The sequence below is a fragment of the Aquimarina latercula DSM 2041 genome, assembly GCF_000430645.1.
GTDB classification, from domain to species: Bacteria; Bacteroidota; Bacteroidia; order Flavobacteriales; family Flavobacteriaceae; genus Aquimarina; species Aquimarina latercula.
In genome coordinates this window covers 115344-230686 of sequence record NZ_KE387185.1, presented here as the reverse complement: position 1 = coordinate 230686, position 115343 = coordinate 115344, and the positions used below count along the sequence as shown (strand labels likewise).

Annotated in this window: 110 protein-coding genes (2 of these 110 cut by a window edge); 79 read left to right on the top strand and 31 right to left on the bottom strand. The window is 31.6% G+C overall.

Annotated features, from left to right (window positions below):
- The 3 genes from H526_RS0119005 to H526_RS0118995 form a co-directional block, all read left to right on the top strand.
- Positions 1-1076: the 3' portion of a TDP-N-acetylfucosamine:lipid II N-acetylfucosaminyltransferase family protein gene (locus H526_RS0119005; protein ID WP_027394465.1), read on the top strand. Its footprint begins 40 nt before the window's first position; only the last 1076 of its 1116 coding nucleotides appear in the window; its start codon lies off the left edge, out of view; the stop codon is at positions 1074-1076.
- Complete coding sequence (locus H526_RS0119000) at positions 1069-2517, top strand: MOP flippase family protein (RefSeq protein ID WP_027394464.1); 1449 nt, start codon at positions 1069-1071, stop codon at positions 2515-2517. The genes H526_RS0119005 and H526_RS0119000 overlap by 8 nt, the downstream gene beginning before the upstream one ends.
- Positions 2518-2592: 75 nt before the next feature.
- Positions 2593-3843 (top strand): DUF6369 family protein, encoded by a 1251-nt coding sequence (locus tag H526_RS0118995; protein WP_027394463.1) that lies wholly within the window; start codon positions 2593-2595, stop codon positions 3841-3843.
- On the opposite strand, the gene H526_RS32120 is transcribed toward H526_RS0118995, so the two are convergent.
- Complete coding sequence (locus H526_RS32120) at positions 3827-4792, bottom strand: O-antigen ligase family protein (RefSeq protein WP_245591235.1); 966 nt, start codon at positions 4790-4792, stop codon at positions 3827-3829. The two genes, H526_RS0118995 and H526_RS32120, sit on opposite strands and share 17 nt — an antisense overlap.
- 358 nt (positions 4793-5150) lie before the next feature.
- Here H526_RS32120 and H526_RS0118985 point away from each other — a divergent pair, with 358 nt between their 5' ends.
- The 16 genes from H526_RS0118985 (at position 5151) to H526_RS0118910 (ending at position 21367) form a co-directional block, all read left to right on the top strand.
- Positions 5151-6386, top strand: a complete 1236-nt coding sequence (locus H526_RS0118985) for a glycosyltransferase family 4 protein (RefSeq protein ID WP_027394461.1) — start codon at positions 5151-5153, stop codon at positions 6384-6386.
- The gene (locus tag H526_RS0118980) at positions 6387-7394 is read left to right on the top strand and encodes a hypothetical protein (RefSeq protein WP_027394460.1); all 1008 of its coding nucleotides are present in this window, start codon (positions 6387-6389) and stop codon (positions 7392-7394) included. It begins immediately after the preceding gene.
- Entirely contained in the window at positions 7372-8070 is a 699-nt protein-coding gene (locus tag H526_RS0118975; RefSeq protein WP_027394459.1) for a formyltransferase family protein, read from the top strand. Before H526_RS0118980 ends, H526_RS0118975 begins: the two co-directional genes overlap by 23 nt.
- On the top strand, positions 8067-9059 hold the full coding sequence (locus tag H526_RS0118970) for a polysaccharide deacetylase family protein (protein ID WP_027394458.1): 993 nt from the start codon (positions 8067-8069) through the stop codon (positions 9057-9059). Before H526_RS0118975 ends, H526_RS0118970 begins: the two co-directional genes overlap by 4 nt.
- A complete protein-coding gene (locus tag H526_RS0118965; protein ID WP_027394457.1) occupies positions 9056-9760 on the top strand; it encodes a WecB/TagA/CpsF family glycosyltransferase in 705 nt (234 codons plus the stop codon). Before H526_RS0118970 ends, H526_RS0118965 begins: the two co-directional genes overlap by 4 nt.
- A gap of 7 nt (positions 9761-9767) precedes the next feature.
- Positions 9768-10814: a GNAT family N-acetyltransferase gene (locus H526_RS31095; RefSeq protein ID WP_027394456.1), complete on the top strand. Its 1047-nt coding sequence runs from the start codon at positions 9768-9770 to the stop codon at positions 10812-10814.
- Between the two features lie 2 nt (positions 10815-10816).
- On the top strand, positions 10817-11668 hold the full coding sequence (locus tag H526_RS0118955; RefSeq protein WP_027394455.1) for a polysaccharide deacetylase family protein: 852 nt from the start codon (positions 10817-10819) through the stop codon (positions 11666-11668).
- 101 nt (positions 11669-11769) lie between these two features.
- Positions 11770-11892 (top strand): hypothetical protein, encoded by a 123-nt coding sequence (locus tag H526_RS32520; RefSeq protein ID WP_281171958.1) that lies wholly within the window; start codon positions 11770-11772, stop codon positions 11890-11892.
- A 267-nt stretch (positions 11893-12159) separates the two neighbouring features.
- A complete protein-coding gene (locus H526_RS29585; RefSeq protein ID WP_051336236.1) occupies positions 12160-13326 on the top strand; it encodes an MraY family glycosyltransferase in 1167 nt (388 codons plus the stop codon).
- Positions 13327-13515: 189 nt separating this feature from the next.
- Positions 13516-14388 carry an N-acetylneuraminate synthase family protein gene (locus H526_RS0118940; protein ID WP_425387495.1) on the top strand — a complete coding sequence of 291 codons (873 nt, stop codon included), beginning with the start codon at positions 13516-13518 and terminating at the stop codon, positions 14386-14388.
- Positions 14385-15545, top strand: coding sequence for an acylneuraminate cytidylyltransferase (locus tag H526_RS0118935; protein ID WP_027394453.1), 1161 nt, complete (start codon positions 14385-14387; stop codon positions 15543-15545). The genes H526_RS0118940 and H526_RS0118935 overlap by 4 nt, the downstream gene beginning before the upstream one ends.
- Positions 15546-15581: 36 nt before the next feature.
- Positions 15582-16613 (top strand): hypothetical protein, encoded by a 1032-nt coding sequence (locus H526_RS0118930; RefSeq protein ID WP_027394452.1) that lies wholly within the window; start codon positions 15582-15584, stop codon positions 16611-16613.
- A 16-nt stretch (positions 16614-16629) separates the two neighbouring features.
- Positions 16630-18069 (top strand): lipopolysaccharide biosynthesis protein, encoded by a 1440-nt coding sequence (locus H526_RS0118925; RefSeq protein WP_027394451.1) that lies wholly within the window; start codon positions 16630-16632, stop codon positions 18067-18069.
- Positions 18066-19244, top strand: coding sequence for a glycosyltransferase family 4 protein (locus H526_RS0118920; protein ID WP_027394450.1), 1179 nt, complete (start codon positions 18066-18068; stop codon positions 19242-19244). The genes H526_RS0118925 and H526_RS0118920 overlap by 4 nt, the downstream gene beginning before the upstream one ends.
- 57 nt (positions 19245-19301) lie before the next feature.
- Entirely contained in the window at positions 19302-20102 is an 801-nt protein-coding gene (locus tag H526_RS0118915) for an FkbM family methyltransferase (RefSeq protein WP_027394449.1), read from the top strand.
- Between the two features lie 68 nt (positions 20103-20170).
- A complete protein-coding gene (locus H526_RS0118910) occupies positions 20171-21367 on the top strand; it encodes a hypothetical protein (protein ID WP_027394448.1) in 1197 nt (398 codons plus the stop codon).
- Here the strand turns inward: H526_RS0118910 and H526_RS32115 are convergent, their stop codons facing one another.
- Complete coding sequence (locus H526_RS32115; RefSeq protein WP_027394447.1) at positions 21368-21598, bottom strand: hypothetical protein; 231 nt, start codon at positions 21596-21598, stop codon at positions 21368-21370.
- Between the two features lie 64 nt (positions 21599-21662).
- Between H526_RS32115 and H526_RS32570 the strand changes: the two genes are divergently transcribed.
- The 11 genes from H526_RS32570 to purD all read left to right on the top strand — a co-directional run bounded on the left by H526_RS32570 (position 21663) and on the right by purD (position 35168).
- The gene (locus tag H526_RS32570; protein ID WP_051336235.1) at positions 21663-22715 is read left to right on the top strand and encodes an O-antigen ligase family protein; all 1053 of its coding nucleotides are present in this window, start codon (positions 21663-21665) and stop codon (positions 22713-22715) included.
- On the top strand, positions 22712-23758 hold the full coding sequence (locus tag H526_RS0118895; RefSeq protein WP_027394445.1) for a glycosyltransferase family 4 protein: 1047 nt from the start codon (positions 22712-22714) through the stop codon (positions 23756-23758). The genes H526_RS32570 and H526_RS0118895 overlap by 4 nt, the downstream gene beginning before the upstream one ends.
- Before the next feature lie 264 nt (positions 23759-24022).
- The gene (gmd, locus tag H526_RS0118890; protein ID WP_027394444.1) at positions 24023-25057 is read left to right on the top strand and encodes a GDP-mannose 4,6-dehydratase; all 1035 of its coding nucleotides are present in this window, start codon (positions 24023-24025) and stop codon (positions 25055-25057) included.
- Positions 25041-25949, top strand: coding sequence for a GDP-mannose 4,6-dehydratase (locus H526_RS0118885; RefSeq protein ID WP_027394443.1), 909 nt, complete (start codon positions 25041-25043; stop codon positions 25947-25949). The genes gmd and H526_RS0118885 overlap by 17 nt, the downstream gene beginning before the upstream one ends.
- Positions 25950-26183: 234 nt before the next feature.
- On the top strand, positions 26184-27377 hold the full coding sequence (locus tag H526_RS0118880; RefSeq protein WP_027394442.1) for a glycosyltransferase: 1194 nt from the start codon (positions 26184-26186) through the stop codon (positions 27375-27377).
- Positions 27370-28710 (top strand): undecaprenyl-phosphate glucose phosphotransferase, encoded by a 1341-nt coding sequence (locus H526_RS0118875; RefSeq protein WP_027394441.1) that lies wholly within the window; start codon positions 27370-27372, stop codon positions 28708-28710. The genes H526_RS0118880 and H526_RS0118875 overlap by 8 nt, the downstream gene beginning before the upstream one ends.
- 25 nt (positions 28711-28735) lie before the next feature.
- The gene (locus tag H526_RS0118870) at positions 28736-30055 is read left to right on the top strand and encodes a UDP-glucose dehydrogenase family protein (protein WP_027394440.1); all 1320 of its coding nucleotides are present in this window, start codon (positions 28736-28738) and stop codon (positions 30053-30055) included.
- On the top strand, positions 30052-31032 hold the full coding sequence (locus H526_RS0118865) for a UDP-glucuronic acid decarboxylase family protein (protein ID WP_027394439.1): 981 nt from the start codon (positions 30052-30054) through the stop codon (positions 31030-31032). Before H526_RS0118870 ends, H526_RS0118865 begins: the two co-directional genes overlap by 4 nt.
- 6 nt (positions 31033-31038) lie before the next feature.
- Positions 31039-32391, top strand: a complete 1353-nt coding sequence (locus tag H526_RS0118860; protein WP_027394438.1) for an exopolysaccharide biosynthesis polyprenyl glycosylphosphotransferase — start codon at positions 31039-31041, stop codon at positions 32389-32391.
- A 137-nt stretch (positions 32392-32528) separates the two neighbouring features.
- Positions 32529-33794, top strand: coding sequence for an O-antigen ligase family protein (locus H526_RS0118855; RefSeq protein ID WP_035086053.1), 1266 nt, complete (start codon positions 32529-32531; stop codon positions 33792-33794).
- Positions 33795-33896: 102 nt separating this feature from the next.
- The gene (gene purD / locus H526_RS0118850) at positions 33897-35168 is read left to right on the top strand and encodes a phosphoribosylamine--glycine ligase (protein ID WP_027394436.1); all 1272 of its coding nucleotides are present in this window, start codon (positions 33897-33899) and stop codon (positions 35166-35168) included.
- Positions 35169-35280: 112 nt separating this feature from the next.
- Here purD and H526_RS0118845 read toward each other — a convergent pair whose 3' ends face one another.
- Complete coding sequence (locus tag H526_RS0118845) at positions 35281-35514, bottom strand: DUF6341 family protein (protein WP_027394435.1); 234 nt, start codon at positions 35512-35514, stop codon at positions 35281-35283.
- Between the two features lie 182 nt (positions 35515-35696).
- On the opposite strand from H526_RS0118845, the gene H526_RS0118840 reads away from it, so the two are divergent.
- The 7 genes from H526_RS0118840 (at position 35697) to H526_RS31080 (ending at position 42191) form a co-directional block, all read left to right on the top strand.
- Entirely contained in the window at positions 35697-36548 is an 852-nt protein-coding gene (locus H526_RS0118840; protein ID WP_155839733.1) for a DUF6427 family protein, read from the top strand.
- Positions 36506-37174 (top strand): hypothetical protein, encoded by a 669-nt coding sequence (locus H526_RS0118835; RefSeq protein WP_027394433.1) that lies wholly within the window; start codon positions 36506-36508, stop codon positions 37172-37174. The genes H526_RS0118840 and H526_RS0118835 overlap by 43 nt, the downstream gene beginning before the upstream one ends.
- A gap of 11 nt (positions 37175-37185) precedes the next feature.
- On the top strand, positions 37186-38181 hold the full coding sequence (locus H526_RS0118830; RefSeq protein WP_027394432.1) for a DNA adenine methylase: 996 nt from the start codon (positions 37186-37188) through the stop codon (positions 38179-38181).
- A 5-nt stretch (positions 38182-38186) separates the two neighbouring features.
- Positions 38187-38795 (top strand): DUF4254 domain-containing protein, encoded by a 609-nt coding sequence (locus tag H526_RS0118825; protein ID WP_027394431.1) that lies wholly within the window; start codon positions 38187-38189, stop codon positions 38793-38795.
- A gap of 10 nt (positions 38796-38805) precedes the next feature.
- The gene (locus H526_RS0118820) at positions 38806-39882 is read left to right on the top strand and encodes a glycosyltransferase family 9 protein (protein ID WP_027394430.1); all 1077 of its coding nucleotides are present in this window, start codon (positions 38806-38808) and stop codon (positions 39880-39882) included.
- A 190-nt stretch (positions 39883-40072) separates the two neighbouring features.
- Positions 40073-41179, top strand: coding sequence for a helix-turn-helix domain-containing protein (locus H526_RS31085; protein WP_027394429.1), 1107 nt, complete (start codon positions 40073-40075; stop codon positions 41177-41179).
- A 160-nt stretch (positions 41180-41339) separates the two neighbouring features.
- A complete protein-coding gene (locus tag H526_RS31080; protein ID WP_027394428.1) occupies positions 41340-42191 on the top strand; it encodes a CPBP family intramembrane glutamic endopeptidase in 852 nt (283 codons plus the stop codon).
- A gap of 1 nt (position 42192) precedes the next feature.
- Here the strand turns inward: H526_RS31080 and H526_RS0118805 are convergent, their stop codons facing one another.
- Positions 42193-43248, bottom strand: a complete 1056-nt coding sequence (locus H526_RS0118805; RefSeq protein ID WP_027394427.1) for a ferredoxin--NADP reductase — start codon at positions 43246-43248, stop codon at positions 42193-42195.
- 203 nt (positions 43249-43451) lie between these two features.
- On the opposite strand from H526_RS0118805, the gene H526_RS0118800 reads away from it, so the two are divergent.
- The 24 genes from H526_RS0118800 to H526_RS0118685 all read left to right on the top strand — a co-directional run bounded on the left by H526_RS0118800 (position 43452) and on the right by H526_RS0118685 (position 66483).
- Positions 43452-43790, top strand: a complete 339-nt coding sequence (locus H526_RS0118800) for a PadR family transcriptional regulator (protein ID WP_027394426.1) — start codon at positions 43452-43454, stop codon at positions 43788-43790.
- Between the two features lies 1 nt (position 43791).
- The gene (locus H526_RS0118795) at positions 43792-44412 is read left to right on the top strand and encodes a hypothetical protein (RefSeq protein ID WP_027394425.1); all 621 of its coding nucleotides are present in this window, start codon (positions 43792-43794) and stop codon (positions 44410-44412) included.
- Positions 44413-44543: 131 nt separating this feature from the next.
- Positions 44544-46019, top strand: coding sequence for a DUF5687 family protein (locus H526_RS0118790; protein ID WP_027394424.1), 1476 nt, complete (start codon positions 44544-44546; stop codon positions 46017-46019).
- Between the two features lie 4 nt (positions 46020-46023).
- Positions 46024-46719 (top strand): ABC transporter ATP-binding protein, encoded by a 696-nt coding sequence (locus H526_RS0118785; protein WP_027394423.1) that lies wholly within the window; start codon positions 46024-46026, stop codon positions 46717-46719.
- A gap of 216 nt (positions 46720-46935) precedes the next feature.
- Complete coding sequence (gene porW, locus H526_RS0118780) at positions 46936-49563, top strand: type IX secretion system periplasmic lipoprotein PorW/SprE (RefSeq protein ID WP_245591216.1); 2628 nt, start codon at positions 46936-46938, stop codon at positions 49561-49563.
- Between the two features lie 21 nt (positions 49564-49584).
- Positions 49585-50004, top strand: coding sequence for a bactofilin family protein (locus tag H526_RS0118775; RefSeq protein WP_027394421.1), 420 nt, complete (start codon positions 49585-49587; stop codon positions 50002-50004).
- The gene (locus tag H526_RS0118770) at positions 49976-50203 is read left to right on the top strand and encodes an AtpZ/AtpI family protein (protein WP_051336234.1); all 228 of its coding nucleotides are present in this window, start codon (positions 49976-49978) and stop codon (positions 50201-50203) included. The genes H526_RS0118775 and H526_RS0118770 overlap by 29 nt, the downstream gene beginning before the upstream one ends.
- Positions 50204-50291: 88 nt before the next feature.
- Positions 50292-50669: a DUF6168 family protein gene (locus tag H526_RS0118765; RefSeq protein WP_027394419.1), complete on the top strand. Its 378-nt coding sequence runs from the start codon at positions 50292-50294 to the stop codon at positions 50667-50669.
- Between the two features lie 122 nt (positions 50670-50791).
- Complete coding sequence (gene atpB / locus H526_RS0118760) at positions 50792-51868, top strand: F0F1 ATP synthase subunit A (protein WP_027394418.1); 1077 nt, start codon at positions 50792-50794, stop codon at positions 51866-51868.
- Between the two features lie 33 nt (positions 51869-51901).
- Positions 51902-52093, top strand: coding sequence for an ATP synthase F0 subunit C (atpE, locus tag H526_RS0118755; RefSeq protein WP_027394417.1), 192 nt, complete (start codon positions 51902-51904; stop codon positions 52091-52093).
- A gap of 82 nt (positions 52094-52175) precedes the next feature.
- On the top strand, positions 52176-52676 hold the full coding sequence (locus H526_RS0118750) for a F0F1 ATP synthase subunit B (RefSeq protein ID WP_027394416.1): 501 nt from the start codon (positions 52176-52178) through the stop codon (positions 52674-52676).
- 7 nt (positions 52677-52683) lie between these two features.
- Positions 52684-53211: an ATP synthase F1 subunit delta gene (atpH, locus tag H526_RS0118745; protein ID WP_027394415.1), complete on the top strand. Its 528-nt coding sequence runs from the start codon at positions 52684-52686 to the stop codon at positions 53209-53211.
- A 74-nt stretch (positions 53212-53285) separates the two neighbouring features.
- Positions 53286-54863, top strand: coding sequence for a F0F1 ATP synthase subunit alpha (gene atpA, locus H526_RS0118740; protein WP_027394414.1), 1578 nt, complete (start codon positions 53286-53288; stop codon positions 54861-54863).
- A gap of 124 nt (positions 54864-54987) precedes the next feature.
- On the top strand, positions 54988-55854 hold the full coding sequence (atpG, locus tag H526_RS0118735) for an ATP synthase F1 subunit gamma (RefSeq protein WP_027394413.1): 867 nt from the start codon (positions 54988-54990) through the stop codon (positions 55852-55854).
- A gap of 198 nt (positions 55855-56052) precedes the next feature.
- Entirely contained in the window at positions 56053-57987 is a 1935-nt protein-coding gene (locus H526_RS0118730) for a hypothetical protein (RefSeq protein WP_027394412.1), read from the top strand.
- Positions 57988-58092: 105 nt separating this feature from the next.
- Positions 58093-58746 carry a hypothetical protein gene (locus H526_RS0118725; RefSeq protein WP_027394411.1) on the top strand — a complete coding sequence of 218 codons (654 nt, stop codon included), beginning with the start codon at positions 58093-58095 and terminating at the stop codon, positions 58744-58746.
- Complete coding sequence (locus H526_RS0118720) at positions 58731-59243, top strand: hypothetical protein (protein ID WP_027394410.1); 513 nt, start codon at positions 58731-58733, stop codon at positions 59241-59243. The genes H526_RS0118725 and H526_RS0118720 overlap by 16 nt, the downstream gene beginning before the upstream one ends.
- A 32-nt stretch (positions 59244-59275) precedes the next feature.
- On the top strand, positions 59276-60727 hold the full coding sequence (locus tag H526_RS0118715; RefSeq protein ID WP_027394409.1) for a lipopolysaccharide biosynthesis protein: 1452 nt from the start codon (positions 59276-59278) through the stop codon (positions 60725-60727).
- A gap of 31 nt (positions 60728-60758) precedes the next feature.
- Positions 60759-61193 (top strand): dUTP diphosphatase, encoded by a 435-nt coding sequence (gene dut / locus H526_RS0118710; protein ID WP_027394408.1) that lies wholly within the window; start codon positions 60759-60761, stop codon positions 61191-61193.
- A gap of 78 nt (positions 61194-61271) precedes the next feature.
- Positions 61272-62288, top strand: a complete 1017-nt coding sequence (locus tag H526_RS0118705) for a sugar nucleotidyltransferase (protein ID WP_027394407.1) — start codon at positions 61272-61274, stop codon at positions 62286-62288.
- 31 nt (positions 62289-62319) lie between these two features.
- A complete protein-coding gene (locus H526_RS0118700) occupies positions 62320-63696 on the top strand; it encodes a tetratricopeptide repeat protein (protein ID WP_027394406.1) in 1377 nt (458 codons plus the stop codon).
- Positions 63697-63702: 6 nt separating this feature from the next.
- Positions 63703-64476 (top strand): lipoprotein insertase outer membrane protein LolB1, encoded by a 774-nt coding sequence (lolB1, locus tag H526_RS0118695; protein ID WP_035086048.1) that lies wholly within the window; start codon positions 63703-63705, stop codon positions 64474-64476.
- On the top strand, positions 64473-65702 hold the full coding sequence (locus tag H526_RS0118690) for a murein hydrolase activator EnvC family protein (protein ID WP_027394404.1): 1230 nt from the start codon (positions 64473-64475) through the stop codon (positions 65700-65702). The genes lolB1 and H526_RS0118690 overlap by 4 nt, the downstream gene beginning before the upstream one ends.
- A 7-nt stretch (positions 65703-65709) precedes the next feature.
- Positions 65710-66483 (top strand): sulfite exporter TauE/SafE family protein, encoded by a 774-nt coding sequence (locus H526_RS0118685; RefSeq protein ID WP_027394403.1) that lies wholly within the window; start codon positions 65710-65712, stop codon positions 66481-66483.
- A gap of 4 nt (positions 66484-66487) precedes the next feature.
- On the opposite strand, the gene H526_RS0118680 is transcribed toward H526_RS0118685, so the two are convergent.
- Both H526_RS0118680 and H526_RS0118675 read right to left on the bottom strand, forming a co-directional pair.
- Positions 66488-66997: an acyl-CoA thioesterase gene (locus H526_RS0118680; RefSeq protein ID WP_027394402.1), complete on the bottom strand. Its 510-nt coding sequence runs from the start codon at positions 66995-66997 to the stop codon at positions 66488-66490.
- A gap of 214 nt (positions 66998-67211) precedes the next feature.
- Positions 67212-68246, bottom strand: coding sequence for an HU domain-containing protein (locus tag H526_RS0118675; RefSeq protein ID WP_027394401.1), 1035 nt, complete (start codon positions 68244-68246; stop codon positions 67212-67214).
- A 208-nt stretch (positions 68247-68454) separates the two neighbouring features.
- On the opposite strand from H526_RS0118675, the gene dprA reads away from it, so the two are divergent.
- Complete coding sequence (gene dprA / locus H526_RS0118670) at positions 68455-69558, top strand: DNA-processing protein DprA (RefSeq protein ID WP_027394400.1); 1104 nt, start codon at positions 68455-68457, stop codon at positions 69556-69558.
- Here the strand turns inward: dprA and H526_RS0118665 are convergent, their stop codons facing one another.
- The 7 genes from H526_RS0118665 to H526_RS0118635 all read right to left on the bottom strand — a co-directional run bounded on the left by H526_RS0118665 (position 69559) and on the right by H526_RS0118635 (position 74912).
- Positions 69559-70272, bottom strand: coding sequence for an SGNH/GDSL hydrolase family protein (locus tag H526_RS0118665; RefSeq protein ID WP_027394399.1), 714 nt, complete (start codon positions 70270-70272; stop codon positions 69559-69561).
- Positions 70273-70334: 62 nt separating this feature from the next.
- Positions 70335-71036, bottom strand: a complete 702-nt coding sequence (locus H526_RS0118660; protein ID WP_027394398.1) for a DUF3667 domain-containing protein — start codon at positions 71034-71036, stop codon at positions 70335-70337.
- Between the two features lie 39 nt (positions 71037-71075).
- Positions 71076-72173: a glycoside hydrolase family 3 N-terminal domain-containing protein gene (locus tag H526_RS29565; RefSeq protein ID WP_162144506.1), complete on the bottom strand. Its 1098-nt coding sequence runs from the start codon at positions 72171-72173 to the stop codon at positions 71076-71078.
- A gap of 29 nt (positions 72174-72202) precedes the next feature.
- Entirely contained in the window at positions 72203-73048 is an 846-nt protein-coding gene (locus tag H526_RS0118650) for a sulfurtransferase (protein ID WP_027394397.1), read from the bottom strand.
- Between the two features lie 2 nt (positions 73049-73050).
- A complete protein-coding gene (locus H526_RS0118645) occupies positions 73051-73506 on the bottom strand; it encodes a nuclear transport factor 2 family protein (protein WP_027394396.1) in 456 nt (151 codons plus the stop codon).
- Positions 73507-73607: 101 nt separating this feature from the next.
- Positions 73608-73853: a VF530 family protein gene (locus H526_RS0118640; protein ID WP_211237848.1), complete on the bottom strand. Its 246-nt coding sequence runs from the start codon at positions 73851-73853 to the stop codon at positions 73608-73610.
- Positions 73854-73916: 63 nt separating this feature from the next.
- Positions 73917-74912 (bottom strand): NAD(P)H-dependent glycerol-3-phosphate dehydrogenase, encoded by a 996-nt coding sequence (locus tag H526_RS0118635; RefSeq protein ID WP_027394394.1) that lies wholly within the window; start codon positions 74910-74912, stop codon positions 73917-73919.
- A gap of 214 nt (positions 74913-75126) precedes the next feature.
- On the opposite strand from H526_RS0118635, the gene H526_RS0118630 reads away from it, so the two are divergent.
- From H526_RS0118630 to H526_RS0118600, 7 genes are all read left to right on the top strand, one after another.
- Complete coding sequence (locus H526_RS0118630; protein ID WP_027394393.1) at positions 75127-76050, top strand: hypothetical protein; 924 nt, start codon at positions 75127-75129, stop codon at positions 76048-76050.
- Positions 76051-76332: 282 nt separating this feature from the next.
- The gene (locus tag H526_RS0118625) at positions 76333-76545 is read left to right on the top strand and encodes a hypothetical protein (RefSeq protein ID WP_027394392.1); all 213 of its coding nucleotides are present in this window, start codon (positions 76333-76335) and stop codon (positions 76543-76545) included.
- Between the two features lie 113 nt (positions 76546-76658).
- Positions 76659-77198: a 3-hydroxyanthranilate 3,4-dioxygenase gene (locus H526_RS0118620; protein WP_027394391.1), complete on the top strand. Its 540-nt coding sequence runs from the start codon at positions 76659-76661 to the stop codon at positions 77196-77198.
- Between the two features lie 162 nt (positions 77199-77360).
- Positions 77361-78914, top strand: coding sequence for an L-piperidine-6-carboxylate dehydrogenase (gene amaB / locus H526_RS0118615; protein ID WP_027394390.1), 1554 nt, complete (start codon positions 77361-77363; stop codon positions 78912-78914).
- A 206-nt stretch (positions 78915-79120) separates the two neighbouring features.
- Positions 79121-79498, top strand: coding sequence for a hypothetical protein (locus tag H526_RS0118610; protein ID WP_027394389.1), 378 nt, complete (start codon positions 79121-79123; stop codon positions 79496-79498).
- Between the two features lie 88 nt (positions 79499-79586).
- Entirely contained in the window at positions 79587-83273 is a 3687-nt protein-coding gene (locus H526_RS31075) for a T9SS type A sorting domain-containing protein (protein WP_081415652.1), read from the top strand.
- A gap of 75 nt (positions 83274-83348) precedes the next feature.
- On the top strand, positions 83349-83834 hold the full coding sequence (locus H526_RS0118600) for a hypothetical protein (protein ID WP_027394388.1): 486 nt from the start codon (positions 83349-83351) through the stop codon (positions 83832-83834).
- A 3-nt stretch (positions 83835-83837) separates the two neighbouring features.
- On the opposite strand, the gene H526_RS0118595 is transcribed toward H526_RS0118600, so the two are convergent.
- From H526_RS0118595 to H526_RS0118575, 5 genes are all read right to left on the bottom strand, one after another.
- Positions 83838-84956: a TFIIB-type zinc ribbon-containing protein gene (locus H526_RS0118595; protein ID WP_027394387.1), complete on the bottom strand. Its 1119-nt coding sequence runs from the start codon at positions 84954-84956 to the stop codon at positions 83838-83840.
- 86 nt (positions 84957-85042) lie between these two features.
- On the bottom strand, positions 85043-86179 hold the full coding sequence (locus H526_RS0118590; protein ID WP_027394386.1) for an SPFH domain-containing protein: 1137 nt from the start codon (positions 86177-86179) through the stop codon (positions 85043-85045).
- A 168-nt stretch (positions 86180-86347) separates the two neighbouring features.
- Entirely contained in the window at positions 86348-86860 is a 513-nt protein-coding gene (locus H526_RS0118585; RefSeq protein WP_155839732.1) for a hypothetical protein, read from the bottom strand.
- A 128-nt stretch (positions 86861-86988) separates the two neighbouring features.
- The gene (locus H526_RS0118580) at positions 86989-87534 is read right to left on the bottom strand and encodes a hypothetical protein (RefSeq protein ID WP_027394384.1); all 546 of its coding nucleotides are present in this window, start codon (positions 87532-87534) and stop codon (positions 86989-86991) included.
- Positions 87535-87635: 101 nt separating this feature from the next.
- Positions 87636-89324: an ABC transporter ATP-binding protein gene (locus H526_RS0118575; RefSeq protein ID WP_027394383.1), complete on the bottom strand. Its 1689-nt coding sequence runs from the start codon at positions 89322-89324 to the stop codon at positions 87636-87638.
- A gap of 127 nt (positions 89325-89451) precedes the next feature.
- Between H526_RS0118575 and H526_RS0118570 the strand changes: the two genes are divergently transcribed.
- From H526_RS0118570 to H526_RS0118555, 4 genes are read left to right on the top strand one after another with little or no spacing between them, the layout of a single operon-like run.
- Positions 89452-90909 carry a sensor histidine kinase gene (locus tag H526_RS0118570; RefSeq protein WP_027394382.1) on the top strand — a complete coding sequence of 486 codons (1458 nt, stop codon included), beginning with the start codon at positions 89452-89454 and terminating at the stop codon, positions 90907-90909.
- 24 nt (positions 90910-90933) lie between these two features.
- Positions 90934-91140 carry a DUF4177 domain-containing protein gene (locus H526_RS0118565; RefSeq protein ID WP_027394381.1) on the top strand — a complete coding sequence of 69 codons (207 nt, stop codon included), beginning with the start codon at positions 90934-90936 and terminating at the stop codon, positions 91138-91140.
- A gap of 13 nt (positions 91141-91153) precedes the next feature.
- Positions 91154-91936: an enoyl-CoA hydratase/isomerase family protein gene (locus tag H526_RS0118560; protein ID WP_027394380.1), complete on the top strand. Its 783-nt coding sequence runs from the start codon at positions 91154-91156 to the stop codon at positions 91934-91936.
- A 6-nt stretch (positions 91937-91942) separates the two neighbouring features.
- Positions 91943-92497, top strand: coding sequence for a hypothetical protein (locus tag H526_RS0118555; protein WP_027394379.1), 555 nt, complete (start codon positions 91943-91945; stop codon positions 92495-92497).
- Here H526_RS0118555 and nadD read toward each other — a convergent pair.
- The 9 genes from nadD to hemH all read right to left on the bottom strand — a co-directional run bounded on the left by nadD (position 92488) and on the right by hemH (position 103404).
- Positions 92488-93069 (bottom strand): nicotinate (nicotinamide) nucleotide adenylyltransferase, encoded by a 582-nt coding sequence (gene nadD, locus H526_RS0118550; protein WP_027394378.1) that lies wholly within the window; start codon positions 93067-93069, stop codon positions 92488-92490. The genes H526_RS0118555 and nadD overlap by 10 nt on opposite strands.
- A gap of 13 nt (positions 93070-93082) precedes the next feature.
- Complete coding sequence (gmk, locus tag H526_RS0118545) at positions 93083-93655, bottom strand: guanylate kinase (protein ID WP_027394377.1); 573 nt, start codon at positions 93653-93655, stop codon at positions 93083-93085.
- A 71-nt stretch (positions 93656-93726) separates the two neighbouring features.
- Positions 93727-94593 carry a YicC/YloC family endoribonuclease gene (locus tag H526_RS0118540; RefSeq protein WP_027394376.1) on the bottom strand — a complete coding sequence of 289 codons (867 nt, stop codon included), beginning with the start codon at positions 94591-94593 and terminating at the stop codon, positions 93727-93729.
- 106 nt (positions 94594-94699) lie between these two features.
- The gene (locus H526_RS0118535) at positions 94700-95245 is read right to left on the bottom strand and encodes a GNAT family N-acetyltransferase (protein WP_027394375.1); all 546 of its coding nucleotides are present in this window, start codon (positions 95243-95245) and stop codon (positions 94700-94702) included.
- A gap of 21 nt (positions 95246-95266) precedes the next feature.
- Positions 95267-95818 carry a CopD family protein gene (locus H526_RS0118530; RefSeq protein WP_027394374.1) on the bottom strand — a complete coding sequence of 184 codons (552 nt, stop codon included), beginning with the start codon at positions 95816-95818 and terminating at the stop codon, positions 95267-95269.
- 3 nt (positions 95819-95821) lie between these two features.
- Positions 95822-98887 (bottom strand): VPS10 domain-containing protein, encoded by a 3066-nt coding sequence (locus H526_RS0118525; protein ID WP_051336325.1) that lies wholly within the window; start codon positions 98885-98887, stop codon positions 95822-95824.
- A 244-nt stretch (positions 98888-99131) separates the two neighbouring features.
- Positions 99132-100874 carry a CocE/NonD family hydrolase gene (locus H526_RS0118520; RefSeq protein ID WP_027394372.1) on the bottom strand — a complete coding sequence of 581 codons (1743 nt, stop codon included), beginning with the start codon at positions 100872-100874 and terminating at the stop codon, positions 99132-99134.
- 104 nt (positions 100875-100978) lie between these two features.
- Positions 100979-102367 carry an MATE family efflux transporter gene (locus tag H526_RS0118515; protein WP_027394371.1) on the bottom strand — a complete coding sequence of 463 codons (1389 nt, stop codon included), beginning with the start codon at positions 102365-102367 and terminating at the stop codon, positions 100979-100981.
- A complete protein-coding gene (gene hemH / locus H526_RS0118510) occupies positions 102364-103404 on the bottom strand; it encodes a ferrochelatase (protein ID WP_027394370.1) in 1041 nt (346 codons plus the stop codon). The genes H526_RS0118515 and hemH overlap by 4 nt, the downstream gene beginning before the upstream one ends.
- 225 nt (positions 103405-103629) lie before the next feature.
- Between hemH and H526_RS0118505 the strand changes: the two genes are divergently transcribed.
- On the top strand, positions 103630-103812 hold the full coding sequence (locus H526_RS0118505; protein WP_027394369.1) for a hypothetical protein: 183 nt from the start codon (positions 103630-103632) through the stop codon (positions 103810-103812).
- 1 nt (position 103813) lies between these two features.
- On the opposite strand, the gene H526_RS0118500 is transcribed toward H526_RS0118505, so the two are convergent.
- The 3 genes from H526_RS0118500 to H526_RS0118490 form a co-directional block, all read right to left on the bottom strand.
- Positions 103814-104701, bottom strand: coding sequence for a helix-turn-helix domain-containing protein (locus H526_RS0118500; RefSeq protein ID WP_027394368.1), 888 nt, complete (start codon positions 104699-104701; stop codon positions 103814-103816).
- Between the two features lie 124 nt (positions 104702-104825).
- Positions 104826-105266 (bottom strand): T9SS type A sorting domain-containing protein, encoded by a 441-nt coding sequence (locus H526_RS0118495; RefSeq protein WP_027394367.1) that lies wholly within the window; start codon positions 105264-105266, stop codon positions 104826-104828.
- A gap of 65 nt (positions 105267-105331) precedes the next feature.
- A complete protein-coding gene (locus H526_RS0118490; RefSeq protein WP_027394366.1) occupies positions 105332-109399 on the bottom strand; it encodes a di-heme oxidoredictase family protein in 4068 nt (1355 codons plus the stop codon).
- 302 nt (positions 109400-109701) lie between these two features.
- On the opposite strand from H526_RS0118490, the gene H526_RS0118485 reads away from it, so the two are divergent.
- Positions 109702-111063, top strand: coding sequence for a DUF2314 domain-containing protein (locus tag H526_RS0118485; RefSeq protein ID WP_035086039.1), 1362 nt, complete (start codon positions 109702-109704; stop codon positions 111061-111063).
- A 5-nt stretch (positions 111064-111068) separates the two neighbouring features.
- On the opposite strand, the gene H526_RS0118480 is transcribed toward H526_RS0118485, so the two are convergent.
- The gene (locus H526_RS0118480) at positions 111069-111962 is read right to left on the bottom strand and encodes an AraC family transcriptional regulator (protein ID WP_027394364.1); all 894 of its coding nucleotides are present in this window, start codon (positions 111960-111962) and stop codon (positions 111069-111071) included.
- 200 nt (positions 111963-112162) lie between these two features.
- Here H526_RS0118480 and hemA point away from each other — a divergent pair, with 200 nt between their 5' ends.
- The 4 genes in view from hemA to hemE are tightly spaced (each overlapping or abutting the next) and all read left to right on the top strand, a layout consistent with a single transcriptional unit that may run on beyond the window.
- The gene (gene hemA, locus H526_RS0118475) at positions 112163-113413 is read left to right on the top strand and encodes a glutamyl-tRNA reductase (protein WP_027394363.1); all 1251 of its coding nucleotides are present in this window, start codon (positions 112163-112165) and stop codon (positions 113411-113413) included.
- Positions 113413-114327, top strand: a complete 915-nt coding sequence (gene hemC / locus H526_RS0118470; protein WP_027394362.1) for a hydroxymethylbilane synthase — start codon at positions 113413-113415, stop codon at positions 114325-114327. Before hemA ends, hemC begins: the two co-directional genes overlap by 1 nt.
- Entirely contained in the window at positions 114328-114990 is a 663-nt protein-coding gene (locus H526_RS0118465) for a uroporphyrinogen-III synthase (RefSeq protein ID WP_027394361.1), read from the top strand.
- Positions 114987-115343, top strand: partial view of a uroporphyrinogen decarboxylase gene (gene hemE, locus H526_RS0118460; protein WP_027394360.1) — the start only. 669 nt of this gene lie beyond the right edge of the window; the window shows 357 of its 1026 coding nt (coding positions 1-357); its start codon is at positions 114987-114989; the stop codon falls past the right edge of the window. The genes H526_RS0118465 and hemE overlap by 4 nt, the downstream gene beginning before the upstream one ends.

Below are 115343 nucleotides of genomic sequence, written 5' to 3'. Positions count from 1 at the left end.
ATGATTTAATAGATAATTATGAAAAAGCATATCCAAACAAGAATCGCTATATAATTGTATTATTTAATGCAAATCAAGAAGTTCGTTTTGTAAAACAAAAAAATAAAGTGGAATTGGTGTATTATAAACTACTCATTTCACATATCAAAAATACAGGCGATCAAAAACAGGCTTTCTTTATACATGGTTTAGATAGGATTAAATTAAAGCTTTTACAAAGTTTTAGAAATTATGAAAAAATAATAGTTCATTTTTGGGGGGCTGATATTTATTTATTACCAAAATTTAAAGGAAAATTACTACTGCCTCACACTCAGAAAGTATTTGATCGAATTACATCATTTTTTTATAGGTTAAAAGAAAATTACAGAGGATACTATTACCATTATAAATATAAAAAGCTACTAAAAAAAGTTGCATTTTATTCTACAGTAATTCCCACTGAGAAAAAATATATTGAAGGTTATTTACCAAATGCGAGATATGTACATTTTAATTATGTAGATATCGAAACCCTAAGGCTGAAAAACTTCAAAGTAAATAATGAAGCAACGGATATTCTTATAGGAAACTCTAGTTCTTTTACATCAAATCATATCGAAGTATTCAATGAGATTGAAAAAATAAAAACCTTTGATCCAGTAAAGAAAATTGTACCTATTAATTATGGTAATAATACATATGCAAAGGAACTTACAGACTATTTAGAGAACAATAATCTTAGAAATTATGTTCCGCTTACGGAGTTTCTTCCTCCAGAGGAATATGTGAAAATTCTATCCAATTGTTCAATAGCCATTATGAATCACCAAAGGCAACAAGCAGTAGGAAATATAATAATTTGTTTATGGCTTGGGATGCGAGTCTTTTTAAGCGAAAACAACCCAGTTTTTAATTATTTTAAAAACAAAGGTATAGCTGTTTTCTCAATAGAAAGTGAGTTCGAAGAAGGTTTCGAATTTAAGGGCCTAAAACAGGAAGAGATAAAGACTAATATTGATTTTTTGAGCTCTATTTACTCTAAAACAATGACAATTGAACATATTAATAAGATCGTTAAATTAGTTCATGAGTGAAATAAAAAAAAAGGTAATCAGTGGTGCTAAATGGTCTACTCTAGCCATGGTTATCGTGACAATTATTAATACGACGAAAATTTTTGTATTAACCCGTTATTTGTCTAAAGAGGAGTTTGGTGTTTTTGCAATTATTTTATTTGTGTTAGGGTTTACTGAACTCTTTACAGATATGGGAATTACTACGGCCATTCTTCATAAGCAGAACATTACCAAAAGGCAATACGGGACGCTATATTGGTTTAATTTTGGAATTTCAATCGGATCTTATCTTATTTTGTTAGCAATTACTCCAATGTTATCAATATTTTATGAAATACCAGAATTGTATTGGTTATTGCCGCTTGCAGGTGTGAACCTTTTGTTTTTGATAGCAGGTAAACAACATAAGACCATTTTTCAAAAAGAGCTACAGTTTAAGTTGATAGGAATCGTAGAGATAACAGCCGCCTTAATGTCTTTTATTTTCATGATTACACTGTTACAATATAGAGTAGGAATTGAGGTTATCATATTCACTGCTTTAGTACAATCAATACTATTAAGCTGTGCGTTTTTGTATAAAGGATTAAAATCCTATCCTATTCTTCGAGTATTTAAGCTGAAGGAAGTAAAGGACATGTTGACTATTGGTGGATTTCAGTTAGGAAGTCAAGTGTTGAATTATTTTGGAAGAGACTTTGACATTATGATCTTAGGTAAATTAGTTGGGGTAGAGATTTTGGGAGGTTATAGCTTAGCGAAACAGCTGATAAAAAAACCACAATTTATTTTGAGTTCTATTATAATGCGAATTAGTAACGCTTTGTTTCCTAGGTTTCAAAATGAAAAAGAAAAGCTGAATACTTCCTTTTTATATCTCATTGAATTTGCTACTTTGATTTTTACTTTTGTGTTTTTTTATTCCTTTGTAATGTCAGAAGAATTAATGGTATTATTCTATGGAGCAAAATATATTTTGGATAGCCCTTATTTAAAATGGTTTAGTATATTAATCCTTATTCGCAGTATATTATCATTAAATTATAGTTTGGTAGTGGCAAAAGGAAAAACCAATTACGATTTTTATTGGAATTTAGCTAATGCATTAGTTACCATTATTGTGGTATATGCAATAGCCAAAAATGTATCTGTTATTTGGGTAATTAAGGGGATGTGTATCCTATCTGGGTTAATGTTGATATTAGGGTGGTTTTTCTTTGTAAAAAGGATGTCTAGTGTATCTTTTTTCATATATTTTCAAATACTGTTTAAGAATATAGCAGTAGGTTCAATTGCTTCCGGAATACTGATTTTTTTAAGAGAACGACTGGTTATAGAACATTTGATTTTAGAGTTAATTGTAAACTTATTTATTTTTGTTGTTTTTTTTGGTCTTTTTCAATGGGTGGTAAACGGAAGAATGATAAAGACTTTATCAAAAAAACTTAGTTCTGAATAAATAGGCTATTACTAGTCTAAGAGAAAGTAAAAATTTTATTATTATTTCAATTGCAATACATAACACTAAATTATAATGGGAAACATCATTTTCTTTGTTTTATTGGGGGTTTTTTTATTTGCAGGATTGATATATGTCCGTTCTAACCGTTTAGAAAACTTCATCGGGTTATTAGTTCTTCTTCCTATTTCACCTTCTTTCCCATTGTTACATACTAGATTTCAATTTACTGTATATTATTCATTTTTAGTGTTTCCGATAATTTTCTATTTGTTAAGACTTATTCAAAAATTACGGATTAATCAATGGACATTTTATTTTTCTCTAATTCTAGTTGTTTTTATTTTAAGTTATCTGCTAATAAACCCTTTATTGAACCCTGATGGTTTTGAATTTATAAATGTTTTAAAAGATCTGAAACCATTAATTTCTATTAGCATTGGGTTTGTACTTATAGATATTTTTAAGAATAATAAACTATCCTGGGATTCGCAATTTGCTAAAAAATTATTAAAAATAAATTTTTTTGTTATTCTGTCCTTATTTATTCTTTTAAGTAAAACAGGCCTGTTAAGTATGCTTACAGACGATCCTCACTATAAAAATTCTGAGGAAATAAGATATATAAGTTTAGGAACCTTTTACTGTATTTTTTTCTTTATTTCAAAAATTTCCAGAAAACAAAAGCTAAGTCTTTTTGAATTACTATATGTTTTTGTTCCTGTTTTTTTGTCTGGTAATCGAACTTTTTTAATCGCAATTGTGGCAATCCTAGTTACTAATCTTTTACTTTCGATAAATGATATTAAGGCTTTTTTGAGAAAAATACTATTATTTGGAATAGGTGGTGTAGGATTTATTATATTGATGCTCTATTCTAATGAAGTACTAAGAAAACGGGTACTTACGTTATTTGACGTTAACTTATTGATGCAGCAATTAAAAACAAGACGATTTTCACCTTTTTTTGAAAAAATAAGTAGTTTTGAATGGTATCACTATTTATTAGGGAAAGGTATAGGAGCTACTTTTTTTATTCCTTGGTTCGTTTATCGAGAGAATATCAAGAATTATAATGTATACATGGATAATATCTATTTAACCCTATACATGAAATATGGATTGTTTTGTGTACTTATTTTACTTATGTTATATTTAATTATTTATAAAACTATTAAAAACAAAAGACACAGACTTTTCGTAATTCAATATTTTTTAATAATGGGACTTACTACCTCCTATATGTACCAAATAAGTTTTTTATTTATATTGATTTTATTGACAGCCTTCGAAAACAGCAAAGAAGAAATTAAAAAGATAACCTAGGTCGGTCCGAGTCTTCATCTAATGATAATGATTGTCCAACTAATAGTCCAATTAAAAAACAGATAAATACAATACCATTATGTCTGTTCCAGATGCATTCTGTAAATGAAATTATTGCAATTAAAATTATAAACTGTACACCTAAATAGTTTTTAGTTTTAAGGAATAAATAACCATAGTAGAATAGTAAATAAAGGAAAAAAAGCAGCCCGATTATTCCTAATCCAACATAAAATTCAATGTATTGATTATGACTATTATAATTTTCCTTAAGGGGTTTTGTTAATCCATTTTCTTTATAAGAAGCATTTAAAGAAGGTTGAATATCTCCAACTCCATTTCCGATTAGTAAATTATCATTGGCATTAATAGCGGCTGTCCATAAATTTAATTTGTGTTGTCCGTCATTTACTGTATATCCGGTATAATAAGTGAATCCAAATATATGCTGAAAACGATATTTGGTGATAGACATATTAGACCCTATAATGAATAAAAGAACATGAAAAACAATAATAACAAATATTCCCTTCATAATTTGTCGTTTTTCATATATAAATCTAATTGAGAAAAACAGAAAAATTAGATAGAGTGTTACAATACTTACTCGAGACGCAAGTTGAAGAATAAATGAAGAAAAATATCCAATTAATAATAAATACAATATTTTGTGTATTATGCTTTTCAAATTCTTAAAATTCTCAAGTATGATAGTAATTGCAAACAAAATATATATTGAGTAATAGGTCGTATGAAGATCCAAAGTATTACCCAGTGCACCATAGGAATAATTTAAGTTAAAAAAGTGTCTTAATGAAGGTTCGTTATTCGAGATAAACCTAATTATCGTAACAGTATGTGAATAAAGGCAAGCTGCTAGAACAACAAAAGGAAAGAATCGCAGAATTTTATGAATTGTAAGCCTTCTAATTTTTAATAATGAGAACATTATTGGGAAAACAGCTAAGGGAATAACATGTTGAATTCTACCAAGCCCTGTTTTTAAACCTTTAGAATAAAAAAGACTAAGTAATAATAAACCAAATAAAAAGAGCATTGGAGTATAAAATGAGATCACTTTAATAAACCTTTGTTTAGAACCGAAGTAAAAAAAAGAGAAGATACTATAAGCTACAAATAGTATAATAATTTTACTGTTGAAATCATTAGAAAAAAGAATTAAGCTACCAAAGAAGAAGAATGAAAGTATCAAAACAAAAGTTTGATTGTTTTTTTTTAAAAAGTTCCTCATAAGAATAAATTAGATGGCAAAATACTATATTTTTGCTCAAATTTAATTACCATAAATGAAAGTTTTACATGTTCTGTACCAATCGCTACCGCAGATATCCGGATCTAGTATTAGGAGTAGAGATATTTTAATGTCGCAAAATGAGATTGGTATTGAAGCTTTTGCAATTACAGTACCTTTTTTAAGCAATGAATCCCAAAAAAAAATTGAGGTAATTGATAATGTAAGGTATTATAGAAGTAATGTTGAAAGTAGCTCTAAAAACGAAATTTCAGATCAATATAAGAGCTTCTTTAAACGTTTTAAAAAGGTTTTTAAAATCAATAAATTTATTTTTCAATTATATAAGTTAAGTAAGTTTCAAAAACCAGATGTTTTACATGCACACGCAATGTTTTTTTGTGGTATATCTTCTGTAATAGTTGGAAAAATACTTAAGATACCTGTTTTTTATGAAGTTCGGTCTTTATGGATGCTTCCAAAGGATTCTTTATACAAAACCTTTATTCATAAACTTTCTACCAAATTGGTGCTAAAAATTGAGTTATTTACAATGAGGTTGAGCAAAAAAGTTTTTGTGATTAACGAGAATTTAAAAGATCAATTAATAGACCTAGGAATAAAAAAGGAAAAACTTGTGGTAATTAAAAATGCAGTTAATACCACGTTAATTTCAAAAAACTTATCGAAAATAAAAGAAGGTTTTGTAAGAGATCAGATAACATTAGGTTATATTGGATCAATAACACCATATGAAGGAATTCCTTTTATGCTTAGAGCTCTCCAGATCATCAACAATAATGAAAAAAAAATTAAATTAATTATATATGGATCTGTAAGAGAGGCAAAAGAGTTAGAAGTCATAAAAGAAAAAATTAAAGAATACTCACTAGATAGGTATGTAGAATATAAAGGGAGCATTAATCCTTCTGAAGTGTATAAAGCATATCAAGAAATAGATGTAATAGTTAATCCTAGGCTTAAAAATAAAATAACGGATACCGTTACTCCATTAAAGCCATTAGAAGCAATGGCGTATAAGAAAATTTTTATAGGGAGTGATGTTGGAGGAATAAAAGACTTATTATCAAACTGTGATCATGGGTTTTTATTCAAATCAGACAAGATAGAATCTCTAATTGAGGTTATCGACCAAGTTTCTAAATTGTCTCAGGAAGAAAGAAAAATTATAGGAGAAAATGCGAGAAAATTCGTGATAAATGAAAAGAGTTGGGTTCGGAACGCAGAACTTTATAAAAAAGAATATTCAAAGTTTTTAAACTTAAATTAAGTGGCATTAGATATACTATACCATTACTTTCTTTTTAAATGGTTTAAATACATACGTTTTTCTGGTTATTCAGATGAAGAACATTTAGTAAAGTCATTTAATATCTTAAGATCCAAATATTCTTCAAAAGAAGGATTTTTAAATAAAGAAAGAAACATTTTTGGAATAAAGTCAAAAGCAATTTGTGTTAAGTCCACAGGATACTTCATAAAATTGAATAATACAATTAAAAAAGAAATACGAAATCCAGATAATTTGGTGTTAGAATTAAAGGTACCATCAGAAATAATTAATCAAAATGAATTGTTCAACTTTTGTCAATTATATTTTTGTATTGAAGATACTGAGCCTACATCAAAAAAAATAAAAGAAATAATCTATAGATGTTCTGAAAAAATTCATATTGACTCAACGCATATAAAATTACTTAAACTGAGATTTGATTATCTTACTGGAATAATTGATAATAAACATTTAGAATCCGAAGTAGTGCGTTATATTTCGAATAAAAAAATTTCTGAAATTATGATGTCAAATTCTTTTAGTAATAAAAAAGAATCTACGAGTCATGAACTAGGTTATTTATTAAATATAACATTTGATATTTATGAAGATACTAAAAGTGAAAAGATTTTAAAGTGTTTAGAGAGCTATATCGAAAAGCTGCATAGAATTTTTGTTGGTCATAAGACGATTTATTCTATAGTAATAAAAAAAGGTGATCGGATTAGTCTTTCTGGAAGTTTTTTGATTGCTAAATTATTTTTTAGATATACGATACTAAGTAAAGATTTCAGATATGCTAATGCGGGGTTTTTTATTCTGGATTTGGGAAAGTTGGTTCAGAAATTAAATAGAAAAAATTTAATATCAAATTCTTTTCCGGTTTATAAGTATGGTTCTCCCTTTAAATATCCTGTGTGGACACTATGTTATTTCATTGAATGTCTTCAGCTAAAAATAAAAGTAAAAGATTTGCTTAAGAATGAAGTTAGCCTTTATATTTAATTATCCTTTAATGGATAATGTGAACTGGAAGAAAACTGTGATAGAAAACTGCCTAAATGCTGGTTATGAGGTAGATATTTATTATGGAAAAACAGCTTTGATAGAGTATATTAAAGCTTATTTGGCAAAAAGAAAATTTGGTAGCATTGGTTCTGTTTCTAAAAACTTGCAAAAAAAAACAGAAAAGAATTATAAATATTTTAAAAGCTTAGGGGTTAATACTTATAAAGTCAAAAATTATAATTCCGATAAGACAATTCAATTATTGTTTTCAAAAAAATATGATTTTATAGTTGCAGCGATTGATCAAATTTTGTCTAGAAATTTTGTCGATAATGTAAACTCAAAAATATTAAATATTCATTATGCAACTTTACCACAAATAAAGGGAATGAATGCGATAGAGTGGAATTATTTGGTAAATAAGAAATGTGAACTTACTTTGCACCATATAAATTCGGGTATAGATACTGGCTCCATCATAAAAACGGAAGAAATTCCAATAGAAAAGGGAGAAGATTTTTTTTCAATGAGAGAAAAGCTCCAACAAAGAATACCAAAAGCTCTTATGAGTTTTTTTGAAAAGCCCGACTCAGAACTTTTCCCTAATAACGGAGGAAAGTTATATACATTTATGCATAGTGAAATACAACAAATAATGAGAGGAAGATTTTGAACGTATTAATTACATTGGATTATGAGTTGTTTTTTGGAGATTCAGGGTCTCCGGAAAAATGTATTATAGAACCTACAAATAGGTTGATCGAAATCGCAGATAAGTATAACTTTAAATGTGTTTTTTTTGTTGATGCCGGATATTTAATAAAACTAAAAGAATACGCCAATAATTATCAGCAATTAAAAAATGATTATGAATTGGTTAGTGGTCAAGTAAAGGAACTATCTGAGGCGGGGCACGAAATACAGCTTCATATTCACTCGCATTGGGAAGACACTGTTTATGATGGTAGTAAGTGGGATTTTGATTTGTCCAGATATCGATTAGACTCTTTTAAAGAAGAAGAGGTGCTAGACATTTTTTATCGATATAAGTCAATATTAGAAGACATAACCGACAAAAAAGTATTTGCTTATCGTGCAGGAGGTTGGTGCATACAACCGTTTTCTAGACTTAAACAAGCTTTTATAAAGAATGAAATAACGATTGACAGTACTGTTTTCTATAAAGGGAAGAACACGACTAAAACACAGTGGTTTGATTTTACCGAAGCAAAAGATTTTGATTCTTGGTCATTCGAGGAAGATCCATGTATTGCAGATACATCTGGAAATTTCTTCGAATTCCCAATAGCTTCATATAAAGTTTCACCAGTATTTTTTTGGAGATTGATATTTGCAAGAAAATTTGGAGGAGACAAGCATATGGTTATTGGAGATGGGTTCGCAAGTCAGGGATCAATTAAGCAAATTTTAAGGCTATTGTTCAAGGGCTCAAATTCTGTTGTTTCGATTGATGGATATAAAATAAAATTCCTAAATAATGCTTTTAACAAATATAAAAAACAACAAAAAAAGAATTTCATAATTATAGGTCACCCAAAAGCTTTTACAAAATATTCTTTGGAAGTATTAGAAGGTTTTTGTAACCAAGTTTCAAAAAATAAAGAAGATATTATAACAACATTTAATAGTATAAAAGTTTGAGTTTTAGATTTGCCAATGATAAGAAAATATATGGATTTAATTCTAGACAAGAATTACTAGAATTTATTCTTCCCCAAAAGAAAATTTTAATAGCAGTTGGTGTTGAAAAAATTCTTAACAAAAACAACAAGCTAACCCAAATAATAAATGAAAATGTAGCCTATTGTGACGGCGTGGGATCAGTAATGGTGCTCAAAAAAAAGGGTTTAAATAGTATTAAAATACCTGGAGCAGAATTTTGGCTTGATATTGTGAAAGAATGTTATAATTCAAAAACGTTTTATCTTATAGGAAGTAAGTTAGAAATTATTAATCAAGTAGTCTCAAAACTCGAAAAAGATTTTCCCGGAATTGATATACTCAATTATCGAGATGGTTATTTTGAAGATGAGGACATTACTGAAATTGAACAAGACATAAAAGAAAAAAAACCAGATATTGTGTTTGTAGCTTTAGGAAGCCCTAAGCAAGAATTTCTAATGAGTCGTTTTATAAAGACACACAAAGCACTTTACATGGGATTAGGAGGAAGCTTCGACCTTTATACTGGATCTGTAAAAGAAGTCCCGTTGTTTTGGAAAAAGATATTTAGGTGGGAGGGGCTATATAGGTCCTTTAACGATTTTAAAAACATTAAACGATGGAAAAGACAATTAATAGCATTTAAATTCTTTTATAAATTATTAACCAATAAAATTTAAAAAAACCATGGCTGAAGTTTATCTAGAAACCAATAGAGACCAGAGCATTGAAGAGTTGGTGCAATTGGCATCTACTTATTATGACTCTGGAGATATTGTAAATGAGAAATACCTCAATTGGCAATATAACACCAACCCATTTGGGAAACCATATATGACTATCGCAAGAGAAGATGATAAAAATGAAATGGTAGGCCAATATCTTGTTATTCCATTAGAATATAGCATTAATGGTAAAATTGAAAAAGGAACGTTATCATTAAACACATTAACACGAGGAGACTATAGAGGAAAGGGATTGTTTACCAAAACTGCTCTTAAAACGTATGAAGAATGTGCCAATGATAATGCTAAATTAACCGTAGGTTTCCCAAATCAACAATCTTATCCGGGATTTGTGAAGAAATTAGGTTTTAAATATATGGGGGACATCCCACTTCTTATAAAACCTCTAAAACCAATAAACTTGTTTCTGAATAAGTTATTCAAAAAAAAAGAGAAACATGGGGGAGAGATACTTTTAAAAATTGAAGAAAGTTCTTTTGTTAAAGAATTGTCTTTTGAAAATGATAAAGAAAAATATACAGAATTTTGGGAATCCTATAAAAAAGATAAAAAAGTAATTTTAAATAAATCGATCGAGTTTTTAAAATGGAGATATGTTAATATACCAACTAGGAACTATAAAATATTTAAGATCGAAAATGAGGATAAAATTGATGCAATTATTATATTTAGAGGAGAGAATACGCTAGGAAGCCGTACAGCGATTATTATGGATTATATGGCACTTGATAATGATGGAACAGAATTGTTGAAATACATTCTTAAAGAGTTAAAAAAGAACAATATTGAGATGTCTGCAGTTTTATCAATGCCGCATACCAAAGAGAATAGCCTATTTAAGCAGAAAGGTTTTTACAAAGTACCAAAAAAAATACTCCCACAACCAATACCTTATATTGTTCGTCAAAATATTGAAAATAAAGAATCTAGTGATATTATGGAATTAGATAATTGGCATATTGGTTTTGGAGATTATGACGTTTTTTAAATATGAATATTTTAACATTTGATATAGAAGAGTGGTTTCATATCTTGGATAATGAGTCTACTAAAACCGAAAAGGAATGGAATAATTATGAATCAAGAATCCATAAGAATATGGATACGATTTTTAGATTGCTTGAAGAATGTAACGTAAAAGCTACATTCTTCTGTTTGGGTTGGATAGGAGATAAATACCCAGATGTCGTAAAGCGTATAGATGATGCTGGATATGAAATAGGGACACATTCAAATATGCATCAATTAGCTTATGAGATGGGTGAGAAAGAATTTGAAGATGATTTGAGAGCTTCAATAGATGTTCTTGAAAGTATTACAGGCAAAAAAATTAAGACATATAGGGCACCAGGGTTTTCTATTACAAAAAATAATCTTTGGACCTTTGAGGTGCTGAAAAAGTTAGGTATCGAAAACGATTGCTCTATTTTTCCGGCAAACAGGGCACATGGAGGGATATCAAGCTTTACAGAAAGTAAACCTTGTATTATAGAATATAATGGAATTCAATTGAAAGAGTTTCCAATCAATACCTCAAGTGTTTTGGGTAAAGAGGTTATTTTCTCTGGGGGTGGTTATTTTAGATTTATGCCTTATAATCTTATAAAGAAATTTAGTAATAACACCGACTATATAATGACTTATTTTCACCCAAGAGATTTTGATTATGAACAACCAATGATAAAGGGGCTTAGCGTATTTAGAAGATTTAAATCTTACTACGGCTTAAAAGGGTGTGAAAAAAAACTAAAAAGATGGATAAGTGATTTTGAATTCACAGATTTAAAGACATATAGTGATCAAATTAAATGGGATTCTGTGGCAAAAGTTTCATTAGATTAAATAGAATTAAAAAGTAATTGTGAAACATTATAATAGATTATTTATACTGCTTAGCATATTTCTTCTCTCATTTTCAAAATAAGATGATAATATAATTATGAATGAAGAAGCTGTATAAGGAGATAGAGGTTGATCCTTATTCCAATTTTAAAGGTAAGAAAAGGAAGATTCAATATCAGTATTTTCAAGATGGAATTGCTACTTTAACTGTAAACCGTTATTAAAATGATGATAGGCCATATAGATTCTGTTAAAACAGTCGATTTTAATGGCCCAAATAGTCCTTCTGAGCTTAGTTGCTCTCCAGGAAAGTATAAATATTACGATGAGTGATATCCTACAAGATTTAGTATTTATAGATTTAAGGAAAAAGAAGAAATAGTATTTTTTTTACAATTAGTAATCTTTTCATTTTTCTAATTTAATACTTATATAAGTATTACTAATTCAATATTTGCTACTTTTGCTCCAATACATTAAAACTTTAAGGTTTGCCAATTTATTATCCATTTGCGTTTTTTATTGGAGCTTATATTCTAACGTTCTTTACCATACCTAAAATTATAGGATTAGTAGAGTATAAAAATTTGATGGACAATCCCAACAAAAGAAGTTCACACGTAAAAATTACACCAACTTTAGGAGGAATTTCTTTCTTTTACACGTTAATTCTTGCATTATTCTTTTTAAAACAGTGGGATAATTTTGATGAAGCAATATACTTTGTGCCAGGGTTAACAATTCTTTTTATAGTCGGGTTAAAAGACGATTTAGTTGTGCTTTCCCCATATACTAAGCTTGCGGCGCAAATGTTAGCTATTCTTTTTATTTTAAGTAATGAAGGGTTTATGATTCATTCATTAAATGGGTTTTTAGGCGTACACGAAATCCCTGTTTATTTATATTACGGTGTTGCAGGATTTGTAATGCTTACTATTATTAACGCTTATAATTTAATTGATGGTATAGATGGCCTGGCCGCTATTGTAGGAATTATAATTTTAATTATTTATACTACTATTTTTTATATAACAAAAGAATATTTTTTTGCTTTACTCTGCTTAACAACAAATGGATCATTAATTGCGTTTTTAGGCTTTAACCTATCTTCTAATAGAAAGATTTTTATGGGAGATACTGGGTCTCTTATTGTTGGATTTATTATAAGCATATTAACACTTAAGTTTTTGGCACTTTCTCCTGAATCTTATGACAGCCTTCCATTTTTGTTAGAAAATGCTCCACTTATAGCAATAAGCATTTTAATTGTACCATTATTTGATACAGCAAGAGTTTTTACTATACGATTAGCAAACAAAAGGAGTCCTTTTTCTCCAGACAGAAATCATACGCATCACATACTAATAGACTATTTTAAAATTTCTCATCAAAAAGCAAGTTTTATCATAGGAGGATTTAATTTAATTTTTGTTATTCTTTTTGTTATTCTAGGTAGCTCTTCCTATAATTTATATTTAGTGATTGTACTTATTGTTACTATTATAATATTAGGCTATCTTTTTTATCGTTTTGATTATAGTTTTGCTAATATTAAAAGAAAAATCTTATTTAAAAGAAAGTTCAGTAAATTAAAGGATGGAATGAAAAAGAAAGCTGAAAAATTACCTCAAAGACAGCAGGATACTGATGAGAAATAAATCTCTTTAAAAAAATAATTAATAAGCAAAAACTACATTAGAAAGTTTTATTTAAAAGAAACCTATAACATATTTTAGGTATTTTTGATCTATTGAGATACAAACAATTTTCTTTTTTATTGTAAACATAAAACATAGAGAAGAGCAATAATTATTAATCTATTACGTAATAGATTAAATATAATGAATATGGAGTATAAAAAACCGAAAGTAATTGCGGAGATAGGTTGCAATCATAAAGGAGATATGGATATAGCCAAAGAGCTATTGCGCCTTTCTAAAGAATGTAATGCAGATGTCGCTAAGTTCCAAAAGAGGAATAATAGAGAGTTACTTACCGAACAACAATATAATGCTCCACACCCCAATCCAAGTAATTCTTATGGAGATACCTATGGAGCACATAGAGAATTTCTTGAGTTTTCAGTAGAACAACATAAAGAACTTAAGGATTATTGTGATGAAATAGGGATAGAATATTCTACTTCGGTCTGGGATGTTACTTCTGCAAGAGAAATGATTACTTTTAATCCATCGATGCTAAAAGTTCCATCCGCTTGTAATAATCATTTTGATATGCTACGAGTTTTAAGGGATGAATATACTGGAGAAGTACATTTATCATTTGGTATGACAAACCAAGATGAAGAAAAACAAATTATATCGTTTTTTGAAGAAACAGATCAAGCAAAACACAGATTAGTTATTTACTCGTGTACCTCTGGATATCCAGTGCCATTTGAAGATGTTTGTTTATTAGAAATTTCTCGATTAAAGAATGAATACGGTAGTCGAGTAAAAGATATTGGGTTTTCTGGACATCATTTAGGAATTGCAATTGATAATGCAGCTTACACGCTAGGAGCGACTTGGGTGGAAAGACATTTTACTAAAGATCGAACTTGGAAAGGCACTGATCATGCAGCCTCTTTAGAGCCAACAGGATTAAGAAAGTTATGCAGAGATTTGTTTGCAACTTTTAAGGCATTGAATTATAAACAAACAGAAATTCTAGAAATAGAACAGATACAAAGAGACAAACTCAAGTATCGCAAACAATGAAAACTATTGTATTCATACCCGTCCGAGGAGGCAGTAAATCTATTCCTTTAAAGAATATTAAGGAGTTTTTTGGTAAGCCATTGGTATATTGGACTATTAAAGCCGCGGTAGAAACTAAGGCTATTGATGAGGTTATTATTGCCACAGATCACGAAGAAATAGAAACTGTAGTAAATTCTTTTGGTTTTAGTAAAGTATCTGTATATAGTAGAAATAAGACTAATGCTCAGGATAGTTCATCGACAGAGAGCGTTATTTTAGAGTATTTGAATGCAAGAAAATTGGATAAAAATGATGCCTTTATTTTAGTTCAAGCAACATCACCTTTATTAACGGCAAAAGATTTAACTGCTGGAATTAAGATGTTTGATAAACAAGAGTATGACAGTATTCTCTCTTGTGTATTATCAAAACGTTTTTTTTGGAAAGGGAATGGTGATCCGATAAATTATAATCCTTATAATCGACCTAGAAGGCAAGATTTTGAGGGAATATACATGGAAAATGGAGCTTTTTATATAAATACTGTAGGAAGGATTGAAGAATCAAGGAATAGACTTTCCGGAAATATAGGAATATCTCTAATGCCTGAATATACTGATGTAGAACTGGATGAAGAAGATGATTGGCAGAGAGCAGAAATTTTAATGAAAAAATATCTGTTTCCTAAAGAAACAAAGAAAAAAATATCATTATTTATTTCTGATATTGATGGAGTACTGACTGATGCAGGGATGTATTATAGTGAGAATGGAGACGAGTTAAAGAAGTTTAATACTCATGACGGAATGGCTTTTCAGTTAATTCGCGAGAACGGTTTAAAAACGGCTATTATAACATCTGAAAATACCGAGTTAGTAAAAAGAAGAGCAAATAAATTGAAAGTTGATTATTTGTATCAAGGAAAACGAGATGGAGGAAAACTTTCAGCTGCTCTGGAGATTTGTAAAAAAGAAGGTATTACAATTGATAATGTAGCTTATATTGGTGATGATATTAATTGTTTTGAATTGTTGAGTATGGTTGGCATAGCAGCCTGTCCATCTAATGCTTTAAATAAAATTAAAGATATTCCTGGAATTATAAAATTATCTAGAAAAGGAGGAGAAGGCGTTGTAAGAGAATTTTATGAAGAAGTTTTATCGAAAATTCTTTAGATAGCCGAAAAGAATTACTTTTTTAGATGAACTATTATGAAAGCAAAAATTATTATTGCTTCTCCTTTACAGCTGATTAACGCTATTGAAGCAAAAGAATATTTAAATGTTAAAAGTATTGATATTTCTTTTTTTAGTGATGGAAATATCACCAATGAAAGACAGGTAAAATCGTTAATACAAGAGCTAAAAATTAAGGCAACTTTATCTACTATTGAAATACCAAAAAACCCAAATTTCTTAGAAAGAATACTATTCTTAAAAAACCTAAAAAAAAATAAGCTTAATATTGATAACTACGAGTATATTATTGTAGGTCATTTCAGATCTATATACCAAGCCTCTTTTGCAAATTTATATAACGCAAAATATGTTTTTGTGGATGATGGCACAAGGAGCTTAGATGACATTTCTTTTTTAAATAGGTTTGGGTTTAATACAAAAGCGTATAAGCTAAAAACGTTGTTGTATGCTTTTTTTTCAGTGAAACCATATCTAGCATGTAAGGAATATACTTTTTTTTCTTACTATGCTAAGAAAATTGAAGTGAAAAATCATATCCAAGTATTAGAGAATACTTTTTCATATTTGCGAAGTCTGAAAAGAAAAAAGAGTTCTAAAGTTGAAAAGAAAATTGCTTTTGTTGGACAAAGTCTAGTAGATTCTAAATTGCTAACGTTAGATTTTTATCTTAGTTTGTTGAATAATATTGATGACTACTATAAAAAACGATACCCGGAAGGAATTACAGTAGAATATTATGCACACAGAAATGAATCTGATGAAGTTTTAGAGTTAGTTGCAAAAATGCCTAATTGGGTGATCATAAAAAATAAATTACCATTAGAGTTACATTTTTTGTTCTCTTCTCAATTTCCTGAGGAAGTTGGTCTTTTTTTCTCATCAGTCGCTGAGACGTTATCAGTTATTCTAGGAAATGAATTAAAGCTTAAATCTTTTTTTATTCCTACAGATAAATTATTATATAGAAAATCAGAAATCAATAATCTTTTTGAAAAGAATCGGGAATCCGAAGACATTGAATTAATTAGTAATTATAATTATTGATGAAAAACTTAATGAATTGAGTCAAAAAAAACTTCTTAAAAATTCTGGAATCTATAGCATTCTAATGCTACTTCAAAAAGGGATTAATTTTATTCTAATTCCTGTTTTGACAGTTTATTTGTCCACGTATGATTATGGAGTTGTAGCAATTGTTATTGCAATTAATGCCTTTCTGAATGTCTTTTATTTACTATCACTTCCCGGTACGCTAAATAGGTTTTATTATGAGTTTAAAGATGATCAAAATAAGGTAAAAAAACTGTTTGGGACTATAATTACTTTTGTTTTACTGAATAGTTTTGTAGTTACATTAATTATCTTTTTAGGCAGAAAGTGGTTATTACTACCATTTTTAGAAGACGTTGATTTTTTTCCTTTTATGGCTCTTGGTTTGGTATCTGTTATTTTTAACCCTTGTTATACTATATATCAGAGTTCATTACAATCAAGACAAGAAGGAGTTCGTTTTGGAAAAAATAATGCAATATTTTTTTTGGTAAATATTATTTTACTATTAACAAGTGTAATTTTTTTCAATATGGGTGCTAAAGGAGTTTTGGGGTCTTTAGCAATAACTAATGTTGTTTTCTTTATCTATACTTTATCAAGGTTTAGGAAAGATATAACCTTTGGAATTGATGTTGATATACTTAAGAAGTCTTTAAAATATGCCTTTCCATTAATCCCCCATACCTTATCAGGTGTTACAACAATGCTAATTGATAGAATAATCATTAATAAGTTGTTGAATACATCTTTAGTAGGTATTTATAGTATCGGTAATAACTTCGGTAGTATTGTTTTTTTAATTGCTTCAGGAATAAATCAAGCTTTTGTTCCCTGGTTTAATCAAAAAATAAAGGATAATAGCCAAAAGTCAATTCCAGAAATTGCAAAATTGATTATTGTTTTTTATTGCATAGTCGCTTTGGGATTATCTTTTTTCGGTAAAGAAGTAATAATGTTGATTACACCAAAAGAATATCATATTTCTTGGATGGTAATACCTTGTATTGCATTTGCATTTGTATACCACGGTGTGTACTATTTTTTTGCAAGTGCTTTGTTTTACGATATTCAAGGTCGAGGAAATCGAATTATACCAGTATTTACAATATTAGCAGCTGTGATAAATATCATTCTAAATATTATATTAATTCCTCGGCACGGAATTTTTGGAGCAGCAGTAGCGACGTTGATAGGTAAATTTTTATTATCAGTATCGCTTAGTTTTTTTTATAATAGGTTTGTCGAAATACAATACCAAGTATTCTATATGATCTTTATACCTTTAGGGTTTTATGCTTTATCACTTGTAAGTTATATATCCTATGCCCAAATCTATCATTTTTTAAGCATAAAAATCATCATCTTTGTTGTTGTTCTGGTTTTTTGCTTTTTGTTTTTCAAGAAAGAAATCAAAACTTTGTTCAAAGAAAAGAAAATATTTAGTTGAAGGTTTTAATTGTCAATACATTATATCAGCCATTTAAAGTTGGAGGTGCAGAAATCTCTGTTCAGACGATAGCAGAAGGATTGTATAAAAGAGGAATTGATGTTGCTATTTTAACCCTAGGAAAAAATGAGGAAGAAGTATATGTAAATAAGATACCAGTATATAGACTTGCATTAAAAAATGTGTTTTGGCCTTTTGATCAGGTAGATCAGTCAAAAGTTAAAAAACTGAAATGGCACTTTACGGATATATATAATAAAAAATATAATACTAGTTTTCTTAAAATAATTAATGAGTTTGATCCTGATATTATCCACACCAATAATCTAATGGGTTTCTCTGTTTCCATTTGGGATATAGCTAAGAGTAAAGGAATTAAAGTTGTACATACACTTAGAGATTATTATTTACAGTGCCCTAAAACCAATAAGTTTAAGAATGATAATTGCGAAAAACAATGCATGGAGTGTGTGTGTTTTTCTGTTATAAAGAAGACTAAGTCTCAATCTGTAGATAGTGTTGTTGGAATCAGTAATTTTATATTAAGGAATCACTTAGATGAAGGATATTTTAAACCTTCAGCTAAAAAAGTAATTTACAATGGATTTGATACTACAAAGGAGATATCATTAAAATCGAATTTTAAGAACCAGGCTTTTTTGAAGTTTGGTTTTATTGGGCAGGTAAATAAAGCTAAAGGAATTGAGATTTTAATACAAGTTCTGGCGGGGTTTAGGGATTATAATAATTGGAAACTATATATTGCCGGCAGAGTAGAATCATCATATAAAGATTTTTTATTGTCTTTTTTACCAGATGAAAAAGTCGAATTTATGGGATATGTAAAACAGGAAACTTTTTTTAATACTATAAACGTTTTGGTTGTACCTTCTCTATGGGAAGAACCATTTGGAAGAGTCGTATTAGAGGGAATATTAAGTAATGTTCCTGTTTTAGGAAGTAACAAAGGAGGTATAAAGGAAATATTAAGTAATAATTCTAAGTTTACTTTTAACCCTTTAAATGAGGATTTAAAAAACACACTAAAATTAATAATAGAAAACCCAAAGGAGTTAAATACATTTAACTTTGATATGGATTACATTTATAGGTTATTTTCTTTAGAAAGTATGATTGATCAATATATAAAAGTATATGAGGAATTAAAAAATTGATTCATCTCCCTTTGTGAAAGAACAGTTTTAAACAAATAGAACGAAAGAATTAGAGTAATGGTAAAAATTAAAAAACGGATAAAAAATTCATTACCCAACAGTGTTGTCGCTTTATTGAGAAACATAAAATTATTTCCTAAAAATGTGATGCTTATTTCTGCAGGATTTTATTTCACCTATTTTATTAAGAAATATAAGAATAACGGTGTTTCTATTACAATACCATTCTCACTAACAGACTTTAAATTTAGAGGACGTTTTGTTTTTAATAATTACGAGACTGAAGAGGCGGAATATCTTTCTAAATATTTGCCTCCTGATGCAACAGTAATTGAGTTAGGTGGATGTTTAGGTTTTGTATCCTGTTTAACTAATAAAATACTTAAAGATAAGAGGAAGCATATAGTTTTGGAAGCGAATCCAAATTTGATGCCCTGGATTAATAAAAATAGAGAAGATAACAATTGCTTTTTTTCTATTGAAAATGCAGTAATTTCAAAAGAACAAGAAATCCAATTCTACATTCACGATTTAATTGTAGGAGGAAGTATTAAAAGAAAAACAGGAAACCACGTTAATATACCGGGTATTACATTTGATTTATTACAAGAAAAATATAAACTTACTTTTGACACCTTGATTATGGATATAGAAGGAGGTGAATTAGATCTTTTTAGAAGTCAGAAACTAGAAATTGAAAAATTTAAAATGATTTTTTTCGAAGTTCATCCGTTTGCAGGTATATTAACTAATGAAGAAGCTCAAGAATGTGAAGATATTCTCTCTAGTCTAAATTTTAAATTGATTAAAAGAGATGGGCATTTTCAAGTTTGGGAAAAGTTACCTTCAAGTCATTAAGTAGGATATAAAAATGTAAATTTACCAAAATTTAGTCGTTTCAGATAAGTTTAATAATATGAGGATTAATGAAAATTAGTTTTAATCTAGAAGGTGTCACTTTTTACATAGTACTTTTATTAGGCATTTTCAATTCGGTTTTTCGTTTTTATCTATTAGACACCCCGTTTTCCCCTATTGTTTATATTGCTCAGCTATTAATGCTTATAGTTGTTGGTATTCATTTTACATATTTTTTGAATCAAATTAATGTCAAGAGAATTTTTCTATTATTGGCAATTATGATTTTTTTAGCATTTTTAGTAGGTATAATTTATACAAATACCCTTCTTCAGGTGTTTATGGGAATTTATATTTTGATTCCTCTTTTTTATGGCTTTGTAATGTATCCTTTTTTTGAAAGAATATTAAATAATAAAAACTTCTATACGATTATATTAATTATAGGAATTGTGGGTGTATTGCTTAATGTTATTTTTATTTTTCCTTGGGAAGGTTTTAAGTACGAGGTTTATGGAAAGACAATTGAAGGTAATCGTTTTTGGACATCTCTAGGAACAAGAAGGCTTTCTGGATTAGGGAGATCTTCATTCGAAACAGCTGGATATATACTTTTTTTAGGGATCATGTATATATTAAAGAATTTTAGAATTAACCTTGTCTGGATATTAGCAGGTATTGCTATTTATTTTACAGATACTAAAGGAATTTTAATTGCATATATTCTTATTTCGTTACTAGTACTATTTTGGAATTATATTTCAGATTATTCAAAAAAAATTGGATTGATTACTATATTGTGTATTAATCTTGCGCTTCCCTTACTTGCTTGGTCATTTTCTATTGATGATATTACTAGCATTAAGTTTTTAAGATCTTTTGAAATGAGGTTAGAGGGTACTTGGCCAGAAGCTTATAAATTAATTTCAGAATCAGGAAATATATTGACAGGAAGAGGCATAGGAGGGATAGGAGTTCCTCAAAACTTTTTTGAACCAGAACTGTCCCATCCAGGTGATAATTTATTTGTATATCTAATAGCGATTTTTGGTATAGGAGCGTTCGTTATATACGGTTTTTTGGTTAAAGGCGTTTACAATAAGGAAGTAACGAAAACGGAAGCATATAAATTATTCTATATACTCTCAATTTATGTGTTTGGGTATGGTGTAACTACAAATGTTATTGAATTACCGGTGATGAGTATATGTCTTGGATTGGTTTTTAGATATTGGGTAGATGATAAAAATTATGAAATTAACTAGCTATAGACACCTTTTTGGATTAGAGTCAGGATTTAGTATTAATAGTCTATTTTTAATATGTTCATATTTTTTATCTATTTTTCCAATACTATCCTTTGGAATTAGATCTGTAATTATTGCTGTTTGGAGTTTTTTAGGAATCTTATGTTTGATAAGGAGTTCTTCTTTTCCATTTATAAGAACAGATAAAACAAATAGGTTATTAATCATCTTTTTATCCACATCTTTCATTTTTTTAATTTTTAGTTTGTGGTATACGGAAAACATCTCCGATGGAGTAAAAAGGTTGATCCGAATGTTTCCTATAGTATTGATCCCTATAATATTTTATTTAAATAAAGAAATTTTTACAGAACAAAGAATTGATTGGATTACTAGTTTATTTTGTTTTTCAGTAATGATTTTTGTTTTGTATCAGGTTATTTGCTTAGGGTTTAATTTTGATATATTAACAAATGATCTCAGTTTGATAGAAATTAAAAGAAACAACTTACATCATTTAAATAATATAAGTCAAGATCAAATTCAACAAGTAAAAATAAGGAGATTAAGGAATTTTATCACTAAACTTGTGGATTCACATCCTATTTATCAGGGTTTATGGATATCCTTTGTTGTCTACTTTAATTATCATAAACTTAGATTTAATTCAAATTCCGTTACACAAAAAATCTTTAGAGTTTTTATAATTTTATTTATGTTTTTTTGGATGGTTTTAATTTCTTCAAGAATGCCTTTGATAGCACTTTTTATTGCAGGAATTATGACAATGATAATATTCAAACATTTTAATCTTAGGAAGATGATTTTGTTAGGATGTATTTCTTTAGGATGTATTTTTATTTTATTAGTTACTTTCAAACCTATGCAAACAAGGTTTGAAGAAGTTTTAGATAATATTTTTGTTTTTCCAACAAAAGGGAATGATATATACAATTACAATTCTACAAATGTAAGAACAGGTATTTATTATTGTTCAGGAATTGTTGCAAGAGATAATTGGTTGTTTGGATTAGGAGTTGGAGATATTCAAGAAAATTTATCCAAATGTTATGATCAAAAAATAGGTGCTAAAATTTATCAATGGAAGGATTATAATTCGCACAATCAATATTTGTTTTTTTTGATTAGTTCAGGAATTATGGCATTATTTTCTTTTTGTTGTTTTCTGTTTTATTGTTTTAGAAAAGTAATAATATCAAGAAGTAGTCATTTATTTTATGCTTTGACAGTCATATGTATTGTTATGCTTACAGAAAACATAATTTCCCGTTCGGACGGGGTTTTATTTTTTGGTTTATGTGCTTCACTTATTCTGTTATCCTCTAAAAATAAAATAGAAATATGATTTATATCAATGCTAGATTTTTAACACAAAAAGTAACAGGTGTTCAAAGGTATGCTATTGAAATATGTAAATTATTACCGAAGGAGATTTTAGGAAAAAAAATAGTCTTTCTAGCTCCTCGAAAAGCGATGTTAAATCCTCTTTTTAAGGAATTTAATAGTATTGCTGTAGGAAAATTAGAGGGTCAGTTATGGGAACAAATAGATTTACCTTTCTTTTTAAAAAGAAAAGGTGCTCCTTTGCTAATCAATTTTGTGGGAATTGGACCTGTTAGGTATAAAAATAAAATCATGATGGTTTATGATCTTGCGTTTAAGCATCATCCAGAGTGGTTTTCTAAAAGTTTTCAATTGACTTATAATTTGTTTATACCTAGAAGTTTAAAAAATTCAAAACATATCATTACTGATAGTAAGTATGTAAAAAATGATCTTATTAAGACCTATAACATTTTATCAGAGAAAATTAATGTTGTATATGCTGCACCGTCATCAATATTTGTACAAAAACGAATAAGTAAAGAACCTATAATTTTAATGGTCTCTTCTTTAGACCCTCGGAAGAACATGATACGGGTAATTAAAGGTTTTAATGAATTGGATATCCCGCATAAGTTGATAATAGTTGGAGCGAGAGGAACTGCCTTTTCGGATTTAAAAATTCCTGACCTAAGAAATAAAGAAAAGATAAAATTTGCTGGATATTTAAGTGATGAAGAATTGGTTGAATTATATAATAAAGCAGAGCTGTTTGTTTATCCATCATTATTCGAAGGTTTTGGTATTCCTCCATTAGAAGCACAGAAATGTGGTACTCCATGTTTGGTTTCAAATGTGACCTCATTGCCTGAAGTTTATCAGGATTCTGTAGCATATTGTAACCCGAACAGTGTTTCTGATATTAAAAATAAAATTCTTGAAGTATTAAATAATAATACTAAGAGGGATTTTTTAGTGTCCAAAGGTTTTATAAATGCAAATAAATATACATGGAATAAATCAGCAGAAGATTTTATTTTGATTATTAGAAATAATATAAGCTAATAATTAATTAAGACTACCAATATTGGCTAGTAATCAAAATGAAAAAGAATTAATATATGGGAACTATATAGTTAGAAATTCCCAGAGCAAGAATAAAGTATACAACTTGTCAAAGTAAGTGCGTATTATTATTTTTATGGCATTAGAAAGATTCTTCTAACATATGGTTTCTTTTCGATACTAAAATACTCTGTTCTGAGTTTACCTTAAAAACATAAACTTTTGGATAATTGTAGTTTATTGCGTACAAATTAGAAAAATATAATGAAAAAAGCTATAATCACTGGGATTACTGGTCAGGATGCAGCATACTTGGCTGAGTTGCTATTAACGAAAAACTACGAGGTGTATGGAACATACCGAAGAACAAGCTCGACTAATTTTTGGAGAATAGAGGAGTTGGGAATAGAAGATCACCCTAATCTTCATTTATTAGAATATGATTTGATTGATTTATCGAGTGCATATAGAATAATTGGAGAAGTAGAACCAGATGAAATTTATAATTTGGCTGCCCAAAGTTTTGTAGGAGTTTCCTTTACGCAGCCAATAGCTACTGCTAATATTACAGGAATAGGTGCTTTAAATTTATTGGAAGCGATTCGAATAATAAACCCTAAAATTAAATTTTATCAGGCATCAACTTCAGAAATGTTTGGAAAAGTTAATGCAATTCCTCAAAATGAAGAAACTCCATTCCACCCTAGAAGCCCCTATGGAGTAGCTAAAGTTTTTGCACATTGGTCTACTATAAATTATCAAGAATCATATAACCTGTTTGCAACTAGTGGAATTTTATTTAATCATGAATCTCCATTGAGAGGTAAAGAATTTGTGACAAGAAAAATTACAGATGCTGTAGCCAAAATATATTTAAAAAAACAGGATGTATTGGAGTTAGGAAATCTTAACGCTAAGAGAGATTGGGGATATGCAAGAGAATATGTAGAGGGGATGCATATGATGTTACAGGCACCTGTTGCAGATACTTATGTATTGGCAACAAATCAAACAAAAACTGTTAGAGACTTTGTTACTTTATCGTTTAAGACTGTTGGTATCGATATAGGTTGGGAAGGAAGTAATGAAAATGAAGTTGGAATTAATTTAAAAACACAAAAGGAAATTGTAAAAGTAAATCCACAGTTTTATAGACCGGCAGAGGTAGATCTTTTAATTGGAGATGCATCAAAAGCAAAAGAAAACTTAGGTTGGGAAACAAAAACTACTCTTGAAGAACTTGCGGAAATGATGGTAAAAAGTGATATTAAAAGAAATACTAATGGCGGATCATTTTAACAAAAAAGTTTTTATCACTGGTATTACTGGTTTTACCGGTATGCATTTAGAGAAGTTCTTTATAGATCAGGGCTGGAGCGTATTCGGAACAAGTTTTCAAACATCAAAAAATAAAAATCATTTTTTATGTGACATTACTAAAAAGGATGAAATTGATAAAATCATAAGAGATTTACAACCAAATTATATAATACACACTGCAGCTATTTCTTTCGTTGGAGATGTTAATCAAGAGCAAATGTATACGGTTAATATTTTCGGAACATTAAATCTTTTGAATGCTATTGTAGAATCCAATTTAGATCCTGAAAAGATAATTATTGTAAGTAGTGCTTCGGTATATGGAAGTTCTGGTCATACACTTTCAGAAGATTTATGCCCCAATCCAATTAATCATTATGGAAATAGTAAATTGGCTATGGAAAATATGGTTAAAGCTTATTTTTCTAAACTTAATATTATTATAACTAGACCATTCAACTATACAGGTGTTGGACAATCATTGGAATTTCTTATTCCTAAAATAGTATCTCATTTTAAGAATAAGAAACAAACAATTGAACTTGGAAATTTGGACGTTTATAGGGAGTTTAATGATGTTGATTATTTAGTGAATTGTTATTATAAGTTATTGTTGTCAGAAAATAGCTCAGAAATTGTGAATATTTGTACAGGAAGAACGAATACGATAGGGGAAGTACTTTTTTTTCTTGAAAAAATATCAAATCACGAAATAGAAGTTAAAGTAAATCCAAAATTTATTCGAAAAAATGAAATAAAAATTTTGAAAGGAGACTCATCTAAACTATTTAGTTTTATAGGAAACTTATCAAAAAATTATAGTTTGGAAGACACATTGATAAAAATGTTTAATTCAGAAACTAATAAGTAATGATTTGATTTTCAATTTTACAAAAAAAGCACAATTAAATATGTTTTTACCCCTAAAGAAGTGTGATTTATTTGAATACTTCATTTCGTATCAAATTCCTTCTAATATGACTAAATTGCCTTAACTTTGTTTAATTAGAGTTTTTCAAGCATTCGTTAATAATAACGGTAATTCTTTTATTTGTAGCTTTTTAGTAAAACTTTAAATTCAATAATTAATTTACAAATGTTGAAAATGAAAAAAGCTTTAATACATGATTGGTATACACAATATAGCGGTGCTGAGAGATGTATTGAAAGCTTTACAAATATTTGGGATGACTTTGATCATTTTACCTTAATCGATAGCTTAACTGATGAGCAGAGAGAAAAAGTTCTTAAAGGTAAAAAAACAAATACCTCTTTTATAGAAAAATTGCCATTTGGTAAAAAAAAATATCGTTCTTATTTACCTTTGTTCCCGTTGGCGATTGAACAATTTGATTTAAATGAATATGACTTGATTATTTCTTCGTCATCAGCAATATCAAAGGGAGCGTTGACCAGACCTGATCAATTGCATATAAGTTATGTTTATTCGCCAATTCGGTACGCTTGGGATTTATATTTTCAGTACTTAAAAGAAAGTGGACTTAATAAGGGGATAAAGGGTTTTATAGCGAAATATTTTCTTCATAAACTTAGAATTTGGGATGTAAGTACTGCTAACAGACCAGATCATTATATTGCAATTTCTCATTATATCGCTGCAAGAATAAAAAAAATTTATAATAAAGAATCAATAGTGATTTATCCGCCTGTGGATACAAAATCTTTTACAATATCAGACAAGAAGGAAGATTATTATGTTACATGTTCTAGAATGGTGCCTTATAAAAAAATAAATTTGATAGTAGAGGCGTTTTCTAAAACAAACAAGAAGCTTATTGTGATTGGAGATGGTCCAGATTTTAAAAAAATAAAGAAGCTGGCTACTTCAAATATTGATTTAATGGGGCATATTGAGAAAACAGCAATGATTGAAATATTAAGAAAAGCTAGAGCTTTTGTTTTTGCAGCGGAGGAGGATTTTGGGATAGCGCCAATTGAAGCGCAGGCTTGTGGAGTTCCTGTTATAGCTTTTGCAAAAGGAGGGGTTTTAGAAACAATTAAAGGTTGTTTTATAACAGATAATTTAGTGGAGGAGAATACGGGAGTTTTTTTTAAAGAACAGACTATTGGCTCATTACTTGGAGCAATTGAATTTTTTGAAAGACATGAACAAGTTTTTGATAAGTACATAATTCGTAAGCAAGCGGAGGTTTTTAGTAAAGAACGGTTCGAAAAGGAATTTAAAAAAACAATAGAACAGCTATATAATTGTTGGAAGAATAAGATGAATGATGATAGTTTAATTGAGGAGAATCACGAAAAAAGTATTTATGAATAAAGGTGGATATTCAAAATATATAAAGCCACTTTTATACGGTATAGACCTATTAATTGTTTCTTTTTTGGCATATTTTCTTTTAACCAAAAATTTATTGGATATAGGTTTTATAATTTTATTTTGGATTATATTGTCCTTTCTGATTTCTGTATATGCGATATATCGGTTTACCAAAATTCCTGAAATAATCTCTTTATTATTAAGACAATCCGTAATAATAGTCTTATTAATATTGAGTTACTTTTATCTTTCAAAATCGAATGTCCATTGGTCGAATGTTTTATACTTCTTTATTTGGTTATTTATTGTACTCAATATTTGGAGGATTTTCTTGTATGAAATCTTTAAAAAATACAGGATTATTACTGGAAGTAATTATCGTAATGTTATAGTGATCGGGTCCAATGAATCTACAAAGAGATTAATGAATTTTTTTGATACTATGCCAGGGTATGGTTATCGATACAAAGGTTTTTTTACGGATCAATTTGATGAAGATAAAATAGGAACGATTGAACAAAGTTTTAGTTATATTATAGAAAAAGAAATTGATGAGGTTTATTGCTCATTAAATGAATTAGATAACGATCAGGTAAAAAGCTATATAGAGTTTTGTGATGTTAATATGAAAAATCTAAAGTTTTTACCGGATACTAAAGAATTATTTTCAAAAAATTTACATTTAAATTATTATGATTTAGTTCCAGTATTATCTTTGCGCCAAATTCCGTTAGATGATCCGGTTAAAAGTTGGGGTAAAAGGTTGTTTGATTTTGTATTAGCTTTATTTGTTCTATTACTCATACTTTCTTGGTTAATACCTGTTTTAGGGTTGATTATTAAATTAGAAAGCAAAGGCCCAGTTTTTTTCAGTCAAAATAGACCGGGAATAAAAGAAAAGGGTTTTTTTTGTTATAAGTTTAGATCGATGCGTATGAATTCTAAATCTGAGAATTCTGCAACTAGAAATGACCCACGCATTACAAAAGTAGGTGAGTTTATAAGAAGAACTAGTATTGATGAGTTACCTCAGTTTATCAATGTATTATTTGGTGATATGTCAGTGGTTGGTCCTAGACCTCATCTATGGAAACAAAATGAACTTTACAGCACAAAAATTTCTAAGTACATGGTTAGACATTTAGTAAAACCTGGAATAACTGGCTTAGCACAGGTAAAAGGATATAGAGGTGGTATCGAAACTAATGAAGATATTGTGAATAGGACTAAGTATGATATCTTTTATATAGAAAATTGGTCCATATTACTAGACATTTATATTATTGTACAAACAGTGGTTAATGTTTTTAAGGGAGAAGATAAAGCGTATTAATTTGTTAAAGGGATAAAAAGAATAGATGAAGATATCGGTAATAGGAACGGGTTATGTTGGTTTAGTTACGGGAACTTGTTTAGCTGAGACGGGTAATGAGGTTATTTGTGTTGATATAGATGAACAGAAGGTTCAAAAAATGCGGGATGGCGAAGTTCCTATTTACGAACCTCATTTAGATGTATTGTTTGAGAGAAATATCCAAGCCAATAGGTTACAGTTTACAACTTCTCTAAAAGAAGGAATAGATCACGGAGAAATTATCTTTTTAGCCTTACCTACTCCAGAAGATGAGGATGGTTCTGCTGACTTATCATATGTCTTAGGGGTTTCAAATGAAATAGGTAAAATTATTTCAGAATATAAGGTCATTGTAGATAAGAGTACTGTTCCCGTTGGCACTGCAGAAAAAGTTCACAAAGCTATATCAGTAAACGCAAAATGTGATTTTGATGTAGTATCTAACCCAGAATTTTTAAGGGAAGGGTTTGCCGTTGATGATTTTTTGAAGCCGGAACGAATTGTTGTTGGCTCTTCATCTAATAGGGCTACGGAGCTTATGCAAAAGCTATATAAGCCTTATGTTAGATCTGGTAATCCGATATTGATTATGGATGAAAAGTCAGCTGAATTAACTAAATATGCGGCAAATTCATTTTTAGCGACTAAGATTACGTTTATGAATGAAATAGCTAATTATTGCGAGAAGGTAGGTGCTGATGTTGATATGATTCGTAGAGGTATGGGAACAGATTCTAGAATAGGAAAGCGTTTTTTATTTCCAGGGATTGGTTACGGTGGTTCTTGTTTTCCTAAGGATGTTAAGGCATTACATAAATCCGGAAAGGATGATAATTACGATTTTAAAATATTAGAATCTGTAATCGAAGTAAATCAAAAGCAAAAAGTAGCGTTAATTCCAAAAATCACGAATTATTTTAACGATGATCTTAAGGGCAAAACTTTTGCTATTTGGGGACTGGCATTTAAACCTGAGACGGATGATATCCGAGAAGCACCTGCGTTAGATGTAATAGACGTTTTATTGAGCAAAGGAGCTAATGTAAGAGCTTTTGATCCTGAAGCTATGGATAATGTAGCTAGGAAATATGAAAACAAAATTACATTTTCAAAATCAATGTATGAAGTTTTGGATGGTGCAAATGCTTTAGTGATATGTACGGAGTGGAGTATTTTTAGGACTCCGGATTTTGATAGAATAAAGAATAATCTTATAAATCCAGTTATCTTTGATGGTAGAAACTTATATGATCTTACAGATTTGGAGGAAGAAGAAATTACATACTTTTCTATTGGAAGAAAAGATATTAAAATTATAAAATGAAGAAAGTTCTAATTACTGGAGCAGCTGGTTTTCTAGGGTCACATCTTTGTGATCGTTTTATTAAAGAAGGGTATCACGTTATTGGAATGGATAATTTGATAACAGGTGATTTAAAAAATATAGAGCATCTCTTTAAACTAAAGAGTTTTGAATTTTATGATCATGATGTTTCAAAGTTTGTTCATATTCCAGGTGATTTAGATTATATATTACATTTCGCTTCTCCAGCAAGCCCAATAGATTATCTTAAAATTCCTATTCAAACCTTGAAGGTTGGATCTCTTGGAACACATAATCTACTCGGTTTAGCTAAAGAGAAAAATGCAAGAATTTTAATAGCATCAACTAGTGAGGTATATGGTGATCCATTAGTTCACCCTCAGACAGAAGATTATTATGGCAATGTGAATACTATTGGACCACGTGGAGTGTATGATGAGGCAAAGAGATTTCAGGAATCTATAACTATGGCATACCATACGTATCATAAAGTAGAAACAAGAATCGTACGTATTTTTAATACATACGGACCTAGAATGCGATTAAATGATGGAAGAGTGGTTCCAGCCTTTATTGGACAAGCTTTAAGAGGAGAAGATCTTACCGTTTTTGGTGATGGTTCTCAAACACGTTCTTTTTGTTATGTCGACGATTTAATAGAAGGAATTTATCGATTACTGTTTAGTGATTATGTATATCCCGTTAATATTGGAAACCCAAATGAAATTACAATTAGTGATTTTGCTGAAGAGATTATTGGACTTACCGGTACTGATCAAAAAGTAATTTATAAACCATTACCAGTTAATGATCCTTTACAAAGACAACCTGACATAAATAGAGCAAAAGAAATTTTGGACTGGGAACCAAAGGTTGATAGATCTGAAGGAATGAAGCAAACCTTAGAGTATTTTAAGAGTCTATCTAAGGAGGAGTTATATAGAAGTGAACATAAAGATTTTTCATCTTATTCTTAATATCTAATGCATCATAAAAGAGGAGGATATTCATATTTAATTAGACCAATACTTATTGTAATTGATCTAATTATTTTATTAGTTTCTTCTTTTTATTTTTTAAATGAAATTGTTACTAATCAACTTTATATTTTTTTATCAATTGTTTGGTTGATTTCTTCTTACTTATTAAATTTTTATGAAGTTTATCGATTTACTAAGATAGTTACAGTTGTTTCGCTTTTACTCCGGCAAGGGCTATTAATTCTTATACTTTTATATGCTTACTTCGGATTATTAAAAATAAATTACTTTTCCGTAAAAGATACTTTTGATTTCATTGTAATAACTATTTCTTCAGTAGGTGTTGTTAAGGTTATTACATATTATGCTCTTAGAAGATATCGTTCTTATTTGGGCGGAAATAATAGAAGAGTAATTATTATTGGGAATAATAAAAGTGCTCAACAATTAAAGATGTTTTTTGAGAAAAGAAAAGATCTAGGTTATCAGGTCTTAGAGGTATTTTCAGATCAACTTAATAATAAAATTGAGGATAGTTTTGAGTTTTTAAAAAATGAGGATGTAGATGAAATATATTGTTCAATAGATGAAATTTCTGATGAAGTGGTAAATGAATATGTAAAATATGCAGATCAGAATTACAGTGTTCTCAAGTTTATACCCAATTCGCAACGTATTTTTTCTAAACGTCTTAAAACCGATTATTATGAATACTTACCTGTTCTATCAATTCCAGAAGTATCATTAAACAGCGCAACAAATAGAGCTATTAAAAGAGGTTTCGATATTGTTTTTTCTTTATTGGTTATCATTTTGGTGCTTTCATGGTTAATTCCTTTGTTATATATTTTAATAAAACTAGAATCTAAAGGCCCATTAATTTATAGCCATAGACGTAATGGAATTAATTACAAAGAATTTATTTGTTATAAATTTAGATCAATGAGAGATGAAAATTTTTCTGACCTTGTTCAAGTTAAAAAAGAAGATCATCGAGTTACCAGAATAGGTCGTTTTATAAGAAGAACCAGTATAGATGAGTTACCACAATTTTTTAATGTGCTTTTTGGTGATATGTCTGTTGTAGGACCGAGACCACATATGATTTCATATACCAAGGATTATGGTAAAAGAATAGATAAATATAATTTTGTGTTCCGCCATTCAGTAAAACCAGGAATTACAGGAATGGCACAAGTAAAAGGATATAGAGGAGAAGTTGAAAATGATGAGGATATTGTTAATAGAATCAAGTACGATATTTTTTATATAGAAAATTGGTCATTATTGTTAGATTCAAAAATTATAATTGATACAATATTAAATCTCATCAAAGGACAAGAGAAAGCATATTAGTGAATTTGTAATTAAATTAAGAGAAGGTAAAAACTAATGAGGTCTTATTTTCTAATAGCTTCTTATACAAAACAATTTATCCAATAAACTGTGCTAAAAAAGTGAGATTAGATAAAAATATATATACCCTAACTGAAATGTTTTACAAACATGACGATAGTTTGGTACTTACTATTTTTTGGAATAGTTTATATATAGCATTTCTTCTATTACCATTAGGAATTAATCTCCCTACCCCATTTTTTATTGTTTCTATAGGCCTTGGAATAGTGAATATTTTTCAATCAAGGAAGAAGTTTGTTTTAGAGAATAAAGCCCTATTATTATTCCCTTTGTATTTTATTATAATGCTATTTAGTTTAATATATACAGATAATATTTTTGGTGGATTAAACTTACTACAACGATCTTTATCGTTGCTTTTGTTTCCTGTAATTTTTCTTTTTGTAAAAGAGGATGCGTCTTCTGTAAGAAAGTTATTTGATTTTTTGCTTTTAGGATTGATTATCTCATTTTTCATAAATTTTTCAATTGCAATTTCCCATTCAATGTCAATAATAAAAGGAGGGTTTTCTTTAGAAATTTCAATGGCAGATCTCAATACTTTTTTAGATGCAATTATAAATGGATGGAACTATTTTATTGGTGATGAGTTCTCTAAGCTAATTAACCCTAGTTATCTCTCATTATATATATTATTAGTATTAAGTTATTATTTAAAAAACAGTTTAGATACAAAATTGAGAACTGCGATCGTTCTTGTATTATTTCTATATCTGTTTTTGTTGGCTTCTATAGCAGCATATATGATCCTTACGGTAATGTCTTTACTTTTGATTTTTAATATTTCTGATAAAAGTAGAAAGCATACAATGATTATTATGTTCCTTTTAGGAATTTTAGTGTTTGTCAATAATCCTCGTGTGTTTGATTTTTATGCAAAAGTTAAAGACTTTGGAATGACAATGGAATATGCGAATTCTACTTCAGAAAAAGCAAGACTGTTATCTTGGAAGTCTAGTGCTGAACTAATTAAAGAAGCACCACTATTGGGATATGGAATTGGGGATGCAAATGATGTGTTAATTAAAAAATATAAAGAATTAGGGTACATCTATAATTTTGAAAATAAGTATAATGCTCATAATCAGTTTCTTCAAACATTACTTCAGACAGGAGTAGTGGGATTAGGAGTGTTAATATTCATTTTTGTTGTTTTGGCAATACGTATGAAAAGAAGTCGAAATGAATTTTCAGTATTTTTAATATTATTTGTTTCACTTGTATTCGAATCCATGTTGGTACGATTTAATGGGATTGTATTTTTCTCTATTATAATGCCATTATTACTTAAGAAGAGAAGCATTTTAAGCAGCAGAATCATACGTAATACTCCGGTATAATAGTTTAAAAATGTAAAATAGACCACGAAATTATTAGCAAGAAAACAGCTAATGAACTATTTTTGATCGCATAAAATTTAGCTATCATATAATCGTTTGAAAATGAATATTTTAATATTAGGATCTGGAGGAAGAGAACACACATTTACTTATAAAATTGCTCAGAGCAGTTTATGTAAAAAATTATTTGTTGCCCCAGGAAATGCAGGTACAGCTGCCATTGCAACGAATGTGGCAATATCAGTTACAGATTTTGAGGCGATCAAAGCTCTTGTTTTAAAAGAAGAAATAGAAATGGTTGTGGTAGGACCAGAAGATCCTTTGGTACAAGGAATAACGGATTTCTTTTCACAAGATGATGAACTAAACAAAGTTGCTGTTATTGGACCATCAAAAGAAGGAGCTAGGTTAGAAGGTAGTAAAGAGTATGCTAAGGAATTTTTGTTTAGACATAATATACCAACTGCAGCATATCAAAGTTTTACAGCAGATACAGTTAAAGAAGGGAAAGAGTTTTTAGAAACATTAAATCCGCCATATGTTTTAAAAGCGGATGGTCTTGCTGCTGGTAAAGGAGTTCTTATTCTTCAAGATATAGACGAAGCTAAAAGAGAACTTGAAAATATGCTTACGAACAAAAAGTTCGGTGCTGCAAGTGAAAAAGTAGTGATTGAAGAATTCTTAGATGGAATCGAATTAAGTGTTTTCGTACTAACGGATGGTAAAAACTATGTTACGTTACCAACGGCAAAAGATTACAAACGCATTGGAGAAGGAGATACAGGACTTAATACGGGAGGAATGGGAGCAATTTCTCCGGTTCCTTTTGCGGATGATGTTTTTATGAATAAAATAGAAACTCAAGTCATCAAACCAACAGTAGAAGGTTTAGTTAAGGAAGAAATCGATTATAAGGGCTTTGTTTTTATTGGATTAATAAAGGTAGGTGATGATCCTAAAGTAATAGAGTATAATGTAAGAATGGGAGATCCAGAAACAGAAGCGGTGCTACCTAGAGTAAAAACGGATTTAGTATCCTTATTTAATCATGTATCAAATCAAACTTTGGATCAAATAGATATCGACATAGATCCTAGAAGTGCCGCAACCGTAATGACGGTATCAGGAGGATATCCAGAATCATATGAGAAAGGAAAGGAAATCACGGGTGTTGATAAAATAGCTGATTCTATTGTCTTTCATGCCGGAACTAAAATAGAAGCTGATAAAGTGGTTACTAATGGTGGACGAGTTATTGCTGTAACTTCATTCCATGATGATTTTAGAGAAGCACTTAAGTTATCATATAAAAACATCGAAGAATTGCATTTTGATAAAATGTATTATAGAAAGGATTTAGGATTTGATTTATAGAGTTTTCTATTTAAATCAAATCGTATAAAAAAAGTCAAGTGTTTAAGAACACTTGACTTTTTTATGTAAAAGAGGATAAATTTCCTCAATATTTTATTCTAATAAATAGATATTATGGTTTTAAAAATGAGTGAGCTTTTGGATCTCTATCTTCTTCGTCATTGTCGTTAAACTTCTTTAATTCCTTCATCCAATATAAAAAAGCTACAAAACCAATAAGCATAAACATCCAATTTATGATATTCGCAGCACTCCAGCTCTCTAATTCTAAAGCTCTTAGAGCATCCATTGGAGCTAAAAGCAGATCTACAAATAGGGATTGTATCGCTTCAAAAAAATCTTTCATGATATGATCTTCGTTTTCATTATAAAAAGCTAACTAAAAACTTTTTATAAATTAGTTATATTATAATTAAAAACAATAATATATTGTTTAGCGCAAAAATATAAAAAATAGTAGTGTTATCAAGCTTTTTTAATAAATCAAAACCAATTAATTTTATAATTGTTGCATTATACATGTTTGTAATGTATATAATAGCGCATTACCGAAATGGTATCGACTTTGATTATTTTAAAATTATGATCTTTTTTGCTGGTTGTGTTGCATATATCCTCACGATGCTCATATTAAATCATGTTACGCAAAAGAATGATTTAACATATAAAAGTACAAACACAATATTACTATTTGCTTTTTTAACGGGGATTTTGCCAATGTCATTAGTTAATCCTAGTGTTCTGTTATCAAACCTATTTGTTATTTTGAGTATGAGAAGTATACTAAGTTTAAGAAATGGCAAGTATGTTAAATCTAATGTTTTAAATGCTTCTTTATATATTGGTTTGGCTTCTTTAGCCTATTTCTGGAGCATAGCTTTTATTGTCATAGTTTTTTTGGGAGTATTATATTTTGAATCTAAAAATTATAGGAACTGGATAATTCCGTTTATAGGGTTACTAACCGTCTATATGTTATCCAATTGTTTTACCTTATTATTTTATGATTCATTCTTAACTATTACTGATTATGTAGCGCCAATATCGTTTTCTTTCGAAGGATATTTTAGTGATCAAGGATTCTTTTCAATTGGAGTACTAATAATTTGTATACTGTTTTTTTTAACAGTGTATTTGATAAAATACAGCAGAAAACCAACAAAATCAAAACCTATTTTAAAACTTATTATTGCACAATTATTGATTTCATTAATTGTTGTTATAATAGCTCTGGATAAAAACACTTCTGAAATGATTTTTATAGCGGCTCCATTAGCAATTATTGGAACAACTTACTTAGAGATTGATCATGGAAAATTTGTAAAAGAAATTAATCTTTGGGTGTTTCTATTATTGCCATTTATGACGCTGTTATTTTGAAAGATCCTTATCTAGATATTATAGAATCAGAATTACAACATAGATTATCTATTAACTGTGAATGGAATAAAAAGCAAAATCATCTTTGGGATGGTTATGGTAATTTTATTTATACTACGGTAAAATGGGAAAATGTAGTTTCTAAAATTTCGAAGTCGGCAATTAAGTATAAAGTTAAAGAGGAGGAATTTTTTAATTATACTATAAACCGATGGTATGACTACTGGAGTGATATAGCGATAGAGCTAATTTTATCAAATTCGAGAAATATATTTTCAACCGATAATGATGGAAACAAATTATTTGATTTTAAAATGATTGTCTTTCCTGAAGGTTTTGGGAAATCGTTGCAGTATACAAGAGAAAATTCTAAAGAATTAATGTACTGGTTAGCTAATAGTTCAAGTCAACAACCAAAAAAGAATTCAGAAAATATCATTTTTATAGTTTTATACGCAGATGATCATGAACACTGGAAATTAAAAGCACAAATCTCTTGGCTTAGAGATATAATCTCGGTATATGTTGCTACATTTGATGATTCAAGATTATTTAGACTACAATTACAACCTTATCAAATCAGTAAGATTGGTTTGATTTGGGCTGTTAAGGGACAAGCAAATTGACTTAATAAACGATGAATTATATCGGCTCAAAATACAAACTCTCTAATTTTATTAGAACTTCTGTTTTTGAAACAGTAGGCGCTGATTTAGAAGATAAAGTTTTTTGTGATCTTTTTGCAGGAACAGGTGTAGTTGGAAGAAGTTTTAAAACTATTGTAAAACAGGTGATTGCAAATGACCTGGAGTATTATAGTTATGCGCTAAACCGGAATTATATTGGAAATAGCGAAGAGATTAATTCTTTGGATTACATTGTAGAATTAAACCGCTTGCAAGGAAAAAAAGGTTTTGTCTACAATAATTATTGTAACGGAAGTTTGTCTGGACGTCAATATTTCAGTGATGATAATGGACTTAAAATTGATGCGGCAAGAATACAAATTGAAAAATGGAAGGATAGAAAAGAAATTGATGAAAATATCTATTATTTTTTATTAGTATCACTTTTAGAAGGAGCCGATAAAGTTGCTAATACGGCCTCTGTATATGCATCATATCTAAAGGGCTTAAAAAAAACTGCTCAGAAAAAGTTAGAGCTCGTTCCAGCAAATTTTGACTTCACAGAAAACAAGCATCTGGTTTATAATGAGGATAGTAATATATTGATAAAGCAAATAGAAGGAGACATTTTATATCTTGATCCACCGTATAATGCTAGACAATATGGAGCCAATTATCATATACTAAATACTATTGCAAAATATGATACCTTTGTCCCAGTTGGAAAGACTGGTTTAAGACCTTATCAAAGATCTAATTATTGTAAAAAAGGTTTAGTAGTAAAGGTTTTTGAAGATTTAATCAAGAATTCGCAGTTTACTTATATTTTTCTTAGCTATAACAATGAAGGTTTAATGTCTGAAGAAGAAATAAGACAAATTATGGAACGTTATGGTAGATACGATTTAGTAACTACAAAATATAAGAGGTTTAAAGCGGATAAAACGGAAAACAGAAACCACAAAGCCACAGAAACAAAAGAATATTTACACATCTTAGAAAAATAAGTATAATGTTTACAGATAAAGCAAACAAAATTTTTAAAGAAGTTATAGACATGTATCATGTGATTGATCGTGTAGATCAGGAATTTTCAAATCCATATGATAGTAAATCACAACAAATAGAACATTTATTATATAGAAAATGTTGGATCGATACGGTACAGTGGCATTATGAAGATATTATTCGTGATCCAGAAATTGATCCGGTTGCAGCTTTAAAACTAAAAAGACAGATTGATGCATCTAACCAGGACCGTACAGATATGGTTGAGTATATCGATAGCTATTTTTTAGAGACATATAAAGATGTTATTCCTAAACAAGATGCTACGATAAATACAGAAAGTCCGGCTTGGGGAGTAGATAGATTATCGATATTAGCGCTTAAAGTATATCATATGCATGAAGAGACTGTTAGAGAAGGTGCATCGGATACTCATAAGGCTGCTTGTCAAAAAAAGTATAATGTATTACTAGAACAGCAAGTAGATCTTTCTACAGCAATAGATACCTTGCTTACGGATATTGAGAAAGGTGATAAGTACATGAAGGTTTACAAACAGATGAAAATGTATAATGATGATGAGTTAAATCCAGTTTTACGAGGAGAAAAATAGTAATGTTTTTTTGAATAAAGTAAAAAATATATCAAACAAAAGCAAAGCCCTTTCAGAGGGCTTTTATGCTCATGTTCTGGTTATTAGGCTTTCTGCAATGGGTGATGTGGCTATGACTGTGCCTGTATTACGAACATTTAGAGCAATATACCCGACTGTAAAAATAACTGTGCTAACGAGAAAATTTTTTGAACCAATTTTTACCGGAATTGATAACTTAGAAGTGTATCACGCCGATGTTAATGGGAAGCATAAAGGTATTTTTGGATTGTCAAAGCTATCAAAGGAATTAAGAGGCTTGGGAATAACAGCTGTGGCAGATATGCATAATGTACTACGATCTAATGTACTTAAGAATTTTTTCTCTCTTCATGGTATAAAAGTAGTACAAGTAGATAAAGGAAGAGCAGAAAAAAAGGCGTTAACCCGATCAAAGAATAAAGAATTTAAGCAATTAAAAGCAACGCATCAGCGGTATGCAGATGTTTTAGGTAAATTAGGATATCCTATTGATTTACGAGAGCATTCTTTTCCAGAAAAAATGGCATTAACCCCAGAAATTCTAAAGTTCACAAAGAAGTCTACTAAAAAGTGGCTAGGAATTGCTCCCTTTGCTCAATATAATAGCAAGGTATATCCTTTAGAGTTTATGATTGAGGTAATTGAACAACTCGATCAAGGTGATATCTATGAAATATTCCTTTTTGGTGGCGGTAAAAAAGAGATTGACTTGCTTAATAATATTGAAAGCAAATATAAAAACGTGATCAATATTGCAGGTAAGTTGTCTTTTGAAGATGAGTTAAAACTAATTGGAAATTTAGACGTAATGTTATCCATGGATAGTGGTAATGCACATTTAGCGGCCATGTATGGGATTCCTACCATAACACTTTGGGGTGTTACTCATCCATTTGCAGGATTTATGCCTTTTGGACAACCTATGGAAAATGCTATTCTTCCTAATTTAGCAAAGTATGATCAGATCCCTACATCAATTTATGGGAACAAAGTTCCCGAAGGATATGAGAAGGTAATGCATACTATCGAACCAGAAACAGTGATTGAAACTATAAACAAACTGTAACTCTTTTTTGTCATTCCAGTATAGGCTGGAATCCACTTTTGAAGAGGGTTATTATTTTTATTATTCCACTAACGAGCAAGGGTTATTCATTTTTCTGTATTTTCCTGTTGTTGCTTGTAGATCTTTAACAATACTCAAAACATTCAATTTTTTTATATTGAACTATTTAAAATAAAATCATAAAAAATCAATGATTGATACCGCTTTAGATTCAACAAATTTTTATTTTTTAATTGCAGTTTTTCAAGGGTTTATATTGTCTTTGGTTATCGTTTTTCGTTTTAATAAAAGTATGCCAAATCTGTTTTTTGGTGTACTTGTCTTTTTATTTTCACTTTCTATTCTACATTTAATACTAGAGGAATCTATTCAAGCTTTCAATTCAAAATTTCCTATCCCAATGGAGTTTAGCCTAGCTTATGGCCCTTTAGCGTATTTCCATGTCATATATATTAAAAATCCTTCAAAATTTTTTAGATGGAAAGATTTTCTTCATTTTTTACCTTCTTTACTTTTGGATGGTCTTTTATTTATTCTGCTGTTTACATATATTAGATTAAATCTCGATTGGGCTTACGCAAATATTATCTTAATTCAAAAAATTGCCCTTATCATGGGGTTATTGGGGATAGTTCAATTAGGGGTCTATACGTACTTAATTTATCGCGAATCCGTTGGTGTCAAGAACCTGTTAATAGAGTTTAAAGAAGTGAGAACCTGGCTTAGATATCTAATTATATCTTGGAGTATACTTGTCGGTTTTCTATTATTTGCTATTCCTATTGCATTAGTTTTTATAAAAAAGGTAGATGAGAATTCTTTTTATTTCTATAAACCACTTGGGGTTATTTTAGGATTTTTCATTTATTCTTTAGGGTATTTGTATTTATTAAAATACCTCAAGGTTATTAGGAACTATTCCAATCGTGTCATAAGAATTCACTTGTCTGAAAATAATTTGAGTGAAAAGAAAGAAGAGTTATTGTATGCAATAACTAAAAATGAACTTTACAGGGACTCTGAACTCACAATATCCAAATTAGCCACACATCTTGGTTGGCCATCCAATAACCTGTCAAGAATTATAAATGATACACTTCACACAAATTTCACAGACCTTATAAACAGTTACCGAGTGGAAGCATTTAAGCAAAAACTAATCGCCAACGATAGTGAAAAATATTCTATTTTAGGTTTAAGTGAAGAAGCTGGCTTTAATTCTAAAACTTCTTTTTACAGAGTTTTTAAGAAAGAAACCGGTATGACCCCCTCTGAATATTTGAATTCTCTGCGATAAATGGTTTCAAATGACGATTTGGAACTAACTTAATTGTAATATCTCTTCCCTTCTAATGATATTTGAGGACAGCCTTCGAATCATGGCTTCTTGTGAAAATTTGATTTATACTTTTTGAAAATGTTAATCTTGTTTCTATTAACTTATTTAAATATTATCGATGATAAAATTAGAAAAAAACGTTTGGTATTATATTGGTTTAGTATTCTTATTCACTTATACTATTCAAATTATTGCCGTTTTAATTGCTGAAGAAGGCAATTTTTTAGTACAAATTCTTACTGGCTTTATGATGTTTATTCCTGGTATAGCTGCTATTATCTATTTAATAAAAACTAAACAAGGACTTAAATATATTAATTGGCATGTTGGTAAGACCAAGTATATATTGCTTAGCTTATTCTTACCAATACTAATTACCCTTCTAGGAATTTTAGTGTTTGAACACACAGGATTGGGATCAAATAATGTTTTTCTGATTAACAACGGAGAAGTTCATAGTATAGAAATCCCACTTATATTTGGAAGTGATCCACAAAGCATCCCTTTCTTTCTTCTTAATTTTTTAATTACCGGAATTTTAATTTCGTTAGTTACGAGCCTTACTACTATAGGTGAAGAAATTGGGTGGAGAGGTTTTCTTCAAAAGAAATTATTAGAAAAGAATAGTCTATTTAAATCGCTCACATTTTTAGGCATTCTATGGGGTTTTTGGCATTTCCCACTTATTATTAATGGATTTAATTATCCTGAATATCCAATGTTAGGAGCATTTCTATTTTTTCCTTTAACTATTATTTTTGTTTCCTATTTTATAGGATGGTTAACTATTAATTCTAAAAGTGTATGGCCAGCAGTATTAGCACATGGCGTTATAAATTCTTTTATGATTTTGTTATTTGAGATGGATTTTGGAAAAAATAAACTTGAAGGTAACCTTTCGATACTAGGCTTATGGCTCATAATAGGTACGATTTCTTTTTATTTATTATCAAAAAAAACAATTAACTAACCTAAACATCATCAAAATCTACTTTTATAGAAGAAGAGGTTGGATGCGCCTGACAAGCTAGTACCAAACCTTCAGCAAGTTCTCCATCGGTAAGAATACTATTTTTTTCCATTACAGCAGTACCATCAGTAATTTTACAAATACACGAACTACAAACACCACCTTGACAAGAGTAAGGAGCATCAATATCTTCTTCTAAAGCGGCGTCGAGAATGGTTTTTTTCTGATCCATAACAAAACTAAACTCTTCATCATCAACCAATATAGAGATACTAGTTTTTCCATCTAAAACAGCATCAACTTCTGTGTTAGAAGTACTACTACTGGTAAAAAGTTCAAAATGAATATTGTACTTAGGGATTCCGTTTTCTAATAAAACATCTGTTACTGTATTGATCATTTCTTCTGGACCACACAGGTAGAATGCTTGGAAGTTTGTGTCTTTAAATTTGTTCTTGGTGATATAGTTGATTGTAGATTTTTCTATCCTTCCAAAACGGGCACCTTCTTCTTGACTTCTACTGTAGAAAAATTCGATAAATAATCTATCAGGATAATTTGCCTGTAGTGATAGAAGTTCTTTAGAAAAAATTGTTTCTGTAGGAGTCTGATTACCATATACCAAAACAAAATTACTATTAGGTTCCTCTTCTAGAACACTTTTAATCATACTCATTACAGGAGTGATTCCACTACCAGCAACAAAGGCGGCATAACTATGAGTTACAGTTGGATCTGATTTTAGGGTAAAATTACCTTCTGGTGTGTGCACATCTAGTGTGTCACCGACTTGTAATTTATTATTTGCTATTGCGGAGAAAGTTCCGTTTTCGATCTCTTTAACCGCAACACGAAGAGAATGACTTTTTGGAGAACTACAAATAGAGTACGCCCTCCTTATTTCCTTACCTTCAACTTGAGTTTTGATAGTTATATATTGACCAGAAATAAAGGAATAATCGTTTTTTAACTCTGAAGGAATATCGAATTCTATGGAAACAGCTTTTGGAGTTTCTCTAGTAATGTTTTTTATAGTAAGCGTATGGAAATCTGACATAGTAATTAGGTATACTTTAAACTGAAGCCTTAATAATTAAGTTTTCGGTTTACACTTTAATAGTAATTAATCTTTTACGAATTATTTTTCGCAAAAATACTAAATGCAAAAGACCACAGTAGGGTTTTGGGATAAATTTATATACCTAAAAAACTTATGCATAAGAAAATTATGTATATATTTGTAGCTTAATAAATAGTGTTATGGGTAATTCTAAATTATATAAAGGTAGTTTAAACACCATTATTCTAAAGCTTTTGGAAGAAAGTGAGAAGATGTACGGATATGAGATTACTCAGAAAGTAAAAGAAATTACTAAAGGGGAATTGAATATAACTGAAGGTGCCTTGTATCCTGCATTACATAAATTAGAGGCAGAAGGGTTGTTAGATGTGGAAATGCAAAAAGTAGATAATCGACTGCGCAAATATTACAAACTAACGGAAAAGGGCACAAAGGAAACTGCTAATCGATTAATAGAATTAGAGGAATATATAAGAACTATGCAAACCATTATTAACCCAAAATGGAGTATAAATTAATATGAAAAAACTTACTATTGAAGACATACAATTTATAGATACGTATTTATCTAATTCTGATATTCACTATGAGGATATACGAATTGAAATGATAGATCACGTGGCTTCAGAAATTGAAAACTCAATGAATCAAGGAGATAATCGGGATTTCTATGATATTTTTAAGGATTATATGATAGAAAATAAAACTTCTATAGAAAAACAAGGAAGTAGACCGTTTAACTCTAAAATTTTTAAAAGTGTATGTAAAAAATTTCTAAGAAACTTATATTCTTGGCAAGTAATAGTTGGTAGTGTACTGTGTTTTTGGATTTTCAATAGCCTCTATAAGTATTTTCATATTGATGGTTTTACAATTACTTTTTTTCCAACGTTTTTGATGGCTTTAGTTGGTTTTATTCCTATTGTAGTTTTTGGTAAAAAGAAGTTTTCTTTTATTGGAAATTTTGGAATACTAATAGCTATCTTTTTTTCATTTAACTATTATTTTATTCCTTATTTAGACGAACCTTCATTGTTTTATTTTGTCAATTTAGGGATTATGTCCATATTTTTTGTTTGTAGTTTAAAAACAATGATTTCATTAGTGATTTATTATAAAAAACGCTTTCAACTGATATAACAATCTGTTCTTCTGCCCTTAAAATGCATAGTTTTTTAACTTTTCTTTCACTGTTTTTGTAACAAAATCCATTTTTTGATTACTAAATAGTGTAAGAAGTCTTTCCTACTTCTTTTAAAACTAATACAACTATGTTTAAACATTTTATATCCTTACAGTGGAAATCTTTTTGGCGATCTGCATCTGCTTCTTCGGGAGTTTGGATGAAAATCTTCATGGGATTTTGGGCGGTATATTTTATTTTAATGATGATGGGAGGCAGTTTTATTGCCTATAAATATATCAGCAAAGATTTATGTCTAGATCCATTAGAAGTGGTAAATAGATTTTTGATCTATTGGTGGGCATTTGATCTTATTTTTAGATACGCGTTACAAAAAATGCCTGTTATCAATATTAAACCTTTATTGATTTTACCTTTTAGTAAAAGCAAAATTGTATCATTTGCTTTGGGTAAGACAATGTCATCGTTTTTTAATATTATTCATGCCTTCTTTTTTGTTCCATTTTCAGTTCTTTTGATTGCTAATGGAGATGCACCTGTATTAAACGTGTTGTTATGGAATATAGGATTGATTGCATTGATATATGGTAATAATTTCCTTAATATCTTATTAAACAATAAAGACAATCTTATTTATGGAGTTGGTGGCGTTATGGCGTTATTAGGTGGATTGCATTATTTCGGATATTTTGATGTTACACAGTATACAGCACCGTTTTTTCAGGGATTATACGAATCAAAGTTTTTAGTAGTTATTCCAGTAGTCGCTGCAATCGCACTTTATATTATAGCATTTAGATCTTTTGTAAAGGATTTGTATCTGGATGCTGGATTGGCAACGAAATCTAAAACTGTAAAAACAGAAAATTTAGAATGGTTGGATCGATTTGGTAAAACCGCAGTATTTCTAAAAAATGATATTAAGCTTATTAAAAGAAATAAAAGAGCAAGATCAACAGTAATAGTTAGTGCGTTATTTCTTTTTTATGGTCTGTTATTCTTCACAGGAGCTGTCGAAGCATATGAAGGACCTGTTTGGAAAATATTTGCAGGGATTTTTGTTTCTGGTGGATTTTTAATGAGTTTTGGACAATTCGTTCCAAGTTGGGATAGTTCTTATTATCCATTAATGATGAGCCAAAATATTAAATACCGAGAATATCTTTCTTCAAAATGGTGGTTAATGGTAATAGCGACATTTATTTCTGCTGTTCTAGCATCAGGATATTTATATTTTGGATGGGAGGCATACTTAGCGGTTGTTGTTGGTGCGATCTATAATATGGGAATGAATGCACACGTCGTATTATGGGCAGGTGCTTATGTAAAAACTCCAATAGATTTAACTAGTAATAAAAAGGCTTTTGGAGACAAACAATCCTTTAATATGAAAACATTAATGTTATCATTGCCAAAACTTGCATTACCAATGGTGTTATATGCAATAGGACATTATGCATATAGTCCATATGCAGGTTATGCATTGGTTGCTGTTGCTGGAATTGCTGGTTTTGCATTTAGGAATATGGTTTTTGATAAAATTGAAAGAATTTATAGAACAGAGAAGTATAAAACGATCTGGGCATACAAACAAAAAAAATAAGAAGATGATAGGAGTACATAATATTACAAAGACATATGCAGGGAATACGGTATTAAATATTGAGCATTTAGAAATTCCTAAGGGAGATAGTTTTGGTTTAGTAGGAAATAATGGAGCCGGGAAAACAACTTTATTTAGTGCTTTATTGGATCTTATTAAACCAACAACAGGTCATATAGAAAATAGTGGGATAAAAGTAAGCGAGAGTGAAGATTGGAAATCAATCACATCGGCATTTATCGACGAAACATTTTTGATCGGTTATCTTACAGCAGAGGAATATTTCTATTTCATAGGAGAACTTCGAGGCCAAAATAAAGCAGATGTAGATGCGTTGTTAGCAGAGTTTGAAGATTTTTTTCACGGAGAAATATTAGGTCAAAAGAAGTATTTAAGGGATTTGTCTAAAGGGAATCAAAAGAAAGCTGGAATAGTGGCTGCATTGATAGGAAATCCAGAAGTTGTTATTCTGGATGAACCATTTGCCAACCTGGATCCTACAACTCAGATTCGTTTAAAGAAAATCATCAAAGATTTGGCTGCAGATCCTAATGTTACTGTTTTGGTTTCTAGTCATGATTTGATGCACGTAACAGAAGTGTGTGAGCGTATTGTGGTATTGGATAAAGGAGAAGTAGTTAAAGATCTTGCAACCTCTACAGAAACATTAAAGGAATTAGAGGAGCATTTTAATAAATAAGTATAAGCAATTAAGTTTTCGGGAAACTTTGAAGCATCGCTGATCTTTTGTTAGCGATGCTTTTTTTATTAAAACTATCGAAACAACAAAAAAATGTGTTGTTCAGAGGTTTTTTACTAGAAGAAATGTATTTTTACATTTCACGCAAGGTTTTTATGCCGTTCTGATGCACTAAAACGCAAGTTTTTAAGTTATCAGCGTATAAATTATTCAGATTTGAACAGAAATTTATCACAAATCATCGTTGTATTTCTCCTAATTGCTATTGGGTTTAGTTGTTCGCGTAAAAAAGACAAATGGACTAATAGGACTTGGCACGATGTAACTACAAAAAACAATACACTTTATAACGGAAGAGTGGCTTTTGAGAAAGGAAAGCAGGATATTGTTCAAACATATAAAGACAATTTTTGGGAATTACTTCCGGTAGAAAGATTAATTGTTGGTGAAGATGTTAGACTTCCTAATGAAGTTCTTAATCAAAATTTTGATAAAGCAGAGGAAAAGGCAGCTAAAGCTATACAAAAGCATAGCATGCTTATTGATGATAGAGAGCGAAATCCTAAAATTGATGAGTCATTTTTACTTTTAGGAAAAGCGAGGTATAACGAACAACGATTTATTCCAGCTTTAGAAGCTTTTAATTATATTCTATATAAATATCCAACCAGTAATAATATCAATCATGCTAAGGTTTGGAGAGCAAAAGCCAATCTTCGTTTAGATAATAATGAGAAGGCTATAGAGGATTTAATGAAGATGGTGGAAGAAGAATATATGGAAGCTCAAGATTACTCTGATGCAGTGGCGATGATTGCGCAAGCATATATTAATCTAGAACAAAAGGATTCTGCAGTTACGTATATTAGTAAAGCAGCTATTCACTCAAAAAATAATGAAGAAAAAGGTAGGTATCTTTATATAAAGGGTCAGTTGTTAAATCAGTTAGGATATAAGGATAGTGCTAATTATGCGTTCGATCAAGTAATTGATCTGAACAGAAAAACACCTAGGCGATATATGCTAAATGCGTATATGGCAAAAGCCAGAAATTTTAATTACGAAACAGGAAATAAACAAGAGTTTTTAGAGCTTTTAACAGATTTAGAGGAGAATCGCGAAAATAGACCTTTCCTTGATAAAATTTATAATCAGAAAGCCGTTTATTTTAATACACTAGATTCTATAGATTTAGCGGTGCAATTTTATAATAAATCTTTAAGAACAGATTCTGAAGATACATATTTACAATCACTTAACTATAAAACACTAGGAGATATAAATTTTGATGATAAGGAATATGCAGTAGCGGGTGCTTATTATGATAGTACCCTGGAAAGAATGGTTGTTGATTCTAAAAAATACCGTGTATTAAAAAAGAAAAGAGTCAATTTAGACGATGTAATTTTATATGAAGGAATTGCGCAAACTAATGATAGTATTCTTAGTGCTGTAGCGATGTCTCCAGAAGAAAGATTAGCATATTATTCTGAGTATACTGAGAAAATTAAGGCAGAAGCTATTGCAGCTGAGGAAGCGGCAGAAATTGCAAGAATAAAAGGAGAACTTCCTAACGAACAACGATTTAATAGACCAAGTACTGGATTAGGAGCTAGTGGCGGACCAAACCCAGAAGAAGGAGGAACGTTTTATTTTTATAATCCTACTACGGTAGCTTATGGTAAAACTGCTTTTAAAAGAACTTATGGAAATCGGGAATTGCAGGATAATTGGAGGATATCCAGTATTACAAATCCAACAGCGGTTTCTAGTGAAGAACAGGGTGAAGTAGAAGAGTATTCGATTGAGTCGGATCCTACTTTTGATCCACAAACGTATATTACCCAATTACCAACGGATGAGGTTGTTTTGGATAGTTTGCAAACCGATAGAAACTTTGCTTACTATCAATTAGGGGTTATTTATAAGGAGAAATTTCAGGAATATGAATTAGCAACAGATAAGTTTGAAGGTCTGTTAGAAAGTAATCCAGAAGAGCGTCTAATCGTTCCCTCTAAATATAATTTATATAAAATTTATGTTTTACAAGGCAACGTAGAAAAATCGAATGCACTTAAGCAAGATATTATTAATACACATGGAGATTCACGTTATGCTAAAATTCTTCAAAATCCTGATGAAGCATTAAAAGATGATCAAAATAGCCCAAAATCTTTGTATAATAAATTGTATAAGGATTTTAAGGGCCAAAAATATGCTTCAGTAATAAAAGAAAGTGATGAGTTGATTACTAAGTTTGGTGGAGAAGATTTTGTTCCAAAATTTGAATTATTAAAAGCGCAAGCGATTGGTCGTTACCAAGGTTTTGAGGCGTATAAAGAAGCCTTGAATTATGTATCGCTTAATTACCCACAAAGTCCAGAAGGTAAAAAGGCACAATTAATATATCAAACAACAATACCACAAATACAGAATAGTGATTTTGTGTTAGAAGGTACGGATCAAGAAAAAAACCACAAGTTGGTATATGAGTATTCTAGATTTGGAGATAATCAAGCTCAAGAGCTTAAAGAGAGATTAGAAGCTATTTTAAAAGATCTTAGGTATGATAAAATGAAAGTATCGTTAGATATCTATACAAAAGATCAACAATTTGTGGTAGTTCATACCAAAAGAGATAAATTAGGTGCAGAAGGTCTAGCAGAACTTTTGATTCTGGGTAAAATAGAAGATACCAGAGGAGTAGATATGACAAAATGGAACCGTAGGAAGAAATACTATCAGAAGGTAGATAAAGAATATTTTTTAGTTACTTCTAAAAATTATAGAATCATCCAGATACATAAGAACCTAGATAGTTATTTGCAACCTAAATCAGAATAATAATTTAATCCCCCGATTAGTATGTTTTCAGACAATAAAAAAGGAAAAGATCAGGCTTTAACAGATTTTTCAAGAAATCAAAACAAAATTTCAGAAGGAACTAAAATTGTAGGAGATGTAGTCTCCGAAGGTGGTTTTAGGGTAGAAGGTACTATAGAAGGTACATTTAAAACTACAGGAAAAGTAGTAGTCGGAAAATCAGGTTTTATTCAGGGAACATTAGAATGTTCTGATGCTGATTTCGAAGGTAAGTTTTCAGGAAATCTTGTGATTTCAGGAACACTTTCCTTAAAACCAACAGCACATATCGAAGGAGAAGTTTCTGTAGGTAAATTAGCTGTAGAGCCAGGAGCGACTTTCAATGCATCTTGTGTCATGAAAGGTGGTGTAAAATCTCTTGGAGGTAAACAAGATGGGCAAAAACAAGGGAAATCAGCTTAGAAAATATTTAGCTCTAACCGGTATTGCTTTTGAAATGGGAGCGATCATTTTTGTCTGTGCATATGCAGGTAAGAAATTAGATGCCTATTATCAATTCGAAAAAAATTGGTGCACAATGGGGTTAGTTCTTTTTGGGGTAGCATCATCATTATATTTGGTTATAAAGCAATTAGATAGGATTAATAATCCTAAGAAATAAGTTGTTTTTACAATAATTATTTCAGAAAATCTTTCCTAACACCTTTTTTAAAAACAAAAAAGCAATTAAAATTTAGTAAATTAAATAAATGATTAAAAATTTACTTAGCTTTTTAAGCATTTTTCTTTTAGTCTTATTAGTTGTATACGGAGTACATATTTGGGTTGGAAGTTTTTTTTCAATCAATAATAATCCTGCAATTATTAATCTTTCATATATTTTTAATGCGGTATATACGATCATATTAATTACTGCAATTTTGATTCTTCGAAAAAAGTTTAAAGATCAGATTGGTTTTATTTTTTTAGCAGGAAGCTTCATTAAATTAGGAGTTTTTGTAGCCATTACTAAGCTCAATGGTATAGTGATGGATAAAAGCGTTTTTCTTGACTTTTTTACACCCTATGTGATTAGTTTAATTTTGGAAGTGTACTATGTTTCTAAAATTCTTAATTCTAATAAATAGCTGAAAATCAATAGTTTAATTATTTTGAAATATTCTCAAACTTATTTGTGTAAAATAGTTTAAGAATCTAACTTAATTATGTACATTTGCACCGAAATTTAGGAACCGAAATCTGACCTAGAATGCAAAAAATTAGTGTAGTTAGAATTTTTATGACTTTAGCTTTGATTCTCACTTCTTTGAATCTGGCGGCAAAAGATACTGAGAAAGTAGAAAAAGAAGGTAAAGGTGGGTTGAAGACTGAAATTAAAGAATTTATTGATCATCACCTTCTTGATTCACACGATTTTACATTTTTTTCTGATAAAGAAACTGGTAAACATTATGGCTTTCCATTACCTGTTATCCTTTGGGATGGAGGGTTAAAAGTTTTTTCTTCTTCAAAATTTCATCACGGAGAAACAGTTGCTGAGGTTGATGGTAACCACTACAAGTTATACCATAGTAAAATATATAAGACGGATGCGGAAGGTACCATCAATTACGATGAAGATCATCATGCAACGAATGCAAAACCATTAGATTTTTCAATTACAAAAAACGTAGTTAGTATGCTTTTAATTGGTTTGCTAATGTTTTTTATGTTTAGAGGGTTGGCAAAATCATATAAGAAAAATAACGGTATTCCAACAGGAATTGGACGTTTCTTGGAGCCTTTGGTTGTTTTTGTAAGAGATGAGATTGCAATACCAAATATAGGTGAGAAGCATTATAAAAAGTATATGAGCTTTTTATTGACAACCTTTTTCTTTATTTGGTTGTTAAATTTATTAGGAATGACTCCACTAGCTGTTAATGTAACAGGAAATATTGCAGTTACTTTTGGTTTAGCGTTATTAACATTCTTAATTACGAATCTTACTGCAAATAAAAATTATTGGGGACACATTTTTTGGATGCCAGGTGTTCCAACATTTATGAAAATAGTTTTAGCGCCAATAGAATTGTTAGGTGTTTTTATCAAACCTTTTTCATTAATGATCCGTTTGTATGCGAATATGACTGCAGGTCACGTAGTAATTATGAGTATTATTGGGATGATGTTTTTATTTAAGAGTTGGATTGGGAGTCCATTATCATTTGGTTTATCATTTGCGTTATCAATATTAGAACTATTGGTAGCAGCATTACAAGCATATATTTTTACGATGTTGTCTGCACTTTATTTTGGTTCAGCCAATGAAGAGGCACATCACTAAACGTTAATTGTTTAATTTTTTTAATTCTTTATTATGGAAGGTTTAAATTATGTAGGAGCTGGTTTGATTGTTATCGGTGCTGGTTTAGGTATTGGTAGAATCGGTGGTCAAGCAATGGAAGCTATTGCTCGTCAACCAGAAGCTTCAGGAAAAATCCAAACAGCTATGCTTATTGCAGCTGCACTTATTGAAGGTATTGGATTTGCTGCATTATTTGCAGCTTAATTTACAAACAATAGCTGTAACGGTTGGTTACAGCTATTGTTTACTTTGAAATTAAAAATTAAAGAAAACAACATATTTAATTATGGATAAGTTAATAAATGATTTTTCATTTGGTCTGTTTTTTTGGCAGATACTATTGTTTGTAGGGTTACTATTATTATTAAGAAAATTTGCTTGGAAACCAATTCTAGAGGCAGTTAATAATAGAGAAGAAGGAATTAAAAATGCATTAGAGTCTGCTGAGGCGGCTAAAAAAGAAATGCAAAACCTTCAGGCTGATAATGAGCGTATCCTTAATGAAGCACGTGCTGAGAGAGATGGAATGCTTAAAGAAGCAAGACAATTAAAAGAGAGCATGATTGCAGACGCAAAATCTGAAGCGCAGACGGAAGCTGATAAGATTGTTGCACAAGCACAAGCTACAATAGAAAGTGAAAAGAAAGCTGCGATAGCTGACCTTAAAAGTCAAGTTGCGGGACTATCTGTAGAAATTGCAGAAAAAGTAGTTAGAAAAGAATTAGCTAACAAAGACAAACAACTAGAATTAGTAGAGTCTATGTTAGGAGATGTTACTTTAAACTAATCATAAGATGAGTAGAGCAGCAATACGTTACGCTAAGGCAGTTTTGAGTTTGGCTCAGGATAAAAATGCCACTGAGGATGTTCAGAAAGATATGAAAAATATTATCGCTACTATTGATAGTAGTTCTGATCTTAAAATGGTATTAAACAGTCCTTTGATCAAAAGCGAAGTAAAGCTAGCTTCTTTGCGTGAGATTTTTAAAAGTTCAGGAGATCTTACACAAAAACTTTTTGACACATTAATAGAAAATAAAAGAGTAAGCTTGCTAGATAATGTGGCAAAGCAGTATATCGTTTTATTTGATCAATTAAATAATACTCAAGTTGCTAAGGTAACCACTGCAGTTCCTTTAGATAAAACGTTAAGTTCAAAAGTTTTAGCTAAAGTAAAAGAATTGACAGGAAACGAAGCGACTATAGAAAATGTTATTGATGAGAGCATCATCGGTGGTTTTATTCTAAGAGTAGGTGATTTGCAGTATAATGCGAGTATAGCTAATAAGCTAACAAGTTTAAAAAGAGAATTAAGTAATTAATAAATTACTTCAATTATATAAATTTAATAATAAGAGAATGAGTAGGTTTACTCATTTTTACAAACTATTATAAAATGGCAGAGGTGAATCCTGCTGAAGTATCAGCAATATTAAAACAACAATTATCTGGATTTGAAGCTACAGCTTCACTAGAAGAAGTAGGTACAGTATTACAGGTTGGTGATGGTATCGCCAGAGTATACGGATTGTCTAACGCTCAATATGGAGAATTAGTAGAATTCGAATCTGGACTAGAAGGAATCGTACTGAATCTTGAGGAAGATAATGTTGGTGTAGTACTTTTAGGTTCTTCGACAGATGTAAAAGAAGGTGTAACGGTTAAACGTACACAAAGAATTGCTTCTATTAATGTTGGAGAAGGAATTGTAGGTCGTGTAGTGGACACTTTAGGAAATCCTATTGATGGAAAAGGAGCGATTGAGGGTGAAACTTTTGAAATGCCATTAGAGCGTAAAGCTCCTGGTGTAGTTTTCCGTCAGCCGGTAACAGAACCATTACAGACAGGTATTAAGTCTATTGATGCAATGGTACCAGTAGGTAGAGGACAACGTGAATTGGTGATTGGTGACCGTCAAACTGGTAAGACAACAGTTTGTATCGATACAATCCTTAATCAAAAAGAATTTTATGATGCTGGTGAGCCAGTTTACTGTATTTATGTTGCTATCGGACAGAAAGCATCTACAGTAGCAGGTATTGCTAAAGTATTAGAAGATAAAGGAGCAATGGCGTATACTACAATTGTAGCTGCGAATGCTTCTGATCCTGCTCCAATGCAGGTATATGCTCCGTTTGCCGGTGCTGCAATTGGTGAGTATTTCCGTGATACAGGTCGTCCTGCTTTGATTATCTATGATGATTTATCTAAGCAAGCGGTTGCATATCGTGAGGTATCATTATTATTACGTCGTCCACCAGGACGTGAGGCATATCCTGGGGATGTATTCTATCTTCACTCTAGATTATTAGAGCGTGCTGCAAAAGTAATTGCTGATGATAGTATTGCAAAAGATATGAATGATTTACCTGATTCATTAAAAGATAAAGTAAAAGGTGGTGGATCACTTACTGCATTACCAATTATTGAAACACAAGCGGGTGACGTTTCTGCATATATCCCAACTAATGTAATTTCTATTACAGATGGTCAGATATTCTTAACTTCTGATTTATTTAACTCCGGTGTTCGTCCAGCAATTAACGTAGGTATTTCTGTATCTCGTGTAGGTGGATCGGCTCAGATTAAATCAATGAAGAAAGTAGCAGGTACATTAAAGCTTGATCAAGCACAGTTCCGTGAACTAGAAGCATTTGCTAAGTTTGGTTCTGATCTAGATGCAGCTACCTTAAACGTAATTGAAAAAGGTAAGCGTAACGTAGAAATCTTAAAGCAGGCTCAGAATGACCCTTATACAGTAGAAGATCAAATTGCAATTATCTATGCTGGATCTAAAAACTTATTAAGAGATGTTCCTGTTAATAAAATAAAAGAATTCGAAAGTGACTTTATAGAATATCTTAATGCTAAACATAGAGACACTTTAGACACTTTAAAGGCTGGGAAGTTAACAGACGAAGTAACGGATGTATTACTTTCAGCTTGTAAAGAGATTTCAGCAAAATATAAGTAAATAGTATTGAGTACAGAGTATTAAGATTTTTAGTACTCTGTATTTTATATAAAGTTATAATATTAGAAAGGTATTGTTTAGAAGTACTTAGTTATTAGCTAATCAATACTCAATACTAAGAAAGATGGCAAATTTAAAAGAATTACGTAGTAGAATTACCTCTGTATCATCAACGATGCAAATTACCAGTGCCATGAAAATGGTATCGGCAGCAAAGTTGAACAAAGCACAGATGGCGATTACTGCTATGCGTCCTTATGCAGACAAGCTTACTGAATTATTACAGAGTTTGAGTGCTTCTCTTGAAGGAGATAATGCAAGTTCATTCTCTGAGCAACGTGAGGTAAACAAAGTTTTAGTAGTTGCAATTGCTTCTAATCGTGGTTTGGCAGGTGCTTTTAATTCTAACATTGTTAAAGCTTCTAGAGAGTTATATGAGAATGTGTATGCTGGTAAACAAGTTGACTTTGTTACTATTGGTAAAAAAGTAAATGATATAGTTTCCAAAACACATACCGTTGTGGCTAACAAAAGTGAATTGTTTGATGATCTTACGTTTGCTAATGTTGCTGCTATTGCAGAAGAGTTGATGGAAATGTTTACGAATGGTTCTTATGATAAAATTGTTGTGATATATAACAAGTTTAAGAATGCAGCTACGCAAATAGTTACAACAGAGCAGTTTTTACCAATTAAACCAGTAGAAACTGAAGGTGAAAAAAGTGCTAACTTAGATTATATCTTTGAACCATCTAAAGAGGAAATAGTTGAAGAATTAATTCCAAAATCTTTAAAAACACAGCTTTATAAAGCAATTCGTGATTCTTTTGCTTCTGAACACGGAGCGCGTATGACAGCGATGCATAAAGCCACAGATAACGCTACTGAATTAAGAGATTCTTTAAAATTACAATATAACAAAGCTAGACAGGCTTCTATTACTAATGAGATCTTAGAGATCGTTGGTGGTGCAGAAGCGTTGAACTCATAATTAGATGTTTGTTGGAAATCGATAAATAGTCTTAAAAAAGAGAATATATCCTAAAAACTCGACATTAATTATGTCGAGTTTTTTTTATTTCCAGATTTCGTTGAAATATCAGTAAAAAGTGATTTTTAGGGGTAACATTTTCCCTGTTTTAGGCACTTACTATCAAGTACTAAACATTAATTTTTAAAACCACTTTTTATGAAAAAAATTATCAACCTTTTTTATGTATGCTTACTTATTATTATATCGTCATGTGGGAGTGATGATGATGCAATTGGAAACCTTCCTCCAATGGAAGTGTCGAATATAGAAGCAGAAGTAATTGAAGGTACGCTTGTAAGGATAAGTTGGACAGAAGCAGAAGATGCTAATAACGATGAACTATCTTATGATGTAGTAATTAATGATAGGGTAGTAGCCGATAAAACATCGGAATTATCTACAGAATTTAATGTAGCTAGCTTGTTAGCAAATAGGTCAAGTAATCTACAAAAAGGGCTAAGCTTAGAATTGACGATTAGTATTAAAGCATATGATACTAATGGTGGTGTTTCTGAGGAATCGATTGTAAAACGAAATGTTTTTGTTAATAGAGATCCAAGTACGTTCGAGTTTGCAAATATTAATTTTGATTTCTCGTACTATAATTGGTTAGAGATTTCCTGGTATCCAGCGATAGATGAGGATGGAGATATCTTATCCTATGACGTGTATCTTAATGATGTTGTCCTAAGAGAAAATTACGTTATTGGGTCAGATGATTACGACGGTTTGGGGAGTATTTATTATAACACTGATTATTCTCAATATGTGGAAAATGAAATTATTATCAAAGTTGTTGCTAATGATAGAGATGGTGGTATAACGGAAATTAGTAAAACTTTTGACTTTAGAGCTACAGATGTGGATTTAGGAACATTGTCGTTGCCATATGATAATTCAGTGGAGTATGTAATTACTCAAGAAGAAGTGGATCGTAGAGTCGGTTACACTTTTCAGATAGCGGAAAATACTGGATATGTAATTCAGTCCAGTGAATATTTACAGTTAAGGTTATCCGATGATCAAGGTAATTATATAAATGGAAGTTCTGAAAGATTGTATGGAGAATCATTGACTGCAGGAACGTATTATTTAGAAATAGAAAATTATTATAATAATTCGAACTCATCTGGTACGCTTTCTTTTGTTTTAAAAGACCCAAAAGAATCAGATGTAGATTTGGGAACCTTAGGAATCCCGTATGAGGAGGTATTAAACTTTTCTTTACCAAATAACGAACCAGATAATAAAATAGGGTATACGTTTCAGGTTAGCGAAGAGACAGGTTTTTCTGTTTTTTCTCAGAATAATATTAATTTCGAGCTTAGGGAAGTAAACGGAAACTTTATTACATCTGGGTATAGGAGAGCGTTTGCTGAGACGATTCAACCGGGAACCTATTATTTAGAAGTGTATCAGTATTATAATGATATTAATTCTGGCTCCTTTACAATGGTTTTAAAAGATGCCAGCACTACGGATGTGGATTTAGGAGCATTATCAATACCTTATACAGATTCAGTAGAATTTAATGTATCTACAACAGAACCTGATGGAAAGATTCGGTATTTATTTGAGATTAATAGCGCTACAGGGTATTCATTTACAACTCAAACAGGAGTATATTTAAATTTATATGATAGTAATGGTAATTATATAAACTATGGATATAGAGATATTTACGGAGAGAATTTAAATGCTGGAAGTTATTATTTAGAAATTGTTAATCAAGACTATAATGATATATCTGGAACTTTAAATATAACACTTAGCTCTCCGAATGAATCTGATATTGATCTTGGCGCACTTACGGTACCTTTTAATCAATCATTTGATTTTAATACAACGGGCGAAATTGATAGAAAAATTAGGTATGAATTTAGCGTTGATTCTGAGGCTTCTTATACTTTTGAAATTATCAACGAAAATTATGATGATTATATTTATTTATATGACGCTAGTGGTAATTACATAAGTGGAAGTGATTATTACCAGATTACAGGAACATTATCACCGGGCGGTTATTATATTGAAGTTGCGGGATATAGTAATAATGCAGGTTCAGGAACATTGGTTTTTAACCTTCAATAAGAAAATAAGATACGTAAAACCCCATGCACCTTGGTGTATGGGGTTTTTTGTTTTTTTTATGACAAAGCTTGTTTTCATTTTTTATCTTTAAAGGAAAAAAGAAAAATGAAAACAATTAAACTTTTCACCTTACTAATGATTGCGTCATTAGTTACTACTGCCAATGCGCAGGAATCAGAAACTTTGTATAAAGCAGGAGATATTAAAATGGGAATTTCTGCGGTTCCACTTTTGGATCTAAGCGATGGTTATAGTGGTATAGTTGCTAAACCAAGTTTGTCTTTTTATGTTTCAGAACATTTCGCAGTTAATACGTCAGCTTTTGTATTATTGCCACAAGATATAGAGCAAGAAAATGGAATAGATGTGGAGGTGCAGGCATATGGTTTTATACCTTCTTTTAGGAAACATGCAATTAATAGTGGTAAATTTAGTTTTTACTTAGAATCTGGAGTTGGGATTGGAGCCATCAGGTATGAAGCAAATGATCCTGCAGATGCGGCAATTGAAGATAATAGTGGAGGTTTGTTATTATTTTCTGCTGGTGCCGGAATAAATTATAAATTTGCAAAGTGCTTAGAGTTAGAATTCGGTCTTCCTTATATGTATGGATTAAATATTACAAATGGGGATGATACGAAGCTATTCTCTGGAGTTGCTTTTAACTTTGGTATAAATTTTGTTTTTAATACCAAGGATATTAAGAAAATGAAACAAAAACATCGTGAACGTTTAAAAGAAAAATGGGACAAAGAATAAATTTTAGAAAACTGCTAACCAAAGTCGGATTATTAAGTATTTTGATGACTTTTGGACAATGTGCTACAGGCCAAAAAATCGATAAAACAGCTCCAGTAGCTTTAAATTCCCCATATTTCCAGGATTGGGTTTCTGGAGTAAAAGGAGGAGGAGCTGGCTTTATGCTTTATTTTCCAGTAGATCCTGCTTCAAATGTAACATTGGAGAATGCATATTTTAAAGGAAAAGCAGTTAAGTTAAAACGTAAACAGAATGAATCTGTTTATGTAGGTCGTTATACCGATCCTATTTCGGTTGAAAAAGAGATTGTGATGAGCAGTGATCAAAAGGAAGAATACAACAATAAAGTTCCAGAAATCGAAGAAAAAATACCTTTTGAGCTTAAAGAAGGAGAATGTATAATAGCGTACTCTAAGAATGGACAAGAAGGATATTTTAGAATTGATAAATTACCAAAAAAAGAATTGAAAGCATTTCCAATGCAGCCAAGACAATAAAATTGTATTTTTAGAATCACAATAGTAAGCACTTGGGGATTTTTCAAAAACTTTTTAAACAAACTTTTATATATGGAATGGCAACTGTGTTACCACGCATGTTGTCATTTCTTTTAGTACCGCTATATACTAATCAATTACCAACAGAAGAATATGGGAAGGTTTCGATTATTTTTTCATATTTCGTGCTGTTTAATGTGATTTTAGCATATGGTATGGAAACTGCTTTTTTTAGATTTTTTAATAAGGAATCTAATAAGGAAAAGGTAGTTAGTACATCTGCTATATCATTAGTAGCTTCATCATTGATATTTTTAGTGATTGCTATACTTTTGAGAGAGCAAATATCAATTTGGACGGATATTAAATTAGAATATATAAATTTAGTAATATGGATATTACTTCTAGATGCTTTGGTTATTATTCCATTTTCCTGGTTAAGAGCCAAGGAAAGGCCTATTAGGTATGCGATTATTAAAATAACAAATGTTGCGATTAATTTTGGGTTAAATATATTTTTCTTACTCTATTTAAAACAGCTTTCATTTCATTTTTCTTTATTTAATTGGATTTGTAAAGATGATTATGAAATCAGTTATATATTTATTTCTAATCTTATTGCAAGTGGATTTGTGTTAATAGTTTTGTTACCATTTTATATTAAAATTAAATATCACTTTGATAAAGTTCTTTGGAAAAAAATGATGAGATACGCCCTGCCAATTTTGATAGCAGGAATCGCATATTCAATTAATGAGACTTTTGATAGAATTCTATTAGATAAATTGTTACCCGAGAATGTCGCCGAGCATATGGTAGGGGTCTATTCTGCCTGTTATAAATTAGCATTGTTTATGACATTATTTGCTACAGCTTTTAGGTTAGGAATAGAACCGTTTTTCTTTAATTATGCTGATAATAAAAATGCCTCAGAAACATATGCTAGAATTACTAAGTATTTCGTAATTCTAGGGTCATTTATTTTTCTGTTTGTGATTGTATTTGTTCATCTGTTAAAAATTGTTTTTTTAAGAGATGTAGCATATTGGGAAGCGGTAAAAATTGTTCCATTCATTTTATTAGCTAATTTTTGTTTAGGAATTTATCATAATCTTTCGGTTTGGTACAAGGTAACGGATAGAACAAGATTTGGAGCGTATATATCAGTTTTTGGCGCTATTATTACATTGCTTCTTAATTTTTTATTAATTCCTAAATACACTTATGTTGGTTCGGCTATCGCCACTTTAGCGGCATATGGGACGATGATGTTAGTATCTTGGTATTTGGGAAGAAAATACTACCCAATTCCATACGATCTAAAAAAAATGGGGATGTATCTGTCGTTATCGATCAGTTTTTCAATTATTTCGTTTTACGTCTTTGATAGTAATTATATGATTTCAATCCCTTTATTAGTGGTGTTTTTAGTAGTTTTGTATGCCTCAGAAAAAAAAGAATTAAAACAAATATTGAAAAGATAATCAACGCTTTAGAAAGAGCTTTATAGTAGATATGCAAATAAATATAATTAATAAATCATCGCACAAGTTACCGCATTATGAGACCATAGCTTCAGCAGGAATGGATCTTAGAGCAAACATAACAGAATCAATAACATTAAAACCATTAGAACGAACAATTGTAAAAACGGGATTATTTATAGAATTGCCTGTAGGTTTTGAAGCACAAGTTCGTCCACGAAGTGGATTGGCTGCTAAAAAAGGAATCACGGTATTAAACGCACCAGGAACTGTCGATGCTGATTATAGAGGTGAAATAGGAGTTATTTTAGTAAACTTATCCAATGAAGATTTTGTTATAGAAAATGGAGAAAGAGTCGCGCAGTTAGTTATTGCAAAACACGAAAGAGCTGAGTGGATAGAGGTGACTGAACTTACCGAAACCTCTAGAGGAGAAGGTGGCTTTGGAAGTACTGGAGTTAAATAGAAATATTTGCCAAGTAAACAATAATAGTAAAATTAAAAAATATTAAATAAAATCAACCAATCAAAAAATAAGTAAGTAATGAAAATAATTGTTCCAATGGCAGGAAGAGGTTCTCGATTAAGACCTCATACACTAACAGTTCCAAAGCCTTTAATTCCGGTAGCAGGAAAACCAATTGTTCATCGATTAGTTTCTGATATAGCTAAGGTTTTAGGAGAGCCAATAGAAGAAATAGCATTTGTCTTAGGGGATCCTGCGTTTTTTGGTGATGATGTGGTAGAGAGTTTAACAGAATTAGCAGAAGAATTAGGTGCTAAGGCCTCTATTTATAGACAGGATCAGCCTTTAGGAACAGGACACGCAATTATGTGTGCTAAAGATTCTTTATCAGGTCCAGCTGTTGTAGCGTATGCTGATACATTGATTAGAGCGGATTTTAATCTTGATAAAGAAGCAGATTCTGTGATTTGGGTTAAGCAAGTTGATCAGCCAGAAGCTTATGGAGTAGTAAAGCTTAATGAGAATAAAGAGATCGTAGAATTGGTAGAGAAACCAAAAGAATTTGTTTCTGATTTAGCTGTGATAGGAATCTATTATTTTAAAGATATTGCGGTATTAAAAAATGAATTGCAATATGTGTTAGATCACAATATAATCAATGGTGGAGAATATCAGATTAATGATGGTATTAAGCGCATGATGGCAGATGGCAAAGTTTTTGTTCCTGGTCAGGTAGAAGAATGGATGGATTGTGGAAACAAAAATGTTACGGTAGAAACGAATTCTAGAATGCTAGGTTTTTTGGAAAAAGATGAAGAAAAACTAATAAGCGACGATGTTGTTTTAGAAAATGCTACTGTTGTCCCTCCTTGTTGTATAGGGAAAGGGGTTGTAATTAAAAATGGATCTATTGGACCTAATGTTTCAATTGGAGACGGTTGTAGTATTGAAGATAGTACTATTAAAAATAGTTTAATACAGAACCAAACTATCGTAAAAAATGCTACCTTAGACAATGCTATGATAGGGAATCATGTGTATTATGATGGAAAATACACCACCATTAGTATCGGAGACTATTCTACTTTAGAATAATATGTGATTTATATTACTTTGAATGACTTATATGCCTAAACTTTGGAGACATATTTTAATTTGCTTGATCTTTCTTGGAGGAGGAGTTAATGCCGTTTTAGCTCAAGAACCAGAATCGCTTAAAAAAATAGAGATTTTGGATGATCTTGGAGACGTGTCTGATGTGTTTAGGGAAAGTTTTTTTGAAGCACTGAAGCAAAGAGCAATCACAAATTATGATAAAGCAATCATAGCGCTAGAGCGATGTATTTCGACAAATCCAAAACCAATTGTTTTATATTATGAATTAGGTAGAAATTACTTGGAACTAAAACAATATGATAAAGCAACAGTAAATTTGCAGAAAGTTCTTAAAGAAAGACCTAATGATCGATATGTTTTGGAGTTATTATTCGAAATATATTTTACAGAAAGAAAGTACACAGAATCTATAGAGGTTGTTGAAAAATTGGTGACTTTCGATAGTATGTACAAGGAACAACTGGCTAACCTTTATTTTTTAGAAACCCGTTATGATGATGCTCTAATAGTTGTAGATGAATTGATAGAAGAATTGGGTTTAGATTCATATAGAGATAAATTAAGAAAAAAAATAACCTTAAAAATAAGTAATCCTAATTCTCAAATCACAAGATTACAAGAGAAAATAGCTTCTAATCCAAAGGAAGAGCAGAATTATTTGAATTTAATTTACCTATACAGTCAAGATAATCAAATCGAAAAGGCATACGGAACGGCTCAGATGTTGTTAAAAGAGAAGCCTAAGTCAGAGTTGGCTCATTTAGCATTATATAAGTTTTATTTGGATGATAACTTACCAAAAGAAGCTATTAATTCTATGAAAATTGTCTTATCGAGTGATAAGATAGACGAAGAATCTAAGTATAAAGTAATAAATGATTTTTTGATTTTTGTGGACAAAAACCCGCAATATGAAACCCAGCTTATTGAAGTAACCAAAGTTTTTTCTGATGATTCAGGAAATAGTAAAGTGTTTACGGAAATAGGAAACTATTTTTATGAAAAAGACAAAAAAGAGCAAGCACTTAATTACTATGAGAGAGGAATTAAAGATAACGCTAGTAATTTTGGGATTTTAAGAAAAATGCTGTTGTTGCAGTTAGATTTAAAGAGGTATGAAAAAGCCAAAATAGGAAGTGAATTAGCAATAGAAATGTATCCTTCGCAGCCAATTCTATATTTAGTAAGTGGAGTTTCTCTAATTAATTTAAATAATTATGAAGAAGCTATAGATATTTTAGGTATCGGTATGGATTATATTATTGATGATTTTAAAATGGAATCTGACTTCCTTGATCAAATAGGAGAAGCATATATGAAAATGGGAAATGAGGCAAAAGCTTTAGAGTATAAAGAGCGATCAGTTCAACTTAAAAAAAAATCATAAAAGGTAATGAATAGAATATTTTATCTATTATGTATTTCGTTAGTTATACTTCAGTCTTGTAAAGGAACCAAAGCTATTTCAGGATCTAATATCAAAAAACTGAAAACCGAAAAAATCATATCTAATCATTACGATAAAGCTTTTAACTTTTCTACAATCAATGCTAAGGTAAAAGTTAGATATAATGACGGGAAACAATCATTTAGCCCTAATGTAACAATACGTCTTGAAAAAGATAAGAAAATATGGGTCAGTGCTAAGCTTTTGGGAATAACTCTGGCAAAAGCTCTCATTACACCTGATAAGGTGAGCTATTATGAAAAGATCAATAATACTTATTTTGAAGGTGATTTTGTGTTGTTAAGTAATTGGCTAGGGACTGATTTGGATTTTAATAAAGTACAACAATTATTGATTGGTCAAGCGCTTTTTGACCTAAGAGATGACAAGTATATTTCTTCAGTAGAAAATCAAAAATATAGACTTCAACCTAAAAAGGAGTTAGCGTTATTCGAGCGATTATTTATTTTAAATCCAGATAATTTTAAGATTTTTTCCCAACAGTTGAAACAACCAATAGAAAATAGAAACCTTCTTATTAACTATAATAGTTACCAAAAGGTAGGAAATCAAGATTTTCCGAAAGAAATCAGTGTTCTAGCTACAGAAGGTATTGCGAAAACTTCTATTATGATAGAATATCGTAATGTTGATTACAATGCTAAGGTAAGTTTTCCGTTTAAAATACCATCAGGATACGAGCAAGTGACTATAGAATGAGGTTAAAACAGTGTATATATATCTTCGGGATGCTTTTAATGAGTATTCCTTCTTTTTCTCAAACTACCAAGCAGCAACAGCTTGAAGAGCAAAGACGCCGTCTTAAAGAGCAGATTGAACAGATGCGGGTATTGCTTGCTGACACAAAACTTAAAGAACGTTCCGTGTTAGATGAGGTAGAAACGTTAAGTTCTCAGATAAGTACTAGGCAAAACCTTATTAAGATTACCAATCAACAGGCAAATTTATTGACCAGAGAGATAAATAATAACCTGAAGAAAATGGAGTCGTATCGCGATGAGTTGAAAGCTTTAAAAGAAGATTATGCAAGAATGATTGTAAAGTCTTATAAAAGTAAATCTCAGCAAAGTAAGATTATGTTTTTACTGTCTTCAAGCGATTTTGCGCAAGCTTATAAACGATTGCAATATATGAAGCAGTACAAGGAGCATCGTAAAGAGCAGGCGGATCAAATACAAAGCCGTACCGAAGAATTACAAACATTAAACAAAGACTTATTAGAACGAAAGAAAAATAAGCAGTTATTAGTTGAAGAAAATCGAGATGCTCAAGAACGCCTTAAAGAAGAAAAACAACAGCAACAATCCTTGATGGCGTCTATTCGGAAAAAAGAAGGGACATATAAAAAAGAGATAAAGAAAAAACAAGAGCAGGCAAGCGCATTGGATAAAGCTATTCAAAAATTAATTCGCGAAGCTATTGCTAAAGCAAATAAGAAGGCTGGAAAGAAAGCTTCTAAGAAAGGATCGGCTACAACTTTTGCATTAACTCCAGAGGATAAGAAGTTGGCGGATAATTTTACTTCTAATAAAGGAAAATTTCCTTGGCCAGTAGGTACCGGTAAATTAACTAGGAAGTATGGTCGTCAACCACATCCAACGTTACCGAATATTCAGATTAATAGCAGTGGAGTAGAGTTAGAAACAAGACCTGGAGAAAAAGCTAGAGCGATTTTCGAAGGAGAAGTAATGGCAATTCAGAAATTAAAAGGTGCAGGTAGATTGGTTCACGTAAGACACGGTAACTATATCACAGTGTATTATAATCTGGAGAATATTTCTGTAAAGGAAGGTCAGAAATTGTTAACTAAACAGAGTATAGGAGAAGTACGTGTAAACCCAACCACTGGTCGCGCCATTATGAAATTTTTAATTTTTAAAGACACTAAAAAACTAAATCCACAATCTTGGATTTATAAAATGTAATGATAACATGGAAATAGTTATTATTTCGGTTGTAGCTTTTTTACTTTCAATACTTACCTTTTTTTCTGGATTCGGTCTAGGTACCATTTTGACACCAGTATTAATGATTTTTTTTCCTGTAGAAATAGCGATAGCGTTAACAGGTATTGTGCATTTCTTTAATAATGTTTTTAAATTAGTTCTGGTAGGAAGAAATGCAAATAAGTCGGTGTTACTAAGATTTGGAATTCCGGCTGTAATAGCTGCTTTTGCAGGTGCTTGGTTGTTGATACATATTCCTGATATACAACCACTTTTTACGTATACATTATTTGATAAAGAGTTTGAGGTATATCCGGTAAAGTTTATTATATCAATTTTATTGATAATTTTCGCGAGTATGGATTTGATACCATATTTCTCGAATCTAAAATTTGGCAAAGAGAAACTTCCTCTAGGAGGGGTTTTAAGTGGTTTTTTTGGAGGGCTTTCCGGTAATCAAGGAGCGCTAAGAACAGCTTTTCTTATTAAAGCAGGACTTTCTAAAGAAGCATTTATAGGAACTGCAGTGGTGGTTTCTACTTTTGTAGACTTTACTAGACTTAGTGTATATGCCACCAATGTATCAGAATCGGGTATTACAGAAAACCTTCCATTAGTTATCTGTGCAACATTATCGGCTATAGCTGGCGCATTTTTAGGGAATAAGTTATTGAAAAAAGTAACCTTAAAATTTCTTCAGATAGTTGTGGCTATTATGTTAATCCTAATCTCAATTGCATTAGGAGCTGGATTCCTTTAACAATCTAAGTAAACAGCGCTTTCAGTTCGGTAGCATCATTAGGTTTCATTTTACCTGCTAATACTAAACTAAGTTGTTTACGGCGCAGTGCAGCATCGTATCGTTGTTGTTCCAATTCAGTTTCTGGCTTGATCGGAGGAACAGAAACTGGTGATCCACTTTCGTTAACGGCAACAAAGGTGTATATGGCTTCGTTTGCTTTCGTTTTATCTCCTGTTTGGCGGTCTTCTATCCAAACATCTATTACTACCTCCATAGACGATTTAAATGCACGAGAAACTTTTGCTTCTACGGTTACAACGCTTCCTAAAGGGATGGCTTTGCTAAATGCTACATGATTTACTGAGGCGGTTACTACAATTCTTCTAGAATGTCTTCCTGCAGCAATACCGGCAGCTCTATCCATACGAGCTAATAATTCACCTCCAAAAAGATTGTTAAGAGGATTAGTTTCTCCCGGTAAAACAAGATCAGTCAATATAGTTCTAGATTCTGAAGGATATCTGGATTCCATGAATTTTGGTAATTTTGGGCAAAGATAATCAGGTAAGATTAACTAACGACTATACTAATACAGAAAACTGATATTCAGCTGTCTTTGGTCAATTAATAAATATTCAATGCTTTTGCGAAAAATAAAAAGAAATCTACCTAGATTTCAAAATTTAGTATAGAAAGTAACAAGACAATACCGTTGAGAGTGAAAATCAACTAAAAAACAATTGTTATTATTTTTGAACTAATAACCAAGCACGACGATCTTGTTGTTTTTTTATTTTTTGTAACGCTTTAAGGGCCTCTAATCTATCCTCAAAAGTGTTATAGACAACTTGATGTAATCCATATTTGTTAATGCCAATTAATCGCGCATCAAACCCTTTTGATTTTAGCTTTTGCACCTTTTTATTGGCATTTCCTTTTATTCTAAATGCTCCAGCTACAATATGGTATTTTCCAGAAGTATTTACAACTTCAATATTTTTGTTTTCTGGGTTCTTAGCAGAAGCTGCATCCGCTTTAATGATGTTAAGATTAATAGCAGGTAAGGGACTTGTAATATCGAAAGTAGCTTCTTGGATTCTGTTTTGAATTTCCTCTTCCGCTTTTACTAACATGCGACCATTTTCTAAATTGGTCTGAGTATTAACTTGGTATAAGCCCAAAGAGCCTATGATAAGTCCAATTGCAGCAACAGCGGCATATTTTAAATAAGGGCGTTCTCTTCTTCTTTCAGGAGTGAATGCAATTGGTGTAACTTCTTCAATTGCTTCGATCTGCTCTTTGTAAGTTTCTCTGGTTACCTGAGGCATTACTACTTTTTTAGTAACTTTTTGTTCTTCTCTAAGAATTGAAGGAGATATAAAAGAGTTTAAGCCGAATGCTTCCGTTAAATAATTTGTATTCTGAGAAGGTTCAAATTGTAAAGTGTCTTCCACAGAAGTGTAAAAAGAACCTATTCCATCTAATTCAAGTCGTTTACCATTGGCCATCTTATTTCTAAGTGACAAAACATAACGCTGGATCTTAGCAACAGCATCAGTATAGGATATATTTTCTGAAGTTGCTATGTAATTGGCTAATAGACCATCATTGTTTTGTAGCTGGCTATTAAAAGAAATAATTTTTTGAGGAGGAAAAAAAGCATGGGTAGATTCCTGAATCATGGCAGGTTGTCGCTTTGTTAAAAAAGCACCAAATCCTGGTAAGATTACACATTCGTATCTATATAATAATTCACTTATGTATTTCGCTGTATGATTCATCGTCCCCCCTATCTTAAAATCTTATTCAATATTTTCAGTTTAAACCATTTTAAAGATTATACGAATCTTGGTTAGCTTAACTTGAAGAATTAGTTGGTTATTTTGGTTAGTCAAAGGTAAAAAAAATAGGGTTTAATACTAAGTAGGTTCATTGATTTTATTAACAGTTTTGTTTTTTTTCGTTACTTGTGCTGACTTATAATAGTTTATGACTAAAGAAAAATTAATTGCCTTACTTACCTTAAAGAAAGTACCCAATCTTGGAGATAGTTCTATTAAGAAACTGATTAGAGAAATAGGCTCTGCAGAAGCCGTTTTGAAAGAAAAACCTGCTAATTTGTTAAAGATCGATGGTATTGGAACTATTAGAATTAAAGAAATACATAGTATAAAGCATCGTAATGCCGCAGAGAATGAGTTGAAGTTTGTGGAGGACAACGATATCAACTATACTGTTTATGACGAAGTTGATTATCCAGAAAAATTGAAATATTGTATAGATGGTCCTGTGGTTTTATTTAGCAAAGGAAATATTGATTTAAAAAATAGAAGGATACTTAGTATTGTTGGCACTAGAAAAGTTACTAATTATGGAATAAAATTTTGCGAAGAACTAATTGAAACGATTGTTCCTTTAAACCCCACAATAGTCTCGGGTTTTGCTTATGGTGTTGATATCATTGCTCACAGAGCAGCGGTAAGGCATCAATTGCAGACGATAGGATGTCTTGCTCATGGATTAAATCAGATATATCCAAAAGCACATAAAAAATATATGGCACAAATAGAGGACAATGGTGGTTTCTTCACAGATTTTTGGAGTACAGATACTTTTGATCGAAAGAATTTTTTGGGACGTAATCGTATTATCGCGGGATTAAGCGAAGCAACAATAGTAATTGAAAGTGCAGATAAAGGCGGTTCTTTAGTAACAGCAGAAATAGCAAATTCTTATAATAGGGATGTGTTTGCAGTACCAGGAAGAGCAAGTGATTCACTTAGTGCAGGTTGTAATATGCTTATCAAAACACAAAGAGCGCATATGTTAACTAATGCTGCGGATTTGATTTATATGCTCAATTGGGAATTGAAAGAAAAAGAACAACCTATTGTACAAAAACAACTTTTTGTGGAGTTAGAAGGTGATGAAAAAAGGATTTATGATTTTCTTAGCAAAAATGGAAAAGAATTACTGGACGTGATTGCGTTACAATGTAAAATTCCAACCTTTAAAGTGGCTTCCGTTTTGCTCAATCTTGAGTTAAAAGGAGTAATACGACCATTACCTGGAAAATTGTTTGAAATTATATGATTATTCAAGTATTTTTTTAACAACAGGCACTATTTTTTCTACCCATAAACTATATTGAAACGGACTTGGATGTAAATCATCTGCAACCAAAGCTCCTTCTGAGTCTCCGAGTTCTCTGGAGATTGGAGTAACATCAATAAACGCAATTTGTTGCTCGATACACTTTTGTTTTATGTAAGCATTATAGTTATCAATTTCTGATGCAATTATTTCACTATTATTAGAACCAAAAGGTGTTACACCATAATCAGGTATAGAAATAACAATTACGCGATCTTTGTCATTATTGGCAAGTGATATTGCTTTACTTAATAGTTCATTAAACTCTAATTCGAAGGTTGTAAAATCTACTCTTTGGAATTGATTATTTACGCCAATCATTAGAGAAACTAAATCACGACTTTGTAAACTACTTTCTTCCATAGCCGCTATAAGATTGGTTGTAGTCCACCCAGTTGTGGCAAAAATTTTCACATCATCAATTTTTTTAGAAGGTGTAGCAAAAGCATCCTTTAGTTCGAACGGCCATGTCTGATCTTCTGTAACTCCCTCGCCAAATGTATAAGAGTCTCCCAATGCTAAAAAAGAGAATGTTTTAACTTCTTCAGTTTGATCTTCTTCTTCAATAATTTCTAAGGAAGAGGTATCATCTGATGAACACCCGAAAAAGAGCACAAAAACTATAAGAAGAATTGTATATACATTTTTATTCATGTAGTATGACTTTTGACCTAATTTAAGCATTTTTAAATTTTATGATTTTGTAAATCATCTATTTAGTTATAAATACTATAATGAAAGGAATAATGTAGAAAAGTAGATAAGAAAAAAATACAGAAAAAATAGAAGCAACTATTGTTTCGAATCTCTCTCCTTTTTTTTTGGAAAATCATAAAACTAAGCAATATGATATATATGAATACAATAGGATCAAAAACTATAGGAAATCTTAAAATAGTATAAGATAGCATACCAAGTAAAGTTGCATGCCCTACTATAAAGCAGTTAATAGCAAGGTGTTCTAAAAAACTAAATGTTTTGAAAAACAACCTGGAAAATAAACTAAGAAATACAATATTAAGTAACCAAAAGAATTTTATATAAGTCCCAATAAATTTACCTGCTTCATAACTATTAGAATATAATTCTCCTTCGAAATTTTCAAATTTAGAAGTGTCTACCCAATGCATTTCAAATAAAGAAATTATTACTAAATTCAGAGAGGTAGCAATCAAGGCATAACTTACGGGATTAAAAACATTTTTTCGTTTTCCGTGAATGTAATTAAAAACTGTTTTTTTAGGAGATGTAGTTAAATACTGAAGATTGAATAACATTCCCTTATCTATATCCATGAATCTAGATACAAAATCATTAACCAGAAAAGAAAAGGTAATTTTTTCTACGGTACTTTTTTGTCCACATTCTGGGCAAAAGTTTCCTTTATAACTTGTTTCACAGTTTAAACAGTTGGTCAATTTTATAATATTTAGTTTTTTTAAAGTAATTGTATCTGTTTAAATAACCCCTCCACAAACCTTTAAACGAAGTATCTTCTTAACGGATTGAACAACTTGTTTTTTATAAGCAGGGTTTGTTTTCATTTCAGAAAGAATTGCATTTATGGTGGTATTTTCGTTTTGAGGCATTAAAATTAGATCACAACCCGCTTTAGAAGCCAATAAAGGTGCGTTATTAAGAATAGTAACAGCTTTCATAATATTTAAAGCATCAGAAATTATAATTCCCTTAAACCCCATTTCTTCTTTTAGTAATCCTGTAATAATTTTTCTAGAACAGCTAGAAGGCAACCCATCAGTTCCATATTTCTCGTTATTTTGGATGGTTATGTGCGCAATCATAATGGATAATACACCATCTTCAATAATCTTTTTATAATTATCTACTTCCTGTAATGGACCATCAATATAAACACTTTGTTTATGCGTATCTCCTTTTACCAAACCATGACCAGGAAAATGTTTTGCAGTGGCGATGATTCCACCCGCTTGCGTACATTTTATAAATTGATTGGCCAAGGTAATTACTGCATCCTTATCGCTACCATAACTTCTGGATTTAATGGCTTCATTACTGGCACTTATGTCTAAAACAGGTGCGTAATTATGATGTACTCCAATTTCTCTAAGTTCTGTATTAATTGTATTAACTACTGCATCAGATTGTGCCTCGGTTTTTATGTCAATTGTTTTTCCAACGTCTTTTGCTCCTTTAATTCGACTGGCAAATAAACTGGGCTCTGCGTCCATGCTAAAAAGTAGAGGCAGTGTCTTATTTTTAGTAGAAATTGCGTTTAAGGTGTTGATACTTTCTGTATGTGTTTTTTTACTTCCTTTAAGAAAGACCACACCTCCGATGGCGTCATTTTCGGTCAACTTTTTAACTGTAGCCATAGGTTTTCCTAACTCTCCAGCTGATGATATGATCATTTGAGCTACTTGTTGTCTTTCTGAAAGTGTATTATAGATAGAGTCTACGGTATACTCCAATTCGGAATTGTAGGTGTAAAAATCCTGTAACCCGAATTTTTTAGATTGTGCATTGCTTTGAATAATAGATAAAACTGAAAGTAGTAATAATGAAAAATATCGCATAGGTAATGATTTGGGTTTTATTAAATAGATTAACAATGGATCGGAGCGTCTTTTAATTGGCCCCATTCGCTCCAAGAGCCATCATAAATCCACAAGTCAGTGTATCCAGCAAGATGAGCTGCTAATAAAATCACACAAGCAGTAATACCTGAACCGCAGCTAAAGATCAATTTTTTATTTTCAATTTCAAAATCATCCAATAGTCTTATTAGTTCTTTTGTTGGAAGCATTTTTCCATGTTGTAATACCTTTGTATAAGGCAAACTTAATGAGTTAGGAATGTGTCCGCCTTTTAGATCGTTTCTGGGTTCTGGATCAATTGCTTTAAATCGGCCAAAAGAACGTGCATCAAGGATCAGAGATTTTGTACTGTTCATTTCAAATAAAATGTTTTTCGCGTTAACAATGTATTTGGAATGATCGTTTATTTTAAAATTTCCTAATGGAAATTTGGTCGCAGACCCTTTTTTTTTAGTAGGTAATTCGCTTTTTATCCATTCGGGTAATCCACCATTAAGTACTGCTACATTTTTATGACCTAAAGAGGTAAACATCCACCAGGCTCTTGGACTTGAGTATATACCTAAAGTATCATACACTACAATTTTTGAGTTAGTGTTGATACCTAATTTTCTACAATTTTTTTCAAAAAAATCAGAAGAAGGAAACATATTTGGTAAGTTCGAATCTTGATCAGAAAAGGATTTTTTGATATCAAAAAATCGAGCTTTTGGAATTTGTAATTCTTGATCAGATGCGACAGAAGAAGTAGCCTTTTTAATACTAGCATCAAGAATAACAAGATCTGGATGATCTAAATTTTTAGATAACCAATCTACAGAAACTAATGGTGAAGGGAATTGTAAAGTTGTCATTCTTAGGATGCTTGGAATTTATCAAGTAATCTATTGGTCTGTTGATGTAGTTTTTTCTTAAAAAAATTAGTTCCGCCTAGTAGCTTTCCTTTCCAACCAATTGCTTGCGAAGCCCATTTGTGTAGGTTAAAATGATCTGTGTGTTTTATAATTTTACCATCTTTAAATTCGAACTCAGCATCGATACTATTATGAACAGACCTTCCTGTTTGACTAAAACTATACCAAGCCTCCCAGTGTGCAGAACCTTTTTGATCATCTGCTTCTACTTTAGAGAACTCTACTTTAAGATCTTTCCCATTTTTACAAAGCATTTGCCACATTTTTTTGGCTCTTTCACCTTTTAATTTTCCGAAACCAGGATCTTCAAAAACAATATCATCGTGATAACAAGAAATCATTTTCTCTGCATTTCCTTCGCTTAATCCAGTATAAAATTTTTCGATAAGTTCTTTCATATGTATAAAGTTACAAAGAAATATATACTAATAAGTGCATAAGGGTTTCTTATTGATATTTGAGAAATACACGCAAACATTGTGAAACCTTATTTTTGATCTTATTTATTCATACTATCTAATTCTAGATAAAGGCGTTCAACTTTATCTCGTGCCCATTGTGTTTTTCTTAAAAACTTAAGACTAGATTTAATAGATGGGTCATTCTTAAAACAATTGATAGAAATTTTATTAGACAATCCTTCCCAACCATAATGGTCTACAAGCAATTCTAATATAGTTAACAACTTCATTCCGTGTAATGGGTTATTCGGTTGTTTTTTGATGGTTTTGTTTTGATTGTCCATTAATTAGCTTATCGATAAAGGCTTTTACTTTTTACCCAATTATTTAAATTTTAGATAGTATTATCAGTCCAACTTGTCCGCCAGTTTCTTGAATATTTTTTTAGGATTTTTGTTTTCATATAATATATCGTGTACTGCATCAATTATTGGAGTACGAGTACTACTGGTAGCATCCAGTTCATAAGCAGTTTTTGCAGCATAATATCCCTCTGCAACCATATTCATTTCCATTTGAGCACTTTTTACGGTATAGCCTTTACCAATCATATTACCAAACATGCGATTACGCGAAAAAATAGAATATCCAGTAACAAGTAGATCTCCTAGGTATGCCGAATCGTTAATATTACGTTTCATTTTATGAATTTTTTTAATAAAACGTTTCATTTCGCGAATAGCATTACTCATTAAAACACTTTGGAAATTATCTCCATATCCTAATCCGTGGGCAATTCCTGCTGCTACAGAGTAAATATTTTTTAATACAGCAGCATACTCCGTACCAATAATATCATCACTTACCTTACATTTGATGTACTCACTACTTAGGTTTTTGGCAACGATTTTTGCTTTGTCTTCATCGTTAGATGCAATTGTTAGGTATGATAGGCGTTCGAGAGCGACTTCCTCTGCATGACAAGGACCTGTAATTACGCCGATATTATTAAAAGGAATATTATAAATATCATGGAAATGTTCTCCAACAATTAAACCTGTTTCGGGTACAATTCCTTTAATAGCAGAGAAAATAACTTTATGTTCTAAGGACGCAGTAAGCTTTTGCAATTCGGTATGTAAAAAAGCGGATGGTATTGCAAAAATTAAATAATCCGCATAGGTAACTGCTTCATTAATATCATTAGTAAGTTTAAGTTGATCCATCTTAAACTCTACTGAGCTTAAATAATTTGGATTGTGCTGTTGTCTTTTTAGGTGCTCTAAAGCATATACACTTCGCATATACCAGCCTACTTCGTTTAGATTTTCAGTAAGCATTTTTACGATAGCAGTAGCCCAACTACCACCACCGATCACAGCAAATTTTAATTCTTTATCCATGTAAAATGATTGTGAGTTCAAAAATAAGGAAAATACAACTCAAAATAAACACTTGATAACCAGTTAAATGAGTTTTTGGCACACGTTTTGGTTTCTAGATTATGAAATGAGCCATTACAATATGTTGGTGCAAAACTAAATGTTCTATGGCGAATCCTATCTGACAATTGAAAAACAATAAAAAGAGCAGATAAAATTGAAAAACACTTAGCTTATGAAGACTTTAAAATTACTTTCGGCTTTTATGATTAGTTCAATGCTTCTAACTTCTTGTGTAACAGAAGTAGTAGTAGAAGATGATGTTTTTATTGAAGAACCTGCAATTACATTAAACGAACTATTAAATACATATGAAATCTGGTACGTGGATATAGAACGTACACAAGGTAATGGAGAAATTCCTTTTCTTCAGAAAGCTTTTACCGTTTCCTTTAAGAATGGAACCTTTTATGCTAATAATAACTTGGTAGGAATTGGGAGTAATGGAAATGGTTTTGGATTGGATGTTGGGTATTATAATACGTTTAGAATGGAGGTCGATATTAGTCATGATATTGATGGTGTATATAGTCTTGATGTCACTCAATATGGAAATAATGAAATTAGATTGTATGATGGAGTTACTAATACTAGTTATTATCTAATAGGTTATCAAAGAAATACGTTTGATTATGATAGAGTGTTTTATGATAACATACATTACTTCTTACATGAATATGTTACTTGGGAAAAAGTATATACAAGTGATTTTGGAGCACTAAATGAGTTTGATAATGAAAATTATTTACAATTTTTATATTATGGATCAGGTGATAATTTTAAAAGTTCTGAAGACGTTAATGTGTCTAATATCAATGATATATACTACGATTATAGTGGCTATTATGCGGTAGATGATGTGCCTAATAATTTCTATATGAAAAATTTAACACTTGATTACGATTATTTGGGCAATGAATATTTCGAGTTAACCGTTATAAATGATAGTAAGATAGAATTATTACATCCTGCTTCTGGAGCAATTTATGAATTTGTAGGTGAAGGATACCTTCAATTTAAGAGTTCTAAAGATGGAAAACCATCTCAGAATGACAAAAGAAGATTAAAAAAAGCTGATTTTATGAAGCTTACAAAATAAAACAAGTCGCACTAGACGATATAAATTTTTTTGGTTGGTTATTTAGTTGGAAATCGCTCTACAAGAGAAATCTTGTCTGGGCGATTTCTTTTTAGTAGCAAGATATTTCAATTGATATAAGAACTAAAGAATATTCCCTGGTAACCTCGCGTGCTAAATAAATCATAAACACTTGATAATAAGTGCTCATTTTGATCAAAATGAGGATGTATTCTGTTTAAAAACTATTGATTTGGTGTATTATTCCCTAACTTTAATAATTCAACAAATCAAATTAATCATATGCTTAAAAAAATCTTAAACATCGACAACAGCAAAAAATTAAGTAAGACGGAACAACAATCTATTCAAGGAGGAGGCTTTCCTTTTTTTGATGAATGTTGTGCGTGTGTTTTTAGACCAGGAAATAGCCCTTTCCCAATTTTAATTACACAATCTTGTTCTGATCCTTGTCCAATTGATGGGAGTACAGAATATGAAGAAACTGGTTGTTAAACTTTACAAAAGCGAACTTAGGTTCGCTTTTGCTTTTTTAGAGAAGATTACTTTGGTTTTTATAAAGATTTCAAGTGATTTGCTTAATTTTATGTTTCAAAATTGATATAAATATGGGAATTCGAAAACCTTTTAATCTTGATAAATGGATAAAAGAAAATAGAGATACACTTAAGCCTCCTGTAGGTAATAAAAATTTATACAAAGATGCGGGAGATTACATCGTAATGATTGTTGCTGGTCCCAATGCAAGAAAGGATTATCATTATAATGAAACAGAAGAGCTATTTTACCAATTAGAAGGCGAGATAGAAGTTCATATACAAGAGAATGGTAAAAAAGAAACTATGAAATTAGGACCAGGGGATATGTACTTGCATCCTGCAAAAGTTCCCCATTCTCCAGTACGTCACGAGGGATCTATAGGCTTGGTAATAGAAAGAAAACGTGTTGATTTAGAGGCTGAAGATGGATTATTATGGTTTTGTGATAATTGTAATACTAAATTACACGAGGTTTACTTTAAGCTAAATGATATTGAAAAGGATTTTCTTAAACATTTTAAACATTTTTATGGTAGTCAATCGTTAAGAACTTGTAATAATTGTGGTGCAGAAATGCCAGTAGATAAGAGATTTGTTACAGAACCATAAAGAGTCAATTTAATTTGAAACTTTTAATTTTAATAGAAGATTGATTTTTTTAACAAGGTTTTTTTAGAATATTATTCAAAATCATCAATATAACGGGTCAAAATTTAATATATCTTCAAAACGCAGTATCTTTACGGTCTCTAAAAATATAATTCAAAAAATATGGCAGCTATAGCAACAGATTTTGGAATAGAAGAAGCATTAAAGCAATTAGGTGTTTCTGATCTTAATAAAGGAACTTCTACAGGTTCTGATTGGTTTTCTAATGGTGATGAAATTTCATCTTTTTCTCCAGTAGATGGTAACTTAATAGGAAAAGTCACTACTACCACAAATAATGATTATGAGAAAGTAATAGAAAAGGCTCAATCGGCTTTTAAATCTTGGAAGTTAATGCCTGCTCCGCTTAGAGGAGAGATTGTTAGACAGTTTGGAGAAGAATTAAGGGTTTTAAAAGAGCCTCTTGGTAAATTAGTTTCCTATGAGATGGGTAAATCTTATCAAGAAGGACTGGGAGAAGTTCAGGAGATGATTGATATCTGTGATTTTGCTGTTGGTTTATCTAGACAATTACATGGATTAACCATGCATTCAGAGCGACCTGGGCATAGAATGTATGAACAGTATCATCCATTAGGAATAGTAGGTATTATTTCTGCTTTTAACTTTCCTGTGGCTGTTTGGGCTTGGAATACGGCTTTAGCTTGGATATGCGGGGATGTTTGTGTTTGGAAACCAAGTGAGAAAACACCGCTTTGTGGTATTGCTTGTCAAAATATAATAGCTAAAGTTTTAAAAGAGAATGATATTCCAGAAGGAGTTTCTTGTCTTATTAACGGAGATTATAAAGTAGGAGAAATGATGACTACTGATAAACGGATTCCGTTAATTTCTGCGACAGGATCTACTAGAATGGGTAAAATTGTTGGAGCTACAGTTGGAGAACGTTTAGGGAAATCATTATTAGAGCTTGGAGGAAATAATGCGATTATTGTAACTCCGGACGCTGATATTAAAATGACTGTGATTGGAGCTGTTTTTGGTGCTGTTGGAACAGCAGGACAGCGTTGTACCTCGACGAGAAGATTGATTATTCATGACTCAATTTATGATAAAGTAAAAAATGCTGTCGTAGACGCTTATAAGCAATTGCGTATTGGAAATCCTTTAGACGAGAATAACCATGTAGGACCCCTTATTGATAAAGACGCTGTAAGCGGATACCAAAATGCTTTGGAAAAAGTAGTAAAAGAAGGAGGAAACATTGTAGTAGATGGTGGTGTTCTTTCTGGAGAAGGATATGAAAGTGGATGTTATGTAAAACCTGCAATCGCGGAGGCTGATAATTCTTTCGAAATTGTTCAACACGAAACATTTGCTCCAGTTTTATATTTATTAAAATATAGTGGTGATGTAGAAAATGCAATTGAGGTTCAGAATGGTGTTGCTCAGGGATTATCTTCGGCAATAATGACTAATAATTTACGCGAAGCAGAAAGATTCTTGTCTCATGCAGGATCGGATTGTGGAATTGCTAATGTAAATATTGGAACCTCTGGTGCCGAAATTGGAGGTGCTTTTGGAGGAGAGAAAGAAACTGGAGGAGGAAGAGAATCTGGTTCTGATGCTTGGAAAGTATATATGCGTAGACAAACAAACACTATAAATTATACAACAGAATTACCTCTTGCACAAGGTATTAAGTTTGATTTATAATAGTTGAAATTATATTTTTTAATAAGGCGTCTATTTTTTTTAAAATAGACGCCTTATTACTTTTTTATAGATCTTAGCAGTACTTTATTCATCATCTGCAAACTTACTAAAGTGAACAAGAATCAAATAGATTATATATATTCGCGGAAATGAAGACGCAACCAGATGGTTTAAATTGCATCTTCTTAATAAATATGCAAAGGAATATGAAGAAATTAGTACTTATATTATTAATAATTTGTACCGGGTGTAACCTAGACGAACAAGATACACTAGATCCGGTATTCTGTACAGATGAGCTTAGAGCAGGTTTAGATATTACAATAAAAGACGCAACAATAAATGATTCTTTTTTAATTTCAGGAATTACTGTGATTGCTACGGATGGTGATTATACCGAAACATTAGTAAATTTTGAAAACACAAATTCATTTGTTGGCGCTTTTGAGAGAACAGGGAACTATGTAATTACTGTAAGTGGCAATAATTACGAGACATTTACTTCTACCATACCAATAATAGTTGATAAAGATATTTGTCATGTAATTACACAAAGCAGAGAAATCATTCTTCAACCAAATTAACAAGATAGTATTATATTTTGATAATATTTTAACAAATGTTTTAAGGTCAATGAGTTAGTTTTGGTATTCACACAAAATTAACTTAAATATGAATTCAACTCTACAACACCTCAAAAGAGGTTTTTGTGTTTGCGTAATGGCTTTAGCAACCTTCTCTGCAACCTCACAAACACAACAATTAAAGACTACAGCTGATGAAAAACCTAATAAAGGACATCAATTGTATAAGCAAACAAAAATGTTTGATAGTAAAAAAGGATCTACTGATGCTAAAACTCCTCTAGAAAGACAAGCGGATAATGCTATAGAAAGATCACAATTTGACTTGATGAGATTAAAAAACCCTGCTACAGGTAAAATACCAGATGGAATTAGAAAAGCAGAGGTTCAGTTCTCAGAAAAGATCAATTTAAGTGATGAATCACAAAAATCGATACAAACTGCTGCTAAATCAGGTAGATTCTCTTTTTGGAAAAATAGAGGGCCGTACAACGTAGGAGGTAGAACTCGTGCGTTAGCAATTGATAGAAGAAATGAAAATGTAATCCTAGCAGGTGGAGTATCTGGAGGATTATGGAGAACGGAGAATGCTGGAGAAACTTGGAGAAAAGTTACAAGATCTTTTCAGAATCCTAGTATTACGGGAATTGTGCAAGATCCAAGACCAAGACATAGTTTTACTTGGTATTACATTTCTGGAGAACGTTATGGAAATTCAGCAAGTGCTGGAGGAGCATTTTATCAAGGTAGTGGAGTATACAAATCCAGAGATGGAGGACGTACATTCGAACTGTTAACAGCTACAGCAAATCCTGATGTTGGGATATTTAATACAAATGAACCTTTTGATTTAATTAATTCAATTGCTATCGATCCTACCAATGGAGATCTTTATTTAGGTACAATTACTGGTATTCAAAGATCACAAGATGGAGGGAATTCTTTTACAGAAGTATTAACTGGTGGTTTTGATAGTAAAGCAGAAGTAGCAATTTCTTCTACGGGTCAAATATATGCTACAGTGGACTCTGATACTGATCCAACAGCTGGATTCTTTACTTCTACAGATGGAGACACTTGGACAAATATCACACCAGAAGGATTTGTACCTGCGTATGGAAGAACTGTTATGGGAATTGATCCTTCTAATGAGAATACTGTGTATTTTCTTACACAAAACAATTCTGGAGGATTTCCAGCTTTATTAAATAGATATGATCTTGCAGCAGGAACATGGACTGATTTAAGTGTAAACTTGCCTTTTGGTATTGGTGGAAGTGTAGGAAATTTAAATCTACAGGGAGAGTATAATATGATAGTAAAGGTACATCCTACAGATAGCAATTTAGTATTTGTTGCAGGAACTAATGTGTACAGATCTACTACAGGATTTACTACTCCTACTGGACAAGAAAGTTGGATAGCTGGATATTCTCCATTAAATAATGTAAGTCTATATACAAATCAACATCCAGATCAACATGCATTATTATTTTTCCCTTCAAATCCTAATAAAGTATTATCAGGAAATGATGGTGGAGTTTATGTTACAGAAGATATTACAGCTACTAATGATGGTATAGAACCAGTAGCTTGGACATCGTTAAACAATGGTTACATTACCACACAACCATATCACGTAGCATTTGATCCAGAGCCAAATACAGATGATTTAGTAGCTGGATTCCAAGATAATGGTACTTGGTTTACTAATTCCACGGATTCTGATGCCATTTGGGAATCAGATTTTGGAGGAGATGGAGCTTATAGTGCAATTGCGGATAATGGTAGAACGCGTTATGTTTCTTCTCAGAGAGGTAATGTGTTTAGATTTAATTTTGACGAAGAAGGAGTATTTGAATCATTCTCTGCTGTAGAACCTGCAGGAGCCTCAGGTTTTGCTTTTGTTAACCCATTTATTCTTGACCCTAATAATGATAATATCATGTATATGCCGGCAGGAAGTACGATATGGAGAAATAACGACCTAGATGGATTGCCTTTATTTACAAATACAAATGCAACAGAGAATTGGGTAAATCTTACGAACACTTCAACTCCTGATGGATCTACTATTACTTCTTTAGATGTGTCTAAATTTCCAGTAGCTAATAGATTATACTATGGTACAAACTCTGGAATTGTGTTTAGAATGGATAATGCGAATATAGACGGTCAGCAAGCAATTGATATCTCAACTGGAAAAGGATTGCCAGGAGGTTTTGTTAATGATATTAATATCGATCCGTCTAATGTTGATCGCGTAATTGTTACCTATTCTAATTACGGAATTCCAAGTGTATTTATTACAGAAGATGGTGGAGATACTTGGACAAATATTAGTGGTAACTTAGAAGAAAATGTGGATGGATCAGGTAATGGACCTTCTGTAAGAAGTACTGCTTTTTTAGGTAGTAGCGCAGGTAGATTTGGTGCTCGATTACAAAGAGTATTTGCTGCAACAAGTACTGGTTTATACTCTACTAGAAGGTTAAATGGGCAAAATACTGTTTGGAGAAAAGAAAATTTTGCAATTGGTAATTCAGTAGCCGATGAAGTAGTTACAAGAAAAGATGGATTTATTGCTGTAGCTGCTCACGGAAGTGGATTGTTTAGTGCTCGTTTTCCTATAACTGCTAATCCATTACCAGAATCTAATTTGGTTACTGCCTTTTTATTAGATGATTTTGGTGTTAGTGAAAATAGTGAAGATACAAGTATAGATATAACAGGTTTATTTGTGCAATCTCAAGGATTACCAATTGATATTGAATTAACTAATTCTGACCCAGAATTAGTAACAGCTACATTGACAGGTAATACACTTACCCTATCATATGCGCCAGATAGTATCGGTTCAGCTTCAATAGGTTTAATTGCTACTTCGGGAGAAGAACAAGTAGCTGAAGGTTTTACAGTTACAGTATCTGAACCTTCTATCTATGAACAAACAAATACACAGGTATCTACAATACCTTCTCAGAACTTCTTAGATTTTAATGGTCTAGCGCAGTCTGCTGATGATTTTACAGTTCCAGCGGGTAATACATGGAATATTAATAGGATAGTAGCTTTTGGTGCTGTAAATGGAAGTCCTGCATTGAACAACGTAAGTATTGTTATTTATGAAAATGAAGGAGGGATTCCTGGTGCAGAAGTTTATAATAGTGGAGAGATTGCTCCTATTTCAGAACCAAATATTTCAAATTTAAATATAGATCTTCCAGAAGCGGTTACTTTAGAGAGTGGAGAGTATTGGATATCAATATATACTAATCTTGCCTTTAATGGTGGGAACCAATGGTTTTGGGCATCACAGGATAATGTAGTAGGTGAGGTAACTCAGTTTAGAGATCCTGCTAACCTTTTTGGTACAGGAGCTATAGATTGGACTGCTACAACAGTTGCATTAGGAAGAGATCCATTAGATCAAACATTCCAAATTTTTGGAGATATTATAAGTTCTAATGAAGATGTAGTAGAACCTGAATTAGAGGTTACGTTAACTACATTAGACTTAGTAAATGAGATTTCTGTTTATCCTAATCCATCTAATAATACATTCTTCTTTAATTTTGGAGATGCGATTTCCAAATCAAGCAAAAATGTAGATATTAATATATTTAATAGTACTGGTAATTTAGTGCATACAATATCTGATGTTAACTCTAATGCTAACGTAAATTGGGATGCATCGAGATTGGCTTCTGGTTTGTATTATGCGAAAATCTCAGGAACTAATACAAATACTGTAGTTAAATTACTTAAGAGATAGAGCTACAGGTTTTAATAACAATTAATTAAGAAAAAAGGAGTTGATATAATTGACTCCTTTTTTTATATTAAGATTATGAATAAACTTATGTACATAGGGTTGATTGCAATCTTGTTTTCTTGTAAATCGAACAGTATCGCCCAAGAAAATGTGAAAAACAAAACCGAAAAGCCAAAGGTAGAGAAGCCAAAGTTTGGAGATACTAACAATGGTGATATGCCTAAGCCTAATGGATTTACTCAAAACCAGATAGCTCCAAATACCATTCATCTAACAGTTGAGGTTATGGAGCTTTATAGTAATAAACTAATTTGTGATGTTTCCCAAGAAACTGCAGTAAACGTTAAGATTAAAGAAATTAAAGGTTCGGGTTCGGGTTTAGTAAATAGGGTTTCGGTTAATAAAGAAATAACAATTGCTTTAAGAAAAGGAATATCAAAAGATATTACTTATTTAAAGTCAAAACTGAGTAAAGATATTTTCATTATAATTAAGGAAAAACCTTGTATGAATTTTAATCAAACTATGTACGAGATAGTTGGTTATGAGTTTAGACAATAGCTCTTATTGTTGATTTCCATAGGTATCGGCTAACCAAATAATTAATAAAATTAGAGCTATTATAAAAAGTACAAAGAAAAATATTTTCCAAAAGGAATAGGGTCTTTTTCCAGATATTTTTCCAGTTTGACCATTTACAAAAAAATTATATTTCTTTCCATTGTATTGGTAGGCGCTAATATAGACCGGAAGCAAAATATGTTTAAATGTTTCTTCTGATAGACTCATATTTACAGAATGTACTCTTTGCGTATCACCTCCAATATCGTGACGCGACCAGGAACGTGCTATTCTTTCCGCTTCTTGGGTAGAAGATAAATGACCATCCTTTAATGGTATAGTGTATTTTTCTGTAACAAAGCCTGCTAAAAAACTAGTATTAAAAGGTTCTAACGCTTTAAGATTCCAATGCGCAATTTTCGAAGGAATTGGGTTTTTCCTTTGATTTGATGCTTTTATCAGTGTATCATCTACAAAACCACTAACACTTCCGCTTGCAGGAGTCCATCTTGTTCTTTGTTCTTGTCTCGTACCTCTAACAGTTTTTCCGTTTACTGTTTTAGTGTAAGGAACGCTAACATAATAATAATCTCCTCTTTGTCCTGTATACGTCGCGTATAACTGAGCATCAAATGTCCAATAGGGAAGGTATAGACCCTTAGTATGCTCAGGGTCCAAAGCAGCTTTTTTAAGATTATTTGGAGCAAACCATAATTCTTTTACCCATTTTGTAAAAATTTCATGTGATTTTTTTTGATCAAATTGAAAAGGGAGGACAGCTCCAGGAAGAATCCAATCTTCTTTGTATGCATCCTCTATAATTAGAGGCATGGTACAATATACACAGTGTAATGATTTATAATTTTCTTCTATATGTTGATTAGCACCACAGTTTTTACAATGAAGCATTGTAATCTCTTCAGAATGGGAAAGAGATCCCATTTCCTCGAGATAAGGTTTTAGCTCAAGTTCTTTAAATTCATCTTCTTGTTGATCAATGGTTTCTTCATGACCACAATAATCACATTTAATTTCAGAGGTACCAGGTTTATAGGTTAATTCGGCACCACAATTAGCACAAGATTTCTTTTGTTCAGAAAATATTTTTTTTTCTTCTTCCATTCAGGAATTATGATAGTAGAGGTTGTACAAAGTTATCCTTTCTTTCGGGTAAAACGAAAGAAAGGATAAAAAGCATATTTATTTTATTAAGCTCCCGGAAGTGGAGGAGGAGTATTACCTCCTAAAAATGATTTTAATTCTTCTACATCCTTTATAGCGGACCAATTTGCCATTCCTTGTTTCCATACTAGAGAATCTTTATTTACTGTTCTATTAGCAAATAAAGATTTTAACTGATCAAAAGATACTGGTCCGGCTTGTTGTCCGTTTATCGCATAGAAATATTGCACTTGCACTGGCATTGGCGGTGGAGCAATTGGTGCAGATTGCTGAGGTTGTGCTTGTTGTTGTGTTGCCATTGGATTCATCATTCCGCCCATCTGTTGTGCTAGTACAAATCCCATTCCCATTCCCATTCCTGCTCCTGCGGTACCTCCTTCATTTGCAGCGGCTGCTTCTATCGCTTTGGCAGTTTTGAATTTGGTTAATTTATCAAGGTCAATCTTATCAATTCTACTATATTCAAAAATTTCTTTTTTCAGATCTTCCGGCATAGAAACATTCTCTATAAAGAAGCGTTCCAAGGAAATACCAACAGAATTAAATTCTGGTTGCATTACTTCTTGACAGGTTTCTGATAGTTCAGTAGTGTTAGCGGCATATAATTCTATTGGAAAGTTAGCCTCTCCGACAGTATCGGTAAAACGAGTAGAGATTAAACTTTTAAGATGTTCGTTAATTTCAAAACTCGTGAAATTAGCATCTGTACCTACGATATCTACTATAAATTTACCTGGATCACTGACTTTAAATGCATACGTTCCAAAGGCTCTAATTTCTACCAGACCGAAACGGTCATCATTTAATGTTATTGGGTTTTTTGTACCCCATTTTTCATCTGTAAAAAGACGTGTGTTCACAAAATATATTTCTGCTTTAAACGGGCTATTAAACCCATACTTCCAACCTTTTAATGTTGTTAAAATTGGCAAGTTTTGAGTATTTAAAGTGTAGGTTCCAGGCTCAAATACATCGGCTAATTGACCTTCGTTAATAAAAACAGCTGTTTGCCCTTCTCTTACGATTAATTGAGCACCATTTTTTATTTCATTTTGATAACGTTCGAATCTATGTACAATGGTATCCTGTGTATTATCTAACCATTCTACAATATCTATAAATTCATTACTTAGCTTCTTTTTTATTTCGTCAAAAATTCCCATTGGTGAGTTGATTTATAATTCGTGTTCTAAAACTACAAAATAGGATGCTTGTGTAAAAATTAATTTTAGATTAATTCTAAAAAAGCAAACCTTAATATGCAAGGCATATTAAGGTTGCAAAGTACAAATAAAGGGTAGCAAAGGATTATGCTGTCGACTTTATATTGACTAGTCCAGATTATAGAAAGATTGAAGGTCCTCAAAGTTTTCAAAATTGTCACTACTGGTTGCTGTACCTTCTATGATAACATATTTTAGTTTTGTTATTTGTGCGTTTAGCGGTCCCGAAGATGATAATGCGTATATAGTCAATGTATCGAGACTGTAGGTAAATGTTATGACTTCATCTGTACCATCTGAAAAAGGGAAATTATATGTCATAGGAAACCATATGTCATCTCCAAATAATTGAAAATAGACTAGGATTAACGAATTATCTAATATATCTTGATCAATGTCAGTATCTGTAATAACAAATTCATTTGCGGCCCCTCCAAGATAGGTTCCGGCTGACCATGTTACATTATCTACTGTTTTTACAAGTACATTAGCATTTCCGTCTTGACCTGCTGGACCAATGGCTCCATCGAGTCCATTTGCTCCATCTTCTCCATCACAAGAAGTTAATACTAAGGCAAAAGCCATTATTACATACGTTAAAAATTTCATTGTTGTTTTCATCATTTTAAGTTTAATGTTTGCTATTAGTGTAGGTTTATAGCAAGAGGTAAACATTTAGATTTAAAAAGACCTATTCAAGTGTTTTTGAATAGGTCTTTGGATAGGAAAGATATTTGACCAAATATGGATTATAAAGAAATAAGTTCTGTATTTTGATTGTCTATATAGATAGTCATCGATTTCTCTATAGTATTAGACGAACCATCTAATCCTCCAAAATCTTTTACAAGAAAAGAAAATGAGATACTTATTGATTCTCCATTAGTTACTAATTTTCCTGCTAAGATGTTCCCGGTTGTTGGATTAGTAGGATCACCATTCCAATAGATAGAGCTAGAAAGAAATGTAAGCGTAGTGGTCTCCCAAGGTGCAGGGATTTCTTCGGAAAACTCGATGTAATCATGTGGATATTGCCAAGAGATTCTCTCTACGCCACCAGTATCCGCTCCCGAAAAGATAAAATCATATGTTGTATCTGTGCGCAAGTTAAGTTGTATGCTAGAAAAATCATCATCTTGAGTAAATGTTCTATTAAAACCATCCCCAGAAATATTAAAGGAAAAAGTAGGAGTAGTTGTATCAGTTTCTGGAATGTCGGTTTCGCAAGAAATAAAGAATAATATTGCAATTGCTAAGACTATCTTTTTGATATTTTTTATGCTATTTGTTTTCATCACGTTAAGTTTTGTTATTTAAAACTTGGTGTGCTTATAAACAAATAAGTAAACATCATTGGTGATGATAATTCTTAAAAAGAAATGTTGTGGTAATTATATCAAATACCCTTTGGGATGGCATTGATGAGTTTTTTTGTGTATTCTTTTTTAGGGTTTTCGTAGATAATATCTGCATCACCTTGTTCTTCAATTTTACCTTGGTTCATAACCAATAATTGATCTGACATATACTTTACTACAGCAAGATCATGAGAAATAAATATATAAGTAAATCCAAATTTCTCTTTTAATTCATTTAATAAATTAAGAACTTGAGCCTGAACTGATATATCAAGAGCACTTACGGATTCATCGCAGATGATTAACTTTGGTTGAAGGGCTATGGTTCTGGCAATACCAATCCTTTGACGCTGCCCGCCACTAAATTCGTGAGGATATCGATTAAAATATGAAGGATCCAGTCCAACTCGTTCTAAGAGGCTAATTGTTTCTTTTTTACGTTCAGTATCATCAGCATATAATTTATGAGCTTTCATGGGTTCCATAATTGCCTTACCAATAGTCATTCTAGGGTTTAGTGAAGCAAATGGATCTTGAAATATCAATTGGATATCTTTTCTTAGAACTCGTATAGATGATGGAGAAAGTTCTGTTAGATCCTGACCTTTATATAAAATTTCTCCTTGGTCAGCTTTATCCAATTGAAGAATGGTATTTCCTAAAGTAGATTTTCCACATCCGGATTCTCCAACAAGACCTAGCGTTTCACCTTCGTATAACGAAAAACTAACTCCGTCAACTGCTCTGAACTCCTTTTTACCAAACCAACCAACTTTAGAGAAAAATGTTTTTTCTACATTTTTTACTTCTAGCAATGGTGTGTTGCTATATAATTCTTTATGATGCTCTTCTCTGTCTGTTTTGGTAATTTGTTGTCTTTCTTTTTTTTGATCGTTTAGATAATCTTGTATGGTCGGTAATCTTTTATACCTAATATCTAAAGATGGTCTTGCATAAATTAATGCTTTTGTGTATTCTTTTTGAGGGCTATTAAAGATTTCGGAAGTAGTATTCTGTTCTACCATTTTTCCTTTATAAACTACTAAAACATTGTCAGCAATTTCAGAAACCAATGATAAATCATGAGAAATAAATAGAATACTCATTTTGTATTCTTTCTGAAGCTCTTTGAGTAAACTAATGATTTCTTTTTGTACTGTAACATCTAGTGCGGTAGTAGGTTCGTCGGCAATAAGTAGTTTCGGTTTACACGCAATTGCCATGGCAATCATTATACGTTGTTTTTGGCCACCACTTAGTTCATGAGGATAAGAATTATAGGCACGAACTTCATCTGGAAGTTTTACTTTTTCGAACAAAGAGAGTACTTCTTCTTTGGCTTCGGACTTGGTAAACTTAGTATGTTGTAATAAAATTTCTATAACCTGCTTGCCACATTTCATTGAAGGATTTAAAGAACTCATAGGTTCTTGAAAAATCATGGCAATTTCATTGCCACGGATAGAACGTAATTTTTTATCGTCAAAATCAAGTAAGTCATTATCACGGTAGAAAATCTCACCAGAAACTTTTGCTGTTTTTTTTGAAAGTAATCCCATAACTGCCAGAGAAGTAACTGATTTCCCACTACCGGATTCCCCTACAACACCAAGTATTTCGTTGGGCTTTATATCAAATGAAATATCATATAGTACCTGTATTTCTTTCTTTTCTGAAGAAAAAGAAACATTTAGGTTTTTGACAGAAAGTAAAGGCTCATTGTCCATAGTATCAAAACTAAGTAAATTTAGTCAATTACCTCCTATAAAACATAAGGTAGCTAGGTTATAATCTAGCGTTGTTTTAAAGTTTTTTTGGTGTGATATTTGTTATATTTACGTCTCAAAGAATACTATGAAGCTTACCAAACTCTCTCTTAGAACGAGGATTTTTATTTCTATGACCGTGTTAGTTCTGTTGGCTTCTGTATTGGTTGCGGCTATTACTGTATATCAATATAAAGAAGAAGCAGAAGAATATCATCGTGAGCGATTAGAAAGAAAGGAAGAACGGATTAAAATAGCTATAAATAATGCATTAAGTAGTACTACCTATCCTGTTATAGAAGAGAACGTTGCTCTAATTTTTAAAGAGAAGAAGAAAATCAATCAAATATCTCAAGAGCATACATTACCAATTAATATTTATAGTCTATCTGGTAAACTATTGGTTAAATCCGAAGAGACTTTTGTTAATGATACGGTTGATAAACAGCTTAACCAACATATTATCGACACTTTAGGTAGTGGATATGAAAAAAGATACCTAGGAGTTTCAGAAAAAAATGGAGAACATTTTTTATCCTCTTACACATATATCAAGGATTATAAATCAAAACCTTTAGCGATCCTTAATTTACCATACTTAGAAGATGATAATTTCTTTTCTCGTGAATTATGGGAATCTCTTACAAGATTGGGTCAAGTGTATTTATTAATGCTTTTAATTGCAATAGTTTTAGCTTATTTTTTATCAAAATACATAACTAGATCTCTAAAAACTATTTCTGATACAATAGATCAGACCCGTTTAGATAAACGTAATAAGAGAATAAGAATAGGTGATTCTAGTGATGAGATTTATTCACTTGTGAATGCCTATAATAGTATGATCGATGAATTAGAAGAAAGTGCTGCAATGTTGGCTAAAAGTGAGCGGGAAGCCGCTTGGAGAGAAATGGCAAAACAAGTAGCTCATGAAATTAAAAACCCACTTACTCCTATGAGATTGACTGTTCAAAGTTTTGAGCGTAAGTTTGATCCTAACGATCCTACTATTGAGAAAAAAGTAAAAGAATATAGTGATACATTAATCCAACAAATTGATACTATGAGTTCAATAGCTTCGGCATTTTCTAATTTTGCTCAAATGCCAGCGCAGAAAAGTGAAACTTTGGATGTTGTAAAAATTGTGGGGTTGGCTTTGGATATTTTTAATGAACATTACATTGTTTTTCCATCAGAAAAAGAAGAAATTATTGCCAAGTTTGATAGAACCCAATTAATACGTGTGGTAACAAATTTGGTAAAAAATGCAATACAAGCAATATCAGAGGATCATACTCCGAAAATTATGGTAAATGTATTTACAGAAAAAGATGATGTTGTGATTACGGTTGCTGATAATGGAGTTGGGATTACCGAAGAAAACAAAAAGAAAATATTCGAACCCAAATTTACAACCAAAAGTAGTGGTATGGGGTTAGGACTGGGTATGGTTAAAAATATTGTGGAAACGTATAACGGAAGTATTACCTTTACATCTCAAGAAGGAAAGGGAACAGTTTTTAAAGTGAAATTCCCAAAATTGTAATACGAACATATTAACGAAAAAATCATGAAAGAGTATAAATTAGAATCTTTGATTTACTATTCAAAACTTACCTTGGATAAAGAACATATCTTAAAATCTTCTTCCAAAGATATTCAGGAAAAATTAGATCTTTATGCTAAAGATGGATGGAGATTGGTGTCTACTGATGTAGAAGATTTTGGATTGGGCATGTATTTCTATTTGTACTTCGAAAGAGATTTAAAACAATAAACAAACAATATAAATAATGTATAATAATATTCTCACAACTCACAATAGCGGTATAACAACGATTACAATTAATCGTCCATCAAAATTAAATGCATTAAATAAAGAAACAATTCAGGAATTACACGATGCGTTTGATGAGGCAAATAAAGATGTTAAAACGAAAGTAATTATTATAACTGGAAGTGGAGAAAAGGCTTTTGTAGCTGGTGCTGATATTAGCGAATTTGCTAATTTTTCTGTTGATCAAGGAGGTCAATTGGCAGCTAAGGGACAAGAATTACTTTTTGATTTTGTCGCGAATTTATCAACACCAGTAATTGCAGCTGTAAATGGTTTTGCACTTGGTGGCGGATTGGAGTTAGCTATGTCTGCACATTTTAGGATTGCAAGTGATAATGCTAAAATGGGATTGCCAGAAGTGTCTTTAGGGGTAATACCGGGATATGGAGGGACCCAGCGTTTACCTCAATTGGTTGGTAAAGGAAGAGCTATGGAAATGATTATGACAGCAGGAATGATTGATGCTAATCAGGCTTTAAATTATGGATTAGTAAATCATGTTGTTTTACAAGAAGAATTGTTACCGCTTGCAGAAAAGTTGGCAAGTAAAATTATGAGAAATTCGTCGGTAGCTATAGGTGCTGCAATTAATGCGGTGAATGCGGCTTATGAAGATGGTGTGAATGGTTTTAAAACAGAAATAAAAGAGTTTGGCAATTGCTTTGGAACAGAGGATTTTAAAGAAGGAACTACGGCGTTTTTAGAAAAAAGAAAAGCTGATTTTCCTGGGGAATAAGTTGTTATGGAAAGAAAAGGTTTCTTCCTAGTTGTAATTACTTTATTTTATATTTCATTTGTTTCTGGCCAAGATAAATCAAGAGTAAATTCAAAATCTCAAGATAGCATTACAGAAATGGGGTATAGGACAAATTCTCTTTCTACTACCTATAAACGATTTTCGGCACGAGTTGGTGCAGGTGTTCAGAATTCTTTTTATTCAGAAATTGGATTATCAAGACATACCTGCACTTATAGTGATGTTGGTTTTTTTTCTAATGATTATTATGTTGCTATAGAATGGACTCCCATAAGTGGTAATGATGTTTATGGAGTAAAAATAGGATATGAAATAAATATGATCCCTTTACTAAATCTTGGTGTAGAGGGAAAATACCAAACTAATTTTGACACTAATGATTTTGTAATTACCCCTAAGATTGGTCTAGGTATTTTCGGTGATGTAAATATATTTTATGGTTACAATATATCAACTAATGGAAATCCGTTTCCTGATATAGGAACACATCAATTCTCTGTAGTTCTTAATTTACATAAGAATTTTTTAGGTTATCTGTAGAAATTCATTTCATCAATATATTCCCACACTTCTTTGGATAATAGTGGTCTGATGTTTTTGTCTTCAGAAATGGCTTTTCGTATAAAGGTTGAAGAAATTTCCATAATAGGGGCATTGACTTTTTGAATCTTAATATGATTCTTGAATTGATGATCCGTTATGCCTTCAGAAATTCGAGGATATACATAAACATTGTGATTTTCTAGAATAACCTCGTAGTTTTTCCATTTATGGAAGCTTTTAAGGTTGTCCTCTCCCATAATCAAATTGAATTGATGGTTATCATACTTTTCTTGTAGATGTGCTAATGTGTGAACTGTATAATTTGGCTGAGGTAGTTTAAATTCAATATCACTTGGTTTTAGTTTAGGATAGGATTCGGTAGCTCTATAGACCATTTCTAATCTATGATTATTATCCAATAGGGAGCTCTTCTTTTTAAAAGGGTTATGGGGTGTTACGACCATCCATATTTCATCAAGATCAGAATATTCTGCCATATGATTCGCAATAGCCAAGTGACCTACATGAATAGGGTTAAATGTTCCGAAGTATAAACCTATTTTTTTCATTAGAAATCTATATTTATCCTAAAATAAATTTTTTGACTAGTTGTAACACTTCTGCTTTTGCTTTTTCTAAATCATCATTGGTAACGATAGCATCAAACTGTGGAGCAGTAGCTAATTCAGTAGACGCTTTGGCAACTCGCATATTGATTTTATCTTCTGATTCAGTTTTACGTTTTTTAAGGCGAATTTTTAATTCTTCAATACTTGGTGGTTTTACAAAAATAGCTAATGTACGATCAGGATAGATTCTTTTAATATCTAATCCTCCAACTACATCAATATCAAAAATTACATGCTTTCCTTTGTCCCAGATACGTTGCACTTCTTTTTTTAGGGTGCCGTAAAAATTATCTCGGTATACTTCTTCCCATTCTAAAAACTCATCTGCTTTGATTTTGTCTTTAAACTCTCTTAAAGAAAGAAAATAATAATCTTTTCCGTGTACTTCTGCACCTCGCGGTTCTCTAGAAGCAGCAGAAATAGAAAAATCTAAATTTAATTCTTCTTTATGTAGTAAATATTTAACTAAAGTAGTTTTTCCACTGCCTGATGGTGCAGACAATACTATAAGTTTTCCTTGTTTCATCTATATAAATTTTACCAGAAGGGTAAAGGATTATGTAAATCCACTTTTTTATAAAATATAGTCCTAAATCGCTATAAAATATTTAGCAACTGTTCTTTGATTTTTTCTAATTCATCTTTCATCTGAACTACCAGTTGTTGCATTGGAGCATAATTAGATTTACTTCCAATAGTATTAATCTCTCGACCAATTTCTTGTGTAATGAATCCTAATTTTTTACCATTAGAATCTTTAGTATTTATAGTGGTAGTAAAGTATTCTAAATGGTTGGCAAGTCGTACTTTTTCTTCTGTGATATCAAATTTTTCTAAATAATATACCAATTCTTGTTCAAAACGATTTTCGTCAACTTGTTCCTTTAATTCAGAGACTGCTTTGTGTAAACGTTCTCTAACTACTTCGATACGCTCTGGATCAATTGCAATTACTTTTTCAAGTAAATCCCCAATGTTTTTAACGCGAGTAATAAAATCCTTTTCTAAAGCTTTTCCTTCATCAAGCCTATAGTTTTCTATAGCTTTAAGAGCATCAGATAAACCTCCTTTTATAGCTTCAAATTCCTTTTTATCAACTTCCGCACGCTCTGTTTTTAAAGCATCTGGCATTCGAACGGCCATTTTTATCAACTCTAATTCTTCTTGCTTAGCATAAACAGAGATAGAACCTAGTTGTTTCATGTAATCTTTTACTATAGATTCATTGATTTTAGTAGAGTTTTCTTCTCCAGTTACTTCTACATATAAACTAAAGTCTACTTTACCTCTTTCTAAGGTTTTAGCAATGGTTTTACGCATTTCCAGCTCTTTTTCACGATATTGAGAAGGTATTCTAGTGTTTAGGTCTAAGTTTTTGCTGTTTAAAGATTTTACTTCAATAGTAATTTTCTTTGTAGGAAGTTGAAGGATAGACTTCCCAAAACCTGTCATTGATTTGATCATATGCTTATATCAGTACTGGATTAAAAAATTACACGAAGATACATAAAAGTAGTGAGGTGAAGCTCTTGAGAATGATTTTAGGCGTGATCTAGATGATTTTTAGTAGTTATACCTCTCTGTACATAATAATTTTATCAATATATACATCTTTTTCTAGAAAGAAATTAGGAATAATACCTGATTGTGTAAAGCCAGTTTTCTTATATAAAGCAATTCCAGATTGATTACTTTCATATACTTCTAACCAAATTACTTTTAATATTTCGTTTTGATGTGCCCAATCTATTGCGTTTTGAAGCAATAATGTTCCAATGCCTTGATTTTGCCACTGCGTATGAATTCCCATTCCGATCATTCCAGTATGTTCCATTTTTTTTCGCCAACTTCCTGTGAGATCTATATTTCCGATCATTACATCATCACATAAGGCTACCAAAATAATACTGTTTTTCTCTGACTGAAACCTTTCTATAAAATCTCTCTCTTGATCAATGTCATTTGGATATTCGTTTTCAAATAAAGGGAGCGTCTCAGTATTTTTTAGATATTGAAGTTTTAGTTTTAATAAATTTGACGCATCATCAGATACTGCTTGTCTTATTGTGACAGTATGATTATTTTTTATTGAATATGTTTTTGGGAAAAAGCTCAATTGTAATGGGAAACTATATTTTTAAGCATTTGGATTTTTTTCTCTTATTCTTTTGTAAAACTTTATTCCAAGCATTAATAAAATAGCAAGCAATAGAATACCAACAACTCCATAAATCCAATTAACTGCATCTCTAACAATTACTAAAAATATAACAGCAAAGAGTATAATGGTAGCTCCTTCATTCCATAACCTCATTTGATTAGAGGTCCATGTAACAACACCAATTTGTAGTTGTTTGAATATCTGATGGCTTTTAAGATGGTATATAATTAGTAAAACAACAAACCCTAGTTTTACGTGCATCCAAGGAAGATCTAAAAGCATAGGCCTTAAAATCAAAAGACAAATGGCAAAAGTTGTTGCTAATATCGCTGATGGCCATGTGATAATATACCATAAGCGTTTAGCCATTAATTTTAGTTGATTACCTAAAATCTCTTTATCAGGAGAAGGTTTTTGAGAGGCTTCGATTTGATAAATAAACAATCTAGGGATATAGAAAAGCCCTGCAAACCATGTAATAACAAAGATTAGGTGCAGGGCTTTTATATAGTTATAGTATTCTTGCATGTATTACTCTACAAAAAGATAATTAAGCTGCAAGGTATTGAATTCTGAGTTAAAGCTTTTTATTTCTTCCGAAATTAATTTATCAAAAGAGTTTAGTTGCTCATTAATCTGTTTGGTAAGTTCATTTTTTACAGCTATATCTTGTTCCGTTGGTCCAAAATCTCCCATTCCCACTAATGAATTTAGATGCCCTAATTTATTGGTCAATTTTATAGGAAAATTTAAAGGGTCCTGACCACTTCGGTTTTTAGTTTGATATAGTGCTTTCTCGATTTCTCCAAACTGCTTTTGTAAATCTTTAGCTTTAGTAACTAAATCTTTTGTCTTGTCATCATCTTTATATTGTTTCGAGAAAGATTTTAATTGATTGTTGATCTTCCTTATTTTTTTGATGGACTGATGTGCTTTGTCTACCATTTCATTTACGCTAGTAATAAAATCGAATTGCTGTTGCATTTGTTGCGCTGTAGCTTCTGCTCTTGGATCTGCTAAAATGGTAAACGGTTGCGAAACCTTTTTTCCATTTACATTTAAGCTTACCTTATAATTTCCAGGAACAGCTTTAGGACCATCAAGATTTGCCCACCATAAAATCATTCCTTTTAATTTTTCTGCACCAGCACCACGCATATTCCAGTTAAATTGATTGGCTCCTTTTTTTAGATCACTTAATTTGTCTTTTTTCTCTTTTGATTTGGTACTAAAAGATTTGATAGTATCGCCTTTAGTATTAAAATATGTTAATGAAACGGTATCTTTTTCTTTATCAAAGTTCTTAAGGTTAAAATAAGTAATTACACCGCTAGGATGATTGGTTCCTTCAGTTTTAGAACCTTTTCTTCCACCACCACGCATTCTATATGTATTTTTAGGTTTGAATAAGATGTTTTCTTGAGTTTTTAAACTATTACTAAGTTGGTGTAATACGGTAAGATCATCGATGATCCAAAGACTTCTACCTTGCGTTGCTACTATCAAGTTATTGTCTTTAATGACAAGGTCTGTTATTGGTACAATAGGAAGATTTAATTGAAATGGTTTCCAGCTTATACCGTCGTTAAAAGAAATGTACATTCCTGTTTCTGTACCGGCGTATAATAGTCCTTTTCGTTTTGGATCTGCACGAAGTACACGTGTAAAATGTTCACCATCTATTCCACTAGTAATTTTAGTCCAAGATTGTCCATAATTTGTAGTTTTATAAAGATATGGAGCAAAATCCCCGGACTTATAACGAGTACCAGCAATATAACAAGTTCCCTCGTCAAAACTACTAGGTTCTATGCTATTGATCATCATCCATTCTGGCATCCCTTTGGGAGTCACATTACTCCAGTTTTTTCCACCATCTTTACTTACATGAACTAATCCATCATCACTTCCGGTCCATAATAATCCTTCTTTTATAGGACTTTCAGCAGCAGCAAAAATAGTACAGTAATATTCAACAGATGTATTATCTTGAGTAATTGGACCTCCAGAAGATTTAAGTTTGCTTGGGTCATTTCTAGTAAGATCAGGGCTAATTACTTTCCAGCTTTGACCTTCATTTTCGGTTACGTGAACCTGATTTGAAAAAGTATATAATCTATTTGGATTGTGTTTTGAAAACATAATCGGAAAATTCCATTGAAAACGATATTTCATGTCTTCTGCTCCATGCCCCATTGGGTTGTCTGGCCAAACACTAATAGATCTTACGGTTTCGGTTTTATGATTTACTCTAGTTAAGAACCCGTCGTAACTACCTCCATAAACAATGTCGTTATCTTTTGGGTCTATAGCAATGTGTGCAGATTCTCCTCCTGCTGTAGATTCCCAATCATCTTCAGAAATAGACCAACCTGTGCTTCTGTGATTAATTCTAATAGTAGAATTATCTTGTTGCGCTGCATAAATTCTATAAGGAAAACTATTATCGGTGGTAACTCTGTAAAATTGAGAAGTTGGCTGATTATGGTATGTACTCCAAGTTTCACCACCGTCATAAGTGATCTGCGCACCACCATCATCACCAATAACCATTCGTTTAGGATTTTCTGGAGCGATCCATAAATCATGATGATCGCCGTGTGGTGCTCTAAAACTACTAAAGTTTTTTCCACCATCTTTACTTTTATGGTAAGATACGTTAACTACATATACGACATCTTTGTCTTTTGGATCAGCGTAAATACGAGAATAATACCAAGCACGTTGACGAAGACTGCGATCACTATTAAGTTGACTCCAAGTTTCGCCGCCATCATCACTTCTATAAACACCACCTTTTTCCTTATTTTCTACAATTGCCCATACTCTTTCACTATTAACAGGAGAAACGGTAACTCCCATAATCCCTAAGGTGTCTTTTGCAAAACCTTTGTTTTTAGATATTTCTTTCCAATTTTTTCCACTATCTGTACTTTTCCATAGTGCAGAACCATTACCTCCAGAGCTTAAGCTGTAAGGTGTTCTTCTTGCATTCCAAGTCGATGCATACAGAATTCTAGGATTATTAGGATCTAATGTTAGATCCACTGCACCAGCATTTTGATTAGCAAATAATACTTTATTCCAAGTCTTTCCACCATCAATACTTTTATAAACACCGCGATCTTGAGTAGGTTTATAAATATTTCCTAGAACACCGGCATATACAATATCTGGATTGGTTGGGTGTATCGCTATTCTTGGAATATGCCTACTTTTAGGAAGACCAGATTGGTTCCAAGTTTTTCCAGCGTCTACGCTTTTCCATACTCCATAACCAGAAGATACATTTCCGCGAAGTGTTTTTTCACCACCACCAACATAAATAACATTAGGATCACTTTTAGAAACAGAAATAGAACCAATCGATCCTCCGAAAAAACCATCAGATATATTTTCCCAGGTACGTCCACCGTCGGTTGTCTTCCATACACCACCACCAGTGGCTCCAAAATAAAAAAGATTTGGTTTTCCAGGAACACCTGTTACAGCGGCACTTCGGCCTCCTCTAAAAGGACCAACTAATCGATATTCTAATGCATCGTATAGTTCCTCGTTAAATGTTTGCGCGTTTAATGATGAAAAATTGCCAATCATAAGAATAGCAATCAGAGTAAGTGTAAAAATTCTTGAGTACATTTAGTTGAGTTTAGAGATTATGCCTTAGTACATAAAAATTCATAATTAGTAGATTTGATGGTCTACTAAAATCTGGAATAAATGGCTATTGAGAAAGATTTTCACGTAATTTTAACCTTAGTTGATTCAATTGCTATTTTTGATAGTATGATTTTAAATCTATTTATACTAATGTTAATCTGTTTTAGAAGAATTTCCTAGATTACTTTTTACTATTTATAGGGATCTTTATGTAACTGGGGTTTTCTGGAGAATGATAAATTGTGATTTCTGCTTTTTTAGCATCTTCTTTTGTTTCCAGCGAAACGTCTTTGCCAGAGTTATAATTTTTTTGTAGATACTTAGAGTTTATAGAATTGATAGAAAAAATAAATCTACTTCCTTTTTTTAATTCAAGAGCTGTGATAAACGGTGTATCAAATTTACAGAAGAAGACTTCATCAGGCACTGCTAATTTTGGTTGATTCAATCCCTCGCGATATCTTAACCGAAGCATATCAGATCCTATATATTTAACTTGGCCAGCTTCATTAACTACGTTTAGTGAAACTTGTAGATCTGTATCAGGAACATCTAAAGATATATATAGCCCTACTTCGAATCTTCCGATTATTGTGGTGGTGTTATCTAGTTTATTAGAGACATATAGTATTCTTCCTTTTTCTTCTATTGGTATCGGTGCTGTATAGTAATCCGATCCCGAATAACTTGCTGTATTTTCCGTATCCAAAGGATCATATGCAATAATATCAGTGTCAGGCACTGAGGATATTTGGGGTGAAAGATGTCCCGGATCAATTAATAATTTTGCATCAGAATTTGGACTAGATAAGTAGTAAGTGATCGTGTCATTTGAAATAGCATCCATTTGATTGGCGTACATCCACTTGTTTTGGCCCATTATATAATAGTTTACCCGATCTTTTAAGAACCTTGGTTTTTTCTCATTTTTGAGTGTCCAATTAAACCATTCCAAATGGAGTTTTTTCATATCCAGTTTAGAATCACTTCCGAAGGTAAGACCTCCCAATTCCGTTTCTGGTTTACGTGTGCCGGCATGAGACCAAGGTCCAAAAATTAAATAATGATTGGTTTTACCCGCTGGATTTCCGTATTTCATATGATCTTCATAATAGGTCATTGCACCTGGTTGGTCAGCATCAAAAGCTCCTGTTATGGTAAGAATAGGTAGATCAAATGATTCATATTCTTTTGGAGTAGGATAAAAATTTTGCCAGTATTCATCAAAATCTGGATGAGAAATCCAGGTTTGAAAAACGGGATTACGTTTGTTTAGTGCTAGGAGATCCCAATCTTTATATGGAATAAACTCTTTATATTTTTTAGTCGCTTTATTACTCCAAAAAGTTCCATTATTAAACAAATTGTTATTTCTACTTTTACCACCTGTAAAATTTAACCATTGTAGAGCATAGTTACTAAATATTCCATCATATTTTGGAAAGTCAATACCTGGTCCAACTGCTGCAGTGGGGACAATGGTTTTAAGTGCTGTTGGTTTATTCTTTAAGGTCATCCATTGGACCATACCTCGATACGACCCTCCCATCATACCAATGTTTCCATTACACCAATCCTGTTGACTTATCCATTGGACGGCATCATAACCGTCCATCCCATCTTTTTCAAATGGTCTATATTCTCCTTCAGAATTTCCTCTACCTCTAAGATCGAGTGTAATAAAGACATAACCCTCCTTGGCAAAGTACATTCCTCTTTCAACTGCCTCATCATTAACATATGGTGTATATATAAGTATTACCGGATACGATTTTTTAGTAGTGTTAGGAAAATAGATGTTTGCAGATAGTTTGATACCATCCCTCATCGGAATATTTTGATAGAGTTTTATGTCTATATCCTGTGTGTAAACTGACGTCCAATTAATAAATACCAGAATAATAATGACGAAGGTTTGTTTCATTCAATACATTTTTTATTATTGATAACAATGTTGTAAAGGATATTTCAAAACTAAAATCTAAATATAGAAAATAAAATATTTGATTTATCTAGTGCTTATATTAATTAAACATTTTTTGGAAGCACCAAAGTTTTTCTAACCTCTCTATTTAAGTAATATCCCGTAAGAATTGTAGAGAGTACATCGGCTATAGGGAACGCAATCCAAACTCCAAAAACTCCAAAAAATGTAGGTAATAATAGGATAAGTGGAATTAAAAAGAAGCCTTGTTTTGTCAAGCTTAGCAATAGTGCAGGGATTACTTTTCCTATAGACTGAAAATATGCTGATCCTATAAGTTGTACAATGATTACAGGAGTTGCAAGAAAAACAATTCGTAATGCTGAAGGAGTCCTATTTAGGATCTCTTTGTTATTTGCAAGTGTTTCAGGATCTAATGATTCTTTAGTGCTCACAAAAATAGAGATAAACTGTTGCGGGAAAACCATGATAATGGTAAATATTAAAATAGCTAGTATTCCTCCATAAGTGATAGACGTATTAATAGATTCTCGGACACGTTGAAATTTCTCTGCTCCATAATTATATCCGGCAATTGGCATAAATCCTTGATTAACACCAATTACAGGGAATAAAGCAAACATCAGTACTGTTCTGATAATTCCGTAAGATGCGATATCTAATTCATCACCATAATTACCAAGTACATTATTTAATAGAATTCCCAAAACAGCAATGGTGCCCTGTCTGGCTAAGGTTACAAAGCTTAAACCACTTATTTCATTTACAATTTTCTTTTTTAGTTTTATGCATTCTAGATTTAATCTTAGTTCGCTTTTAGCAACAAAAAACCATAGTATAAATCCAAAGCAAATAGCATAGCTAATAAAAGTGGCCCAGGCTGCTCCTTCCATTCCATATCCCAAAACATTAATTAAAATATAATCTAGAAAAATATTACCTATAGCTGGTAATATCATAGCGACCATCGCAAATTTTGGTTTGCCTTCTGCGCGAATTACATTATTACCCATCATAGACATGGATAACATCACAATACCATACAGAACAATTTTATAGTATACAAGAGCGTATTCTTTAAAAGATTCTTCGGCCCCCAGAAAACCAATAAAAAAATCTTGAAATAATAATCCAATTAATGCTAATGAACCAGAAATTAAAAAAGTAAGTGTCGTCTGATTTCCAAAAACCCTTAATGCTTTATCTTGATCTCCAGATCCTAATGCCCTTGATAAAACGGAACTGCCTCCAATACCTATTGCTAAACCAATAGCTCCTATAAAAAAAGTAAAAGGAAGAACTACTTGTACTGCCGAAATTGCTAACCCGCCTATCCAGTTTCCTAAAAAAGCAGTATCAACGATCATGTTTAGTGACATGACTAATATTCCTATGGATGCAGGAACAGCTTGCTGTATTAAGAGTTTCCCAATGGGTTGTGTTCCTAAAGCTTCAGAGCTTGTTTTTGTCATTTTAGAACTGGGGTTTTAGCTTCAGCCCACTCATTAACCCAATTCCCCAAAACATCAGACCAATCATCACGATCATTAAGACAAGGGATTGTAGTGAATTCTTTACCACCAACTTCGTGAAAAATTTCTTCGCCTTCCATGGCTATTTCTTCAAGTGTTTCTAAACAATCAGAAACGAATGCCGGAGTAACAATTGCCATTTTTTTAATTCCTTCTTTTCCCATTCTTTCGATAGTTCTATCTGTATAAGGTTGTAACCAAGGATCGAAACCTAATCTAGATTGAAATGATGTAGAATATGTGCCATTCTTTAATCCTAATTTTTTAGCTACTTGTACAGTTGTCATTTCACATTGGTGACGATAACAAAATTCGTGTTGTACGGATCCTTTTTTAAAACAACATTTCCCATCCATTTTACAGTTTCCGTTACTAACATCGCTTTTCCTTATATGTCTTTCTGGAACTCCATGATAGCTAAATAGAAGATGTTCATAGTCTAAATCTTTAATTTTTTCAGCAATACTATTAGACAATACTTCAATATATTCCTTCTTATCATAAAATGCAGGAATATCCGTAAATTTCATTTGCGGAAAATGTTCCTTTCGTAATTCTTCGGCAAGTACTAAAATAGTTTCGGTGGTTGCCATTGCAAATTGGGGATACAAAGGAATTATTAGAACTTCGTCCACTCCTTTGTCATGTAATTCTTGTAATCCTTTTTTGATGTTTAGAGATCCATATCTCATTGCTAACCCAACAGGAATTGAAGTTCGCTCAGCTACTTTTTTCTGTAGTCTTTCAGAAAGAACAATAAGCGGAGAACCTTCATCCCACCATATTTTTTTATAAGCTGCTGCGGATTTTTTTGGACGTGTATTAAGGATTATACCTTTAACCAATAAAGTTCTTGCCCATAATGGTACATCTATAACACGGGGATCCATTAAAAATTCGCCAAGATATTTCTTTACATCTTTTGGATCCGTACTATCAGGGGATCCTAAATTGACAAGAAGTACTCCTTTACTCATAATTTTTCTTTTTCGAGAGGTAAAAATACAAACTATTCTATGGATAGATCATAAAATTATAATAAGACTTATTGATAGCATGATTGTTGATAATATGCTGGAATAAATGTATAAGACGCTCATGTTTTTTGTTGTTTGTAAATTTTATTGGCAAGTTAAATTATTATAAACAAGGAACTCTCAGATAATATTTTCTTATTTTTATAATATCAAAAAAGCATTGAGATGAAACGTATTATTGTAGACGTAGAAAAGGATAAATTACCCTTTATCCTAGAATTGTTGGAGCATTTCGAGTTTGTATCCGTATTAGGAGGTGCGGATGAGGATGATAAGGGAATGTATGATTCTATAGTTTCTTTACAAAAAGGAGAAGGAATTCCTGTTAAGGAACCATTAGACCAATAAGTTAACTAAGATTCATGACATATTTTTTTGGGGTAGTCCCAAATTTCTTTTTAAATGCAGCTATAAAGTGGCTTGCTGTGCTATATCCTATATCCAACCCAATTTCACTAACGGAGTGTTTTTTTGAAATTAATAGTTTACAAGCAATTTTCATTTTGTAATTCAATGCGAAATTGTAAATCGTTGTTCCATATATTGCTTTAAATCCAATCTTAAGTTTTTTTAATGGTAATGATACTTCATTTGATAGTTCTATTAGGGTTGGGGGTTCACAGATCCTAGTGATAATTATATCATGAGCTTGTTTTATATTTAGGATATCTTTTTGACTTAATTGGGGGCTATTATTTTTTTGATTGCTAACTTCCGTATTATGTATAAAGAGACTGAGTATTTCGTAAGCTTTTGCTTTTATAAATAGTTCTTTGATTGTATTTTTTGATTTTTCTGTTAAGACCTGAAACATAGCCAAAGTGCATGAGGAAGAAGTTGAAAATTCTTTATAATAATATTCATTAGCACTATTTAATAATAATGAAGTTAAATCCTTCCCAGAAGCAAATAATAGTTTTAATTTTTTTATAGTCAATAATATGCTGATAATTATAGAATCACTATTAGGGGCAAAACTAAATGGTGCTTCAGATCCAGAATAGAGAACACATATAGATTTTCCGTTATTTAAAGTTCGTGATGAGTTGTTTTGATCTTTCAAAAGGACAGAACCTTTTACACAGAAATGAATTTGAAAATATGTTTCATTAGTGTCATTGCTATTTTGAAAATTGATTTTTGAATTTTCTCTTTTTGTTATTAATAGGTAGAAACCATTTTCAATCGTTATTGATTTTTCAAAGATGGTATTTTTGTCTTTTTTTTTGGTGTTCATAAAGCTTCATCAGTTATATTTCATTATCATTTTACATAATCGAAATATTAAAAGAAAAAGAGAAGGTTGTTTGGTAATGAATAATTTAAATTTGTGCACAACCTTCCCTCAGTCAAAACAAAAGCTATTTAGTAAACAATAATTTCTTAGTGATTTTTTCTTTTCTTTTCGTGTCGTAATATATCATAAAGTATAGTCCAGCTTCTAGATTGACGTTAATCGTCATATGGTTTGATTTAGCACTAGAAGGTTCTATAATTTTTACGATTGCACCTAGTTGGTTTACGATTTTTATTTTTCCTGTAATTTCTCTGTTATATGTAATAGAAAAATTTCCATTTTTTATTGGACTCGGATAGACTGTAAGCTGAGATTCTTTTATATTGTCGAAATCATCTGACCTGTTTATTTCGCAATTATTGGCTTGTTGTTGGTTTTCCCAACATACTCCACACCCAGAAATAGGTCTGCAGGGAGGGCATTCTACTATTGGATTTACACTTACTTGACTAAATCCATACTGAACTATGCAGGAAAATGTTAGAAATATGATTAATTTTTTCATTGTATCTGTTTTTTGAAAGAAAAGGAGAGATATTTAAATTAATTACCTCTCCTAATCCTAGAGTTTTAAAGAGTTTTTAAGAATTTAATTAAGTTTGCTTTTTCCGAAGCACTTAAGCTATTATAGGCTGCTCTAGAACCATTAGCTTCTCCACCGTGAGCTTGGATGGCTTCTTCAAGTGTTGTTGCTCTACCATCGTGCATAAACAGCAATGCTTTTCCGTTTCTTTCCAAAAGATCAATATTTCGTCCTAATCCCCAAAGCGGAGGAGTTCTGTATGTATCATCCGTAACGGTATGCATTTTCATATCGGTATAAGGTCTGATGATAAGATTACGGAATTCTGGAGGTGCAGAACTAGTTGTTCTTTGCGTTGGAGAGTGACAAGTAGTACATCCAATTGTATTAAAAGATTTATCACCTTCTTCCACGCCAGGAATATCATAAGCTCCAGGACTTCTTGTTGGCACTGTTAAGAATTCTGTATATGCAACGAGTTGTCTTAAGTCTTTAGTTGGAATATCAGTATCAGGATTAATGCCGTGATCATTGATTAACGCATTTTTCACTTGCTGTTCTACAGTAGGAACATCACCATTCCATGTAAGTTTTGCTTCTGCTCCGGCAATGTATTGCAAGATACCTACGCCGTATACTGGTGGAGGAACTCTCATTTCTCCATCGCGAGTTCTTTCTAGTTTAGAACCTCTTCCATCTCTAAAATGACATTCTTGACAATTTGTAGTACCTATATTTACTTCTCCTAAAATGTTGCCAGGATCATTACCATTACGTCTGTGTCTAACTCCGTGAAAGATATGATGTCCTTCTAGAAAGTCATCTACATCATCTTCACTAGTTAGTGTGATAATGTGCTGCGTAAATATTGCATCAGCTTCCATTTGCACATGTGAACCGAATCCCGGTAATACCATATATGTACTTGCTTTTCCTGCAAGTGATAGTCTTGGATCTCCTAAAGTATTTAGTCCTTCACCTATTACATAGTTTTGGAATGTATTATAGGTTTGTGCACCACTACCTCCAGTAACTGCGGTAATTTCATAAGTTACAATATTACCATATCCCCATTTTCCAGCATCTTGACCAGCGCTTTTTGCATAGGTTGGAGGAGAGGAGTCTCCCTTTTCCATGTAATCGATTCGCACTACTTGCGCATTATCCACATCACCATGAGGGTGAGTTGTATTTGAATTGCCTCGTGTTAATCTTGGATCTATGATTAATCCGCTAGCTGCATCAGTAAAGATAGTATTGTATCGATCCATATTTCTTAATAGATCAGAGTTATGTTGAGCATCAAAAACAGCCTCAGTAATACCGTCTTGAGCATGCGGATGTCTAAATCTCATCCAATTTGCTCCTTCTCTAGTTATTGTTGGTCTATTATCTGGATCGATTCTTTGACCTGCTGTGGTAAATAATCCTGAGTATACATATCGATCTCCGGGATCGTTTGTAGTATTTCCTTGTTTTTTGTATCTAAAGAAATAATAGAAATCTCCTGCGTCTTTACAAGCACTAGGAACAGAGGCTGTTCCAGTAACTTGAACACTACTAAAGGTAACTTGATTACAGGAACAATGGAACTCAAAATCGGGGTTTCCTCCAGATTGAATTTGAACAACATTTCCTACTCTTACGCTTACTGTACTTAAATCATTTGCTAGATCAAAGGCAAAACCTTGAGCTGCGTCTGAACCTATAATTGGAGTTGGTAAAGCGGGTCTTGGGTAATTTACTAATGGAATATCTCCACAAGGATTATCAGGACAAGGAGCACAGTTGGGTCCTCCACAATCTACTCTTTCTTCACCTTGATTTAGAATACCATCTGAACAAGTAGGTAATGGGCCTCCTTCAAGAATCTTAAACTCTCCTAAGAAAATTGGACAATCATTATTTCCCCATCGTACCCAAATATTATAATTGTCAGGAGCTAGGTTATTAATAGTGAATGATTCTGCAGTATCTGCAGAAGAGTGTGGATATGTATTTCCGTCGTCAATACTAAACTCCAGTGTACTTCTTGCTGCTACATCGTCAAACTCGAATGTTATGATACCGTCATTTTCATTTTCTACACTTTCGTTGGAAACAGAAATACTAGCATTAGGATTAGGTGTGCCGTTACAAACTTCATCACACCCAATATTACAATTGCTTCCGCCGCAATCTACTCCAGTTTCATCACCGTTTTGTATACCGTCGTCGCAGGTTGGACATGCATTACAATCAGGACCTCCGCAATCAATACCTGTTTCATTTCCATTTAGTACGCCATCGCTACAGGTAGGTACAAAATAACATTGATCTTCTCCTGCTATCACATTAAATTCTACATTTGGAGCACCTTGAATTGCAAGATTATACGTCTCTCCAATAGTTACGGGAATTATTCTTTGGTAATAGCCATCTTCAAGTTTATCAGGAGCAACACATCCATTAAATCCCGGTCCAGTACACATATAAAGTGCTTGACCAAGTTCAGCACTTGAGTAGATTACACCTTGACCATCAATGATTGTTAATCCATAATCACCACATGTTCCTCCATCTATTGGTGGATTGTCATTATCGCACGGTTCACAATTAAGACCACCACAATCAATTTCAGTTTCTCCTTGATTTTGTATGCCGTCGTTACAGGTCGGTTCAGGATCCGAAGTATTTATTACTAGGTGCCACACTCCGCCGATTTCATCACCGTTGGTATCCCCAGGAGTAGTATCATTAGTATAATAGTAGAGCGGTTTATTATTATAAGTAACTTGCAGGGTTCCGTCACATCTTGCAGAAATTCCAAACCCTAAATCGAAGGTGTTATTCACCTGAGTTGTTATGATAAGTTCTTCTGGATTTTCTACTGTAACTGGTGGCCAGTTAGTTTCACAATTATCATAACAATCACTAAAAGGTAGTGATTCATTATCATTATCAAAGGTGTATAAACTAAACCCTGGTTGGGTAGCATCTTGTCCTCCAACGAGTATAATTCCTTTTTCTGAGTTATTATCGAGGGCTATTACAGGGTTTCTTGTAGGGTTTGTATCGTCGCATTCTTCACAGTTGGGTCCTCCACAGTCTATTTCAGTTTCTCCATTATTTAGAATTCCATCGTTACAGGTTTCTATAGGAGGGTTGTCACAAGGCTCACAATTAGGTCCTCCACAATCTATTTCAGTTTCTCCTTGATTTAGAATTCCATCATCGCAGGTTGGATCAGGATTTTGTCCATCACCACTGAATGTAAGTTCATCTACATTCATTGCCGCATCGCCATTTTGATATTTAATTTCAAAGGTTGCCCCTTCTGGAATATTTATATTTATGGTCGCTGTTGTGTAATTACCTACCCAACTACCATTAGATGAGAAGTTAATATTTCCAGCCTCGTTTTCATTAACAAATACCGATAAGGTACCAGATTGTTGAGATGCATATTTTATAGTTACCGAGTTTGCAGAAGGCACATTTTGTAATCTAAATCCAGCACCAACATCACTTATATATGCTACGCCACTTCCTTGGCTAGCTGCTTGATCATTGTAATACTGAGCACTTCCTAATAAGCTTCCTGATTCTGCTTGTATTGTGGTTTCATTGTTAGGATTAGCACAAGGTAAACAATTAGGTCCACCACAATCAATTTCAGTTTCCCCTTGATTTTGAATACCATCGGAACACCTAGGATCCGCATTATTGTCACCATCAATTTGTTGAGCCACGACTGTAATAATATCAGATATAAATTGTCCTCCTACGGAAGAACTTATTTTGATTTGTATTTGATAGCTTTCACCTTCGATTGCAGAAATAGTTCTTTCCCATCTATTGGTTTGCGTATTGAGTGCTCCATCTACACAATTGTTGTTAAGACAAAGGAAATTAAAAGAATCGGTCCATTCCGGTTGATTTTCAAAATATAATGTAGCCGTATTTCCATTGATTTCTATACCACTATTTTCTGTGGTGGATTGCGCGAATACAAAATTAAATGATAAGAGTATTACCAAAAAAGAAAGTAGTGGTTTGAGCATTTTTTTGCTCCATATTTTTAGCAGATAAATATCTGGATCGTAAAGATAATTTAAGGTGTGTGTGTTTGGCATGATTATTAAAATTTGTGAGTTTCGTATTAAAAAATACCTACCGATGATAATTATGTAGGTTATTTAACAAAAATACCTTGACATTGACAAAAACCATTGATTGACAGCTACTTCTATAATTCATTGGAAATACGTTTTTGCTACGCAAAAGTTTGAAAACTGTAAGAAAATGACGAAACCTGTATGAATTGAATTTTTTAGAAGTGCGCAACTTATTACCTTTAGAGAGATTATAATATGAATAGTGTGTTTGGTGAGGAGATAAAATTAGATACTAGTGGACATGCTTTTAATACTTTTTTATGAATAGATATATCTCAGATACCATGAAATCTTCAATTTTACTTTTCATTGTGATCGTTTTTAATTCTTGTATTAATGAAAGTAAATATGAAGAAAAAGAGAAACGAATTTCTATTTTGAACGAAAACTTCATGAATAGTTATGGGGTGTACTCCCTTAATGAAAATGATAATATCTCTAAAAAACAGTTTCGAGAATTGGCAGATAAATTTCTATTTGGATATTCTGAATTTAAAAATAGAAATGAGCGTAGAAATAGATTGGGATATTATATAGAAGAAATAAATGTTTTGGAAGGAGTATTGACGCCTCCTGAGGTATCGTATCTAAATAGTTACGGAAAAGAACTATCTGTTTTAGAACAAAAAAATGTTCAAAAGTGTACAAGTATATTTACGATTACGTTTTATGGAAGTAACAAAGAGGCTTTAAAAGAACAAAGAAATATTCAAGAATTTATATATAGGCTTATTGAGGGGAGGGATGTTGTAATAGCGGATTTTGGAACTTTAGAATATTTTAATTCAAATTCTTGGGAGAAATATAGAGTGCAAAATTTTAGAGATATCCCCGAAAATGTAATGGATCAGGTATTGGTAAATTTGAGTAGTAATAATAAAGGGAATTGTAGAGCAGTGACTTTTGGTATGGAGAAGTTTTGTCTTCCGGATATATCCATAGATAATTTTTTGTGTCTAGAAAAAAAGAAATATTCTGATTTATTAATAGCAGTTACTCAGACATTGGTGGGGCACCCTGAGATTCATAATGACTCAACGATCACGATAGGATTAGGGGATATAAAAAATAAAAGATGGAATAATTATTTTAAAGATGTAAGAAAAGAAAAGGATCTAAAAATTAATCTGAAGCTAAAATTAATCACTCCTAAACTAGGGGACAAAAATAATAAGCAATTTTTAATTGTTCATAATGATCAAAACTCTTCTGATGCTGAGAAAAAAGTTAATCAATTGTTTATTACTAAGGATGTAATCAGTTATGCTAGGCACGATGAACAATTATTGAATGTGAGCAGTAAAGCAAGGGAAAGATTACCGGAATTAAAAAATATTTTCAATTCAAAACAAGGTGATGAAATTTCTATTCTTTTGAAAGCTCCTTTTACTACCAGTAAAAATACAAAGGAATGGATTTGGGTAAGAATAATTGAATGGAATGATCAATCGATAAGAGGAGCATTGTATAATACTCCAATTAATATACCTGATTTCAAAGAAGGTGTCATGGTTTCTATTCTTGAGTCTGATGTCTTTGATTACATTTATAAAAAACCGGATGGAACTATTGAAGGAAACGAAACTGAAAAACTGATATTATCAGGAACTACCATAAAATAAATGAACTATCGCCCTAATCCCATCACGTATTTTTTGGGAGTGGTGCCAAATTTCTTTTTAAATGCAGCTATAAAGTGGCTTGCTGTGCTATATCCTACTTTTAATCCTACTTCATTAACATTATGACTTCCCGAAGCTAATAATTGACGAGCTACTTCCATCTTGTAATCAAATAAAAAAGCATATACTGGTTCTCCATAAATTTGTTTAAAACCATCTTTGAGCTTGCTAAGGGGTAATCCAATTTCTTTAGACAACTCTTGAAGTGTTGGAGGTTCTGCCATTTTCGAAATAATAATTTCCTTTGCTTGTTTGATTTTAAGAACATTTTCTTCGTCAACAAGAAAAGGACATTGATCAATATCCGCATCTTCTGGTTTATTAAAATATAAACTTAATAATTCATAAGATTTGCCTTTAAAATACAATAGCTTGATAGAATTATGTAAATTATAATTTAAAATTTGGTTTAGAACTACGACCATAGAAGGAGAAACATCTGTATCGGTATAATATTTTTTATCTCTATTTCCCTCTCCCAAAAATGGAATATAGTCTGCTTCTTTTGAAAATAAAGAATGAAATTTTTTAATGGAAATTAGAAGAGATATCAAACAAGAATCTTTTTCCATCTCTAGGTTCATTGGTAAATCACGTTGTGGATTGTAAAGCAGAAGAGATTTTTTTTCTGGTAGCGGTATTGCATAGCTTCCATTATTAAAATTAAATTTCATGCTACCTTTAATACAGAAATGAAATTGAATATAACTACTATCAATATCTCTTATAATACGTTGACTATCATTAGTTTCATTTTGAAACTTGAGAATATAAAAACCATCCTCTATAATGGTTTCTTCAAGAATTCCTGGAGCGTTATTTTTTAATTGTATTTCCATATTTACAATAATATTTATTTAGAATAAATCTAAACAATTGAATTAACAACCTTTGGTACTTATACAAAAATAGGTGTTTTTACGTGATTTTGTGTTTTTGAAGCCATAAAGAACGTATTTCGATACTTAAAAAACTTCTAGCGTTATTTTTTAGAGTGGATCTGGGATATTTTTGCTACGGAAAAAATTGAGACAACCCAATGGAACCTCACCTACGTACTAAAGGAGCTAATTTTTATACAATTGGTCTCAGCTATAAAAAAGCTGATGCTGAGATACGTGGTCATTTTAGTATAAATGAAGAAGCAAAGACATTAATTCTTAAGCAGGCAAAGGAAGAAGGAGTAGAAGGACTTTTAGTAATGTCTACGTGTAACCGTACTGAACTGTATGGTTTTGCACAACATCCGTTTCAATTGATTAAACTTTTATGTGAACATACACATGGAACTGTTGAGGAGTTTGAGAAAGTTGCATATGTTCATAAAAACAGCAAGGCAGTTTCGCATTTATTTAGAGTAGGAACTGGGTTGGATAGTCAGATTTTGGGTGATTTCGAAATTATAGGACAAATAAAAGCCGGTTTTCGAGGTTCTAAGAAAATCCAAATGATCAATCCGTTTTTAGAACGATTGACAAATGCGGTTATCCAAGCTAGTAAACGTATCAAAAATGAAACTGAGATTTCTAGCGGTGCAACATCGGTTAGTTTTGCTGCGGTTCAATACATTTTGGCACGTGTTCCTTATGTATCTGATAAAAATATATTGTTATTTGGTACTGGAAAAATAGGAAGGAATACTTGCGAAAATCTAGTAAAGCATACTAAAAATGATCATATTGTTTTAATTAATCGTACTCGAGATAAGGCTGAAAAAGTAGCAGGAAAATTTAACCTGATAGTTAAAGATTATGATAATCTTAAACAAGAAGTTGATCATTCTGATGTATTAATTGTGGCTACTGGGGCTCAAAAACCTACAATTACTAAAGATAGTATTAGTACGGATAAGCCATTACTTATTTTGGATTTGTCTGTTCCAAAAAATGTGGATATCAATGTCACAGAATTACCAAATGTTACTTTAGTCCATATGGACCATTTGTCTAAAATTACAGATGATACATTGCAACGAAGAAGAGTCCATATCCCTAAAGCAGAAGGTATTATTGATGAAGTTAAGTCGGAATTTGATAGTTGGTTAGAGACTAGAAAATTCGCACCAACAATAAAGGCATTAAAAAATAAATTGGCTTCTTTTAAGGATGCGGAAATCAATTTACAACGCAAAAAGTTTTCGGATTTTAACGAAGAACAGGCGACAATAATTAGTGATCGTATTATCCAAAAAATTACAAATCACTTTGCAAGTCATCTTAAAGATGAAAACACTTCTTCTGATGAAAGTATAGAATTGATTCAGAAAGTATTCCAAATACACAATAAGTAGTGCAAAATAGAACAATTCGAATTGGTACGAGAGATAGTGAGTTAGCGCTTTGGCAAGCTCATACGGTACAAGATAAGTTAAAAAACCTTGGATATACTACAACATTAGTACCTGTAAAGTCTACAGGAGATATTGTTTTAGATAAACCATTGTATGAATTAGGAATCACCGGAATTTTTACCAAAACCTTGGATATCGCGATGATTAATAATGATATTGATATTGCTGTTCATTCTATGAAAGATGTTCCTACAGCTTTACCAAAAGGAATTGTAGAAGGAGCGGTTTTAGAAAGGGCTAATGTACAGGATATTCTATTACACAAAGGACTTGACTTTTTACAATCGAAAGGAACAATTGCCACTGGAAGCCTAAGAAGACAAGCGCAGTGGTTGCATAAATATCCAGATCATTCTGTTGTAGATCTAAGGGGAAATGTAAATACCCGAATGAAAAAGTTAGAAAATAATGATTGGAATGGAGCTATTTTTGCGGCTGCTGGATTAGAGCGAATTAACTTAAAACCAAAGAATTATTTAGACCTAGATTGGATGATTCCAGCTCCTGCTCAAGGAGCTATGTTAGTGGTAGCCAAAGAGGAAGATTTATATTGTTTAGAGGCACTTTCTCATCTTGACCACGAAGAATCTAAAGTATGTGTGCATATAGAAAGAGAATTTCTACGAAAACTAGAAGGAGGTTGTACCGCGCCAATTGGAGCTTTGGCGACTATTAAAGATGATCAAATCAATTTCACAGGAGTTTTAATGAGTTTAGACGGAAAAGAAAAAATTGATATTGCTAAATCGATTAACCTTACCGAAAGAGATGGGTTTGGAATACAATGTGCTCAGGAAGTTCTAAACAAAGGTGGTAAAGAATTAATGAAGAAAATTAAAGCAGACTTACAATAATTGAATGCTAATGCTACCATATTATCCACAAGAAAACTCTCCTCTTCTCAAAAAGAATTGTTGTTAAATTCTGGAATTGGATTTGTTGAGTATAACGCAATCGAAATTGAGTTATTGGAGCTTGAATTTAATCGAGATATAAAGAATGCCATTTTTACCAGTAAGAATGCAGTAAAGGCTATTCAAAACTCTGAATTTACTATAGAAAATTGTTTCTGTGTTGGAGAGAATACTAAAAAACTATTGGAAGAAAATGGACAAAAAGTTGTAGAAATAGCTCAGAATGCTTCAAATTTGGCCAAAATTATAGTAAAAAGCTATAAAAAGGAGCAGTTTTACTTTTTTTGCGGAAATATGAGAAGAGCGGAATTACCTTTAACTCTAAAAGAAAATACCATTCAATTAGAACAAATTGTAGTGTATAAAACGCATATGAAATCTAAGAAGTTCGACCGTAAATTCGAAGGGATATTGTTTTTTAGTCCATCAGGAGTACAAAGCTATACTATGACTAACTCAGTAGATGAAAGCATGGCTTTTTGTATAGGAAATACAACAGCTTCTGAAGCTAAAAAACATACTAAGAATTGCATTGTTGCTAACAAACCAACCGTTGAGAATGTTCTTGTTCAAGCGGTAAAATACTTTTATAAACGGATATGATAAAAAACGATTTATTTCTTAAAGCTTTAAAAGGAGAAACTGTAGATCGACCTCCAGTTTGGATGATGCGTCAGGCAGGAAGATATTTACCAGAGTTCATGGCGTTAAAGAAGAAGTACGATTTCTTTACAAGATGTAGAACACCAGAGTTAGCATCAGAAATAACAGTTCAACCTATCGATATCATAGGTCCAGATGCAGCAATCCTATTTAGTGATATTTTGGTAATTCCACAGGCTATGAATATCGAAGTAGAGATGAAAGATGGTATTGGTCCTTGGTTGCCAAATCCAATTCGATCTCAGGCTGATGTGGATCAAGTTATTGTTCCGGATATTGATGAAGAGTTAGGG

Excerpts from the sequence above, each read along its gene's own strand:
- H526_RS0119000 (WP_027394464.1), top strand. The coding sequence starts at position 1,069 with ATGAGTGAAATAAAAAAAAAGGTAATCAGTGGTGCTAAATGGTCTACT.
- H526_RS0118995 (WP_027394463.1), top strand. The coding sequence starts at position 2,593 with ATGGGAAACATCATTTTCTTTGTTTTATTGGGGGTTTTTTTATTTGCA.
- H526_RS32120 (WP_245591235.1), bottom strand. The coding sequence starts at position 4,792 with ATGTTCTCATTATTAAAAATTAGAAGGCTTACAATTCATAAAATTCTG.
- H526_RS0118985 (WP_027394461.1), top strand. The coding sequence starts at position 5,151 with ATGAAAGTTTTACATGTTCTGTACCAATCGCTACCGCAGATATCCGGA.
- H526_RS0118975 (WP_027394459.1), top strand. The coding sequence starts at position 7,372 with ATGAAGTTAGCCTTTATATTTAATTATCCTTTAATGGATAATGTGAAC.
- H526_RS31095 (WP_027394456.1), top strand. The coding sequence starts at position 9,768 with ATGGCTGAAGTTTATCTAGAAACCAATAGAGACCAGAGCATTGAAGAG.
- H526_RS0118955 (WP_027394455.1), top strand. The coding sequence starts at position 10,817 with ATGAATATTTTAACATTTGATATAGAAGAGTGGTTTCATATCTTGGAT.
- H526_RS32520 (WP_281171958.1), top strand. The coding sequence starts at position 11,770 with ATGAAGAAGCTGTATAAGGAGATAGAGGTTGATCCTTATTCCAATTTT.
- H526_RS0118940 (WP_425387495.1), top strand. The coding sequence starts at position 13,516 with ATGGAGTATAAAAAACCGAAAGTAATTGCGGAGATAGGTTGCAATCAT.
- H526_RS0118935 (WP_027394453.1), top strand. The coding sequence starts at position 14,385 with ATGAAAACTATTGTATTCATACCCGTCCGAGGAGGCAGTAAATCTATT.
- H526_RS0118930 (WP_027394452.1), top strand. The coding sequence starts at position 15,582 with ATGAAAGCAAAAATTATTATTGCTTCTCCTTTACAGCTGATTAACGCT.
- H526_RS0118915 (WP_027394449.1), top strand. The coding sequence starts at position 19,302 with ATGGTAAAAATTAAAAAACGGATAAAAAATTCATTACCCAACAGTGTT.
- H526_RS0118910 (WP_027394448.1), top strand. The coding sequence starts at position 20,171 with ATGAAAATTAGTTTTAATCTAGAAGGTGTCACTTTTTACATAGTACTT.
- H526_RS32115 (WP_027394447.1), bottom strand. The coding sequence starts at position 21,598 with ATGAAAGATGTGGATAAAAAGATGATTAATAACCTATTTGTTTTATCT.
- H526_RS32570 (WP_051336235.1), top strand. The coding sequence starts at position 21,663 with ATGTTTCCTATAGTATTGATCCCTATAATATTTTATTTAAATAAAGAA.
- H526_RS0118895 (WP_027394445.1), top strand. The coding sequence starts at position 22,712 with ATGATTTATATCAATGCTAGATTTTTAACACAAAAAGTAACAGGTGTT.
- gmd (WP_027394444.1), top strand. The coding sequence starts at position 24,023 with ATGAAAAAAGCTATAATCACTGGGATTACTGGTCAGGATGCAGCATAC.
- H526_RS0118885 (WP_027394443.1), top strand. The coding sequence starts at position 25,041 with ATGGCGGATCATTTTAACAAAAAAGTTTTTATCACTGGTATTACTGGT.
- H526_RS0118880 (WP_027394442.1), top strand. The coding sequence starts at position 26,184 with ATGAAAAAAGCTTTAATACATGATTGGTATACACAATATAGCGGTGCT.
- H526_RS0118875 (WP_027394441.1), top strand. The coding sequence starts at position 27,370 with ATGAATAAAGGTGGATATTCAAAATATATAAAGCCACTTTTATACGGT.
- H526_RS0118870 (WP_027394440.1), top strand. The coding sequence starts at position 28,736 with ATGAAGATATCGGTAATAGGAACGGGTTATGTTGGTTTAGTTACGGGA.
- H526_RS0118865 (WP_027394439.1), top strand. The coding sequence starts at position 30,052 with ATGAAGAAAGTTCTAATTACTGGAGCAGCTGGTTTTCTAGGGTCACAT.
- H526_RS0118860 (WP_027394438.1), top strand. The coding sequence starts at position 31,039 with ATGCATCATAAAAGAGGAGGATATTCATATTTAATTAGACCAATACTT.
- H526_RS0118855 (WP_035086053.1), top strand. The coding sequence starts at position 32,529 with ATGTTTTACAAACATGACGATAGTTTGGTACTTACTATTTTTTGGAAT.
- purD (WP_027394436.1), top strand. The coding sequence starts at position 33,897 with ATGAATATTTTAATATTAGGATCTGGAGGAAGAGAACACACATTTACT.
- H526_RS0118845 (WP_027394435.1), bottom strand. The coding sequence starts at position 35,514 with ATGAAAGATTTTTTTGAAGCGATACAATCCCTATTTGTAGATCTGCTT.
- H526_RS0118840 (WP_155839733.1), top strand. The coding sequence starts at position 35,697 with ATGTATATAATAGCGCATTACCGAAATGGTATCGACTTTGATTATTTT.
- H526_RS0118830 (WP_027394432.1), top strand. The coding sequence starts at position 37,186 with ATGAATTATATCGGCTCAAAATACAAACTCTCTAATTTTATTAGAACT.
- H526_RS0118825 (WP_027394431.1), top strand. The coding sequence starts at position 38,187 with ATGTTTACAGATAAAGCAAACAAAATTTTTAAAGAAGTTATAGACATG.
- H526_RS31085 (WP_027394429.1), top strand. The coding sequence starts at position 40,073 with ATGATTGATACCGCTTTAGATTCAACAAATTTTTATTTTTTAATTGCA.
- H526_RS31080 (WP_027394428.1), top strand. The coding sequence starts at position 41,340 with ATGATAAAATTAGAAAAAAACGTTTGGTATTATATTGGTTTAGTATTC.
- H526_RS0118805 (WP_027394427.1), bottom strand. The coding sequence starts at position 43,248 with ATGTCAGATTTCCATACGCTTACTATAAAAAACATTACTAGAGAAACT.
- H526_RS0118800 (WP_027394426.1), top strand. The coding sequence starts at position 43,452 with ATGGGTAATTCTAAATTATATAAAGGTAGTTTAAACACCATTATTCTA.
- H526_RS0118795 (WP_027394425.1), top strand. The coding sequence starts at position 43,792 with ATGAAAAAACTTACTATTGAAGACATACAATTTATAGATACGTATTTA.
- H526_RS0118790 (WP_027394424.1), top strand. The coding sequence starts at position 44,544 with ATGTTTAAACATTTTATATCCTTACAGTGGAAATCTTTTTGGCGATCT.
- H526_RS0118785 (WP_027394423.1), top strand. The coding sequence starts at position 46,024 with ATGATAGGAGTACATAATATTACAAAGACATATGCAGGGAATACGGTA.
- H526_RS0118775 (WP_027394421.1), top strand. The coding sequence starts at position 49,585 with ATGTTTTCAGACAATAAAAAAGGAAAAGATCAGGCTTTAACAGATTTT.
- H526_RS0118770 (WP_051336234.1), top strand. The coding sequence starts at position 49,976 with ATGGGCAAAAACAAGGGAAATCAGCTTAGAAAATATTTAGCTCTAACC.
- H526_RS0118765 (WP_027394419.1), top strand. The coding sequence starts at position 50,292 with ATGATTAAAAATTTACTTAGCTTTTTAAGCATTTTTCTTTTAGTCTTA.
- atpB (WP_027394418.1), top strand. The coding sequence starts at position 50,792 with ATGCAAAAAATTAGTGTAGTTAGAATTTTTATGACTTTAGCTTTGATT.
- atpE (WP_027394417.1), top strand. The coding sequence starts at position 51,902 with ATGGAAGGTTTAAATTATGTAGGAGCTGGTTTGATTGTTATCGGTGCT.
- H526_RS0118750 (WP_027394416.1), top strand. The coding sequence starts at position 52,176 with ATGGATAAGTTAATAAATGATTTTTCATTTGGTCTGTTTTTTTGGCAG.
- atpH (WP_027394415.1), top strand. The coding sequence starts at position 52,684 with ATGAGTAGAGCAGCAATACGTTACGCTAAGGCAGTTTTGAGTTTGGCT.
- atpA (WP_027394414.1), top strand. The coding sequence starts at position 53,286 with ATGGCAGAGGTGAATCCTGCTGAAGTATCAGCAATATTAAAACAACAA.
- atpG (WP_027394413.1), top strand. The coding sequence starts at position 54,988 with ATGGCAAATTTAAAAGAATTACGTAGTAGAATTACCTCTGTATCATCA.
- H526_RS0118730 (WP_027394412.1), top strand. The coding sequence starts at position 56,053 with ATGAAAAAAATTATCAACCTTTTTTATGTATGCTTACTTATTATTATA.
- H526_RS0118725 (WP_027394411.1), top strand. The coding sequence starts at position 58,093 with ATGAAAACAATTAAACTTTTCACCTTACTAATGATTGCGTCATTAGTT.
- H526_RS0118720 (WP_027394410.1), top strand. The coding sequence starts at position 58,731 with ATGGGACAAAGAATAAATTTTAGAAAACTGCTAACCAAAGTCGGATTA.
- dut (WP_027394408.1), top strand. The coding sequence starts at position 60,759 with ATGCAAATAAATATAATTAATAAATCATCGCACAAGTTACCGCATTAT.
- H526_RS0118705 (WP_027394407.1), top strand. The coding sequence starts at position 61,272 with ATGAAAATAATTGTTCCAATGGCAGGAAGAGGTTCTCGATTAAGACCT.
- H526_RS0118700 (WP_027394406.1), top strand. The coding sequence starts at position 62,320 with ATGCCTAAACTTTGGAGACATATTTTAATTTGCTTGATCTTTCTTGGA.
- lolB1 (WP_035086048.1), top strand. The coding sequence starts at position 63,703 with ATGAATAGAATATTTTATCTATTATGTATTTCGTTAGTTATACTTCAG.
- H526_RS0118690 (WP_027394404.1), top strand. The coding sequence starts at position 64,473 with ATGAGGTTAAAACAGTGTATATATATCTTCGGGATGCTTTTAATGAGT.
- H526_RS0118685 (WP_027394403.1), top strand. The coding sequence starts at position 65,710 with ATGGAAATAGTTATTATTTCGGTTGTAGCTTTTTTACTTTCAATACTT.
- H526_RS0118680 (WP_027394402.1), bottom strand. The coding sequence starts at position 66,997 with ATGGAATCCAGATATCCTTCAGAATCTAGAACTATATTGACTGATCTT.
- H526_RS0118675 (WP_027394401.1), bottom strand. The coding sequence starts at position 68,246 with ATGAATCATACAGCGAAATACATAAGTGAATTATTATATAGATACGAA.
- dprA (WP_027394400.1), top strand. The coding sequence starts at position 68,455 with ATGACTAAAGAAAAATTAATTGCCTTACTTACCTTAAAGAAAGTACCC.
- H526_RS0118665 (WP_027394399.1), bottom strand. The coding sequence starts at position 70,272 with ATGAATAAAAATGTATATACAATTCTTCTTATAGTTTTTGTGCTCTTT.
- H526_RS29565 (WP_162144506.1), bottom strand. The coding sequence starts at position 72,173 with ATGCGATATTTTTCATTATTACTACTTTCAGTTTTATCTATTATTCAA.
- H526_RS0118650 (WP_027394397.1), bottom strand. The coding sequence starts at position 73,048 with ATGACAACTTTACAATTCCCTTCACCATTAGTTTCTGTAGATTGGTTA.
- H526_RS0118645 (WP_027394396.1), bottom strand. The coding sequence starts at position 73,506 with ATGAAAGAACTTATCGAAAAATTTTATACTGGATTAAGCGAAGGAAAT.
- H526_RS0118640 (WP_211237848.1), bottom strand. The coding sequence starts at position 73,853 with ATGGACAATCAAAACAAAACCATCAAAAAACAACCGAATAACCCATTA.
- H526_RS0118635 (WP_027394394.1), bottom strand. The coding sequence starts at position 74,912 with ATGGATAAAGAATTAAAATTTGCTGTGATCGGTGGTGGTAGTTGGGCT.
- H526_RS0118630 (WP_027394393.1), top strand. The coding sequence starts at position 75,127 with ATGAAGACTTTAAAATTACTTTCGGCTTTTATGATTAGTTCAATGCTT.
- H526_RS0118625 (WP_027394392.1), top strand. The coding sequence starts at position 76,333 with ATGCTTAAAAAAATCTTAAACATCGACAACAGCAAAAAATTAAGTAAG.
- H526_RS0118620 (WP_027394391.1), top strand. The coding sequence starts at position 76,659 with ATGGGAATTCGAAAACCTTTTAATCTTGATAAATGGATAAAAGAAAAT.
- amaB (WP_027394390.1), top strand. The coding sequence starts at position 77,361 with ATGGCAGCTATAGCAACAGATTTTGGAATAGAAGAAGCATTAAAGCAA.
- H526_RS0118610 (WP_027394389.1), top strand. The coding sequence starts at position 79,121 with ATGAAGAAATTAGTACTTATATTATTAATAATTTGTACCGGGTGTAAC.
- H526_RS31075 (WP_081415652.1), top strand. The coding sequence starts at position 79,587 with ATGAATTCAACTCTACAACACCTCAAAAGAGGTTTTTGTGTTTGCGTA.
- H526_RS0118600 (WP_027394388.1), top strand. The coding sequence starts at position 83,349 with ATGAATAAACTTATGTACATAGGGTTGATTGCAATCTTGTTTTCTTGT.
- H526_RS0118595 (WP_027394387.1), bottom strand. The coding sequence starts at position 84,956 with ATGGAAGAAGAAAAAAAAATATTTTCTGAACAAAAGAAATCTTGTGCT.
- H526_RS0118590 (WP_027394386.1), bottom strand. The coding sequence starts at position 86,179 with ATGGGAATTTTTGACGAAATAAAAAAGAAGCTAAGTAATGAATTTATA.
- H526_RS0118585 (WP_155839732.1), bottom strand. The coding sequence starts at position 86,860 with ATGAAAACAACAATGAAATTTTTAACGTATGTAATAATGGCTTTTGCC.
- H526_RS0118580 (WP_027394384.1), bottom strand. The coding sequence starts at position 87,534 with ATGAAAACAAATAGCATAAAAAATATCAAAAAGATAGTCTTAGCAATT.
- H526_RS0118575 (WP_027394383.1), bottom strand. The coding sequence starts at position 89,324 with ATGGACAATGAGCCTTTACTTTCTGTCAAAAACCTAAATGTTTCTTTT.
- H526_RS0118570 (WP_027394382.1), top strand. The coding sequence starts at position 89,452 with ATGAAGCTTACCAAACTCTCTCTTAGAACGAGGATTTTTATTTCTATG.
- H526_RS0118565 (WP_027394381.1), top strand. The coding sequence starts at position 90,934 with ATGAAAGAGTATAAATTAGAATCTTTGATTTACTATTCAAAACTTACC.
- H526_RS0118555 (WP_027394379.1), top strand. The coding sequence starts at position 91,943 with ATGGAAAGAAAAGGTTTCTTCCTAGTTGTAATTACTTTATTTTATATT.
- nadD (WP_027394378.1), bottom strand. The coding sequence starts at position 93,069 with ATGAAAAAAATAGGTTTATACTTCGGAACATTTAACCCTATTCATGTA.
- gmk (WP_027394377.1), bottom strand. The coding sequence starts at position 93,655 with ATGAAACAAGGAAAACTTATAGTATTGTCTGCACCATCAGGCAGTGGA.
- H526_RS0118540 (WP_027394376.1), bottom strand. The coding sequence starts at position 94,593 with ATGATCAAATCAATGACAGGTTTTGGGAAGTCTATCCTTCAACTTCCT.
- H526_RS0118530 (WP_027394374.1), bottom strand. The coding sequence starts at position 95,818 with ATGCAAGAATACTATAACTATATAAAAGCCCTGCACCTAATCTTTGTT.
- H526_RS0118525 (WP_051336325.1), bottom strand. The coding sequence starts at position 98,887 with ATGATTGGCAATTTTTCATCATTAAACGCGCAAACATTTAACGAGGAA.
- H526_RS0118520 (WP_027394372.1), bottom strand. The coding sequence starts at position 100,874 with ATGAAACAAACCTTCGTCATTATTATTCTGGTATTTATTAATTGGACG.
- H526_RS0118515 (WP_027394371.1), bottom strand. The coding sequence starts at position 102,367 with ATGACAAAAACAAGCTCTGAAGCTTTAGGAACACAACCCATTGGGAAA.
- hemH (WP_027394370.1), bottom strand. The coding sequence starts at position 103,404 with ATGAGTAAAGGAGTACTTCTTGTCAATTTAGGATCCCCTGATAGTACG.
- H526_RS0118505 (WP_027394369.1), top strand. The coding sequence starts at position 103,630 with ATGAAACGTATTATTGTAGACGTAGAAAAGGATAAATTACCCTTTATC.
- H526_RS0118500 (WP_027394368.1), bottom strand. The coding sequence starts at position 104,701 with ATGAACACCAAAAAAAAAGACAAAAATACCATCTTTGAAAAATCAATA.
- H526_RS0118495 (WP_027394367.1), bottom strand. The coding sequence starts at position 105,266 with ATGAAAAAATTAATCATATTTCTAACATTTTCCTGCATAGTTCAGTAT.
- H526_RS0118490 (WP_027394366.1), bottom strand. The coding sequence starts at position 109,399 with ATGCCAAACACACACACCTTAAATTATCTTTACGATCCAGATATTTAT.
- H526_RS0118485 (WP_035086039.1), top strand. The coding sequence starts at position 109,702 with ATGAATAGATATATCTCAGATACCATGAAATCTTCAATTTTACTTTTC.
- H526_RS0118480 (WP_027394364.1), bottom strand. The coding sequence starts at position 111,962 with ATGGAAATACAATTAAAAAATAACGCTCCAGGAATTCTTGAAGAAACC.
- hemA (WP_027394363.1), top strand. The coding sequence starts at position 112,163 with ATGGAACCTCACCTACGTACTAAAGGAGCTAATTTTTATACAATTGGT.